The organism is Leptolyngbya sp. AN10 (assembly GCF_050565645.1).
Classification (GTDB): domain Bacteria; phylum Cyanobacteriota; class Cyanobacteriia; order Leptolyngbyales; family Leptolyngbyaceae; genus Leptolyngbya.
The window spans coordinates 397,200-505,462 of record NZ_JBNXVP010000001.1 but is presented as its reverse complement, the minus strand read 5'-3'; the positions used below and the strand labels follow the sequence as shown (position 1 = coordinate 505,462).

General features: G+C 45.1%; 128 protein-coding genes and 19 tRNA genes (1 of these 147 only partly in view). 16 read left to right on the top strand and 131 right to left on the bottom strand.

Annotated elements, in window-relative coordinates:
• The 28 genes from ACQ4M5_RS02735 to ACQ4M5_RS02600 form a co-directional block, all read right to left on the bottom strand.
• Nucleotides 1–166, bottom strand: the 5' portion of a protein-coding gene (locus tag ACQ4M5_RS02735) for a hypothetical protein (protein ID WP_430674065.1). The gene continues 77 nt to the left of window position 1, outside the view; the window shows 166 of its 243 coding nt (coding positions 1–166); its start codon is at nucleotides 164–166; its stop codon lies beyond the left edge, outside the window.
• A gap of 102 nt (nucleotides 167–268) precedes the next feature.
• Entirely contained in the window at nucleotides 269–598 is a 330-nt protein-coding gene (locus tag ACQ4M5_RS02730; RefSeq protein ID WP_430674064.1) for a hypothetical protein, read from the bottom strand.
• Between the two features lie 327 nt (nucleotides 599–925).
• Nucleotides 926–2,470: a hypothetical protein gene (locus ACQ4M5_RS02725; RefSeq protein ID WP_430674063.1), complete on the bottom strand. Its 1,545-nt coding sequence runs from the start codon at nucleotides 2,468–2,470 to the stop codon at nucleotides 926–928.
• A 276-nt stretch (nucleotides 2,471–2,746) separates the two neighbouring features.
• Nucleotides 2,747–2,819, bottom strand: a tRNA-Leu gene (locus ACQ4M5_RS02720).
• A gap of 4 nt (nucleotides 2,820–2,823) precedes the next feature.
• A tRNA-Gln gene (locus ACQ4M5_RS02715) sits at nucleotides 2,824–2,900 on the bottom strand.
• Between the two features lie 5 nt (nucleotides 2,901–2,905).
• A tRNA-Gln gene (locus tag ACQ4M5_RS02710) sits at nucleotides 2,906–2,983 on the bottom strand.
• An 86-nt stretch (nucleotides 2,984–3,069) separates the two neighbouring features.
• A tRNA-Asn gene (locus ACQ4M5_RS02705) sits at nucleotides 3,070–3,142 on the bottom strand.
• A gap of 210 nt (nucleotides 3,143–3,352) precedes the next feature.
• A tRNA-Ala gene (locus tag ACQ4M5_RS02700) sits at nucleotides 3,353–3,425 on the bottom strand.
• 5 nt (nucleotides 3,426–3,430) lie between these two features.
• A tRNA-Arg gene (locus ACQ4M5_RS02695) sits at nucleotides 3,431–3,506 on the bottom strand.
• Between the two features lie 6 nt (nucleotides 3,507–3,512).
• Nucleotides 3,513–3,585 (bottom strand) — tRNA-Val (locus tag ACQ4M5_RS02690).
• Nucleotides 3,586–3,631: 46 nt separating this feature from the next.
• A tRNA-Gly gene (locus ACQ4M5_RS02685) sits at nucleotides 3,632–3,701 on the bottom strand.
• A gap of 29 nt (nucleotides 3,702–3,730) precedes the next feature.
• Nucleotides 3,731–3,803, bottom strand: a tRNA-Thr gene (locus ACQ4M5_RS02680).
• An 83-nt stretch (nucleotides 3,804–3,886) separates the two neighbouring features.
• On the bottom strand, nucleotides 3,887–4,351 hold the full coding sequence (locus tag ACQ4M5_RS02675; protein WP_430674062.1) for a hypothetical protein: 465 nt from the start codon (nucleotides 4,349–4,351) through the stop codon (nucleotides 3,887–3,889).
• 109 nt (nucleotides 4,352–4,460) lie between these two features.
• A tRNA-Tyr gene (locus tag ACQ4M5_RS02670) sits at nucleotides 4,461–4,543 on the bottom strand.
• A gap of 5 nt (nucleotides 4,544–4,548) precedes the next feature.
• Nucleotides 4,549–4,626, bottom strand: a tRNA-Glu gene (locus tag ACQ4M5_RS02665).
• A gap of 125 nt (nucleotides 4,627–4,751) precedes the next feature.
• A tRNA-Trp gene (locus tag ACQ4M5_RS02660) sits at nucleotides 4,752–4,823 on the bottom strand.
• Between the two features lie 88 nt (nucleotides 4,824–4,911).
• Nucleotides 4,912–4,984, bottom strand: a tRNA-Arg gene (locus ACQ4M5_RS02655).
• A gap of 4 nt (nucleotides 4,985–4,988) precedes the next feature.
• Nucleotides 4,989–5,064 (bottom strand) — tRNA-Met (locus ACQ4M5_RS02650).
• 27 nt (nucleotides 5,065–5,091) lie between these two features.
• Nucleotides 5,092–5,164 (bottom strand) — tRNA-Lys (locus tag ACQ4M5_RS02645).
• 13 nt (nucleotides 5,165–5,177) lie between these two features.
• Nucleotides 5,178–5,250 (bottom strand) — tRNA-Ile (locus tag ACQ4M5_RS02640).
• A gap of 5 nt (nucleotides 5,251–5,255) precedes the next feature.
• Nucleotides 5,256–5,332 (bottom strand) — tRNA-Met (locus tag ACQ4M5_RS02635).
• A 1-nt stretch (nucleotide 5,333) separates the two neighbouring features.
• Nucleotides 5,334–5,409: transfer RNA gene (locus tag ACQ4M5_RS02630), tRNA-Pro, on the bottom strand.
• Between the two features lie 470 nt (nucleotides 5,410–5,879).
• Nucleotides 5,880–5,952 (bottom strand) — tRNA-Asp (locus tag ACQ4M5_RS02625).
• A gap of 208 nt (nucleotides 5,953–6,160) precedes the next feature.
• Nucleotides 6,161–6,559: a hypothetical protein gene (locus tag ACQ4M5_RS02620; RefSeq protein WP_430674061.1), complete on the bottom strand. Its 399-nt coding sequence runs from the start codon at nucleotides 6,557–6,559 to the stop codon at nucleotides 6,161–6,163.
• On the bottom strand, nucleotides 6,543–6,716 hold the full coding sequence (locus tag ACQ4M5_RS02615; RefSeq protein ID WP_430674060.1) for a hypothetical protein: 174 nt from the start codon (nucleotides 6,714–6,716) through the stop codon (nucleotides 6,543–6,545). The genes ACQ4M5_RS02620 and ACQ4M5_RS02615 overlap by 17 nt, the downstream gene beginning before the upstream one ends.
• Nucleotides 6,717–7,175: 459 nt before the next feature.
• Nucleotides 7,176–7,577, bottom strand: a complete 402-nt coding sequence (locus tag ACQ4M5_RS02610; protein ID WP_430674059.1) for an alr0857 family protein — start codon at nucleotides 7,575–7,577, stop codon at nucleotides 7,176–7,178.
• Nucleotides 7,578–7,599: 22 nt separating this feature from the next.
• Complete coding sequence (locus tag ACQ4M5_RS02605; RefSeq protein WP_430674058.1) at nucleotides 7,600–8,127, bottom strand: HNH endonuclease; 528 nt, start codon at nucleotides 8,125–8,127, stop codon at nucleotides 7,600–7,602.
• A 90-nt stretch (nucleotides 8,128–8,217) separates the two neighbouring features.
• On the bottom strand, nucleotides 8,218–8,403 hold the full coding sequence (locus ACQ4M5_RS02600; protein ID WP_430674057.1) for a hypothetical protein: 186 nt from the start codon (nucleotides 8,401–8,403) through the stop codon (nucleotides 8,218–8,220).
• A 261-nt stretch (nucleotides 8,404–8,664) separates the two neighbouring features.
• Between ACQ4M5_RS02600 and ACQ4M5_RS02595 the strand changes: the two genes are divergently transcribed.
• Together ACQ4M5_RS02595 and ACQ4M5_RS02590 are read left to right on the top strand one after the other, a co-directional pair.
• Entirely contained in the window at nucleotides 8,665–9,846 is a 1,182-nt protein-coding gene (locus tag ACQ4M5_RS02595; protein WP_430674055.1) for a transposase, read from the top strand.
• Between the two features lie 203 nt (nucleotides 9,847–10,049).
• Nucleotides 10,050–12,146 carry a hypothetical protein gene (locus ACQ4M5_RS02590; RefSeq protein WP_430674054.1) on the top strand — a complete coding sequence of 699 codons (2,097 nt, stop codon included), beginning with the start codon at nucleotides 10,050–10,052 and terminating at the stop codon, nucleotides 12,144–12,146.
• Nucleotides 12,147–12,859: 713 nt separating this feature from the next.
• Here the strand turns inward: ACQ4M5_RS02590 and ACQ4M5_RS02585 are convergent.
• The 10 genes from ACQ4M5_RS02585 to ACQ4M5_RS02540 form a co-directional block, all read right to left on the bottom strand.
• On the bottom strand, nucleotides 12,860–13,618 hold the full coding sequence (locus ACQ4M5_RS02585; RefSeq protein ID WP_430674053.1) for an IS1 family transposase: 759 nt from the start codon (nucleotides 13,616–13,618) through the stop codon (nucleotides 12,860–12,862).
• Nucleotides 13,619–13,677: 59 nt separating this feature from the next.
• Entirely contained in the window at nucleotides 13,678–13,914 is a 237-nt protein-coding gene (locus ACQ4M5_RS02580; protein ID WP_430674052.1) for a hypothetical protein, read from the bottom strand.
• 66 nt (nucleotides 13,915–13,980) lie between these two features.
• Nucleotides 13,981–14,406 carry a hypothetical protein gene (locus ACQ4M5_RS02575; RefSeq protein ID WP_430674051.1) on the bottom strand — a complete coding sequence of 142 codons (426 nt, stop codon included), beginning with the start codon at nucleotides 14,404–14,406 and terminating at the stop codon, nucleotides 13,981–13,983.
• Between the two features lie 74 nt (nucleotides 14,407–14,480).
• Complete coding sequence (locus ACQ4M5_RS02570; RefSeq protein ID WP_430674050.1) at nucleotides 14,481–14,954, bottom strand: hypothetical protein; 474 nt, start codon at nucleotides 14,952–14,954, stop codon at nucleotides 14,481–14,483.
• A gap of 358 nt (nucleotides 14,955–15,312) precedes the next feature.
• Nucleotides 15,313–15,642 carry a hypothetical protein gene (locus ACQ4M5_RS02565; protein ID WP_430674049.1) on the bottom strand — a complete coding sequence of 110 codons (330 nt, stop codon included), beginning with the start codon at nucleotides 15,640–15,642 and terminating at the stop codon, nucleotides 15,313–15,315.
• A 281-nt stretch (nucleotides 15,643–15,923) separates the two neighbouring features.
• Nucleotides 15,924–16,178, bottom strand: a complete 255-nt coding sequence (locus ACQ4M5_RS02560; protein ID WP_430674048.1) for a hypothetical protein — start codon at nucleotides 16,176–16,178, stop codon at nucleotides 15,924–15,926.
• A 73-nt stretch (nucleotides 16,179–16,251) separates the two neighbouring features.
• A complete protein-coding gene (locus tag ACQ4M5_RS02555; RefSeq protein WP_430674047.1) occupies nucleotides 16,252–16,425 on the bottom strand; it encodes a hypothetical protein in 174 nt (57 codons plus the stop codon).
• A gap of 63 nt (nucleotides 16,426–16,488) precedes the next feature.
• Nucleotides 16,489–16,905, bottom strand: a complete 417-nt coding sequence (locus ACQ4M5_RS02550) for a hypothetical protein (protein ID WP_430674045.1) — start codon at nucleotides 16,903–16,905, stop codon at nucleotides 16,489–16,491.
• Between the two features lie 5 nt (nucleotides 16,906–16,910).
• Nucleotides 16,911–17,525, bottom strand: a complete 615-nt coding sequence (locus tag ACQ4M5_RS02545; protein ID WP_430674044.1) for a hypothetical protein — start codon at nucleotides 17,523–17,525, stop codon at nucleotides 16,911–16,913.
• Entirely contained in the window at nucleotides 17,522–18,700 is a 1,179-nt protein-coding gene (locus tag ACQ4M5_RS02540) for a hypothetical protein (RefSeq protein WP_430674043.1), read from the bottom strand. The genes ACQ4M5_RS02545 and ACQ4M5_RS02540 overlap by 4 nt, the downstream gene beginning before the upstream one ends.
• Before the next feature lie 152 nt (nucleotides 18,701–18,852).
• On the opposite strand from ACQ4M5_RS02540, the gene ACQ4M5_RS02535 reads away from it, so the two are divergent.
• Nucleotides 18,853–18,987 (top strand): hypothetical protein, encoded by a 135-nt coding sequence (locus tag ACQ4M5_RS02535; protein ID WP_430674042.1) that lies wholly within the window; start codon nucleotides 18,853–18,855, stop codon nucleotides 18,985–18,987.
• Between the two features lie 337 nt (nucleotides 18,988–19,324).
• Here ACQ4M5_RS02535 and ACQ4M5_RS02530 read toward each other — a convergent pair whose 3' ends face one another.
• The 43 genes from ACQ4M5_RS02530 to ACQ4M5_RS02320 form a co-directional block, all read right to left on the bottom strand.
• Nucleotides 19,325–19,867, bottom strand: coding sequence for a hypothetical protein (locus ACQ4M5_RS02530; RefSeq protein ID WP_430674041.1), 543 nt, complete (start codon nucleotides 19,865–19,867; stop codon nucleotides 19,325–19,327).
• A gap of 109 nt (nucleotides 19,868–19,976) precedes the next feature.
• Entirely contained in the window at nucleotides 19,977–20,276 is a 300-nt protein-coding gene (locus ACQ4M5_RS02525; protein ID WP_430674040.1) for a hypothetical protein, read from the bottom strand.
• 154 nt (nucleotides 20,277–20,430) lie between these two features.
• On the bottom strand, nucleotides 20,431–20,931 hold the full coding sequence (locus tag ACQ4M5_RS02520) for a hypothetical protein (RefSeq protein ID WP_430674039.1): 501 nt from the start codon (nucleotides 20,929–20,931) through the stop codon (nucleotides 20,431–20,433).
• A 247-nt stretch (nucleotides 20,932–21,178) separates the two neighbouring features.
• On the bottom strand, nucleotides 21,179–21,358 hold the full coding sequence (locus ACQ4M5_RS02515; protein WP_430674038.1) for a hypothetical protein: 180 nt from the start codon (nucleotides 21,356–21,358) through the stop codon (nucleotides 21,179–21,181).
• Nucleotides 21,359–21,417: 59 nt separating this feature from the next.
• The gene (locus tag ACQ4M5_RS02510) at nucleotides 21,418–21,849 is read right to left on the bottom strand and encodes a hypothetical protein (protein ID WP_430674037.1); all 432 of its coding nucleotides are present in this window, start codon (nucleotides 21,847–21,849) and stop codon (nucleotides 21,418–21,420) included.
• A 277-nt stretch (nucleotides 21,850–22,126) separates the two neighbouring features.
• The gene (locus ACQ4M5_RS02505) at nucleotides 22,127–22,657 is read right to left on the bottom strand and encodes a hypothetical protein (RefSeq protein ID WP_430674036.1); all 531 of its coding nucleotides are present in this window, start codon (nucleotides 22,655–22,657) and stop codon (nucleotides 22,127–22,129) included.
• A gap of 63 nt (nucleotides 22,658–22,720) precedes the next feature.
• The gene (locus ACQ4M5_RS02500; protein ID WP_430674035.1) at nucleotides 22,721–22,858 is read right to left on the bottom strand and encodes a hypothetical protein; all 138 of its coding nucleotides are present in this window, start codon (nucleotides 22,856–22,858) and stop codon (nucleotides 22,721–22,723) included.
• Nucleotides 22,859–23,548: 690 nt separating this feature from the next.
• Nucleotides 23,549–23,686: a hypothetical protein gene (locus tag ACQ4M5_RS02495; protein WP_430674034.1), complete on the bottom strand. Its 138-nt coding sequence runs from the start codon at nucleotides 23,684–23,686 to the stop codon at nucleotides 23,549–23,551.
• A gap of 76 nt (nucleotides 23,687–23,762) precedes the next feature.
• A complete protein-coding gene (locus ACQ4M5_RS02490; RefSeq protein WP_430674033.1) occupies nucleotides 23,763–23,933 on the bottom strand; it encodes a hypothetical protein in 171 nt (56 codons plus the stop codon).
• 2 nt (nucleotides 23,934–23,935) lie between these two features.
• A complete protein-coding gene (locus tag ACQ4M5_RS02485) occupies nucleotides 23,936–24,448 on the bottom strand; it encodes a hypothetical protein (RefSeq protein WP_430674032.1) in 513 nt (170 codons plus the stop codon).
• 226 nt (nucleotides 24,449–24,674) lie between these two features.
• On the bottom strand, nucleotides 24,675–25,034 hold the full coding sequence (locus tag ACQ4M5_RS02480; protein WP_430674031.1) for a hypothetical protein: 360 nt from the start codon (nucleotides 25,032–25,034) through the stop codon (nucleotides 24,675–24,677).
• A gap of 980 nt (nucleotides 25,035–26,014) precedes the next feature.
• Nucleotides 26,015–26,215 carry a hypothetical protein gene (locus tag ACQ4M5_RS02475; protein WP_430674030.1) on the bottom strand — a complete coding sequence of 67 codons (201 nt, stop codon included), beginning with the start codon at nucleotides 26,213–26,215 and terminating at the stop codon, nucleotides 26,015–26,017.
• A 117-nt stretch (nucleotides 26,216–26,332) separates the two neighbouring features.
• On the bottom strand, nucleotides 26,333–26,704 hold the full coding sequence (locus ACQ4M5_RS02470) for a hypothetical protein (protein WP_430674029.1): 372 nt from the start codon (nucleotides 26,702–26,704) through the stop codon (nucleotides 26,333–26,335).
• Between the two features lie 299 nt (nucleotides 26,705–27,003).
• On the bottom strand, nucleotides 27,004–27,786 hold the full coding sequence (locus ACQ4M5_RS02465; protein WP_430674028.1) for a prohibitin family protein: 783 nt from the start codon (nucleotides 27,784–27,786) through the stop codon (nucleotides 27,004–27,006).
• Nucleotides 27,787–28,001: 215 nt separating this feature from the next.
• Nucleotides 28,002–28,469: a hypothetical protein gene (locus ACQ4M5_RS02460; RefSeq protein ID WP_430674027.1), complete on the bottom strand. Its 468-nt coding sequence runs from the start codon at nucleotides 28,467–28,469 to the stop codon at nucleotides 28,002–28,004.
• 209 nt (nucleotides 28,470–28,678) lie between these two features.
• The gene (locus ACQ4M5_RS02455) at nucleotides 28,679–28,927 is read right to left on the bottom strand and encodes a hypothetical protein (RefSeq protein ID WP_430674026.1); all 249 of its coding nucleotides are present in this window, start codon (nucleotides 28,925–28,927) and stop codon (nucleotides 28,679–28,681) included.
• Nucleotides 28,928–29,127: 200 nt separating this feature from the next.
• Nucleotides 29,128–29,475 carry a hypothetical protein gene (locus ACQ4M5_RS02450; protein WP_430674025.1) on the bottom strand — a complete coding sequence of 116 codons (348 nt, stop codon included), beginning with the start codon at nucleotides 29,473–29,475 and terminating at the stop codon, nucleotides 29,128–29,130.
• Nucleotides 29,476–29,722: 247 nt separating this feature from the next.
• Nucleotides 29,723–30,325: a hypothetical protein gene (locus ACQ4M5_RS02445; RefSeq protein WP_430674024.1), complete on the bottom strand. Its 603-nt coding sequence runs from the start codon at nucleotides 30,323–30,325 to the stop codon at nucleotides 29,723–29,725.
• A gap of 8 nt (nucleotides 30,326–30,333) precedes the next feature.
• Nucleotides 30,334–31,353, bottom strand: a complete 1,020-nt coding sequence (locus ACQ4M5_RS02440; RefSeq protein WP_430674023.1) for an SPL family radical SAM protein — start codon at nucleotides 31,351–31,353, stop codon at nucleotides 30,334–30,336.
• Between the two features lie 467 nt (nucleotides 31,354–31,820).
• Nucleotides 31,821–32,210, bottom strand: a complete 390-nt coding sequence (locus tag ACQ4M5_RS02435; RefSeq protein ID WP_430674022.1) for a hypothetical protein — start codon at nucleotides 32,208–32,210, stop codon at nucleotides 31,821–31,823.
• A 238-nt stretch (nucleotides 32,211–32,448) separates the two neighbouring features.
• On the bottom strand, nucleotides 32,449–32,802 hold the full coding sequence (locus tag ACQ4M5_RS02430; RefSeq protein ID WP_430674021.1) for a hypothetical protein: 354 nt from the start codon (nucleotides 32,800–32,802) through the stop codon (nucleotides 32,449–32,451).
• 36 nt (nucleotides 32,803–32,838) lie between these two features.
• Nucleotides 32,839–34,221: a glutathionylspermidine synthase family protein gene (locus ACQ4M5_RS02425; RefSeq protein ID WP_430674020.1), complete on the bottom strand. Its 1,383-nt coding sequence runs from the start codon at nucleotides 34,219–34,221 to the stop codon at nucleotides 32,839–32,841.
• Nucleotides 34,222–34,223: 2 nt separating this feature from the next.
• Nucleotides 34,224–34,766 (bottom strand): hypothetical protein, encoded by a 543-nt coding sequence (locus ACQ4M5_RS02420; RefSeq protein ID WP_430674019.1) that lies wholly within the window; start codon nucleotides 34,764–34,766, stop codon nucleotides 34,224–34,226.
• A gap of 370 nt (nucleotides 34,767–35,136) precedes the next feature.
• Nucleotides 35,137–36,372, bottom strand: coding sequence for a hypothetical protein (locus tag ACQ4M5_RS02415; RefSeq protein ID WP_430674018.1), 1,236 nt, complete (start codon nucleotides 36,370–36,372; stop codon nucleotides 35,137–35,139).
• A 293-nt stretch (nucleotides 36,373–36,665) separates the two neighbouring features.
• The gene (locus ACQ4M5_RS02410) at nucleotides 36,666–36,857 is read right to left on the bottom strand and encodes a hypothetical protein (RefSeq protein WP_430674017.1); all 192 of its coding nucleotides are present in this window, start codon (nucleotides 36,855–36,857) and stop codon (nucleotides 36,666–36,668) included.
• Nucleotides 36,858–37,990: 1,133 nt separating this feature from the next.
• A complete protein-coding gene (locus ACQ4M5_RS02405) occupies nucleotides 37,991–39,097 on the bottom strand; it encodes a hypothetical protein (protein ID WP_430674016.1) in 1,107 nt (368 codons plus the stop codon).
• Between the two features lie 457 nt (nucleotides 39,098–39,554).
• Complete coding sequence (locus tag ACQ4M5_RS02400) at nucleotides 39,555–40,154, bottom strand: hypothetical protein (RefSeq protein WP_430674015.1); 600 nt, start codon at nucleotides 40,152–40,154, stop codon at nucleotides 39,555–39,557.
• Nucleotides 40,155–40,288: 134 nt separating this feature from the next.
• Entirely contained in the window at nucleotides 40,289–40,426 is a 138-nt protein-coding gene (locus ACQ4M5_RS02395; protein ID WP_430674014.1) for a hypothetical protein, read from the bottom strand.
• 520 nt (nucleotides 40,427–40,946) lie between these two features.
• A complete protein-coding gene (locus tag ACQ4M5_RS02390; protein ID WP_430674013.1) occupies nucleotides 40,947–41,138 on the bottom strand; it encodes a hypothetical protein in 192 nt (63 codons plus the stop codon).
• Nucleotides 41,139–41,500: 362 nt separating this feature from the next.
• Nucleotides 41,501–42,121, bottom strand: a complete 621-nt coding sequence (locus tag ACQ4M5_RS02385; protein ID WP_430674012.1) for a hypothetical protein — start codon at nucleotides 42,119–42,121, stop codon at nucleotides 41,501–41,503.
• A 100-nt stretch (nucleotides 42,122–42,221) separates the two neighbouring features.
• A complete protein-coding gene (locus ACQ4M5_RS02380; RefSeq protein ID WP_430674011.1) occupies nucleotides 42,222–42,623 on the bottom strand; it encodes a hypothetical protein in 402 nt (133 codons plus the stop codon).
• Between the two features lie 194 nt (nucleotides 42,624–42,817).
• Complete coding sequence (locus ACQ4M5_RS02375) at nucleotides 42,818–43,318, bottom strand: hypothetical protein (RefSeq protein ID WP_430674010.1); 501 nt, start codon at nucleotides 43,316–43,318, stop codon at nucleotides 42,818–42,820.
• Between the two features lie 12 nt (nucleotides 43,319–43,330).
• The gene (locus tag ACQ4M5_RS02370; RefSeq protein ID WP_430674009.1) at nucleotides 43,331–43,768 is read right to left on the bottom strand and encodes a hypothetical protein; all 438 of its coding nucleotides are present in this window, start codon (nucleotides 43,766–43,768) and stop codon (nucleotides 43,331–43,333) included.
• 378 nt (nucleotides 43,769–44,146) lie between these two features.
• Nucleotides 44,147–44,614 (bottom strand): hypothetical protein, encoded by a 468-nt coding sequence (locus ACQ4M5_RS02365; protein ID WP_430674008.1) that lies wholly within the window; start codon nucleotides 44,612–44,614, stop codon nucleotides 44,147–44,149.
• Between the two features lie 262 nt (nucleotides 44,615–44,876).
• Complete coding sequence (locus ACQ4M5_RS02360) at nucleotides 44,877–45,089, bottom strand: hypothetical protein (protein ID WP_430674007.1); 213 nt, start codon at nucleotides 45,087–45,089, stop codon at nucleotides 44,877–44,879.
• Nucleotides 45,090–45,111: 22 nt separating this feature from the next.
• Nucleotides 45,112–45,690, bottom strand: a complete 579-nt coding sequence (locus tag ACQ4M5_RS02355) for a hypothetical protein (protein ID WP_430674006.1) — start codon at nucleotides 45,688–45,690, stop codon at nucleotides 45,112–45,114.
• 51 nt (nucleotides 45,691–45,741) lie between these two features.
• Complete coding sequence (locus ACQ4M5_RS02350) at nucleotides 45,742–46,038, bottom strand: hypothetical protein (RefSeq protein WP_430674005.1); 297 nt, start codon at nucleotides 46,036–46,038, stop codon at nucleotides 45,742–45,744.
• Nucleotides 46,039–46,162: 124 nt separating this feature from the next.
• Nucleotides 46,163–47,134: a sigma-70 family RNA polymerase sigma factor gene (locus ACQ4M5_RS02345; protein ID WP_430674004.1), complete on the bottom strand. Its 972-nt coding sequence runs from the start codon at nucleotides 47,132–47,134 to the stop codon at nucleotides 46,163–46,165.
• A gap of 483 nt (nucleotides 47,135–47,617) precedes the next feature.
• Nucleotides 47,618–47,878 (bottom strand): hypothetical protein, encoded by a 261-nt coding sequence (locus ACQ4M5_RS02340; RefSeq protein WP_430674003.1) that lies wholly within the window; start codon nucleotides 47,876–47,878, stop codon nucleotides 47,618–47,620.
• Entirely contained in the window at nucleotides 47,875–48,468 is a 594-nt protein-coding gene (locus tag ACQ4M5_RS02335) for a hypothetical protein (protein WP_430674002.1), read from the bottom strand. Before ACQ4M5_RS02335 ends, ACQ4M5_RS02340 begins: the two co-directional genes overlap by 4 nt.
• A 69-nt stretch (nucleotides 48,469–48,537) precedes the next feature.
• A complete protein-coding gene (locus ACQ4M5_RS02330; protein WP_430674001.1) occupies nucleotides 48,538–48,750 on the bottom strand; it encodes a hypothetical protein in 213 nt (70 codons plus the stop codon).
• 233 nt (nucleotides 48,751–48,983) lie between these two features.
• The gene (locus ACQ4M5_RS02325) at nucleotides 48,984–49,484 is read right to left on the bottom strand and encodes a hypothetical protein (protein ID WP_430674000.1); all 501 of its coding nucleotides are present in this window, start codon (nucleotides 49,482–49,484) and stop codon (nucleotides 48,984–48,986) included.
• Nucleotides 49,485–49,710: 226 nt separating this feature from the next.
• Nucleotides 49,711–49,887, bottom strand: a complete 177-nt coding sequence (locus ACQ4M5_RS02320; RefSeq protein ID WP_430673999.1) for a hypothetical protein — start codon at nucleotides 49,885–49,887, stop codon at nucleotides 49,711–49,713.
• A gap of 216 nt (nucleotides 49,888–50,103) precedes the next feature.
• Between ACQ4M5_RS02320 and ACQ4M5_RS02315 the strand changes: the two genes are divergently transcribed.
• A complete protein-coding gene (locus ACQ4M5_RS02315) occupies nucleotides 50,104–50,667 on the top strand; it encodes a DUF1997 domain-containing protein (RefSeq protein ID WP_430673998.1) in 564 nt (187 codons plus the stop codon).
• A gap of 179 nt (nucleotides 50,668–50,846) precedes the next feature.
• On the opposite strand, the gene ACQ4M5_RS02310 is transcribed toward ACQ4M5_RS02315, so the two are convergent.
• The 5 genes from ACQ4M5_RS02310 to ACQ4M5_RS02290 all read right to left on the bottom strand — a co-directional run bounded on the left by ACQ4M5_RS02310 (nucleotide 50,847) and on the right by ACQ4M5_RS02290 (nucleotide 54,579).
• Nucleotides 50,847–51,026, bottom strand: a complete 180-nt coding sequence (locus ACQ4M5_RS02310; protein WP_430673997.1) for a hypothetical protein — start codon at nucleotides 51,024–51,026, stop codon at nucleotides 50,847–50,849.
• A gap of 296 nt (nucleotides 51,027–51,322) precedes the next feature.
• Nucleotides 51,323–51,817: a hypothetical protein gene (locus ACQ4M5_RS02305; protein WP_430673996.1), complete on the bottom strand. Its 495-nt coding sequence runs from the start codon at nucleotides 51,815–51,817 to the stop codon at nucleotides 51,323–51,325.
• Between the two features lie 10 nt (nucleotides 51,818–51,827).
• Nucleotides 51,828–52,166: a hypothetical protein gene (locus tag ACQ4M5_RS02300; RefSeq protein WP_430673995.1), complete on the bottom strand. Its 339-nt coding sequence runs from the start codon at nucleotides 52,164–52,166 to the stop codon at nucleotides 51,828–51,830.
• A 248-nt stretch (nucleotides 52,167–52,414) separates the two neighbouring features.
• Nucleotides 52,415–53,893 (bottom strand): DEAD/DEAH box helicase, encoded by a 1,479-nt coding sequence (locus ACQ4M5_RS02295; RefSeq protein WP_430673993.1) that lies wholly within the window; start codon nucleotides 53,891–53,893, stop codon nucleotides 52,415–52,417.
• 434 nt (nucleotides 53,894–54,327) lie between these two features.
• Nucleotides 54,328–54,579, bottom strand: a complete 252-nt coding sequence (locus ACQ4M5_RS02290; protein ID WP_430673992.1) for a hypothetical protein — start codon at nucleotides 54,577–54,579, stop codon at nucleotides 54,328–54,330.
• A 425-nt stretch (nucleotides 54,580–55,004) separates the two neighbouring features.
• Between ACQ4M5_RS02290 and ACQ4M5_RS02285 the strand changes: the two genes are divergently transcribed.
• Complete coding sequence (locus ACQ4M5_RS02285; protein WP_430673991.1) at nucleotides 55,005–55,271, top strand: hypothetical protein; 267 nt, start codon at nucleotides 55,005–55,007, stop codon at nucleotides 55,269–55,271.
• 186 nt (nucleotides 55,272–55,457) lie between these two features.
• Here ACQ4M5_RS02285 and ACQ4M5_RS02280 read toward each other — a convergent pair whose 3' ends face one another.
• The 3 genes from ACQ4M5_RS02280 to ACQ4M5_RS02270 all read right to left on the bottom strand — a co-directional run bounded on the left by ACQ4M5_RS02280 (nucleotide 55,458) and on the right by ACQ4M5_RS02270 (nucleotide 57,267).
• Nucleotides 55,458–55,784, bottom strand: coding sequence for a hypothetical protein (locus ACQ4M5_RS02280; RefSeq protein ID WP_430673990.1), 327 nt, complete (start codon nucleotides 55,782–55,784; stop codon nucleotides 55,458–55,460).
• Nucleotides 55,785–56,113: 329 nt separating this feature from the next.
• The gene (locus ACQ4M5_RS02275) at nucleotides 56,114–56,542 is read right to left on the bottom strand and encodes a hypothetical protein (RefSeq protein WP_430673989.1); all 429 of its coding nucleotides are present in this window, start codon (nucleotides 56,540–56,542) and stop codon (nucleotides 56,114–56,116) included.
• Nucleotides 56,543–56,559: 17 nt separating this feature from the next.
• On the bottom strand, nucleotides 56,560–57,267 hold the full coding sequence (locus tag ACQ4M5_RS02270) for a hypothetical protein (RefSeq protein ID WP_430673988.1): 708 nt from the start codon (nucleotides 57,265–57,267) through the stop codon (nucleotides 56,560–56,562).
• A 650-nt stretch (nucleotides 57,268–57,917) separates the two neighbouring features.
• Between ACQ4M5_RS02270 and ACQ4M5_RS02265 the strand changes: the two genes are divergently transcribed.
• The gene (locus ACQ4M5_RS02265; RefSeq protein ID WP_430673987.1) at nucleotides 57,918–58,235 is read left to right on the top strand and encodes a hypothetical protein; all 318 of its coding nucleotides are present in this window, start codon (nucleotides 57,918–57,920) and stop codon (nucleotides 58,233–58,235) included.
• On the opposite strand, the gene ACQ4M5_RS02260 is transcribed toward ACQ4M5_RS02265, so the two are convergent.
• The gene (locus ACQ4M5_RS02260; protein ID WP_430673986.1) at nucleotides 58,236–58,667 is read right to left on the bottom strand and encodes a tetratricopeptide repeat protein; all 432 of its coding nucleotides are present in this window, start codon (nucleotides 58,665–58,667) and stop codon (nucleotides 58,236–58,238) included.
• Between the two features lie 56 nt (nucleotides 58,668–58,723).
• Here ACQ4M5_RS02260 and ACQ4M5_RS02255 point away from each other — a divergent pair, with 56 nt between their 5' ends.
• Nucleotides 58,724–59,002, top strand: coding sequence for a hypothetical protein (locus ACQ4M5_RS02255; RefSeq protein ID WP_430673985.1), 279 nt, complete (start codon nucleotides 58,724–58,726; stop codon nucleotides 59,000–59,002).
• 140 nt (nucleotides 59,003–59,142) lie between these two features.
• Nucleotides 59,143–59,841 carry a hypothetical protein gene (locus ACQ4M5_RS02250; RefSeq protein ID WP_430673984.1) on the top strand — a complete coding sequence of 233 codons (699 nt, stop codon included), beginning with the start codon at nucleotides 59,143–59,145 and terminating at the stop codon, nucleotides 59,839–59,841.
• Between the two features lie 564 nt (nucleotides 59,842–60,405).
• On the opposite strand, the gene ACQ4M5_RS02245 is transcribed toward ACQ4M5_RS02250, so the two are convergent.
• Both ACQ4M5_RS02245 and ACQ4M5_RS02240 read right to left on the bottom strand, forming a co-directional pair.
• A complete protein-coding gene (locus tag ACQ4M5_RS02245; protein WP_430673983.1) occupies nucleotides 60,406–61,245 on the bottom strand; it encodes a hypothetical protein in 840 nt (279 codons plus the stop codon).
• Nucleotides 61,246–61,433: 188 nt separating this feature from the next.
• Complete coding sequence (locus tag ACQ4M5_RS02240) at nucleotides 61,434–62,333, bottom strand: hypothetical protein (protein ID WP_430673982.1); 900 nt, start codon at nucleotides 62,331–62,333, stop codon at nucleotides 61,434–61,436.
• Nucleotides 62,334–63,445: 1,112 nt separating this feature from the next.
• Between ACQ4M5_RS02240 and ACQ4M5_RS02235 the strand changes: the two genes are divergently transcribed.
• Nucleotides 63,446–64,498 carry a HAMP domain-containing sensor histidine kinase gene (locus tag ACQ4M5_RS02235; RefSeq protein ID WP_430673981.1) on the top strand — a complete coding sequence of 351 codons (1,053 nt, stop codon included), beginning with the start codon at nucleotides 63,446–63,448 and terminating at the stop codon, nucleotides 64,496–64,498.
• 189 nt (nucleotides 64,499–64,687) lie between these two features.
• On the opposite strand, the gene ACQ4M5_RS02230 is transcribed toward ACQ4M5_RS02235, so the two are convergent.
• The 9 genes from ACQ4M5_RS02230 to ACQ4M5_RS02190 all read right to left on the bottom strand — a co-directional run bounded on the left by ACQ4M5_RS02230 (nucleotide 64,688) and on the right by ACQ4M5_RS02190 (nucleotide 71,306).
• On the bottom strand, nucleotides 64,688–64,987 hold the full coding sequence (locus ACQ4M5_RS02230) for a hypothetical protein (protein WP_430673980.1): 300 nt from the start codon (nucleotides 64,985–64,987) through the stop codon (nucleotides 64,688–64,690).
• A 65-nt stretch (nucleotides 64,988–65,052) separates the two neighbouring features.
• A complete protein-coding gene (locus tag ACQ4M5_RS02225) occupies nucleotides 65,053–66,198 on the bottom strand; it encodes a hypothetical protein (protein WP_430673979.1) in 1,146 nt (381 codons plus the stop codon).
• A 370-nt stretch (nucleotides 66,199–66,568) separates the two neighbouring features.
• A complete protein-coding gene (locus ACQ4M5_RS02220; RefSeq protein ID WP_430673978.1) occupies nucleotides 66,569–67,009 on the bottom strand; it encodes a hypothetical protein in 441 nt (146 codons plus the stop codon).
• A gap of 209 nt (nucleotides 67,010–67,218) precedes the next feature.
• Entirely contained in the window at nucleotides 67,219–68,193 is a 975-nt protein-coding gene (locus ACQ4M5_RS02215) for a protein rep (protein ID WP_430673977.1), read from the bottom strand.
• On the bottom strand, nucleotides 68,190–68,645 hold the full coding sequence (locus ACQ4M5_RS02210; RefSeq protein WP_430673976.1) for a DUF6884 domain-containing protein: 456 nt from the start codon (nucleotides 68,643–68,645) through the stop codon (nucleotides 68,190–68,192). Before ACQ4M5_RS02210 ends, ACQ4M5_RS02215 begins: the two co-directional genes overlap by 4 nt.
• A 41-nt stretch (nucleotides 68,646–68,686) precedes the next feature.
• Nucleotides 68,687–69,157: a hypothetical protein gene (locus tag ACQ4M5_RS02205; protein WP_430673975.1), complete on the bottom strand. Its 471-nt coding sequence runs from the start codon at nucleotides 69,155–69,157 to the stop codon at nucleotides 68,687–68,689.
• A gap of 296 nt (nucleotides 69,158–69,453) precedes the next feature.
• Complete coding sequence (locus ACQ4M5_RS02200; RefSeq protein ID WP_430673974.1) at nucleotides 69,454–69,822, bottom strand: hypothetical protein; 369 nt, start codon at nucleotides 69,820–69,822, stop codon at nucleotides 69,454–69,456.
• Between the two features lie 771 nt (nucleotides 69,823–70,593).
• Entirely contained in the window at nucleotides 70,594–71,028 is a 435-nt protein-coding gene (locus ACQ4M5_RS02195; RefSeq protein WP_430673973.1) for a hypothetical protein, read from the bottom strand.
• A gap of 26 nt (nucleotides 71,029–71,054) precedes the next feature.
• On the bottom strand, nucleotides 71,055–71,306 hold the full coding sequence (locus tag ACQ4M5_RS02190) for a hypothetical protein (protein ID WP_430673972.1): 252 nt from the start codon (nucleotides 71,304–71,306) through the stop codon (nucleotides 71,055–71,057).
• A 672-nt stretch (nucleotides 71,307–71,978) separates the two neighbouring features.
• Here ACQ4M5_RS02190 and ACQ4M5_RS02185 point away from each other — a divergent pair.
• Entirely contained in the window at nucleotides 71,979–72,650 is a 672-nt protein-coding gene (locus ACQ4M5_RS02185; RefSeq protein ID WP_430673971.1) for a hypothetical protein, read from the top strand.
• A gap of 249 nt (nucleotides 72,651–72,899) precedes the next feature.
• Here ACQ4M5_RS02185 and ACQ4M5_RS02180 read toward each other — a convergent pair whose 3' ends face one another.
• From ACQ4M5_RS02180 to ACQ4M5_RS02150, 7 genes are all read right to left on the bottom strand, one after another.
• Nucleotides 72,900–75,455: a CHAT domain-containing protein gene (locus ACQ4M5_RS02180; protein WP_430673970.1), complete on the bottom strand. Its 2,556-nt coding sequence runs from the start codon at nucleotides 75,453–75,455 to the stop codon at nucleotides 72,900–72,902.
• 31 nt (nucleotides 75,456–75,486) lie between these two features.
• Complete coding sequence (locus ACQ4M5_RS02175) at nucleotides 75,487–77,148, bottom strand: ShlB/FhaC/HecB family hemolysin secretion/activation protein (RefSeq protein WP_430673969.1); 1,662 nt, start codon at nucleotides 77,146–77,148, stop codon at nucleotides 75,487–75,489.
• Entirely contained in the window at nucleotides 77,133–79,748 is a 2,616-nt protein-coding gene (locus tag ACQ4M5_RS02170) for a filamentous hemagglutinin N-terminal domain-containing protein (RefSeq protein ID WP_430673968.1), read from the bottom strand. The genes ACQ4M5_RS02175 and ACQ4M5_RS02170 overlap by 16 nt, the downstream gene beginning before the upstream one ends.
• 61 nt (nucleotides 79,749–79,809) lie before the next feature.
• Complete coding sequence (locus tag ACQ4M5_RS02165) at nucleotides 79,810–80,733, bottom strand: DUF6999 family protein (RefSeq protein WP_430673967.1); 924 nt, start codon at nucleotides 80,731–80,733, stop codon at nucleotides 79,810–79,812.
• Nucleotides 80,730–82,571: a 3-oxoacyl-[acyl-carrier-protein] synthase III C-terminal domain-containing protein gene (locus ACQ4M5_RS02160; RefSeq protein ID WP_430673966.1), complete on the bottom strand. Its 1,842-nt coding sequence runs from the start codon at nucleotides 82,569–82,571 to the stop codon at nucleotides 80,730–80,732. Before ACQ4M5_RS02160 ends, ACQ4M5_RS02165 begins: the two co-directional genes overlap by 4 nt.
• A gap of 11 nt (nucleotides 82,572–82,582) precedes the next feature.
• Complete coding sequence (locus ACQ4M5_RS02155; RefSeq protein WP_430673965.1) at nucleotides 82,583–83,065, bottom strand: hypothetical protein; 483 nt, start codon at nucleotides 83,063–83,065, stop codon at nucleotides 82,583–82,585.
• A gap of 574 nt (nucleotides 83,066–83,639) precedes the next feature.
• Nucleotides 83,640–85,250 (bottom strand): serine hydrolase, encoded by a 1,611-nt coding sequence (locus tag ACQ4M5_RS02150; protein ID WP_430673964.1) that lies wholly within the window; start codon nucleotides 85,248–85,250, stop codon nucleotides 83,640–83,642.
• A gap of 347 nt (nucleotides 85,251–85,597) precedes the next feature.
• Between ACQ4M5_RS02150 and ACQ4M5_RS02145 the strand changes: the two genes are divergently transcribed.
• Nucleotides 85,598–87,217 carry a glycosyltransferase family 39 protein gene (locus ACQ4M5_RS02145; RefSeq protein ID WP_430673963.1) on the top strand — a complete coding sequence of 540 codons (1,620 nt, stop codon included), beginning with the start codon at nucleotides 85,598–85,600 and terminating at the stop codon, nucleotides 87,215–87,217.
• Between the two features lie 63 nt (nucleotides 87,218–87,280).
• Here the strand turns inward: ACQ4M5_RS02145 and ACQ4M5_RS02140 are convergent, their stop codons facing one another.
• Nucleotides 87,281–87,709, bottom strand: a complete 429-nt coding sequence (locus ACQ4M5_RS02140; protein WP_430673962.1) for a hypothetical protein — start codon at nucleotides 87,707–87,709, stop codon at nucleotides 87,281–87,283.
• 437 nt (nucleotides 87,710–88,146) lie between these two features.
• On the opposite strand from ACQ4M5_RS02140, the gene ACQ4M5_RS02135 reads away from it, so the two are divergent.
• Both ACQ4M5_RS02135 and tnpC read left to right on the top strand, forming a co-directional pair.
• Nucleotides 88,147–88,938 (top strand): hypothetical protein, encoded by a 792-nt coding sequence (locus ACQ4M5_RS02135; RefSeq protein ID WP_430673961.1) that lies wholly within the window; start codon nucleotides 88,147–88,149, stop codon nucleotides 88,936–88,938.
• 247 nt (nucleotides 88,939–89,185) lie between these two features.
• Nucleotides 89,186–90,664 (top strand): IS66 family transposase, encoded by a 1,479-nt coding sequence (gene tnpC / locus ACQ4M5_RS02130; protein WP_430673960.1) that lies wholly within the window; start codon nucleotides 89,186–89,188, stop codon nucleotides 90,662–90,664.
• Nucleotides 90,665–90,709: 45 nt separating this feature from the next.
• On the opposite strand, the gene ACQ4M5_RS02125 is transcribed toward tnpC, so the two are convergent.
• The 8 genes from ACQ4M5_RS02125 to ACQ4M5_RS02090 all read right to left on the bottom strand — a co-directional run bounded on the left by ACQ4M5_RS02125 (nucleotide 90,710) and on the right by ACQ4M5_RS02090 (nucleotide 97,547).
• On the bottom strand, nucleotides 90,710–91,231 hold the full coding sequence (locus tag ACQ4M5_RS02125) for a hypothetical protein (protein WP_430673959.1): 522 nt from the start codon (nucleotides 91,229–91,231) through the stop codon (nucleotides 90,710–90,712).
• Between the two features lie 185 nt (nucleotides 91,232–91,416).
• The gene (locus ACQ4M5_RS02120; RefSeq protein ID WP_430673958.1) at nucleotides 91,417–91,782 is read right to left on the bottom strand and encodes a hypothetical protein; all 366 of its coding nucleotides are present in this window, start codon (nucleotides 91,780–91,782) and stop codon (nucleotides 91,417–91,419) included.
• A gap of 97 nt (nucleotides 91,783–91,879) precedes the next feature.
• Nucleotides 91,880–92,779, bottom strand: coding sequence for a hypothetical protein (locus tag ACQ4M5_RS02115; RefSeq protein WP_430673957.1), 900 nt, complete (start codon nucleotides 92,777–92,779; stop codon nucleotides 91,880–91,882).
• A gap of 291 nt (nucleotides 92,780–93,070) precedes the next feature.
• Nucleotides 93,071–93,721: a hypothetical protein gene (locus tag ACQ4M5_RS02110; RefSeq protein WP_430673956.1), complete on the bottom strand. Its 651-nt coding sequence runs from the start codon at nucleotides 93,719–93,721 to the stop codon at nucleotides 93,071–93,073.
• A gap of 257 nt (nucleotides 93,722–93,978) precedes the next feature.
• Nucleotides 93,979–95,229: an AAA family ATPase gene (locus ACQ4M5_RS02105; RefSeq protein ID WP_430673955.1), complete on the bottom strand. Its 1,251-nt coding sequence runs from the start codon at nucleotides 95,227–95,229 to the stop codon at nucleotides 93,979–93,981.
• A gap of 49 nt (nucleotides 95,230–95,278) precedes the next feature.
• The gene (locus ACQ4M5_RS02100) at nucleotides 95,279–95,950 is read right to left on the bottom strand and encodes a hypothetical protein (protein WP_430673954.1); all 672 of its coding nucleotides are present in this window, start codon (nucleotides 95,948–95,950) and stop codon (nucleotides 95,279–95,281) included.
• A gap of 116 nt (nucleotides 95,951–96,066) precedes the next feature.
• Entirely contained in the window at nucleotides 96,067–96,921 is an 855-nt protein-coding gene (locus ACQ4M5_RS02095) for a hypothetical protein (protein ID WP_430673953.1), read from the bottom strand.
• 179 nt (nucleotides 96,922–97,100) lie between these two features.
• Nucleotides 97,101–97,547 carry a hypothetical protein gene (locus ACQ4M5_RS02090; protein WP_430673952.1) on the bottom strand — a complete coding sequence of 149 codons (447 nt, stop codon included), beginning with the start codon at nucleotides 97,545–97,547 and terminating at the stop codon, nucleotides 97,101–97,103.
• Between the two features lie 136 nt (nucleotides 97,548–97,683).
• Between ACQ4M5_RS02090 and ACQ4M5_RS02085 the strand changes: the two genes are divergently transcribed.
• Nucleotides 97,684–97,899: a hypothetical protein gene (locus tag ACQ4M5_RS02085; protein ID WP_430673951.1), complete on the top strand. Its 216-nt coding sequence runs from the start codon at nucleotides 97,684–97,686 to the stop codon at nucleotides 97,897–97,899.
• Between the two features lie 294 nt (nucleotides 97,900–98,193).
• Here the strand turns inward: ACQ4M5_RS02085 and ACQ4M5_RS02080 are convergent, their stop codons facing one another.
• The 10 genes from ACQ4M5_RS02080 to ACQ4M5_RS02035 form a co-directional block, all read right to left on the bottom strand.
• Nucleotides 98,194–98,424 carry a hypothetical protein gene (locus ACQ4M5_RS02080; RefSeq protein ID WP_430673950.1) on the bottom strand — a complete coding sequence of 77 codons (231 nt, stop codon included), beginning with the start codon at nucleotides 98,422–98,424 and terminating at the stop codon, nucleotides 98,194–98,196.
• Between the two features lie 22 nt (nucleotides 98,425–98,446).
• Complete coding sequence (locus ACQ4M5_RS02075; RefSeq protein WP_430673949.1) at nucleotides 98,447–98,908, bottom strand: hypothetical protein; 462 nt, start codon at nucleotides 98,906–98,908, stop codon at nucleotides 98,447–98,449.
• Between the two features lie 122 nt (nucleotides 98,909–99,030).
• Nucleotides 99,031–99,447, bottom strand: a complete 417-nt coding sequence (locus ACQ4M5_RS02070; protein WP_430673948.1) for a hypothetical protein — start codon at nucleotides 99,445–99,447, stop codon at nucleotides 99,031–99,033.
• An 868-nt stretch (nucleotides 99,448–100,315) separates the two neighbouring features.
• Nucleotides 100,316–100,576, bottom strand: coding sequence for a hypothetical protein (locus ACQ4M5_RS02065; RefSeq protein WP_430673947.1), 261 nt, complete (start codon nucleotides 100,574–100,576; stop codon nucleotides 100,316–100,318).
• A 42-nt stretch (nucleotides 100,577–100,618) separates the two neighbouring features.
• Complete coding sequence (locus ACQ4M5_RS02060; protein ID WP_430673946.1) at nucleotides 100,619–101,101, bottom strand: hypothetical protein; 483 nt, start codon at nucleotides 101,099–101,101, stop codon at nucleotides 100,619–100,621.
• 9 nt (nucleotides 101,102–101,110) lie between these two features.
• The gene (locus ACQ4M5_RS02055; RefSeq protein ID WP_430673945.1) at nucleotides 101,111–101,344 is read right to left on the bottom strand and encodes a hypothetical protein; all 234 of its coding nucleotides are present in this window, start codon (nucleotides 101,342–101,344) and stop codon (nucleotides 101,111–101,113) included.
• 42 nt (nucleotides 101,345–101,386) lie between these two features.
• Nucleotides 101,387–101,572 carry a hypothetical protein gene (locus tag ACQ4M5_RS02050; protein WP_430673944.1) on the bottom strand — a complete coding sequence of 62 codons (186 nt, stop codon included), beginning with the start codon at nucleotides 101,570–101,572 and terminating at the stop codon, nucleotides 101,387–101,389.
• A gap of 113 nt (nucleotides 101,573–101,685) precedes the next feature.
• The gene (locus tag ACQ4M5_RS02045) at nucleotides 101,686–102,180 is read right to left on the bottom strand and encodes a M23 family metallopeptidase (protein WP_430673943.1); all 495 of its coding nucleotides are present in this window, start codon (nucleotides 102,178–102,180) and stop codon (nucleotides 101,686–101,688) included.
• Between the two features lie 144 nt (nucleotides 102,181–102,324).
• Complete coding sequence (locus ACQ4M5_RS02040) at nucleotides 102,325–102,801, bottom strand: hypothetical protein (RefSeq protein ID WP_430673942.1); 477 nt, start codon at nucleotides 102,799–102,801, stop codon at nucleotides 102,325–102,327.
• A 480-nt stretch (nucleotides 102,802–103,281) separates the two neighbouring features.
• Nucleotides 103,282–103,776 carry a DUF6464 family protein gene (locus ACQ4M5_RS02035; protein ID WP_430673941.1) on the bottom strand — a complete coding sequence of 165 codons (495 nt, stop codon included), beginning with the start codon at nucleotides 103,774–103,776 and terminating at the stop codon, nucleotides 103,282–103,284.
• 62 nt (nucleotides 103,777–103,838) lie between these two features.
• On the opposite strand from ACQ4M5_RS02035, the gene ACQ4M5_RS02030 reads away from it, so the two are divergent.
• A complete protein-coding gene (locus ACQ4M5_RS02030) occupies nucleotides 103,839–103,994 on the top strand; it encodes a hypothetical protein (RefSeq protein ID WP_430673940.1) in 156 nt (51 codons plus the stop codon).
• Nucleotides 103,995–104,422: 428 nt separating this feature from the next.
• On the opposite strand, the gene ACQ4M5_RS02025 is transcribed toward ACQ4M5_RS02030, so the two are convergent.
• From ACQ4M5_RS02025 to ACQ4M5_RS02010, 4 genes are all read right to left on the bottom strand, one after another.
• Entirely contained in the window at nucleotides 104,423–104,770 is a 348-nt protein-coding gene (locus ACQ4M5_RS02025) for a hypothetical protein (protein ID WP_430673939.1), read from the bottom strand.
• 486 nt (nucleotides 104,771–105,256) lie between these two features.
• Entirely contained in the window at nucleotides 105,257–105,520 is a 264-nt protein-coding gene (gene nrtS / locus ACQ4M5_RS02020; RefSeq protein ID WP_430673938.1) for a nitrate/nitrite transporter NrtS, read from the bottom strand.
• A gap of 51 nt (nucleotides 105,521–105,571) precedes the next feature.
• Nucleotides 105,572–106,561: an NAD(P)/FAD-dependent oxidoreductase gene (locus tag ACQ4M5_RS02015; RefSeq protein WP_430673937.1), complete on the bottom strand. Its 990-nt coding sequence runs from the start codon at nucleotides 106,559–106,561 to the stop codon at nucleotides 105,572–105,574.
• A 15-nt stretch (nucleotides 106,562–106,576) separates the two neighbouring features.
• Nucleotides 106,577–107,083: a peroxiredoxin family protein gene (locus tag ACQ4M5_RS02010; protein WP_430673936.1), complete on the bottom strand. Its 507-nt coding sequence runs from the start codon at nucleotides 107,081–107,083 to the stop codon at nucleotides 106,577–106,579.
• Between the two features lie 192 nt (nucleotides 107,084–107,275).
• On the opposite strand from ACQ4M5_RS02010, the gene ACQ4M5_RS02005 reads away from it, so the two are divergent.
• Nucleotides 107,276–108,166, top strand: coding sequence for a LysR family transcriptional regulator (locus ACQ4M5_RS02005; RefSeq protein ID WP_430673935.1), 891 nt, complete (start codon nucleotides 107,276–107,278; stop codon nucleotides 108,164–108,166).
• The last annotated feature ends 97 nt before the right edge of the window (nucleotides 108,167–108,263 follow it).

Genomic DNA, 108,263 nt, shown 5'->3' with positions numbered 1-108,263 from the left:
GTGCCCATTCCACCGCTTTGAGAATGTCGTGAGCATACTTTTCAGCACCGTCTAGTGAAACAGAACCAATCGATGCCCAACTGACTCTAGGTTCGTCGTATGCGCCGAGGTAAGCTGTGATAGTACCTCGAAGACCAAACGATGCCGACTGAATTTTACTTTCCATTTTTCACCTTTTTGCAGTAGAGATAGCTTGATTCTTATCCATGAAATTTCATCATTTGCAGCCATGCCTTTGAAATGACGATCGGGCAGTGCAGATAGATGTTTAGCGCTTCTTCGGCACTTTTACATTTGACGAATGCGAGAACCACTTGCCATCGCGCAATATGCTTTGGTTTGTCAACTGAGAAGTTGGGGCGAGTCCCTGGTTGATATAGCTAAATTGCCGTGCTACCGCTGCATGACGAATGGGATCGACAGTACCGCCCCGAATATAGTAGTGGACTGCAAACTCGGTGTCGACAATGACCATGAACTCGTCTGGTGTCGCTTCACGATAGTCATGTTCTAGATCTCGGTTCAAATTTGGAATTTCTAGCAGCGCTTTTGCTTCGTTGTCGTCAAGCTCGCGCCATCCGCCTACTGTTGTTGTCATTCAGGTTTTCTCCTTAAAAATCCCAAGGGTTGTACAGAGCCGAGTCTTTAGATTGGCAGTTCAAAGACAAAATACGTTGTGTTAATTCCGGATCGTGAAACCACTTAGGCAAAACTCAGCGTATAGCCGAATCTTTAATCGAAAAAAGAGATCTGACGGGATCTTTCGGACTTATACGGTTTCTTCGATTAAGAGAGAGGTTGGGGAGCCGGATTGACTCAGTAGTTATCAAAGTCGATCTGTGCCAGGAGGAGAGCAGTTTTTGCCTTTATATGCTGTCGATCTGGTTCATTCTATATTGAACAACATGGAAGATAGTTAAAACTTTTAATTGAGCTTTGAATACAGCTTAATTGCTTCCCAACCTTGAGGTCTGATGGAATGAATTGTGGCATTAGCGCGAAACAATTCAATATCATTAGCTGACCAATTTTGTTGAGGGCTGCCAGCGATAATCATTAAAATAGGAACATTGCAAGCTTCGTGTAGTGCAATTAATTCTTGCCATGCGGGTCGCTTTAAGAATCCAGCCTGTCTTACAATAAATCCGAGTTTCTGTTTCCCAAGTTTTTTGAATAGGTTGCGAACTAAGTTTCGCTGTTCGGTGAGTGTTTTAGGAATAAAATGCCTGGTTTCTTGATTCCACCAGCCTCCTTGCTTTGGGGCTGGGAGAAATTTTTGAACATCGTATTCATAATTTTGAATCAGTGCCTCAATGATGGTTACCATTAAGTCGCTGCTATTGCAATCGCCTGGACTGGTAATTGCAATGAAATCCCAGTCCTCAATTTCTTCTGTTTTTTTCCAATATTCAATTAATTGAATAATGTGTTCATAGATGATACCAGTTAATAATAAGCACCGTTCACCTGTTTCCAGATGTTTGTCTAGGATTTCTAACTCATAGTTTGCTGCAGTGTTTAGTGTTAGATCGTCTTGAATGCAGCCCTGATCTTTGCATCGATCGAGTTCACAGCCTTCGCATAAAGATGTGCCATTTGGTTGAAAGTTGAGGTTTTTCGTTTCAAAATAGCTCTTGAAATCACCCCATTGCCAAAATTGAAACTGGTCTTTTTCTCTTTTCTCTTTAATGAGTTGGCGGGGACTAATCAAGTCTTCAATAATAGTCCAATAATCTTGTATTGCAACTTGGATTGCATACAAACGACTGGTATTTGTTTCGTCGCATATTGCTATTGCCGTCTGCAATTTTTCCAAAAATGGTGTTAAAGATTCGCTGAATAGTTTCGTTGCTAATGGATTGAATGGATTGATGACAATTTTCCCAGGGTTTTGTTCAAACCAACTTTTTATTGAATCCTCGATTTTAGTAACACTGGGAAAGTTGGGAATCTCCGTTTGTAGCCGATTCTCCCAATCTTTTATTTTATTTTTTACGTGGTTATCCCACTTTTCCCATCTCTTTTTTTCATCCTGGTCGTACTCTGTGATGAGATCAAAATTGTCCTGAACGAATTGCTCAAAGCTTTTCCAAGTGTAGAATTTTCCTGATTGCTCTACCTTTTGGTCGCAGGGAGTTAAATATTTAGTTATTTTGCGTCCACTCCCGTTACCTAATCCTAGTATCCATTCTAATACTCCCTGTTTGACGGGTTGTTCCAAGTGGTGTGTTTTCCAATGTTCTGTTCTTAGCTCCCGATGGCGTGGAGACCCCGTTTGATAGCTAGAGGACCGAGTAAACGAATTGTCTCGGCAGCCTGGGCAACAAGATTTAATTTTTACGATTGGATTGTCGGTGAGCTGCCCATCATAAGTATGATACTGTTTCAGATTGAAATAGTTATCGAACAACTCTCTTGCAGTAAAGGGAACTAGATCTTTTGCTGTTTTGATTTCGAACATCCATTCCATTTTTGGCTCTCCAAGGAGGATATATTTGACGATTTTCAAACAGAGGGTAGGTTCTAGGCGCTACAAGTCCATTTACTGGAGATCGATGGCTTACTGGGATTGTATCAAATTTGTATGCTTGATTCTCAGGGTTGCACAGATGCAGTTTTCAATTATTGTCTGGAGTCTTCGATCGTCCGCATCATCGTTGTGAAGGGCATGCTTGCTGGCCGCGTCCGGCTACGGGTGTTTTCAGCAAGCGCACTAGACCCGAACTTATGTAACGTGTGCTGCCCATACTCCTGAGAGGATTTGAACCTCCAACGCATCGCTTCTAAGGCGATCGCCTCTTCCATTGGGCTACAGGAGCAAATTGGCTGGGGAGGAAAGGATCGAACTCTCAATCACTACGTTCAAAGCGTAGCCGCTTGCCAAATTTGCGTACTCCCCAAAGAGTGGATGCCAGGGCAGGACTTAAACCTGCAGAACACGTAGTTCAGAGCTACGCCGCTTTGTCAATTTGCGTACCTGGCAACAAGGCTTCCAGAGAGGGAGAGAACCACCTACACCTCACTTCTCCGTGCGCTCGGAGTGTGCTTCGCGTCTTGCACTATCTGGAACTGCCCCAGCAGGTTACGATCCTGCGACATCCTAGTTAACAGCTAGGCGCTCTGCCAACTGAGCTATGGGGCATTACTGCGGGTTACGCTTTCCCGCTATCCTCGCCTGCAAGCAGCAACTCAAGCAGCAGGGATCGGTTTCTGGGCAACGCATTGCCCATAGTCTAAGTTTAAAGAAGGTGGAAGCTGTGAGAATCTTCCGAGCTGGGGTGGCTGCCGGGGCTTAAACCCGGTTCAATGGGGTCACAACCCATTCTCTCGCTCACTTTGAGTTCAGCCACAGTGGAATCGATCAGTCTTGAACTGATGACCTCTGGTTTGCAAAACCAGCGCTCTACCAACTGAGCTACGACCCCAAATTTGGCAGGAGTGGAGGGATTCAAACCCCCATAAAACCGCTTAGAAGGCGGTTGCCTTATTCATTAGGCGACACTCCCACGTGATAGCCCCGGCAGGTTACGATCCCGCTACTTCCTCTTTGTAAGAGAGGCACTCTACCGATTGAGTTACAGGGCTAAATTGACAGCCGAAACTGTCAAAGCGATCCTTACGGGATCAGCGAAGCTGCGCGACTAGGATCGAACTGGTGACTTTTGGGTGGAAGCCAAATGCGTTACCGCTACGCCACGAGCACGTTTTGTGTGCCAAAGGCAGCGCAAAGAGCTGGCGACAGGTTATGATCCCGCGACATTCTACTTACAAGGTAGGCGCTCTGCCAACTGAGCTACACCAGCAAAATAAGGGTCAGATTCGATTCGAACGAGCGTGGCACTAAGCAATCGTTTCACAGATGCCTTCCTTCAACCAAAGACGCATTCTAAGTTTGCGTTTTTCCCGACGTCGTTAAAGATGATATTACTATGTCTATCCCGTCAGCCATCCTGTTATGTCCGTCTATTTGAGCGGTTTGCTTTGCGTCTTCAAGCCACAAAATGAGCTGTTCAGGGGACTGCAAAAAATTAGAGAATATCTCACTGATTACCTGACTATAAGCAGTAAGGTGTTTTGATCGATCTGGATCTGTATGAAATTTACTTACAGTGTCTAGGATGGCATCAAACTGTTGATCGATCGGTTGCCTAGGTGAGAAATAATTAGCTTGAGAACTCCCTGAATCGATCAGATGATTAATCTGGTTCTTAGAAGACTCTAGAAGAGAAATAGCTTCTTCTGAAGACAAACCTGCTTTTTCTAAAGCTTGTCTGACTACTGGTGAGCTGGTGTGGATAATCGCATTATCTATGTCACCAATTATTTGGTGTGCTTCATGGTCTTGGTTCATGATAATACCTCAAATGAAGTGACTTTATTAGTATGGAACACTATGTCTGCTCCGAAACATTTGCAAAGGAAATTGGTTGATTCATGATAGCAAGTTAATGGAAAAAACATGAGTCGAGAGGGATTCGAACCCCCGATGGTCAGAGACAACTGGTTTACAGCCAGTCTGCTTCAGCCGTTTGCATACCGACTCATTTTTGGAAGTGCAGAGGAGACTTGAACTCCCTAATCACATGGTTGAAAGCCATGCCGCTCGACCATTTCGCGTTCTGCACCATAGTATCCGCGTAAGTCCTGAAAGTTTGGGTTTTACACAGGAATCGAACCTGTATAGACTGTTTACAACGACAGTTGCCTTACCTTTAGGCGAGTATGTAGACTTTCAGTGTTGGGACGCGGAACACAGATGCCAGGATTTGAACCCGGAAAAACGGCTTTGGAGACCGTTGTGTTGCCAGTTACACTACATCTGTTTAGATTTTGAAAGTAAAAGATAGTTAGATTTGGGCAGTCCTTCCATCCTTACAATTCTCATTAATGACTGCCGGAAGGCAGCAAAGGCGAGGGTACTGGGAGTCGAACCCAGATCCGGTGGTTTCGAAGACCACTACTCATCCAATTGAGCTTTACCCTCATGGTGGTGGCAGGGGCGAGATTTGCACTCGCCGATATGAAGGGTATGAACCTTCTGAGCCGCTATTGCTCTATCCCTGCTATGTTTACGGTGATTGTCTTACCGCATGAGTCGTATAGGAGTCGAACCTATCTAGGTCGGATTAAAAGTCCGATGCACAAGCCGCTATGCCAACGACCCAATGATGAAACCATAGGAGTAGCAGGGTTTGAACCTGCGACTTCACCCTTATCAAGAGTGCGCTCTACCCACTGAGCTATACTCCCAAATTTGGTGGCAGGGGCAAGAATTGAACTTGCTGATTTGAAGGGTATGAACCTTCTGAGCCGCCGTTGCTCCATCCCTGCGATCGGAATGGTCAGGGTCGAACTGACAACCTCACCGTCCCAAACGGTGCGCTCTAAACCATTAGGAGCTACATTCCGGTATTTTGCGATCGCTACTTTCTTTCGTAATCATCTTTCAGTCCCCACTTCGTTTTCTACCATCGCACCCTGGCTTTTGCCCGGTCGCGGTTACGGCAGGGTTCTTCGTGATAGATAACAGCAAGCTTGAGCCAGCCTTGAGCTTTCATGATGAGACTCCTTTTCGATTTGAATCTAGTAAACCTCACCTGAAAAGATGAGGTTTGCCCAGTGGAGTTGTGGAGACTCGAACTCCAGTCCTGCTCTGTCCGTTTGTTGGTTTCAGCGCAGTCGATCGCCCATCTCAACCCCAATTCTGCTCAAAAAGCGATGGTCATCGCAAATTGGAAACTGAATTGCCGAGTTCCACTGATAAAACCGTTAGCACGAGCATGTTTCCGTGTAGCATAGCTACCGGCTTGACGACAGGGATTTACCCAAGCTCATGCTTCTCAGGTGCTAACGGGTGCGATTGGGCGCACACCTCGGCACGGGAATTGGGGGTTTCGATCCCCCTACCTTTCGATCGACAATCGAATGCTCTCCCGATTGAGCTAAATTCCCACGAACAATACTATGAAGTTTTCAAGGTTCTGTCTGTTCAGGTTTCTTTCGATTCCTGCTTATACTACACATACTACAACCATACTACAAACCTTGTCAAGCATTTTTGGATCTTTTTTTGGAATTCGGCAGGAGTCCCGTACTGTACTGAAGCTTAGATTCAGAAGGAATGCTGTGCCCATTCTTGCCCTACTGCGATGGCAATAGGCTAGTCCACACATAGACGTGTACTCCGTTTGATGAGAGAGACCTTGCTGGGTGAGAACTGTCTGATACGATGCCAGTTGTGGTCATAGAGGCTGACATTTTTGGTCTTTTCGGTATTCGAGTAGCCACCGACCCAACCTCGCACCATCACCCCTGCTTTTTTGCCTTGTACAAAGTCACCGGTTCGAAAGCCGAATGGCGTGACCGTTCCACCTTTGCGCTTTCTGATTCCGCCCTTAGTAAAGTTCTCGAAGTGCAACTGACGCCGAAACAGATTGGGACGGGCAATGACACGGAACGGTGAGGGTGTCAGTCGAATTTGTCCCACCCAACTATGTCCCTGTGTTTGGGTGGTGTGGAATGATTCATAGTGAATGAACGTGCTAGCGGCGATTGCCAATGCCATCGACCGCGTGGCTGTCCGCAGTTTGAGCCTGTTTGTTAGTTTTGTCTTTGATCAGCCTTAGCGCGGTTCTAATCTGACTTGTGCCGTTGCCATTGGCTTCCCAACCTTCTATTGTGCGAGTTGGGGCAAGCTGCGACAGTTGAGTAAGCATCCATTTTTGTCCAATCATAACCACGCTGAAGCCCTTTCCAGACTTTGCGCCTTTGCGACCACTGGTGCGGTCTATATCTGCTCGAATAGTTGCTTATGAATTTTGCTTCGCCTCCTTCGACTTTGGCTTGAGCGCGACGATATTCCATTGGCATGAGTCGTTGACCATCGGGTGCAAGAACGGGAATACGAGCGTGGGGGTTCATGTTGGGGTTTGGAGATAATCCAAAAACGACGGATGTTCCTTCGATCATCGCTGTGCAGAAATTCTGAACCAACAGATTTACAGGGAATCCAAGCTAGGAAAATACTTGGAAGTGTGTACCGCACATTGCCTCACGATCTAGTCACTGCTTACGCTTGGGGGTTGGTTTTCTCCAAGCCCGCGCTCTCTCCCGAAGGGAGAGCGTCGGGTCAGTGACACTGGTCAGGATTTAGAAATCCCTGCCAGTTTGACTATTCAGGCAACCGTTGAAATTGCCGGTTGTCCTGCCTTCCAGAGTTCGTACACAATCGCTTCAACGCGGCAGCGTTGATCTGAAAACAACCCCGCCAACTCGATCGCCAAGATGCCAGAGTCTGAGTTTTGGGACTGCGCGATCCACCAGCCTGGAAGTGTGAGTTCGCTAAATTCTGCGTCGGCAGGTGTGATCCAACCCGGGTAAACCGATTGAAATACACTCTTTAGCTCCAGGAGTAGCGGGTGTTGGGCTGGCAGAAGCAGACATCCGGTTCCCGGTTGAACCACGATCGGCTTACCGCTGCGAACCGAGAGTGTGACTCGCTGTTGAATGAACCGTTCCACTGGTGTGGTCAGGCATTCAACCAGCAATCCGTCTTCGCTGTAGTCGAGTTTGAGCATGGGTTGTCTCCTCATGTTCAGATTAGATAGGGTCGGGCGGCTGATCTTTCCAGAACTGTTCGGCAAAGGCGATTGCTGGATGAATTGGAGGTTTGGGTTTGGTTCTCAAGCTCATTCCGGTTTCGTGAAGCAGGCGATCGCCTTTGGCGCTGTTGCATCTGGCGCAAGCGGCAACCACGTTGTCCCAGGTATGAGTGCCACCCTTCGATCGAGGGATAACATGATCGATCGTCAGGTGCTTGGTGGTGCCGCAGTACTGGCAGGTGTGATTGTCGCGACGAAACAGTTCTCGGCGAGTGACCGGTGGAGTTTTCCAGCGACGTTCGGGGTTCCCCGCCAAAAGTCGAATGTGTTCGCTAACTTTTAACACTAGATTGGGCGATCGCACTTCCCACTGCTGGGGAGACCCCAGATCAAGGGATTCTGCCTGCTGAGTGACCAGTAGAATGACAGCCCGTTTAATGTTGATGCGGGCGATGGGTAAGTAGTTTTTCGAGAACACCACGATTTGCTGCTGCAAACTGGGTGGGTGAAGGTATGGGCTGGACATAAAGATAACTCCAAAACAATTAAACCCCCGACTCAGTTGAAGAGCGGGGGTTGAGAAAGGAGGGGAGAAAACTTTCTGAACTTGTGGGTGTCAGGCTGACCGACACCTCCCGCGTATTATATTGCCACGACGGTTGAGCCACTGTTGAATGGTGCTGGGGGTTCCGCCAAACCGATAGTCTCCCTCAAACGCAATCAGCGCCACAGTCCTGCCTGTTCCTTGGAAGGAGCAAGCTGACATGGCGCTGACTAGATTCGTGGCGACGGTGCGTATCATTGAAGGATGTAGTTCCTTGACTAAATCTGTCATTAGTATACTACGATCGTAGTATGAATCCGTCTATCCCGTTTGTGGAATTTATTTTTTTTACCAAGGTCGGCGGGAACGCCCCCCACTTCGCGGAACGCAGAAACAGCGCAGCAAATTTCGGAGTGGAGCAAGTGGGGGATGAAAGCCGCGTTCATTTTGTCCGGTCAATTGGGGCAAAGTTAACACTCTCTCTTGCCTCTCACGAGCAAGTGTACTATTCTTACCCACATGAGTAAGATCACTACTACACTCAAGCTCAAGTTTCTCGACCTGAATCAGGTCAAGGCGGATTTGTTTGCCCAGATGACGCAGGAATGCACCGATCTAGCAAACGAACTGTTGAAACTGAGCAAGCAAGAACGGCGCAAAACCACAACGGCTAAAGTAGTTTCGCCGCTCATGAGTGCTGTAACAAATCAAGTGATTCGAGCCACCATTTCTCGAACCAAGGTGAAGCAGTTCAAGAAGCTTCCCCCTGAAATCAACACCCAGAACTGGAAACTCGAAAAGCGTGGTGAAACTTACTCAGTCAGCTTTCCAACCCTCAAGGGGGTGAAGCGAGTTCCGCTTTTAGTGGCTTATTCTCACTATCAATCCGTCTTGGATAAGCTCATTGCTCAAGATGCAACGATAGAAGGGGGAACGCTAAAAATCGCATCGGTTCGCGGGTGCTGGTATGCCCTGATGTCGGTGACGCAGGATGTTCCTGACAAGCCGTCTTCAACCCGTGCCGGAATTGATCGCGGACAAAACAATCTTGCCGTTGTGGTACTACCGAACGGTAAGTGCCTCTTCTTCTCAGGTCGATACGTCAAGCACCGAAGACGACAGTTTCAGAAGCTCTACCAATCTCTGCAAAAAGCCGGGAAACGTAGAGCCTTAAAACGACTGAAACGGTCTGAGTCTCAGTGGATGAAAGAAGTAAACCACGCCATCAGTAAGCGGATTGCCGACTTTGCAAATCGCTACGATGCAGATGTGGTTTTAGAAGACCTCGAAGAAATTCGACACTCCAGTAAGCAACGCAAGAAAAACAAATCTCATGCAGGTGAGAATCGCGACTTCTGGGCGTATTTCCAATTGGGACAATTCATCCAGTACAAGGTTGCGATACGGGGAAGACAGACCCACATTCGACCTGCCCCGTATACGAGCAAATCTGATCACAGAAACGGCATTCTGGGTCAGCGTAACAAACATCAGTTCATCGGCTTCGATGGCTATGAATGCAACGCGGACTGGAACGCGGGACTGAATCTCAGTCAGTGGGATGGATTTGCGTGTCCGTTGGGGCTATATGTTTCTTCGGATGGGGTGTTTGAAGCCCCCCAGAGCTTCGCCTCAGTGTCACTCGAAGGAGTAACTCTGCAACTCAGTGAATACCCTTCGGCTTTGGCTGAGGGAGGCTAGAACTGAGAATCTCCCACCGCTAGCGAAGCGTCGGTGGGAGAGCTTCAAATATGGGTTGAGGTCAAATTCAGGGGTAGAAATCTAACGTTCTCTTTTGTCCGTAATTGATTCCATTTTACTAATACAGATTTTTTGGTTTAGCTCTGGGATTTGAGCGGGTTGGATTGAACACAGTAGAATTTAGGTTATTTTTTTCCTGCCTTATGAATATTGATCCGAAGTCCACAATTGCTCAATATCCGAGTTTACAAATTCGGCAATTATTCCGTGCGCACCGCTATCAAGGGTTTTCAATTGAGTCAGTTGCGGATAATCTAGCAATTTCTCCGAAAGCTGCAGAGACTTTGATTGCAGATTTAGTCGCGCTGGACTTTTTAGAAAAATCTAAAGACCAGGACTGGATTATGACCGATCAAGGAACTCGATTAGAGCGGGCGACGGCTGCAAAGCGAATAAAGCGTAAAACTGCAGAGGAACTGTTGCAAAAATTTCTTTGGCGCTGTTGGCAAAACAATCAAAATTCAGATCCGCAAACTTGCACGGCTCACATTGTGCGACGTGTGGTTGTCTTTGGCAGCTACTGCACGGATGCTCAAACGCTGGGTGACTTGGATCTCGCGATCGATATTCTTCCTCGCTTTTCTGATCCCGGAGCACAAAAACAATTAGAACATCAGATTTGCCAGCGAGATCAAGCATCTGGATTATTTGCGGCTTTTTTGCATCCTTATACTCAATTTTTGCGGTTTTTGACCCAATCAAATCGCTATCTCAGCGTGGCGACCGTACAGCAGTATGATGTCGTTCTACAAAAACCAGGGGTTCCGCGCAGATTAGTGTTTGACATGGCTCAAGGTGGAAACTTAACGATCGTGCTCCCCGATTTACTCTCAATCGATGACCACAAACACTATCGTTGTGGGTATGCAGATGCTGCGACTGGAAGTCCGATGTCCGCTCAAAATCCGATTTATCAATTGGGATATCGAGATTACCAGTCAGTTCCAACTCCGTTAGTGAGACAATTGAAAACCGCACGATCTCTGCGTGGAGTGTTACTGATGCCACGTGAGCAAGCGGCTGCGGTCGCCCAGGTTGCCGAATTGAATCATGTTGAGCAACAGTGGAATTTTCAGGCTTTTTCCGTTGTGGTTGGACGGTTTGTGTCCCTTCAATCTCTAGAGCAATTCGCAACGCATTTGCAAACACTTGTTCCGTCGATGTATTCCTGTATCTTAGAGGTTGTTTCGGCAGAAGCGATTCATGCTCAAGTCCACGTTGGTTTATTTAGCCGGACGATGCCCACGTCGTTAGCTCTGGTACCGCAACTGATTTCAAATCCTGGAATTGCAGAAGTTAGATCGAGTGATTATCCGTTTGATCAGTGCCTGGACGAAATTTTTCAGCAGTGTCAGGTTCCACTCTCGTTTTCGACGCTCAAGGCAGCAAATGAAACGATTTTGGCGCTAGTTCGACAGTTTAAGGCTCAAGCGTACTGGGTCGAAACTCTGTCGTTTTCGAGTTTCCTTGATGCCGACTGGAAGCAGTTTCAGATTGAAGTCTGCGAGCAACTTCTGGAACTCACACCCGTTCGATATTATTCAGTTAACTCTTTCCAACCTCCACCCAATGATATGAGGCTCACGCTTCAGGTTTTAAAAGGTGTTCCGAAACCGATGAGGATTAAAGACTCTTACCGATATCGTGCGGTTGTGATTGGTAATTTACCAGAGTCCGACGCATGGACGAATGTCTGTACTGTTCAACAGTTTGGGTTTGCAGCAGCGGAGGTTCGAGTGGTTGAATTTTTGTCTACCCAGGATTTGACGACTTTATCAAAGTGCAGTTTGCTGCAAAATCACGTCATTGCGATCGAGGAAGCGGGACCTTTGCGTTACTGGATGGGACTGCGTGATGTTCAGATTCCCTTAAGTGAAACAGGGGGCGAACTTGATGATCATCAAGTGCATTGCTATTTTACGGATGAGGCGGTCATACATCGGGTGTTGCATTGGTGTTCGTCGGTTTGGGAAACGTCGAGCCAGTCCGATGATCGAGTCAGATGGTGTGTTCCAGTTTTAGTATCGAGCCAGTCTCCCGGTTTACACACTTATCCGTATCTTATTTATGAGTACGATAAGGTCGAATTTTACCAAGGAAGCGAAGCTGACCGGATTAACAGCGAAGAGGATCATATTGATGACACATTAATGCAATACATGATCTCTACAATGCAGGCGCGTCTTGCTGAATACATTCGTCGACTCGATCAATTACCTGACAAGGCAGATGATCACTAAACGTTTGTCCCTAAGAATAAGTTTGCGGCAGGCGTTAGATCCAACTGTAGTTGTAAAACGAAATGGATGCAATTTGGTGTTCTGTTACGTCTGAGCTTAGATTGCTTGACCTCAGCGTCTAGCCGAATGAAAGTTGCTAATAAAATCGTTCCGCCTCGGTGAGCTGTGTGGGATCAACGAATTCCAGCAAATTCAGCACGCGGTCGGCATCGATGCCTTTTTGGGCTGCGATTGTCTTAAGCTTTTCGATTTGGGCGAATTCAACATTGAAACTGCGCTGCTGCCCGCCTGTGCTTTCTCATGTGTAGCGGGTTTCCCCTCAAAGCAGCGGTCGGTTTGCCGGAGTCGATCGCTGTGGTCATTCCAGCTTCGGATCTGGGCGATTTGAAAGCGAAGATTGCACAGAACTTGATTAGGAATCAATGTTAGTAGTTCTTCATTGGTCAAGCCGGTGGGTTGCTTGCTTGAGTTGAGAGTCTGGTCGCACATAGAGGTGGATTTGTAGGATGGGGTGCGGACACTACGGGTGAGTGCGATGAATGCAGTTAGCGATTGACTTTATTTTGCGCGGAATCAAGAAACGCTCCAGAATTGGCAAAGTCCACAAACAGGTCGGCTCTCAGCAGTGAGGCATATTCGCGTTTCTGCTCGACGGGCAGCGATTGAAACCACTGTTTGAGTGCGGTATAACCTTCGACTTCGGGTAGTGCTATTTAGGAAAGGCTAGAGGAAATAGCGCAGCTAGTACTTAGCTTAAGACTCAAGGTTGCATTGTAGTGGTGGACAAAGTTCCAAATTGCAGCGATATGATTGTCCAGTTTCTTCGAGAACGCTAAATTCTTTCGGACTAAGCGAGACACTCGCTGTCGTAAGGTGCAGTTGAAGCGCTCAATGTAACTCGTGAGTCCACTCGTTTTGTCTACGGGACGATGACGTGAACTCGGCAGGGCTGCGGGATAAGCACTCCAATGGTCGGTGTAGATTACGGCACATTGGCGATAGACAGCAGGCAACGACTGCCATAGTGCCCTTGCGGATGCACTACTGCGATCTCCAACGTACAAACCGACGATCTCACGAGTCGTTGCATCTAAGGCAAGCCAGACCCATTGCTCATTCCCTTTGTTATCGACAAATGACCACAACTCATCCATCTGAACGCTCAGACGCTTTTTTGGCTTGGCACTCACCTCCACCTGTTGCTTGACTTGATTGGTTTTGCTGTTCACGTAGCGTTGAATGCAATCTTCTGAGCGTTGTAGCACTCGTGCAATCCCAGCTAAGGAGATTCGTTCTAGCAGCATTCGGTCAATCAATCCTTGTTGCTCTTCACTTAATGCCTGCCATTGCGGGTCAAGCACAAACTGCCGTCCACAGTCTCGACATTTATAGTTCTGCTTACCATGTCGAGTATGACCATTGCAGCTTACTGCTTCCGATCTACAACTTGGACAAGGATGAAGTTTTTCCATAATCGAGGGTGTTCTGAACATCCTTTATCATTCTAATCTTCATCCTTTCCTTCAGGGCGCTACCCGACTTCGGTGCCAAGAAACTGGGGCAGTGCGACAGGAATTGTTCCGACAAAGGTAAAGCGCCCTGATGGGGTGTCCAGTAAATGGAGTCCGAAGCGACCGATCGCCAGCAGGGGTTGACGTATTCTGGGACTGGATGCGGAGTTCATTGCTTTTTGGAAAAATTGTGGGTTTACTGATGTGCCAAAGGCATTGTTTGAATGGAGAACGGTGTGCGCTCGTTTGGTTGCCATTGCTGCATTTTGTACCGTAATTTAGAAGTCTAAAGGGGTTTCCACCAGTTTGATCAAGACCCCTTCCTAGAAGCTAACAAAATGTCCAATGTCTTCACGTTTGGCATCAGCGAGCTTTGCCAATGTTAGGGATGCTCCACGGCTCCAAATAGGAGTACGAGCTGCATCCCATCGGGTTGAAAATGCCCAGTGTTCATCGTCTAAATCGCACGTATAGAAGTAGTTTTCTGCTAATCCAAGACAATCGCCGCGAAACCAGTAGGAAAACCGTCCGCTATTGGGTTCACAGATTTCCAGATCAAAGCCGCTGTATTTTAGCGCCATTAGAACCTGCAAGCCGTGTGTTTTGACGAGATCTCGCACAACGGTATTCATGAAGTCCGTGGCACTCATAGATTTACGTCTCCAGATGCGGGAAAGCAGCCAAAGCCCAGTTTCAAGAACGGCGATGAAAATGCGGTCAGCTTTATTGTGCTGAAGTCCAACGTTCATTTCAATTTCTTCCTAAATTGCTAGAGTTTTTCGAATGGGTTCCTCGACACGGTGACTAACTTTGTGGCGGCTGTCTAATCCGTTCTTGTATGGGAATAATAGTGCGAGAGTCGATCTGGGTCGAAGCTGATCCACTTGCCGGGTTTGCACTGAGTTGAGTCTTGCTGATAATGAGACTCATATTCTACTAACCGATACTCGCCACCGCCGAATTCAAATGTTGTGGTTGAATCGGCAACCGGTTTTCCGCTCCACTCCGGCGCACAGTCTAGATGGGTACAGGCGATGGCGCAAGCGTAGTCTGTATCATCAACCGTTGTTGGACAAAAGAAAACTGCCGATTCAGCATATTCATGCTCTCCGTCCTTGATGGTCATGTCCACCTGGTACACAAAGCCCTCTTGCCCTGCGTGAACGATCGGCTCCGTGGCTTGTTGAGCAAAAGCTTTAACTTGTTCTGGGAGGAACTGTTTCAAATCAACGGGCTGATCGGGTGAGTTCGTTAGTAGAAAATCGATAAACTTTTGAGTTTGAGTGTTAAAGGTCATAAAACCTGAGAGAACTAATGGGACTAATTCATTTCACAATCAATAGATGAAAGCGGTGGAGTTTCATGGGGAAGGTCGTCGTCGATGAATCAACTGAATCTGAAAATATCTCTTCCGGTAGGGTATAGACCGCAACGGCTTTGCTAGATTGAACCTGAATCCGAACTTGACCCAATCTGGATTTTGGGTGCGGACTTAAATCTACATCACCCGCTTCAATCAGGCTCTTTGGACTGCAACTTTTTGTTTCTCGCTGCTTTAGGAAGGTGAGAGATCTTGATGGGTTTCGCCTGCAGCTGCGGCAAGCTTTTATTTCAGATTGGTTTCGCATCAGTTGCGCGAACTGACTGTTCAGCTTTTACTGTTGATCAGTCCCACGAGACAAAATTTTAGCTGCGGCAATTGCCTCAACGGGTACAATTTGCTCATCGTATTGAGCTTTAGTGCAGGCGAATTTGTCCACGATATTAGAGCGATGGCTAAGCTGGCAGTAATACTGCTCGTTGGTAATATGTGCCTGGCTTATCTCGATTGCCTGATCTGCTAACGATTCCTGACCACTTAACAGTGCAGCCACGATGTCTTTTTGCTGAATGGAAGAGGGTAGTTTTACAGTTCCCCGAACACCAAAATCAGCATAAAAATTGGGGTAAAGCTTTTCAAATTCAGCCTGATCTAAGGGGTTCATCTTTGTTGTGTCCTATGTAGATAACTCAAACAATTTTCTCAAAACGAGACAGGGATCAGCAGTAAAGTTGAATAGCAAACAAAGTCTTCACTACTGGTCTACTAAAACAACAAGTGAGTCTGGGATAGCCGCTAACTCCATCATTTTCTCTTGGTGAATCTTCAGATTCTAGATGTTCGATAAACTTCTGTTTTCGTTTGCGAGTTGCTGCATCAAATTCAATTTTCATTGACTTTTCCTCACTCCAAGAACTTTGTTCGTTATTTAGCTGGGGCACAGGCTTACTTCGATTTCAGGGTGAGGGGCTGGACTGTATTTAAGCGATCGCGAACCTCAGGACTAATTTTCGCAACGGAATTGGGGGATTGGCTCAGTAGTGCAATTTGATTGTTTTCTAAAACGGCAATTTCGATTCCGGCGTTTTCTAGCTGCTCAATTTGTGCCTGAATGATCTGGAGCTGCGCTTGATGCTCCGGGTTGTTGCTCCAGGCGGTTTGTTCTGCGGGGGAAAGGTTGAGAAATTCTTGGAGAGTCATGGTGGGCTGCTGTATTGCTGTATGAAGAATGGACGGATTTCAGTCTTACCTTTTGACTTTGTAAGGTATTCGGCTATGCCTGTTTGGAATGGATATAGGCGATTAACCCAATACCCAAAATTACGGCTCCATCTAATGGGAGTGATGAGTGGGTATTCACGGACAGAATGCCTCCGATTAAGACAACTGGGACAACGAGTGCAAATTCAACTGCAAGTTGCCTGAGATAGTTTAACAGTGACAGCATCTCTGGGCTTGGGGTGGAATGGGACTAGAACGTAGAACGGGAGACGGTGTTTACATTGTACGCTTACTCAGAGTGGTCGTTGCCTGTAGCCTCTATTTTGATAAACGTACAGATCCTGCCTCGATTTTTGGGAATGGGGGCTTGTTGATCCCATTGCCAGAGTCTGTTTTGGAGGTGATAGACTCCGGGGGTGTCACTGTTCTCCGGTTTTGCACCCAGACTGATCAAGGTTTGATCGATCAACTGGGTTTCGGGAATGAAGAGACGAAATTTAGCGACATCCGCTAGTTCTACAATCCAGTCATTAATTCGAGATTCTGGAATCGGGCAGCCGTTAAACTTGCGGGTGGCATCTTGGAACACGCGAAACCTGGCGGTGATCTCCTCGCCGACTGTCCAGTAATGCGGTCGTTTGTACTGAACGAGCAGTTGGGCGGGATAAATGCGAATCAGGTAATAGCGATTTTCGATTAGGTTCATTGGTCCTAGAACAGGCGAAGCTGCTGAGACTGTTGTTCAAAATACGATAGAACAATGGTAACGACGCGCTGCTTGAACTGCTGATCTGCCCGAGTGAAGTGCAGTTTGGGAAATCGATCGAGCAGCCATTCGGGAGACGGGGCAGATCGATGTCGATCGAACCACTGCTGCGTTAAGGTTTGGAGCGGCGACCGGGCGGCTGTAATTTGCGCTTCAAATCGTCGCACTAGGTCAGCCGCGCAAAATTCTAGGTATTCGCTCCATTCTTGTTGGGTGGTTGGAAACTCATCGGGGTCTTCCCATGACCAGGGGTTAAGTTCTTCCCAAACTTCATCGATCGCGTCGTCGCCCGCCCATTCGCCGATAAAGTCTCCAGCAATGCGAACTCGATTACAGGTTGGATTGAAGCTGTAAGCCTGAAAGCAAAGGGTTCCGTAGGTAGTGCGGGTTGGTCGTTCGGTGATTAAATCTTGGGTCATAGTGAAGTGGTGTTTGCCCGATGCTTTGGTGCGATCCCGCAGGGCTGCGGGCATCGGTGCCCGGTCGCGGATACTTTCCAAGTGAATAATCCACTTGGAAAAACTGGCATGAACGGTTTTGCTGGTCGTCGGGCTACTCATTCTGTTCTTACCAAGTTGTCATACGTTATTCCTATGCGTTCAGCCAGTTCTGGATGGAAAAAGTAAACGTATGATTTGAGATCATCCAGGTCGAATCTGCCAAAGATGGGCGTGCGACTGCGCCGCACGTATTCCTGTGACCAGAGCCAATCTTGACTTTGTGCGGACAGGTCAGACTCGAATAGTTGTCTTACTAGATCCGGGTGGTTGGGGTTTTGGAGAATCTGCTCGAAGTAGGCATCATTCGTCTCGCCTTCTGGGGTTTCACTCAGGACTTGCAGAAAATCAAATGCATTCACTTTGAGCGAGACGAGTCCATCGGCGGTTTGGATTTGGCAGCGAATCACTGTATCTCCGTCTCCACGTTCGGTTTGCTCCTGTAAAGCGGCGCGTTGGGTTTGCGCTGCAATCCAACAGCGTTCTTGTGTTAGTGCAATATAGGCATTGAAGTTGAACCGTTCCGGTTCAACTGCGTGCATGGGTTCGCACACCGGATGCCAGAGATACTGCTGATGGTAGCTGTAGAACGCTCCCACGGTGGCGAGCACTTCTAACCATCTGGGTTGAAGCAGGATTGCTTCTTGCTGATCGAACGAGAGGTGAAGGAGTTCGAGTAAATCCTGGAAAATGAGTGTGGGGAAGTCAGATGCCGGAAATAGCTGAGTGATGAGTGCATCTCGGTGCTGGCGCACTCGTTCGCTGGCTTCTAACCAGTCGTCAGCGGCTCTCGTGAGAGTATCTCGCTCTGTTTTTGCCGTTTCTAGCGCGGTTACGAACGGAGCGAGATCATCTGTGGGAAATTGATATCGAACTTCGTTGAGCGCGGCTTCGGTCACAAGCGCGATCGTCAACGGTTGGTCTTTGCTGTTATTCTCATTTCTGTTTAGGCTAGCTTGTTTCAGCGCTTTGCGAATTCCATAGCTAGCGGGCTGAGTTGGATCTTGCGGTAATTTCTCCAAGAACGTTTGAAATTCTGGCTGGTTCGCATCGAGTGATAGCCAGCCGTAGCTGTTATATTTTCCCTGAGCAAAAATGCTGCGGGGAACAAAGAGGGAATCGGCGCGGGGCGTGAAGTAATAGTCGGACAGTCGGCGTTCCAGAATAATGGCGCAGGCGCGATCGCCCTCGTGAATCGGGGCGCGAGTGAGCCAGCAGACTGCGGTATAGCTTCCCATAACTTTATTTGATGTCGTGGTGAATATTGGGTGTTAGAGGCGTATGTCGAGTCCTGGGCGCGTTCATCTCCACCTTAACCAGTGGCATGAGTAAGCTCGCTCGTCACGAGAGTGAAGGATGGTGAGGTTACATAGATTGCAACCTCGTTCTGATGTGCCAGTTAGCGCAATATGCGGATATGCCCAATTCGATCCAACTCAGCAACAGTAAATTCTGGCACTCAGAATTTACTGTTGCTGACGGGCTTGCTCTGAGACTGGCTCAAAAACAAGATTTAGAAACCTAAAGCACAAGTGACTTGCCCCTTGAAGCAAAATTCCTCGATATAGAACTCCTTTTTGATGCCTGCTCTTGCTGTAAACCAGTAATCTCATCGGATCTAGAACAAATTCTCCGTTTAAAGATCTGATTGTTTTGATGAACCTTCCAGATATTTCGCATCGTCCAATTTTGTTTAGCGAACCATTCCCGTTTTGTGACCACACTGTTTTGATTTTCACGTTTAAGTCTCAGTCTTGAATTTCAACAGTAGTTTCTGAATAGCCAAAGTTCTTAAGTTTTGGGCTGCTGGTGTAGAGGTTTCAGTCGCGCTTGCGCGTTTGTATCATGCTATAGACGGGCTATCAAGCGTCTTGATTTTCTGCCTCGCCTGCTGTTTCATCTACTCCGATCGATTCGATGTCAATCGCAAGATGGCGATCGATGAAGCTAATTTGTGGCAGTTTCGGGGTGATAAAAGAACCAAAATCGAGCACGGTTGTCTTTCTTTTTGCGCTACTCTGATCGCCGCTGTGTTCGATACGGGCGCAGCGATTCTCAATTTGTAGCTGCCAGGAATTGGGGTCTGATCCACGTTCTGTTGTCTTCTGATGAACCAACTTCTCAAGCGCCGCTGATTTTCGAGCGACAAGGTGAAAGTTCCGTGAATAACCATCGACGACGAAATGACGCTCATCAACTAAGATATTATCTCCAGTCAAAATATCAAAGCACGACTCCGTCGTGGCGATGGTGATCTGGCGATATCCCTGCAGCTCAAGCGATGTGATTCGAGTGCTGCATCTGTAATCGATTGTGATTTCGACTTCTTCACCGTAGAAATGCTTTGTTAGCGTTTCAAATGCTTCAAAGATGTTGTCTTCCGTGACGGTTATTTCAAGAGTCATGGTGTGTTTCCGTTAGTTACAGGGGCGAACGTTTTTTTTACTTCGATCTATACACTTTCTCAGGAGGTGCGGCAGCAGCCTTTTCGTTCCTTTGCCTTGGGCTTCACACTTAGTAGCGATCCATTCGATCAATGATGATTTCACGAATGGGTTTTCCAAGTAGAGATTCGCTGTAGATAGGTGGACAGCCTTTTTGCTCTAGTAACTGTTGCATATGATCTCGGGCTTGATCGCTTTCTTCTTTTGAGTGTGAACTGATCCAAGTTTGAAAGTCGGTTCTGAATTGACTTTCTTCTTTTGGGCTGAACTGATAGCCTGCCGTGCTGATCTGAAAAAGTGCTTCTTTAACAGGGCTGTATTGGGTTGATCCGATTGCTTGAGCCTCTTTCAGCGTTAATTCATTGTCCATGATGACGTTTCTAAGTTGACTCGTGGATAGGTAATTTGGGGTATCACTGTTGGTTAATTGTGACTCTTTCGAGACGCTACTGTTTTCGATGTTGGATATTATCGTTAAGCCCGATTGCTGCTCCAGAAGTTTCAATGTCCGAGGCAACCGGTACTCACTGTGCCAGGTTATCAATGTACGTTTGAATCTCAGGCGTAATCGCTTTTGGATTTGCCTGAGCCTCACTTTTAAGTTGAGTGCGCTGGCGATCGCGTTTGATGATTAAATCATTGAGAACGCCTATCAACCGGTTGTTCTTCTGCACTTGTGCCTGGGTCATCTTTTTGACATCAAAGGGTAGAAATCGATCGGTTGCTGGGTTATCGTTTTTGGGTAAGGTTGCCTGATGCTCATCGACTGTTTTTTCTGCCTGCTCGATCTTTCCGTCTATTGTTTTGAGCAATTTGATTGCTTCAATCATCGACGATGCCTTTGGCACACGGAGATGTGCTCGCTTCTGAGCAATCACGGTGGCGTTTTCCTGCTCTTGCCCTTCATGAGCGGGTTGTTGGGCTACCCGATCTCGTACCATTCCAGTTCCTGTCACGGTCAGTGCAATCAAGCTACCGAATATGAAAATCTTTGCGGTTGTGTTTAGATCTTTAGCTAAACTCATTGGTGTTTCTCCAATTGATCTGAAAATGAAGTTTAGTCCATATACTCTGGTGTGATTCCTGGTGTGATTTTAGATTACGGTAATCTTCAAATTGCTGTGGGTTTCAGCGCCAGCAGTGATCTGGCGATGTGCGATTTGAAGGGGCAACATTGTATGAAACGAGCAGTCCCCCTGCGCCATTGGTTGACGTGGAGATCGACGCGCCCAGGCATCGCTTATCCGCTTTCCGCCACAATGAGAAATAAGTTCATCGGAAACGAGATTTAGGGAATTCCCACTTCATTTCGTAAGCGTCTTCTGGGGTCAGTCCTGCCAGACTGAGAATTCGCTTTTCAATTTCTTCTTCAGCTGCGGTGTCAGCGATCTCAAACTCAATTTCTTGGAGGCTATCGGGTTCGTTCGTTTGGATGAGAGCGAGAACTTTCATTGTGCTTTAAAGTCTCCAGGTTTCGGCTCATTAAGGTGTAGGATCGGTAATCTACACTGTTACAGGTTTACACTTTTACTTGAATTCCATTTTCCTCGAAGGATGCCGTCCACAATTTCTACGGTGTTTTCTCCTCGCATAGTTGATTTCCAGGAAAAAGTACCATCGAGTCCGCTGATAGGGCAGTCTTCATATACTTTAATTCCAGAGCGAAGTGCATTAAGATACAGGAATTTAGCCTGGTCTGAATCCTCAATGAGTTGTTCAGACTGATTCTGATCGATCGAGAATCTGGTCATCAACCAATGCTTAAAGATTTCTTTGGCTTCTGCTTCGTAGCGTTTAAATGATTCTTCACGAGATGCCTTGGCAGTATTGATATAGGCTTGTGCGATTTCATATCTGGTTTCGTGTTCCTGTGCGATTGCTTCTTCATGTTGCTGGTGCTTGTAACCGTGAGAATCGCTCTCGATTCCAAGTTTTCTAATCATTAATCTCAGCCAGTTCATTTCTTCTACCTCTTTTGGGTTAAGGTTGGATAACAACAACGCAGAGTCTCGCTCTGGTAGGAGCATAGATATTTGATTTTATTGCTGTTTTAGTTCTGGGCGTAGGCAGGGCTAGGCGTAATAGCGGGATGAATGAGAAGGTAACCGATTGACTTGCAAGAATATCTGTTAAATGCGATCAATGAGCGAAATTTTGAACAGTGCGGTGACTGATTTGGTGTTTTACGCCATTCGCATATTTCGGATTGTCGCTGTGATGCTATTTTTTGACCGCCTTTTTAGGCAAACTTGTATATACACCAAAGATGGCAGCCAAAGTTCCCCCAATCAGTGCGCCTGGAATTTGTCCAATCATTCCGCCGATTCCTGCGCCTCCGGCGACAATCGCAATCACACGGTCACCCTTCTCCCAGAAGTCTGGTTGTTGAGAGTGAGTGGAATCCTCGGTAAGAAGACGGGACGAGGGATACTCAAACCCAGTGAGAAGAACGATTGCGGCTTGTTCAAACTCTGCTCCAGTTTTTTGTAATGTAGTGACTGCAGCTTTTGATAGATCCCGTGAACGGTATGGGGGTTTTAGCTGTCGTTGCGCCGTTTCATATCGCTCACGGAGCTGCGGATAGTCCTGAGTCAGATCGAGAATGAGGGAGATCGCTTGCTCGAAGCGGTTTTGAGCGACTGCAATTCCAATCTGATTAATTTTGGCATAATCTTTCTCTGCGATCGGTGGTTCGATCTGATCGAGTGCGATCAGAAAGGTTTTTAACGCCACTTCATCGGTAGGTTGCATCAGGTTTTACTCCAATTGTTCTGTACTTGTATATTACTGAAATTCAGTGGTCTGACCGTGTTCTCAGTTTTCGGAGCGCGAAATCAATGTATCCGTTTGACGTGCTTTTTCAGCCGTTAGAACGGCGAGCGCCTGCGCTCGTTCCTTTGCGGAATACGATGTAGGATTTCCTGCAATTTTTTGTGCTTGTTCGAGCGTCATTTTTTCTTCCTAGATTTGGTAGTGTTGTTAGGCAGACATTCATGTTTGAAAGCGATCTGTTTTCCACCCTGTCAGTTCGTTAAAATTCAGTTCACAACGGGCACAAGCGTCCTCAAGAGCTAACTGAGCGGGCAACTTCTTGCTTCAAGTAGACCAACTCTCTACTCCAGAAATCGGGTTGCATTCTTCCTTCAGCCAAATTTAGTAGGTTTTAAATAGGTCTAGCTACTTCTTAGAAGCTAGTGATCTCAATACAATGTCTCTCGATTTGTGTCCGTTGCTAATCGTAACTCCCCAACTTGCGGATGTGATTGTGAATTCACGCTGATCAACGTAACGTGTTGACCGTCGCAGATGGGCTTGGGTGGCACGGACAACTTGAGTAACCGGTACCCACTCACCTTGTAGGGCTACAGCGCTTTGGTCGGCATTGAGATGCTGAATTTTCAACAAGGTCTTTCGAGCCGGGAGATAAACAATAACGCCAGGGCGGAGCCAGTTGGGTCTCATTAAAGGTAAGCGTTGTAGGGTTCAAGATTTTGGTAGATTCGAGTCGCGGATGGAAGCTTGTTTATAGAATCGGGAGGAATAGCGTTCTGCCACGATTTACAACGTAGCGATAGGATGCAAAACCTCAAATTTTTATGCCACATCCCACCTCATGGATACAAGGTGGGAGTGCTTGACAATCTAGTTATCTTTTGGTTTGGCTTGCTCTGGTTTCCAGGTTTGGATCTGCTGTTCTACGATCTCGATAATGTTCGGATCTTTCGTTTGTGCCGCGAGTTCACGCACTTTGGATTTGAGTTGTTCTAGTGTCATTGACATGAGGTTTTATTTGGATGAGTTTCTGTTGATCAAGCAGTATTAGAACTATACGGCGGTTTCTATGCTGCGGCAGAGATTAGGTGACAATAACAGGTGCTGACACATATAAGGTTCTAAGGAACGCGATGAGTTTTTGTTTTGTGCCATCTTCTGCCTGTGAGCCAGTCTGAAGATTCTGAAACGGCTCGATGTCTTCCTGTTCTAAAGTTTGCTCGTTATCAACATTTGGTAACTGTGGATTACTCATTTCTACCCCCGCATATTTGACTCAAAAATACACAGCGTTTCACCGTTGCCATCTAGGATTTGTACGTTTCTTAATCCATACTCGCGGACGTGAGTGGCATACTCTACTACTTCCCCTATCTCTCGATATACTGGAGAATCAACCAGCCGTACTTCACCCGATTGCAAAATCGCTGCATACTTCTCATTTTCGTCTGGCATTCGTTCGAGCAGCATCGCAAACAAGAGTTCACTCGATGCTTCCCTTGTCCAGTTCTCTAGCTGATCCTCGATTTCAACGTAGTGTGAACTTAGATCTCGATGCCACATTTGTTCACTCCAGAAGAACGCAATTTTACTCTTGTGAAGGGTGCGCGTCATCGGCTTAAGCCGAATAAAAAGATATTCCCAAGCTGCGATCGAAAGACGTAATTCTTTTAGTTTAGATTGCGTAAGAATCAGCAGCACATCATAGCGATAGAATCTCGATATCGAACTCGGTGTTGCTGCGTTGATTGTGGAAGGGAAATCGCTCATTGGCTCCTGGATTGAATTGTTCTGGTTGGTATCCTTGGCTTTTCGTTTGAGTTTCTTTGGATCAGTGGAGCTTGTTTTTCCTTAGCACTAAAGTCCAATGTGCTTTTGAGCAAATCATTCCGCTGAGGATGTTACTTAACAGGGAGAGTGGAGAGACTGCGGTTTCATCGATTAAGCGATTTTTCTATTTAGCGTGGATTGGTAACTATCGCTTTACACTTAGGGTCTAAATTGCGTTGTGTTGGAGTTGACAATGAACTTTTTTTGCTTCTGCTAGCGCCTGCTTGAACTCGTTGCCGTCACTGCAGTGGTAGATTACGCCGTTCCAAGACAGTAGACTGGGTAGAGGTCCGGCTACACGAGTGTATTCGCTAACAAGATAGTTACAGTCACCCAAATGCGAGATTGATCGACTTGGATAGTTTTGATCATGCGTGAACTCTGGGTAATCTGGAATTTTCCCGATGACCGAGTCGATAACTGTCTTCAGAGTCTGATGTCGATGCAATTGGGATTCCTTGCCACGATGATAAGTCAAGGCATATTGCCGCAGCTCGCTAATCAGCGCTTCCTTGTTGATTGGCATGGCATCTACAGGATGATAGGTCAGAGGATGAGTTTAAAGGGTCATTTTTTTGGATGGCAGGGATTCTAACTGCAAGATGATGGAGCTTTCTTGAAGCCACTTGCTTTTTTTGTAGACCGTTAGCGTTGTACTTCTTGCTCAATCTTATTGAGAGCGAGTGGATTTTTGATGTTGAGGTGATCCCCCGTTGTTTTGAAATCAATCGGTTTAGTCGCTTCTCACTGTTCGTGAGTTCCTGGTTGCGAAGTTTCTTCGGTTGCAGCACAATCACGCTACTGGGTGGAAATTTCTAAAAGCCTGTATCCTGCTGCAATTGATTACCAGAGGAAAACTACAAGTTTTCCTCGTTTGTGATGGCTTTCTCATGCTTTTTGTTTTCATACGCGGCACTCAAGCAGCAATTAACACAACACTTCTTAACGAAACCTAAACTAACGCAGGCAATTTTGCTAAATGGAGCAGAACCCATTAACTCTCAGTTAGAACAGTGTGACGTTGTCTGAAATCGCAAGATCTCAAAAGCGATTGACACCTGATGCATTTCTATGGCGGTAGCGTGCCCTTCACCTAGATCTGCAACAATTCGCCAAAAGTTTCCGATCTTTGGGTTAATCGTTCCATCCGAGTTAATGTATGGTTTAACAAATTCAATTCTTACGTCGACTGCTCCTTTGGAAATTGCCTTACGTTTAATTTCTTCTATTTGGCTCATTGTTGTCCTCGTCAATTCTCTTGGTCGTGATTCGATAGCCGAGTGCTTATGGATCTGCCTCAATTGAGAAAATGGCGGTATTGCGCCATAGTAAGAACAGCCTAACCAGCGATTAGGCATCAGAATTAGTGATCAATCGGTTCTGATGCTTGATTCTGGCGTTTGCTTTTTACGCTTAGTTGTCTTTTTGGTTGATTTCTTACTTATAACTTCGACTCCGACCCTCTAAATTTAGGGTTTTAGATGAGAAATGCGCTCAACATTTAGTTTAAATTTGAAACTGATCGAGAAATTCTCGGTGAAGATTAAGCCGTCCTGCATATTCTTTTGCCAGTGTTTCTGTGGACTGTTCGGAGTCTAGAAGCTTTTTGTCTTTTAACCATTCGATTACAGTTTTTGCCGCTAAGAACTCGGACAATAGACGCTGAGCAGTTTCGGCTGAAACGGACTGAGGAAGTTGTGGATTCATATTGAGGAAGTGAATTGATTTGATTTCTAGAATTTTACTGCGAAGACTGATGCTGTTGGATCATTTCAAGGATTTTGTGCAGAATGATTGCTCTGACTGATTCTTGCTGCCGTAATTTTAAGATGGGTGGGATTTTTCGGCTGAAATAAGTGAGGCGATTTTGGTCTTGAGTCGTGAGCGATCGTCTTCAATTTCTGCAAGCTTGTTCATAATTTCGCTTTGTTGCTGCAGTGTTAGAGGTTCCCCATAAATCGTTCTTCCGCTTTGTTGCTCATCGCGCAGAAATTGTGTTGTTTGTTTTTCTCTTGTCTCGATCAGTTCATCTATCAAGGCTGCAACATCTAGAGTTTGCAATTCTGGTAGACGATCAAAGTATTTGAGATATAGACATAACTGTTTGATTAGAACAGAAAGCTCGGTGCGATTTGGTTGAGCTTTGGCAAATTCTGTAAGGTCACTCAAGATCGGGGAAAGGTCAAATGTCAACATGATGATTTGAGGACTAAAGCCTTGTGACAAAAAGCCTGTGACATCAACTGATCACAGGTTCTGTTGATATATCGAAGTGTTGACCGATGGACTTTTTGCAGAGAATGATACTGAAAGTCCGGTGAGTTTTTTTCACATCAATTGCTGTACGAGCGTTTTTTTTAAAGTCGTCTTGGGCGACTTCGCTAAGTTTTAGCTGTACTCGGAATTCGTGCAAACTTCGCTTTTTCAAGCATGAATGGCGTTCAGAGTTTCCCTTGAACGCCATTCACCGAAAGTGTCCGAGTCCAATGACTTAGCTATTTCACCATCTGGATGAGTGGTAACTGCCCATTGCCCGCGAGATAATTTGGAAAGTGTCCATCCCATTTTTTGATAGCCGACTGTTGCAGGATTTCGGGTGTGATTGTTGCTTGAATCAATCTTTGAGATTCCGCCTGTCCTTTTGCCAGATTTACTTGGGCTGCGGCTTCTTGTTCTGCTTGTTGAGCCAAGAAAACCGCCTTCTGTGCTTGCTGTTGAGCAATCTGCTTTTGCTCGACAGCGTTGTTAAATTCTGGCTGGAACGTTGTTCCCACTAGCGAGATATCATCAACTTGAATTCCATAATGCGCCAATCGATCTGTCAGCGATTCGTCGATCGCTTGTTTTAGTCCTTCTCGATTGGTGATAATTTCTTCTGCAGAATTTTTTGCTGATTCTGCCTTAATGACTTCTTCTACAGCGGGTTCAATGATGCGACGCAAAACTTCTGGCTCACTTCCGATCGTTTGATAGAGTCCACTTGCGGTTCTACCGTCGATGTGCCAGTTTAACGCAACCGTTGTGTTGATGTCTTGAAGATCGTGGGTTTTTGCTTCTGCTGGCGTGTCGCTCCGTTGGATGCGTGTCTCAATTCGATTCACTCGTGTAACGACTGGAGTGATGATATGAATGCCCGGTTGTAGCGTGTTCTCGGCAACTTTTCCTAGCTGTGTGATCACGCCCACTTCACCTGGATTGATTTGTACGACTGACAGTGTTGTCAGCAGCAAGAAAACGGCGATTATGACTGTGACGGTAATTGCGACGTAGTTTTTCATTTTGGAATTTAGTGAGGTTTGGTTTGGCTTCAACAGCCGGTTGAGAAACGGGGATTGGGTTCCTAACTGTAGGGTCATTTTGACAGACAGATGCAAAGAAGTGCTTCTTTACATCTGTCTGAGCGATTTAGGTTTCTAGTAGAGAACGTGGCACGTTTGTTAGCGCGTTGAACACAGCGTCTTGGGCTTTGCTCTCGGACTCTCGAACTGCTGCCTCAAGAATTTCTTTCGAGAAATCGTTGTTTGTACCTGTACCCTCGATTCCACCAATGTATGGCGCTGTCAATCAGGTAGGGGCAAGGAGTTGTTTCACTTGATTTGGCTTTTAGAATGTCGAGTTCTGCCTGTTGTTCTCCTTCTTGAAACCACTGGTCGACTTGTTGTAGGGTTTTAGCGTCAAGGGAAAACCTGCATCTGTTTAGCTCCTCTGGATTAAAGTGAAATTGGAGAATTACCATAATCTCTGTGGCAACCACATCGGGATTGGGTGGGTAAAGATAGAATTCACCTTCCTTGTCCCACCACCACCCTGTTTCCTGCTGGTTTCCCAGAATTTTGTAGTTTGGGTTTTGCCAGTACTTATGAGGTTGTTTGAACTGTTCCTCAGTGATGTCGATCGTGTACTGGCTGAATAGATAGCCGTCTCGAAAAACTTCTAATTTCAGGGTTGTGTAGTGTCCCACGGTCTGGGGTGCAATTAACCTGACTGTTATGTGATTGGGAGGGTTTCCCCATGCGAACTTATCATCGCCAAGTTTTAGAGCGCATGGCTTTACCTGCGAAAGCAGCCAGCTTAGAGCGTGGCTTTTAGTGGGGAATTTTTTGTCTGATGGGGTCATTGTGATAAGACGTTAAAGCTTCTTTTGCTTGGGGCTGTAGGAAACACAGCTAATCAGGCTTTGGTACTCTGAAGGTTGACGGAAATAGCTGGTTCTAAGGCTTCGACTTCAGATACAAAATCCTCCGCTTGTCTACTATCTAGAAATTCCAAAATTAAAATGCCATCTTCTACGGCTTTGTTTTTAGAACAAGCATTGTTATTCGAGAAAAGACTGTGATACTCTCCTGCACGATTGAGGATTTCAGATACCATTTCCTCGCTTAGTGCTGTGCCTGGTGAACCAATAATGACATAAGTCATATCAATAAATTCCTGCTGAAAGTAATCAGGTTTAATGGTGTACGATTGATTGCTCTTCTAGGGCACTTTCATTTCTACTGCTTGTCCAGTTGATACAAGGCAATCCCTGTTAGTTTTACTTGACTACAGCTAGATTGTGTCCAATAGTTCAAGATGCACGATCGAGCGCCGAAGGTTAATCTTTAAGGGATTGCTTCAGCTTAGTAAAAAGCAATTCCTTCATCGATCACGGCTTTAATTTTGTGTCCTGAAACGTGGTAGCGACTACAAACGATTTCACCGGAGATCCGAACTGCGTATCGATTGTAGCCAGATTCGCCGTAGATAACCGATTCACCAGTTAAGTTGACAAGTTGAACATCGATGAATTCGTTAGGCGTTTTTTCGCAGTATTCAGGATATTCTTTGTGGTAGCATTCCCAAGCCTTGAATAAAGTTGTGACCTTGTATCCGTCTGAATGATCGCGCTGATTTTTAATCCAGCGTTCTCCTTCGATTCTGCCTAACGTTTCAATCACGCTCTCGATTCCGTTTTGAAAAGTTACCATCGTTTTGCTGCTCCAAGCTAATTTGACCTGTTAGTGTTGTTTGCTTATCTTGTTATGCAATCCAAGCTATCCGTAACTCTCTGTGTTGATTTTCTGATTGCTCTCACCGAGAATTTTCGAAGTGCTGTGTTCTGCACTTAAAGTCTATGTTCTTTGACTTTCATTGGTCGCTGGGTACTTTAGTCTACTGTTGTTGAGCATTGATAGGGATTTAAAAACTCTAGGAGGAAGAATGTCAATATTTGGATTATCGTACTACTGTTGAGGTTTGCAGTTTCTGAATGGGAAGATTCAAGATGTCCCAAATGAATGGAAATTCGTCCCCCTTATTTTTGAGTAGTCCAGCATAAAAAAGCTGGACGCTAAACCGTGATCCCATTGAAGACCCAATTCCTGAGCGGCAAGCGAAAAGGTAGTCCATCCATTCATTTTCTGGATAACCTTTCTCGAACGGTAGTTGGTCAGGCAAGCCGATTTTGCGGCACGCCGCAAATGCCCAGTAGGTTGCTGCATCATCGTCACCTCTGTAAAAAGATGCAGGGTTATCGGAGAATGTTTCTGCTTTTTGGTCGTATTGAGCCTCGTTGAAATCTTCATCGGTTCCTAGCTCTCCTGTCGCCAAACAACGTAGCTCTAGAGGCATAGTTACTAGATGTCCAGCTTCATGCAGCAAATCTCCCGCATGAGCAATTGTCGGATTGACTGTGAGTCTTCCTTGAAGCAATCTGATTCCTGCCCACATTGAAAACTCATCGTTAGCGGGTAGTTTATAATCTGATTCCACAGCAATCCTAGTGTATTGTTGGATGAAATTAATTGCGGTCAACGTTTCTGCTGTGTGTTGCACCATTGTCTTTTTTACCTGTCTAGAAGTGGGAGTTGAGTGCTATTTTGTTGTAAAGTAGCAGCATTAACTGGTTGCTCTGCCTCAACACCGCTCCATTTCTCTACTGTGGGGCGATACCACCAGGACTGTAAAACTTCCAGATTGACAAACCCTTCTAACTCAGCATCTGCCCAAATATGTAGTCGATGAATGCAGCCTACTTTTTCTGCTGCGGATTCAATTTCATGCCACTGTTGAGCAAAGGAACTTGCCCAGGATTGTTTGTCCATCACAGTATTTGCAAATGATAAGCCAGCTTTTTCCATTCGTTTCCCATTACTGCCTCGTGCATTGATCGGCTCCCAGAAAAGAACTTCCGGATTAAGTTGCATCAGTTTTTCAAGATGTGCGACAAAATCTGGGAACCGCATCTGAGGTGGTGTTGGGGCGATTGCTACATAGATGCGGCAGCCTGCTTGGTGTCCCTCTAAAAGGGCTTTGTATCGAATGCTGGGAGGGGGTGCATTCGGTTCTATCTGGCGACTTAGTTTATCGTCCATGTGGGGTAAGCTCATTCCCACAATTACGTTTGGATGAGACAGAATATCAATGTCTTTCAGCCACAGCGGACTGCGAGTTAAGATTCGTACTCGCTTGTTATATCTGAGCAAAATTTCGATAGTTTGCCGAGTAATTGCTGCTGTCTCTAAATTTTGATAGGGGTCAGTGCCAGAGCATAACAAAACAACGCCTCGTCCGGCTGGCGTGGAATGCCAGGTGCGTTTGCGGCTTAATTTTTTCTCTAATTTCTCAGGAATGCCTTCTCGAATCAAGAGATAATTTCCCCAATCCATCTGCGGATCAGCAATCCCACTACTTTTGAGCGGATTTTGTCTGGCTCGAATGACCGGAGTTGAAGGAACGTAACAAAACGAGCAGCCGTGCAAGCAACCTGATGCCACATTAATCACGTAGTCGCATAACCCCTTCTTATTGAGGGCGCTTTCCTGGAGAGGATTAATGACTTTCTCAGTGTTTTTTACGATTGTCATGGTACGTAGATACTGGATTTTTTCTAGATTCTAAATTAAGTAGCACCAGAGAAAAAGCTTAAAAAGTAAAGGCATCTGTGGCGATTAATGTTGTACATTCGCACGCGGGTGTCGTTTTTGGCAGGATGGACAAGCGATCTCATTAGATGTAGTTGTTGTTTTAGCCACCTCTGGCAATTTCTCAGTGTGTCTTTCTTGCAAATCGGCAGATCCCACAATTCTCGGCAGTAGAGTTTGAGCCGATGTTCCCTTTGGGTTGCAGGTTTTGGGAATATTCACATTCTTCTTTTGTTAGGGCAGACGCTTCGCAAATCCTACCTGTGTTGGATTCAGTTTTGTAGTGCCCGAAGCGGGGCGGTAGATATTCAAATCTGCCGTGGCGCTGCCAAATCCCTTCACCTACAAAAACCGCAGCCTTGCTGCAGAAGGGACAGGGTAACTCCGGGTTGACCTCACTATCATAATTCTTAGATCAGATTGATGTCGGCGTTGAGGTTTGGCATTGAGCCAGGTACACCCATTTCATCAAGTAGCTTTTCCCAAACTCTGAAGTTACTCAGGTTTGGTTCGTTAGGATCTGTCTGTTTGTCGATCGTCGTTATCAAACCGAGCAAAGCATCTGCGTTAAATTCACTCAAGGTTTTGCGAATAAAATCAGAGCCACCCGTTTCGACAAACTTACCGAATGCTGATGCCATTACAACAAACTGCATTTTGCGAACCGATCGAACGATGTGGCTTGCTTCATCAGGTTCTGCACCCGCGATGATCAACGCTTCGATTGCTTCATGCGTCGTGAATTCGCCTTTAAACAGCTTGTTTTCGATAGTGTCTCTTTCTGTCCAATGAATGCCCATGGTTGTTTTCTCCTACTTGTTATGGTCTAAAAATCGAGGTGAACTCCATTAACGATTTTGTCATTCGGGTAGGCTCTGACTTTTTGGGTATTCGGAATTTGCTGTCCTGAATATCCGATTTGTCTGTGTGGATGGTTTTCTCCAGCGTTTCTACCCGTTTGCATCTCAGACTTAATCAAAACTCTAAACTTGGCAAGTTGAAATAATGCTATTACCCTTTGTAGCCTGGGTACCTGTTTCAAATTGCTGTTCCTTTGATCTCAGCTTCTTTTTTCCAATCTTCGATCGTCATATCGAGATCGTACCAGTTCCAAATTCCTCCGCTTTCAGGAGTTTCTGTGTTCCATCGAAAGGAAAAGGAATGTCCTTGGTCGTCATCGGGTGTGTGCTGAACCTGTGACTCTGTTGTGGGTTCACTGAGATCATGGGTTCGAGCTTCGCCAATACTAGAGAGTTCTCCACCGAAGGCGTTGGCAATCGCTTCACCCACTGCCTCAAGGAACTGGCTACGACGTTCTGGATCTAAGTACGTCGTGGTGAGTCCGACATGAAGCATTTCTAGAATTTCATCACTGTATAGAATTTTTGTCATGAGGTAAATTGATTTGGGAGGTGACTGTTTGAAGGCTTAGTTGCCTGTTTTCAAAGCAATGGGGAACCAAAGTCCTTGCTGAGTATCAATGACGCGCTTCGACTCAGCAACCGCTCGACATCCAATTCCTGATGCTCGTCCACCTGCGGAAAGATAGACTGTAAACATCAATAGCACCCTTTCGTCTTCAAACTCGTATGTTGGCATTTTGCAGTTTGCTTGATAGATCGCTAGCATCTGTCTGTACCATTCGTCGTCGTCGAATTCTGGGTTGTAAGTATCAACGACACTTTCTCCGTTCTCCCAAAGAATGATTCCCGCTCCTTCGCGCCCATAGGTTGGCTTTTCCCAAATTTGACTTAAGCCGTAGGATTTAGCTTCGTCATAAGTACAGTATGTTTCTGGAACAAGCGTCTTGATCAACTGAGTCGTTTCGAAATCAAATCGATTGGAACGAACTCCTTCCCACAGAAAGGCACCGAAGCTTTTGTTCTGAATGATTTCGGAGCGAATGGGAGGAACCCGGTAGAGTTTGCCTTCGAGAACAAGCTGCTGCAAGTAATCCCAAGGACGTGCTGCAGGAATTACGCTGAGGTCATTGTCAGAAACAAGCTCACCTTGATCCTCAATGAGCCACTCGTTTGGGTAATGCAAGAACAAGTACTTAACTCCAGCCCCGTCTGGTGTTTTGAGACTCAAGTCTTGAGTGAGGTCGGTCTCAATCACCAATTCTTCAGAGTAAATAAATTGCGCTTTGCCTCCGAGTTTTTGAAAGCATCCAATCCGTGCATCAAATGACAAAATATCTTCGTGTGCTCCGACAAAGGGAAAGGAAAAGTACACCGTATCTTTGCCATGAATGTAAGTAGGAAAAGACTTTTTCAAATACGCAATGAAGTCTTGAGTCTGCGCTTCTCTCATTCCCTTGTTTGGACATTGAAGCCCAAAATGATTCGCGATCAGTTCATTAAAAACAAATGTTTCTGCCCAGAATCCGGGCGTTGATGAGTTTGATTCTAAGACTTTGAAATCATTTAGACAGAACTGATCTTGCTTAAATGCTTCTGGATCTACAGCAATATCAAGTCGCATTTCACAAGGAGCTGTATTATCCGCAAGTAGTTGAGGAATGTAATCTTCAGGATAACCCCAATCGAGAATTTCAGATTCTGGTAGATATTGAAAAATCTGTGCAGTAGAGGTTGCAAGACTCCAATATTGTTCGGCTGCCTGACGAATTGCTCGACAAAATGCGGGTGTAATGTTAAGCGGATTAAACAGAAGATAAGGGCGGCGTTCAGACTTAACTCCCTCAAACATCGTGAGGACATCTGCTGGGAGATCTGAGTATGCTTCTTGAGAGAGTCGATCGAAGAATTGATCTTTAGCTTTGTTGACTAAAGCCTCTTGTAATTTCATGTCTAACCCCCAAAGCGTGAAGAACTAGTTGTCCGACCAAAGCTCAGTCCTCGATTTGCGGTGACTGTTTTTCCCGCAGCCACTTTACCCAAGCCAGGAGCATCAAATGAAGCAGTCGATCTAATTGGAGCTGTATTGATCGAGGGATTTGTGCGAGACGGAGATCTGACTAGAGCATCTCCGTTCATTAAGGGAGTCCCAGAGGCGTTTGTGATGACTGGGCTTCTTAAAGGCATCGTGGATCCCACGCGAGTACCCGGCGCTGAGACATCGCGATCGACCACAATATTTTCTCCGCTTGGACTGCGGTAAAACGTCGAGTTACTACCAGGATTAAAATAAATACCAGCGTTTGCTTTAGGGTTATCACAATCATCGCTGCGGTCTGGAGTCGCTTGAAGGTGATCGCAAACTTTAGCGCCGTTCACTTCGTAAAGTTGAGTGTCCTTGGGAACGCTAGCACCGCAACCGCCAATGTAAAGAGAAACAAAAATTCCAAGTGAGCTGTATATGAGTAGTTTGAACAGGAATTTGACTTTGAACATGATGGGTTTAATTAGAGCAGACGAGTTTTTTGGATTGATCTAAGTTAGCAAAATATTGTTTGCTAACACGTTTGACCGATTTGGTTTGCCAAACGCTTTGGAATATTACAATTGTGACCGTTGCTAATTCGTCGATCGTCAAATCAGCAGATTTCGACCAGAAATCGACAGCGTCCGTGTCACGGCAGTGGAATCAACGGGAGTAATTGCCTCCATAGACGTTGCAATATTTGCGATTCTGAGTAACATTTGTGCTGTAAAAGCGGAACGCTGTCTCTATCAGCGAGATTTCTCTAGAATTCAAGGATTCTGAGCGCAGAACGAGTGAAATTCATCGTAGGTAAACTGGCGTTTTGTTCTAAAGTAAAACTCAATTGCGTGCCGAGTTGCGTCGCGGTTTTGTAGCATCTGCTGATAGAGCGCAGGTTCTTGTGTTTTTAGTTCTTGCTGACGCTGAGATAACCATTGGCTGTCCATGTTGCTGTGTGTGGATTTGTGGTTTTGTCTTTGTACTGCAAAACAGTTGCAAATTTGCACGGCTATTGTTGGTAATGGGTCGATAGTACGCTTCAGCAGACTTTGCTTGCGCTCTTCCATCGATTATAGAAATCCGTCCGCCCTGAACGTCAACAATTTCCCCTGTCTCACCCAATTCGAGCAGACGGCTCATTCGTGCGAGGGCATCTTCGAATTGATACCCGCCAAACTGTGTCATTAAACGCTGTAGTCCTTCTGGAGAAGGCGTCTCTCTTGTATAACTTCCAGCTCCATACTGGAGACACACTTGCAGTAGTGGCTCTCCGCGTAGCGCTCGTGGGTTGTAGTATCCTTCTTCCCCAAAGTACAGCACACCATTGACCGCGCGACCAGCCGCAAAAGCGCGTGCAACCGGAATGTACTTCTCCCAATCTTCGAGCATCGGGTGGTTGCACAAGGAGGGTGTGATGAAATCTCGTACTCCTAGCACAATTGCATGTTCCTTGCTGTAAGCGTGTCCTCGGTAGGCATAGCACTGAGGTTCATATTGGCGACAGTTTCCTACTACTTCTTGAAAGTGGTAGCTCCCTTTGTGGGTGAACTTTAGTGTTACTAGTAGCTCATTCCTTTTGTAGAATTGCAGTTCGTTGATCCAGGAGTGTCCTTCTTTGTTGATTTTGGTATGGTCGAAATCAAATGGTTCTATTGGCGCTCCCCACTGTGCTTCTGCTGGGACTGGATAGCGGAATGTTGAGTTGAAGCGGAGTTCGCAATCAAACGCTGATTTGTAGGGATGCCACCACAGATAGGATCTGTTCACGATCGATAAGATCCATCCTGCTGTGTAAGCAGCTTCTAAATCTGTAGGAAGTTTATCCCAAAATTCTGCCTTTGCCTGTTCAACTGTAAGAATGGTTCCAGGAAGTTCTCGATGTAGCCAATTGATCTGCTCTGTGACGATCCATCGAGCGATCGGGCGAGGCTTTTCGGGTGCTGGAACTCCAACATAATCGTATCCATGGTCAATGTCTTCGTCGTTGTAGTTTGGATAAAAACCTCGGACTGCAGGGTTTGCTGCAAAGACCTCTTCCCAAACTAATCGACTTTCAGCGAGATTAATGCTTGACATACGCTACTCTATGAAATGATGACTGATGTAATCATTGCGGGTAGTACCCGGGTGGACATCATGCGATGTCAAATAGTGTTGATGTCGATGATTTGTCAATGACCTGAAGCGACAGCTCGTTTACCGTTCGTAGAAATCTTAAAATCTCTCGTTGGGTGCGGAGGTTGCATCGGATTTGATACTGGTAATCAGAAAGCTTGGTTGTGCTACTGGTATGCAACACTATTATTTCTCAATAAAGCTACTGGCATTTTACAGTAGCTTTATTAGGGTGGCTGGCTTTCGGTTGAATTTCAAGCCTGAGAATTGAACATAAACTGCTGTTTAGCGGTTTGCCATGCTGCCCTAAAGTTCAGCTTCCAAGTGATCGCTGCGATTCGCCCGTCCGGGTCGAGATCGTTGCTCCATTCATAACGAATTTGATATAATTCGCCATTCTTTCTGATTTCTACGATTTCTGAATTTTGAACTGAATTTGTCTGCATTTAGACCTCCTTGCAAATTTGCTCAAAAAATTCTAAAACCACTTTTTTCATCCTGAATGCAGCAGCCGCTGCAATAGTTGAGGGCTGAAGTCTAACTGTATACACCTGTTCGTTCCAATCTTATTTACTTTGAGGATTGGTTTAAAATGTCCCGCTAAGCTATCCTTGCACTCTAGATTCGTGTAAGGGCGCTCCTGGTGTACATGAACTACACGCCAGGAGCGTTGCAGGAGATTGGCAACGCGAGATCACAGTACTGCTGCAAGTCCTCGCTGGCTTTATCGATAAGTAAAAAGGTGCATGAGCAACAGAAAATCATGACTTGTGAACAATCTTGTTCTCTGCAGATGAACTTGATAGTTGTACTGTTCTTACCATCGGCTCAGAGATTCACTGTAGATTTCGGCAGTGCAACGGTGGTGGACTAATCTACAGTCAACTGATCGATCGAGGCTCCGCAATTTTGATTAAACCAGTGCCTAAACTGAGATACGCCGTCGATCTGACTGATCTGTTCAAGCTCTGCTTTATTTAGGTAAATGCTGACTTGATAGATGTTGTCATCTTTAGTTAATTGGTCGTCTAGTGATCTTCTGATAGTGTCCTAGGCATCAGCAAGTTTTTCGATAATCGCTTCAAACTGGTCTTTTTGAGTAGATAGAAGGGTGGAGGAGCACTCCATATTCGAGTTTCGGGACAAACTTTCCTCGTTTGTCTTAAAGTTCTAAGGTTGTGACTGTTTGTCACATTGATAGTTATCACGAACAGCCAGTGCTTCTATAGATAGTTCTAAATGCAGCGAAGCTTCCCGTAACTGACGCTCAAAAGCAGCGTTGGCGTATTGGAGCTGTTTCCAACACGCTTTTGAATCTGTTAATTTTACAAAGCCGTAGTGACTTATTCCTTTCTGGATATAGCAATAGCAGGTATCCCAGTTCCCGTCTTTGTACCGAAAGCATTTTATCTCTGGTAGTGCCTCAATAGCTGTATTCCATAACGCAGGATTGGCTACAACGTAAACCTCGTACCACATATCACCGTTAATAGGAGACTTGTTGTCATTGCTTGGATTAACGATTATTAGGGGGAATGTTTCTATCATTTTCTAGTATTCTGGCAAATTAGTTTTGAAATCACTGATGGTTGACATCTAAATCGTAGTTAGTTGAACCTTCGCTGTTGATTAGCTCCCAATCAAATTCGTAAGTCTGAATCCCGCTTTCTAACTCTGTGAGAATACCGATGTTATTGTCGATTAGCGCTGTTCCAAGTGCGGCACGATCGACGATAACAACACCAGTGGCGTTGGGGTTAGTCGCAACCGACTTTACGGCTTTATCTGCGCTTCCAAGTGTGATAAGAATTCCCCAGGGTGAACTGTGAGAGTTAATCCATTCTCGAAATTCGTGAACTTCAGCAGTTGTTAACGGATTAGTGTTCTGACGCACCCAGAAAGAGCTTCTAGGATGAATCAACGGAAATTTTGTACAGTTGCTCACGCCACGTAACGATTCACGTCCATGTCGGTCGATTCGATCAAATCCAAATAGTTTTAGAATGGCGATTGCCACGGGACTGAATTGTTCAGGAGGTAGTTTAGCAAGGTATTGACATACCTGTTCAGTAAACTTTTCGGTGTATGCCTGCTGTGTTGCTGCTTGATGCTTGAGCAGTTCTATCTTTTCCTTTTTCAATGCCTCAACGTTAGGTCTTAGCGACTCTGTTTGATGTTGCAACACTTTAAGACTAGGATTCAGCAGTTCGTCACTTAGCCAATAGCGTGGTTTATCTGAGTCTTGAATCACAGTGAAATACTCAACTATGACGGGTGCTGGTTGAATATTCCGGCAGTGTCGATTCAATTTGTTCTGGATTTGTTCTAGTGCTGGTGTCTCAGAAGCAAAGCTGTATAACTTCTTCTCGGCAATCGTGGCTCCGATTTCAGCTATGGATAAAGGACTGTTTTTCATTCGCATTGCTGATGCGATCGCTTGAATTAGCGTTAACGTGAGTGGATTTTCTCTTTCCTCATCCAATCGTTCTTTCAAAATATCCGCTAAGGATTGCGGCAATTGCACAATTTTTGTTTGTCGAGTAGCTCTTTCTGCTACTTCTGCGAGGGGTGTCCCTTTTTGTAATTCAGATGTTGCGGCATCAGCAACGGATTTTGGTAAGCGAACGGCTTTTGTCGGTTCTCCCCATTTCTCGGTCCAGCTTGGGTTTCCTCTGGGCTTTTGCATATCGGTTTCCTCGATCGACGTTTGATTGTCGAGACTGATTTGCTAAAGTTTTTCTTCGCGCCAAGTCTCTCCTGCTTCTAAATTCTAGCAGCCGATACAGATGCGGCATCGATCGAAAAACTGACGGAGAGTTCACTTTTGAGCATACATAATACTGCCCGACTGCATCGATTCCGCTGGCTCCCGTGCAATTTTGCTAAACGCTAATATCGAAAATGAAGCGCAGCAATTAGGTTGTAGGAATATGGAAACGACTGATCACAACGGAACACTGGGCATTGAAATGCCCAGTGTTCGTATTTTTGTGCCGCATCCTAGTAAAGGGTCGTAGTTTTAACAGACGGTTTAACCTTGAATTTAGGTGCAAGCCTTGCTCGGTCAAATGGTTGAACTGAATGAGTGTAATTCTTCAAGCCCTAGTTGCATCCATCTGTACAGGTGGGCCGTTGCTTTAGCCTTATTCTAAGGTTGGCGACAGTCCAATCATTTTGCAGAAGAATTGCCCAGCTTGTGAGTTGATGCCGTCATATCGAATGGCGATTGCTCCAACAATTGCTTGATCTAGAGTTTCCCAAGATCGTCCTTGGAACCGTCCGTCAACAATGCTGTAGAAAGCAGATGTATGCTTATCGGTTGCGATGATATGAATTTTTTCTAGACTGTAAATTCTCTGGATTTTGCCGCGAAATGTTGTATCGAAGTCAAGTAGATGTTCAACCAAGTTTGCTTCCGCAAGTTTTCGATAGTTATGAACCAGGCAAGGATGTTTGTTTTCGATCGTGTTGATGACTTCCTGCAAGATGATGCCTGCGTTTGAATCCACATCAATCAAACATTGAACCTGATTGACTTTGGATAAAAAGTTGCTGATATAGGAAAGATCACTTGTTCTTTCCAGCCGCTTGGCATCCTCTATGGTCTCACAGTAAAGTCGGTGATAGTGAAGTGCAATGATTGTTTTTGCAATTGAGCCAGAAGCGGTTGTGCAGTTCCAACTTGCCTGTAGTAACTGAGCTACGGCGGAATGAAGAGATGTTGTGTCTGTAAGTTGAGTCATGGTCAACGTGTAGGAAGGTAGTGTTCTTGCGATTATAGAATTGATTTTTTCTTTAACTTGCGCCAATTAAGAGTCTGAAGTGGGCAAGATTACTTCTGCTACAGCCTGTTCAACAGTAGCGCTTGGGTTGCTGTCTATTGTGGATTTAATTCGACGCGGCGAAAACTTTCAACGAGTGCGTTGAGTCCAGGAGTCTTAAATTGAGGATCGATCTGTTGCATCGTTTCGATCGGAATGCGTCCAGTTTGAGCGACAAACGTTCTGTTGATCATAATATTGGATTAACTCTTGGGATTTTCGGTAATTTCTGTTCTGAATTTACTTCTTAGCTTTCTGCCAATTGCAGATTTCAGGTGTTCCACCATTGGCTGCAGTGCTGCAAATTGGAAATGGTATTCCCACAAATCTTCGAACCCATTCTTTATTGCAGGTTTGACAGACGTACTTTGGAGCTGGGATTGGACTACTGGTCATGGAACCTCCTTAGCAAGGTATTAATAAGCAATTAAATTTACTGACTTCATGGGTTTGAGAGCAGGATAGAGTGATCCGATGCCTAATGCTTTGATTTGATGTTTCCGGCGAACGGTGTTGATCTGCTCGAAAATTTCTGATCCGTAGAGAGACTATCCTTGAAGTAGTGTGAACAAGTCTTCTTCTAGTGCTGAAGGAACAATTGCGCTAACTCGTTGGTTTTTTTGGCATAGATTGTAACCTCGGACTGGCTCAACTTAGACTAATTACAACTTAGAGAAACTCTCTCTTCGGTTTGTCTGTATGCTGAGGAAATTGTCAAGCACTGAGTATTTTGACTTGTTCAACAAGCATTTTGTACTTGAAGCCAATGAGTTCAGAAGCCCTGACCCAAGCCATAACTGCTTGGTATACTTCTGGGTCTGCTGCATTGCTTTCGATTTTTTGAAACAACTCAAAATTCGTAGCTTTCAGGGTCAATGCAATCTCCTGGTAAGGATTCTGGTTCATTGTCGGAGTGGGTTAAGGTCTGGTGTTTCAGTTGCGATGAGAATCTTGTCTTCTATTGCTGTGTGTTTCTATTTAGGCTTCTGCTTTTAAATCTTGAATTTCTTCAATGATTTGATAGATTCAATCTCCCTCTTTCGATTTTCTACGGCAAACTTGCAGTACTGCTTCAAAAAATCCACCGCCTGTGATTCTGCGGCTTTTCTAGAGCCGGAAAACCTTCTTTTGGGTGGAGTCCTAGTTTAAATGCCATTACACCTCCAAACCGCCAGATTCAACCTGATGTACAACGAGAGCGCGATATGAATTTTTCCAACTTCGATGATCTTTTATGTTCCAGCCATTAGTAATGCTCCAGTGAGAATTCACCTTTGTTGCACTAGTACCTGATTGTGGTGATTGCGAATCCAGTTGTGTACTTCTTGAGCAGGGATTGTTCCGCCAGATCGATCGAGTTTTTCATTGAGCCATTCTCGAAGTAGCCCATGTAGTTGCCATGCTGATCGTCGTGAAGTTCCAACTAAGCAGTCAACTGTATCGCGCTTGGCAACTTTTCCAGGTAGATACCAATTTAGAATATCCAAGGCGAAATCCGAAGGTCCACTCCCACTATATCCCCATTCATGTCCACACGTTGAATGAAGGATACAGAATCGGGGAACGTTTGTGAGTGCATTTGCGTTCGCTCCTTCATTCCATCGTTTTGCAATGATGTCGGTTTGAGCGTTAAATTTTCCGTTTTTCCATCCATCGATGAGAGTCCATTGCCCTGTTTCAACTCCCCACTCGTAGTCATTTGGGTTTGATTCAATCCACCGATGTGCTTCTGATAGCCCATACTGGTTTGCAAGTGCTAATGCAATTTGTGCGTTGTGGTTAAAATAACTAACATTTGTGTAGTTAAGGTTCTTCCATAGCTGTTTAAGCTGTGAGTAACTGATTGATGAAATCTTGGCAGTTTTGAGGTACTGGTGTAGGTCTAACATAATTATATGAGATAGGACGTTTGAGACTTGAAATCATTGAACTTTAGTATAAGAAGCTGTAGGAAGAACGAATCTTCTCGTTCTTCCTACAGCTTTGCCTTTACAGCGGAAAAAGGACACACTGTTCAATCTCCTGGCGACCAATAGTTTGCCAGGTGTGATGTAGCACGCGGTTTTCTTGCCACGTTAGGATAACTTGAGAAAATTCTGCTGCAAATTCAGGTGTACCTCGGTAATAGGGGTATTGTTCAATCCACATTAATGTTGCAGGTGCGATTCCGTATTGCTGGCAAACAAGCTCTGCAAGTTTTGGTGCGCTGTTTGTGATGCTCGTTCCGGTGTCGCCTTTAATTGCTGATACGATCACAACCGTTTGTTCGGGATGAGGTCTAAAAATTCTCAGTCGGCAGTAAGACTTCCAGTTTCCGCACTGCCCATTTCCTTTCCAGGTAAAAGTGGTGTCGATATCGGGCGGAGCGCCCATCGGAAATGCGTTATTCATCAGGATTCTTTTAACTTAGAAGTCGTCAATCAACAACCTTTACAACTACACGATTTCCCTCAAGGTTTCAAATCGTTCCCAGTTCTGATAGCTATGAGTAGGACTGCATCTACTGTTTCAGTCAGGATAAAATAGCTAGATTGCCGTTTGAGTGTTGTGCGATTGCGAGGGAGATTTTCATGAATGATTTAGCGCTAGAGAACCAAGTAGGTCAATAAGTCACTCAGCAAGATCAAATTAATGGCAACTAATGTTGTAATTGCCGATGGTTTCCACGGTCCGCCTTGGAGACGTAGCTGGTTTATAAGCCCAAAGAGAATGATCAGACAAGTGATAATGATTGTCCTTGTAAGTGACATTATCTCTGATAGTGAGGATCTTTCCTCATTGGGAACTAAACCATACAAAGGGCGAAACCAAGTAAGTGTCCTAGTTGCAACTCCAAAGGTAATCATACAAACGGCAAAAACTGATAAAATAACAAGCCATTTAGATTGTCTCTTTTCAGTTCGCCAAAACTGTTTGTCCCTAGCTTCTTCTAATAGCTCAATAATCCGGTCTTCCCGTACTAAGGTTTTCATTGCATCCGTCCCTCGAAAAGCAAAGACTTTATCGTTAATAATCTCGGCATCGGAATAGCCGATCGACTCACAAATCCTTGTGACTTCTTCCATCGTTTTTGCGTCAATTTCCATCGGTCACGTTTCTCACTCAATTTCCTTAATTTGCTCAATCTCGAACGCTGATTGCTTAGCTGAATTGGCTGAAGCGACTTCCTTCACGGTTAACATCTTGTGAAAAGATATGCTCCGGCGCGGTAGCGTGAGCTTGCCACGGAGCTTTACTTCCCATTCACCCGCAGGCAAGCCTTGAGTATTCACCTGAATCCGATCCAGAGCAAATACACATTCCTTGCAGTCGTTAAATTGTTGCTGTAAGGATTTCTCTATCTGCGATCGATACACGGCATTGACCTTCGGTGGCAAGCTCTTTATCCATGCACTCGGTTGAGTTGGGAAAGTTGCCTGAATAAACTGAATTACAGCTTGGTCTCGTTCAGGCGACGCGCTCTCTATCGGGATGGACTGGCAAGCATTCAGCATTAGAGTGATACTCAGAACAATCGCGGGGATAGCTTGTTTCATCGATTCTTTCCTCTTCTTAGGTCCTGGTGAAAATAACTTGCACAAGTTTGATGATGTAGAACGTTATGTAAATCGTACAAGTTATTTCGTTACGCCCCCTTAGTAGTGTGTGCTGCCTCCGTTTAAGAATCGACCAAGATTTTCCAGTGATAGGACTTCAGATCGAGATAGTTTAGTTATGCTTTTACAGGACTTGAAATCTGTTTAGGCATTTGTGGCAAGTTGGCGGAAGCCAATCTGTCATATTGCAGTATAGTTCCGTTTTGCATAAGCCACTTTAAGACATGATTTTATCCAGTCTATTTTGAAACTGAGGAGCAATCATGTTGATCTAAAGCCTTAGAGTGTTTTTGTCTATAAGCGTCATGACTTGGTGAGCTATTGCAGGCTCTGTATCACTTCAGACAGATCAAGGTAAACTAACCCGAAGTATGTACAGCCTTTGTGAAACATTGATGCGATCGCGCAATCGTGTCCTTCTTCGGCTCGAAATAATGAAATTATCGACATTTCGCGAATTCTGAGTGTTGTCTTGATAGGGGGAGTAAACGAAAGCTGCTCTGCTCCCATAAAATTCCACACAGCGATTGCTGATTCGCATTGATACTCATCGGATTGTTGAAATAGATGCAAATTGCCGAGCGAATGTAGATAGAATTCGGTTGGATTGCGAATCGCTTTGATTAGTTCATCAGCTTCGTTGCTGTCCTCGTACAAATGAAGTTTTCCGACTTTCTCAATGATCAAACGTACGGCATCAATTCGTCTTTCTGGTTTTTTTCTCTGAGATTCCAAGGCTTTATTGATGTGAAGGAGTAATCGTAAATTTTGAGAAGAAAAAATCATTGACGTAATGGTTCTGATTTTCTCCATTTTCGATCCAGTCTAGTGTAGCCCTCTTGGTTTGTGTTCTTTTCTCAAGAGGGTTTTGATGATCATTGAATGATTGGAAGTAAAGTCTATTTGTGGAGATCTACGCTCCGATAAAAAATATCCTTTTTTATTGCCAAGCTTGGTCTTTTTATAGACATCCCCCCCTAGCTACAGTCTTGTAGTTGATAAACCCCTGTGTGTTCACTCAGGTTAGCAATCGCTCCGAGCAACACTGTCAGATTACTCGGAGCGTCGAGTTAGGTTTGCGCGGTTTTGCTCCAACTTGATCGAATGAGTAGTCTAGAACTTCGTTTCCTCGCTGAACCCATAAGTGGATGTCAGAAAAGTCAAAGCCAAGATCAGAGTCTCGCCAATCTAGGTCGATACTTTTAGTGCTGCATCTTCGTTTGACGATTTCCGTGAGCCAGTTGGGAATTAATTGTTGCATAGCAAAAGCAGGCTAACGGTGGTTATTTTGACACTTGCTCACTGATAAGACGGGTATCAGGTCTGGGGTCGAGTAGCGTTTTGGCAAGTTGAGACGGATCACTTTTTCCATCCCATTGGTGGATTTCATGGCTTTGACAGGAGTTTAATTGTAGGGCTAACAAGCAGGAATTTATGAGGCTGAGTGCATCCCACTCGCTGTTGAATGATTGTCCATCCCAATCGTTTCCCGTAATGGCAATCTCAGTGGGGCTGATTTGAGTTATCGCTTCGCCGCATTTGTACTCAATAACTTGGGTGGCGAGGTTGACTGAAATTCTGCTGGAATGGTGAATCTGCGAAGTTATCCTTTGAGTTTTATCTTCTAATGTTTCAATCCAGCATTGACAAAGCCAGCTTTCCAGAATTATGGTTTGTTCTTCGATTCGGATGGCGCATAAATTGAAGGCAATCTGCGGAATTCCTGTCTGCAGGTTTCGTCTGATTTCAATCCGCGTTCCTTTGGAAAATAGGCTCTGGCTTTCTTGCAGAATTATTTTATAGGTTTGCTCCAATGCTGGTTTTACTTCTTCGCTTAAAGCGGTTCTTGTAAGTCTCATCATTGTTAATTGAGGTGTAAGGTGGACTGTGATTTAGCAATTGTTCGTCTTTCTTCAGTAGCATTCAGTCTGAATGCGTTGTTCTTCAGGCGTAAGGTTTCGGTATTTTGGGCAAATTGTGGCGAAGTCAAATCCGACTTCGCCGATGAAGCGATCGAATGCCTCAACTCGCAATTGCCCTTCTTTATCTTGATAGCTACATCCCCATTCGTATTCACGGGGTTCGTTCCACCTATCTCCAGTTGCACTTGCTGAACCATGGGCGCAGTTTAAGCAACTTTTACGATTTTGATTGAAGTGGAATCGCAGCCAGAACCATAGGATTAATAGCTTAATCTGAACTTTGTGCATCCCAATCGTTTCCTGATGAATTTGTGCGATTATTTCGAGCTGGGGCTATTTACGCTGTTTTTCAGCCAGAGGCAACGTGCCTTCGGAAAAATATAGAAACCTTGGTTCAATCATCGCATCTACCTTAATCCATCCAATCTTTTAATAGTGCTCGACGACGAGGATGCCGCAGGGTTCTCAGGGCTTTTGCTTGAATTTGTCGCACCCGCTCCCGAGACAAGTCATAAATTTGACCAATTTCGCTTAAAGTATGTTGCTGACCATCGATTAAGCCAAATCGTAGTTTGATAATCTCACGCTCTCGATCATCCAATTGGTCTAATACAGAATTGAGACGGTCTCTTAACAAAACCAAATCTGAATGTTCGGTCGGAGCAACGGTTTCTGAATCTACCACATCGATGAGTTCCGTATCTTCGTCCTTGCCGATGCGACGATTGAGTGACAGAGATTGCTGCTTTACGGAAAGCATTTGCTCTAATTTGTTCTCGTCAACATCCATCGCAGCGGCTAGCTCTTGCTTCGTGGGTTTGCGACCGAGGTTTTGAGAAAGTGCTTGCCGAACTTTACTTAATTGATTGAGTTTTTCGCCTAGGTGAACGGGAAGACGAATTGTTCTCGCTTGAGACGCGATCGCGCGTGTAATCCCTTGGCGAATCCACCAGTAGGCGTAAGTTGAAAATTTATAGCCGCGTTCGTGTTCGAACTTTTCGGCAGCTCTCATTAGACCCATCGTACCTTCTTGAATCAGGTCGAGAAAGGGAACGCCGCGATTCAGGTATTTCTTAGCAATTGATACCACTAACCGCAAATTTGATCTTACTAGTTTCCGTTTTGCCCGTTCTCCAGCACTGCCACCTTTGGCAATTTCTCTGGATAGTTCAATTTCTTGTGCCTGAGTGAGGAGTGGGTAACGCCCCATTTCTGCTAGAAATACTTTTACTGAATCAGATGATTCTCCTACTTCTTTGGCTAACTGCTTTTTCAGCGAAGCGATGTCTACTTCATTTTTACTATCTATCGGTAAGCCCTCTGCAATGTTAATGACATCCTCAAGGGCTTCGTTAAATTCAGGTTGAAAGACGGGATTTTTCATCGGTAAAGTTGTTGTGTTGAAAGGACAATGTCGCAAAGGGGAAATCAGAATGGCAGCGAGATAAGCAAAAGGGACTCGTTGTCTTGATTCGGGTTTATGTTGATCGCCTAGAGATGCGATATTATTTGGATAAAAGCAATCTGAAGTAACCAGAAGTGAGAAGACCCGGCTCTGAATATCAATGAATGCTGAAGACTACTGCATCTTCAGTTGTCCTACCTAAACATTTTGGTGACATCTGAAGGATCGTGTCTTGCAGCATCGGTGATTGGATCAATTATTCCAGTCTAGGTTAGAAAACGATCTACATAGAAGTCAGCTTGTATCCGATTCTTTAGGAAGGTTTGGAGTAGTGCCTTATTGCTCTGTGTTAGAGCGAGAAATTGCCAAATGAAGTAAACCATTTCAGATGGAGTGAACAGCCTTGAGAATTTTGATATCAGGCTGTTTTAATCAGCAGGATGCGGTCTGAAGACCATTTTCTTAGGCGGTTAGCACAACCGCTTTAAATCCACCTGTGATGGCTGTAGAAACGATTAATTCTAATTCAGAATTATCTGAACCTCCGGCTTGTGTTAGGTTACTTCCAATACAATCTAAATCTAACAAAACCGTTTCATCTCCGGTTGCATCTGCATACTGTTCAGCCAGATCTAACAGGTTGGTTGTGCATCCCATAACATAAAGGACGTTAACAGACTGAGTCGTGAGTCCTAGATTGGAAAAGTTAGGTGTGGAATTCATGAGGGCTGCTCTTTTTCTGAGTGTTCGATTGCGTCTTGCAAAACTTCGATCGCATCTTTGTGGTAGCGATTTCGACTGTCCACATGCTGAATGACTCGAAAGGCAGCATGGTTGAGTTCTACGTCACTTAAGTGACACAAACGTGCCAACAGATGAGGATCATCTAGTGTCTCTTCAAAGTAATCACGTAGTCTAGGTGCTGCATAGTTGATGGTTAACCATTCAGGGTTGAGCCAGTCAGGTTTTGTTTCAGAATGAGCAGTTTCACTTTCATCGTCAACCACATTTGGAAACTCAGTCGGTGTGCCCCATTCTGGGACGCAATCGGGTGGAACTTCTTGCCAACGATCTCCCCATCGAATTTCTCGCATTACCTGCTCGACGCTAATGTCTTCGCATTCTGAGATCGTTCTAACGAGTTTTTCAATTGAGCTAATTCGGTGTTGAGCTATTGGAAAATAGTAGCTTGTACGAATTGTGAAAATGTTTTGATCTAGCTCGTTCAGCATTGCCTCAATATCCTGCAATGCGAGTCGACAGATTTGACTAATCTGCCCGGTGAGCGACAAACTGAGATTTTTTATGCTCATGAGATTGAAAGGAATTGTCATCATTTGTGGTCTTTGAACAGAGTCATTTGTGCGGACTGAATTTCCCTTTTATTCAAGATCGCAGTTTAACTGCCATCCGGGAAATTCTTTAGCAATTGTTTCAGCAGCAGAAATCGCGACTCCTTTGCCCATTTCTACAGCGAACAATGCACGAGGGCTTAGATTTGTTGCATTTGGCATTTGTGCTGATAGAACAAAATAGCCTTCATAAATGCCACTGCCCTCCGAGAGTACAAAAACGGTTAAATTTGATTGAGACATGAAGGTTTGAGCCTTGATAGACTTAATAGGTGGAAGCTAGGGCGATACGACAAGCTGAAGCCTGATCAGCCAAGAGGTCGATTTTATCGATTCCTCTTGCACTTTCTTGAGTTGTCCGTGCGTTTCAAGCTTTTCACTTCCTAGTGTGCTTTTCAGCCACTGTGTGACATGAACTTCAGAGGACTTATTAGCTTCTTGAGAAAACAACCTCTGAGTGTTTCTGCTAAACTTGCCTAGCTCTGATAATCGTGCTGTGTTAACTGTCCACTCACACGATAGTAATGTTCGAGTCGAGATCGATCAAATCGAATCCAATCTTGATCCTTGATTTGAGTGCTGTCTTCTTGTGAATGCCACTCGTATTCGACCAGTCGATATTCGCCGTTGCTAAATTCAAATGTCGAGTCGGACTGGTTAAAAGGAATTCCGGTCCACTGTTGTCCAACATCGGAATCTAGATATGTACAGGCGATCGCATAGGCATAATCATCATCGCTTACTGTTTTTGGACAGAAGAAATAAACCGATTGTGGGTATTGGTGTTCACCATCGGTAATACTGACTTCTAGATAGTAAACAAATCCTTCTTCTTGCTCAATAATCGGCGGGTTGGGTTGATTTTGAAACGCTGCAATTTGAGCGGTGAGGAATTGCTTAATATCGGTCGGATCTGGAGGTGCATTTGCAATCAAAAAATCAACAAATTGTTGGGTCTGAGAATTATTAAGGGGCACGGTTGAATCTTTTATGGATTGGGTGAACTGGAATTGCTTGCAACTCCTTGAGTTTGAGGCTTTAGAGGAACTGATTTTTCTCAAACTCTTCCGGCTGGTAGATTTTTCAGTGCGGGCGGGCACTAGCAAATCTTCGTTTAGTGAGATTGAAATTGATAAACGCTGTGACACGATAGGTATAAAACAATGACGGTAGTCGTAACCTGCGGTGTGATTTTCAAGGTAATCATGCAGTCACTAATGCATTACTAACGTCGCTTAGAAACACCAATCTTCCAGCAATCAGGTTTAGTGGAAACACTAAACTTACGAGTAACCAGTAGTTTTGTTGAGCGCTTTGTTCTTGAAGAATCGAACCCAGCAGAATGTTCCGAAAGGTGTGCTGGTCTGGAAGGGTGTCCATTTTTTGTTGTCATTGATTTCTTCTGATGAGTACGAAGCATTCTCAACCTTTGTCTTTTTCAGGGTCTCTCCGCTTACGTTCTGCTTTAATTCTGTGCTTTAAAGCATTAATTCTAAGCTGGATTTGGCTAGGATCTGGATTTTGTATTGGGCAAAAGGTTGCTCCTTCTTTTTTTGATTCACCTTCTTTTATCGAACAATTTCCGGTGGAAAACTAATGGCTGACGTTATCTATGAATTTAATGAACACTACACTGGTTTAACGCCGATGCACGGCTCGTTGGATGCGGTTGCCGCGTATCTCGCAAATCATCAGGAATGGTTTAGTCGCTGTGCAGCTCCAATGAGGACCGAACCATTGGGCGCTAATGGCTACGTTCTCACGATTGGGCAGTATCGTTTTTTCGGATACGCAATTGAACCAAAAATTGGCTTAACGCTGATTGTTCAGTCTGCTCAGAAATACCGAATTGAAACGGTAGAGATTCCAGGGCATTCTCCTGAATATGCTGTGGATTTTTGCTCGAATATGATCCTGGCTGAAACTCTTGACCGGGGGCGCGTTATTACTTCAATCTGCTGGTCGTTGTCGCTTGGCATTGTCGTGCGGTTTCCTGATTGGATGCGAAGATTTCCGCAAGTGATTGTGCATAAGACGGCTAGTCGATTACTTACAGAAACTGTTCGTTTTGTATCGTGCTGTCTCGAGAAGAAGATTCAGGCAGATTTCAGCCGGGTTTGCGCGTCAGGACTTAATCAACCGACTGAACTGTGCCAGTAATTCGTTCTCTTTACATTGCCAAACTTGACAATGAGAATGAGTTCGGCGATTTCTACATACAGTGAAAAACTCAATCAATCTCCATCGGATTGCAATTAGTGCTTTGTCAAGGCGTGCATTATCAACTCAGAACGCTGAGTTATCTAATATTTTGTTGCCTAAGTGACACCCTAAATTTGCTATTTTCGCTTTATTGAGACGGCGAGTCCTACAATGCTGTAGCTTAGTCCTGCTAGGATTAATCCATTTGCAGCAAGTTCGTACATCGGGTCAATTATCTGCAGTACTCCACCTGATGTAATTGTGGTCATTACCCACTGTACCGAGTGTGGATATGCTTCTGAAAGCGTCTTTCCCATAGCAATTCCTTCGTTGTGATCGATTTTGGTTAAGACCCAAGCGTTTTTTGATGTTTTAGAATCAGATGTATCTCGTGGCAATTTGTGCGCCAACTTTCAAGAGGAGTTGTATTCGGTGCTGCTCGAACCGTCATAGCCGCTTTGAGGTAACATACAAGTTCCAGCAGGTCTTGGACATTTTACTGCTGTTCATGAATTTCCTTTGCCTTTTTCAATGCTTCATCTACGGGTTTGGGGAAATGATGTCGGGATGCTATTAATTCATTGTGTTCTCCTCTTTTAATGTGTTTGATCTTCTAACTATCTTGAACTTTGTCCAAGACTTCAATCCCGTAGTAAGTAAGGCAGTGCTTGATGACTTGAGCAATCCGGTTTGCTGTGTTTTCAAAGACCTCAGTGATAATGTAGCGGTGGGTAGGCTGCTCTAGGCTACTTTCAATTTCGATAATGTAGCCATCTTCTATAACTTCATCTTCTAGTTTGTCTAGATCAATTTTGCAGAGGTCGAAAACAGACAGGGTAACTTGCTGAATTTCTGCTAATTTTAGAGTTTTGCCGATCGTGGTAGCCCAGTCCCATTCAGAATGAATGGTTTCTCCTCCTAGCTGTGCGATTGATGGCATGACCGTTCCCCGCTTTTGGCAGATTAATTCGGGCGTTTGGTTGGTTGCTTTTGCTAGCGCAATATATGCTTGAGTCATTGCCGGAATAATGAGTTCATCATCACGATTTGCTTCAAGGCATAAGAGCGTTTCGGATAGTGCTGCCGTTAAATAGTCAGAGTTGTGCATAAGGAATGAGTTACCAATCGAATGTTGGAAGCGCAGAGATAACGGGATTGTTCATGTCTAAATGAATCCAATGACAGCCTTGAGCGGCAGCGAACTTTAGTAGTTCGATGAATGTCGTGCTATGTCCATACCCAATGATTTTTGATTCATCGAGGTGGATTAATCCTTCTTCGTTAAGTCCTGTCCAAATAATGAATTCATAACCACTTTCACAAACGGTGCATGGATGGTCTTCATTTAACCCAGCACCAAACAATAGGCTATCGTCTTGCTGACTGATGTGATGTTTTGCTGCTTTTAAAACTGACTGGATCTTTAATGCTTGAGTTTCACTTTCGGGAGTCGTCATGTCTTTTAGTTTTTAGAGGAAGTCACTTGGTTTTTCTTGAGTTTGAACCACTGTAATTCAGAAGTATTGACATTCTGTTAACTTAGGGTTCAAATCGTTTTACTGCTAATTTTAGATTTCTCAAATCTGTATTTGATGAAGAAACTTTTCAAGCAGATTGACACTATTCGCATACTTCATGAACGTAGGAGCAAAGTGTGCAGGACTGTCAGTGTTTGAAGCTGTCCACTTTGCTTTAATCGTAATGATTAATGATCATGATTTTGGGACGATTGCTTTTGAGAAATATTTTCCACGGGGCTATTTGTGAGTTGCTGCTGTGCTCGAAGCAGCTGTGCAACTGTTTCCAATGAAAGATGAGAGAGTTTTGCTAAGTCACGAACTTGTTGGGCAAGCGCTAACTCCTGCGTCGAGAATTCTCCGCCTGGAAGTAGTGTTAGTCCCGCGATCGCTTCGGCACTTAATGGCAGAAGCCATTGTGTTGCGACTCCAGGCGTTCGTTGTGTTGCGACTGAAGCGACGTTTGGTAAGACGTGGCGACGATCTTTGGCAATCTCGCGTGCATAACGCAACAGCATTGGATGTTGAGGCAGATACAGGTAGCTGCTTTGATCATTCAGTCCATCTAGCACCCGAATCAATCGACCGACCACTTGTCGGAAAAAGAGTTCGGTTCTCACATTGGTCGCGAAGATGCCAATTCGCAAACGTGGAATGTCTACGCCTTCAGTGACCATTCGCACAGCGACCATCCACGGATCACGACTGGTGCGAAATTGCGCAATCGCGGATTGTGAGGTCTCGATCTCTGAAATTACCAGAACGGGTGGCACTCCTACAATTTCTGCAAGGATTTCGGCAATCCATCGAGCATGAGCTTGATCCTTGGCAATGACCAAAGCTCCAGCATCCGTCTGAAACTGCCGCAATTCTTGTAAGCGATCGTGGGCATCCTGCAGTATTGTTCTGATCCAATCCTCGCTTCCGATCGCCGCATTCAACTGTTGAGCGGCAGCGGTCTGGTTTAACGATTCTCCAAATGTGGCACTAAATTCTTGTTCTCCCATTTGCCATCGTGTGGAGCCACCATAAGAGGGAAAATAAATCGGGGCGACAATGCCTGCTTTCAATGCCTCATCATAACCATAGGTGAAGTCGGCTTGCCCGGTACGATTGTGGTATCGCACATAGGGAATTGGAGCATCGTCATGTCGAAATGGCGTTCCGCTTAACAGTAGCCGCTTGTGAACGTCGCGCATAGCAATTCTCACAGCATCTCCCCACGATCTGCTTTCTGCGAGGTGGTGACACTCTTCTAGAACAACGAGGGTGCGCCGATGTCCTTGCACAACCCGATGAACCGCCTCTGCCATTCCGGGGGTCATAAGTTGTTGATAAGTTACAACAAATCCATCTTTTTCGATCTGCCCTTTGCTGCCTGCGCGTTGGATGGTCGTGTCCAGAATCAGATTAAGTTTGCCAAATTCCTCGATCCACTGCGCCCTTAAGTGGTCTGAATGTACAACGATCACAACTTGACGCACGATCCCAAGTTTGAGTAAGGCATGACTGACTAACGCTGCAAAAATGGTTTTACCTGCGCCAGGACAAACGCAGGTAAGAAAGTTTTTTGGAATTTCGCGCAGGTAAAGATCGAGTGCTAATCGCTGCCACTCGCGGGGTTCGTGATTGAGTCCGAGGTCCTTGAGTTCCGAAAAAATGTCCATAGAATTATTGTAGAAGCCTCAATCTTCTTGAACTGCTTGCTTTTCATAAAGCTTCTGCCTGTGCTGTAATTCCTCATAGAACATTGAGCGAAGTGTATCAGGAGTAATGCGACATTAACTGCCGTAGCGCAAAATTAACCGTTTGATCCAAAATAGCGAGGAGCTGCGCCATACCACTTGACGAATACCGTCCTCTTTCCAAACTTCTTGGCTGATAATATCGCGACCCGGTCGGGGGTATAGTTCAACGCCAAACGCTCCGAAGTTCCAGTGCCGATGACTTGAAGTCTTAACTTGTGCTACCGAATTGATTGAATTGGAATTACCATACCAATGAGATCGAGTGAAAATGATCGATTGTGGACTAGTTCAGGCAAGTTGGGATCTTTAACACTGCAAAGTCAGTACAAATACACTAAAAATCGAATTCCTTATCAATCTGAAGGGTTATCCTCGCTATCGTCAGCTCCATTGTCCTCGTTTGGGTTAACGCAAGGAATAAGATTTAGGATTTCACACGCTTCAAGATAAACTGTAGCGAGATCGATCCATTCTGAGTCACCGATTGGAAATGGACAACCCTTCCTATCATAGGCAATTCCCCCTGCGTCGTTGATGGTTTCGACAAATGTTTGTAATACAGCTTCTGCGCTTAGCTTTGTTTCAGGACAAGAGTAGTCAAACATGGAAGAGGACTCCTGGTTAAATTGGGTTTGATTAAGACTTGAGTCTGAACAGGATTTGAGCCTCTAGACATTGATCAAACAGGACGAGAAATGAATTGGAGTTGACGGTGGCGGCAAGTTCTATAATTCGCCACTCGTGTTCGTTTTGGAATTGGACAATTTTTGATCTTAAAGTCGCGATCGCGACATACCGTCCAAATAGTAAATGCCATACTCGCTAGTTTGCGGAACTGTATGACGGGATGCTGCTGGATCGTACGACGAAGTTGACGTATTACTGTTTTTATCTTAAGACCTAAGATTACGTTGGTGCGTTTCTTTCAGGTAAGCTTGATACGATGATTTAGCGAGCTGATATTCTCGTTTTAGGTTTGCGTAAGCTCGATAGGCAAACTCCCGCTCTGTTTGTTCAAGAACGGTAACTTTTGTTTCGATACCTGATGTTGTCCACTGGAACGCAAGAGAAAGTTTTGCTGCATGAATACTTTTTGCGAGGATATCGGCTTGAGGCAACTCAACTGTACAAAGAGTATCTTCAATTTGTACAACTGTTTTGCAAGTGTTTACCCAGTGGGATCGATTTTCAGACAGCAACTCTCGATGAACGCAACGCACGAAATGATCGCCCATTGGGAGTGAAACCAGGATGGGTGACACTGATGCGTCCGGCAGACTTGTGCATCGCTCGATAAAGTTGCGATGCACAAAATAACGGGTGTTGAGTTGCGCTGCTTTGAACAGATCCCTATGCCACTCTTCCTTGAGCCTGGTTTGCCCATGTTCGGAGACGATTTTGAATCTTTCTGAAATGGATTGATCATGCCAAGACATACTGACCTCTGTTTATAAGACGTGCCTGATTCACGGCTTGTGATTTGTTAAAAGGCAAGGTGCGAATAATCTTCTAACTCCAGAGCTTCCGCAAACATCTCCAAGCCTTGTTCCCTCATCTGCTCGATCGCTTTCTGTTCTGCTTCTCGTACACAAGCGTCATAGATAGTTCGGGCTTTATCGCACTGCTTTATCTGGTTTTCCCAGAACTGCTGGTCATTTTCATGCTGGTTTGTGCCTGCTTCGTACGGATTGATTTTCTTTTCATGTTCGTAGGCAACTCTGAGATCCGAAACTGCTGAACGAAAATCGCTGTAGTTGCCTTGGTAAAGGTTGTTACTGATTTTGTTAATGATCGAGTTATGAGCGTTCATTGGTCAATCTTTTTTACTCTCTGATTTGGGGTTATGAAGACGGATACCGGATGTTTTGATCTGGTTTATCCAGGTTGTTGTCGTCTTGATTCCGTGTTGATAGATCACAGCTTCAGATTCAGGCATCATTGACAGATCTGCTTCTAATGCTTGCCAATATAGAATTGGGTCAATTGGGATGGCGCATAAACGTGATATTTCTTGAAAGCTGAACAAATCCTATTAAGATCGTGACTTTCAGAGCGATTGCACCTTGCTTAAGGGTGTTTCTGGCGTAACGAGGTTTTATCCAGGAATAAATCAAGACTCCGATTTACTCCTTTTTGCCGTTACTCGATATACGTAATGTTTCCGATTTCTCCTGTACGTAACTCGTAGCCTTTTCCTCGTGCCCATCGGGTGTAAATTTCTCGGTGCGGGTTTTCGATTTGATCGAGTCGGTAGGCGTGATGTGGTTCTCCGTTAACGAAGTAAAGAAATGAGACCCAGGAATACTCTTCATGACTTAGAAAATACATACCAGGAGCAACCTGCTCGCAATCATTAATTTCTTGATCTGGATTTACACGCACATACTCTGTAATCCATTCTTGTTTTGCTTGTTCTAGATCTGGATTAGGATTTTGTAATTCTTTGATGCGTTGATTTGCGCTATCTTGATAGTATTTTGTAATTAAGTCACGCACTCCAGGAATCTCAAGCAGATCTTCGATCGTTGCGGATCTAATGATTTCCAGAAGGATTTGGTCATAGTCCATAATAGAGCGCCTCTTTCTTAATTGTTTGGTTCTTGTGTCTTGAGAAGCTGATCGAAACAACAGAGTAGATCGGCTTGTGCTTTTGGATCTTTTGCTGCTTCTGCAAGTGGAACTAAGACCTTGTCGTTCTCAGACAGTTTGGTTTGCGGGGATTGAATCACTGCTTTTACCTGCTCGGTTTCATATAATTCGAGTGCGTTTTTCAAGATATGCTCGTAAACGTTTAGTTGAACGATTTCTGGAGCAATCTGATGCAGGCGGTAGACTCCAATATTGCGGTCTATCTTGTAATTGGGTTCAACATAGTTGTCCATTTCCCGAACAATCTCGGAAATTGCATCCTTGAAGTTGCTATGAGCAGCCCGGACGCTATTATCAAATGCGCTGCTTGATAGAACTTCAAATTCAGCAGTAGTAGTGTTGATGACTATGTATCCAGGTTCAAGAACTGCTTTTGTTTCTTGGTCGAGCAGGGCATTAACGTCAACTGCCAAGTTTTCAATCTGATGATCAATCCGTTGACGCTGCTGTTCGAGAATATGCGTTAACTCTTGAAGAAGTTCAATCTTGCTTGCTGGATTTCTTGATGTATTCGCAAGCCAGTTGAGGGAATCTCGGTCTCTCCAAATACCGGCATCTGCTTGCTTAATTGTTTCAATTAGGGTGTCGATGTTGAAATAGCGCAGTGCTTCGCGTAGGCGACTAGAGAAAATAGGGTTTTGCATAAGTAAGGAGACCTAACTTGTTGTCTTGATGATAGTGTTTATTGTTGGACCGAGAAGACGTTTGAAGCTGGAGTGAGGTTGCCTCGGCATTCTAGGTCGCTTTTTGTTGTTCGCTGGAACTTCTTGAGCGCATATTGAACCTCAGGGTGAGCGTAATTGATTCCTGGTTGAGGATAATTTTGGGGATCGGATCGAATGTTTCGGGCATTACATTGGTTGCGATCGCTGTTTGTGGATCTTTTAGCAAGGCGGCGGTGTGTATTGAGTTCTATGAAGTTGTGCGATTATCTCGATCTAGGGAGCTTTTCTATGAGGCATTTTTAAGATAGTCAAATTAGTATGCCTTCAACAGCGGTAGCTGTTAGGTTGTTCGCTCTCGTTCTATGTTGGTTCGCGATCAGCTTAAGTGGCTATTTAGCGCTACGTGAACACTTCATGATGGAAAACGTTCGGTCGTTCTCAATTTTGAAATTCCTTGTTAGTAGTGTGAAATTCTTTGTCAGTAGGTATAGATCGAAGTACTGAAACGTAGACTCTGTTTCATGTTTGCTCAATTTGTACGAATTCGGGACGAAAATGGGACAAATTTGGACAAAATCAGATTGTTTGTACTATGATTGAAATATGCTGATTTTACGGCGAAAATTTCAATGATCAGTGACCACACTCAAAATATGGCAAAAGACGATCGCTTGAGAATTCCCTCTCTCGGCGAATGGTATGAAGACCTGCTTAGGGTCGATAGTGCTATCACCGGAAATTCTGAGCCTGTTCAGGCAGCCTCACTTCTGCGTGCCAAATTAAAAGAGCGTGAATTGATCATTGAGAAACGGGTTCGGTATCTTGCTGCAAAGCGGGGGATTACTTACGAAGATATGTGGCTACAGATTCTTCAAGGTCAGTATCAAAAACTCACCCAGGACGAAATTAACGCCTTGGAGAGCATAGTACTGTTTAAGGATGAATAATCATGAAACATCTATCTTTGTTTGTACTCCCCTGTTGCGGATTTTGCTGGCAATGTCGTAAAACGCTTCATGTTTGTCTATTGCTCCTTTGTCGAGCAGACATTCTGCCTTTACCAGGTGCTTTTCTGCCTCGTCTAAATGACCTATGTTGAAGTAGCTGCTGGCAAGATACAGAGTGGCTTCAAGCTGTTGATCTAAGGGTAATTCTAGTCCGATTGCACGATGATAGAGTGGGATTGCTTCCTGTTCCAAATCGAGGATATCAAGGGACATTGCCAAGTAGAAAACGTACTCAGCATCATCAGGCTTTTCGTTTACCGCCTGCTGAAACAGGATGAGTGCCTCTTCTAGAAATGGCTTACTATTGCTCTCGGACTTAGCACTAAGCCCCTGATTTCTGATCTGAATAGCGGTTTCAAAAGTGTTTGTCATGGTGCATAGCCAAACAGTGTGTTTGATCTTTAACGTTTAAAATCTAAGGAGTTGTTATGTCCAAGCGTATCATGCCTCTTTTCATTGCGATCGGTGGCTGTCTGATGGTCGGTGCTGCATTGCTCGGAGATGGAGCCTCGAGTCTTGTGGCTGGGATTTCTGTTGGCAGGGGCGGAGGCTCTGGCGGAAGCTCTGGAAACGGCGGAAAACTTGAAGGGTCTGCAAGAGCAACAGTCTGGAAGCAGTTCATGCTGGCACAAAATGCAGTTGAACTCGAACAAGCAACGCAAGATTCATCTAAGGCTGGCGTAGTTGTAACCGTTATTCAAGGTTAGTGTTTTACCCGCACGCTAGTTTGTTGTAGAAACTACTCAGTAGATTTGATGTGTCTATCTACTGAGTAGCTATCCGGGCGGTGTTCTGTAAACGTTGTCTTTTCACTCCACACATCGAGTGAAGTTTTTTGGAGAATAAGATGAAGATTGAAACCTTTGATTTTTCAGACCGTTGCAAAGGCGAAATTCTGGGAACAGAATGGATTGATAACCCAATTTATCTCACGGGCGATCAAGATGAATCAGGAGTAACATTGCCGCTTACTGCCACACCTACGATCGTATGGCGCGACGGCGGTGGTGTGGCAGACTCCTACCCGGTCTGGGCATTACATCCAAATGCTGGTGATCAGTTGTGCTTTGTGGCTCGTTCAGGGTCTGACGATCGCCCGGTCAAGGTAGAACTAGTCGATTGCCGTGCGGATTCGCCTACGTTTGGCAATTACAAAGTGGTAGAAGCCTACCCAGACGCGAAACGGTCACTGCCCATTCCTCCGGGGGTTGGGCATCTTCTAAGTCAGATGTCAGGGATTATGACACTCAATAGTATTCAGTTATATTGGGATTGGGAGCGAAAGCGCCAAGTGCCTCTGCCAAAAGGGTTTGGGGTGTTAAATTGGGACTGTGACAGCTTTATTGCACCCAAGTTGTTGTTTCCCAGGTTTGCCGTTCCTGTACTGGCTCAAGGGTTGCTATTACCAAAGATGCAACATCAGGCATTTGAGTACACACGGTCTGGAAACTTTTTTCCGACGGTCCGCCTTCTTCCTGATGGTAGCGTCGCAATTCTCAAGCGACTGGTTGAACAAAATCAACACGAACTGATACTCCAAGACTAAACTTTGTTAGCGAGGGCTAGAGTCGCAATCAGAGATTAACTTTTTTCAGAAATACTTGAAGCATACAACCCTCTCGGAGTTTGGGCAAAAATTGGGGTTTCACCTGATCGAGAAAGTTTTCTATCTAAAGGTATGTGAGTTCTTTCTCTCCAATTTGCTCTACAGCGTATTTGAAAAACGGTGTGCCAGGTTGATCAAGTGTTTTGATGGATTGTTCCTTAGCTTTTGTCTTCAATACTATTTAGCCACTTCGAGTTTTTACCCATATTTGTCTGGTGGAAGTTCCTGACCGTGTTTGACTAAAACATTTGCGGCTTGCCAAGCATAAATCTGCTCGACTGTTTTATCCTCGATGTAGTCATAAACGCGACCGTTGTAAAGAGTGAATCAACATAAACTGCCATAAGTTTCTAGAGAAGTGCCAAAATGAATGTTTAGGCGGATTGTTGAAACGGGGAAGTACAGGTAAGATTGTGCTTCTGAGAATCACTTCAATTGATAGTTAGCGATGATTTTGGCAGGATGTGACCCTTAGACTGAAGAATCGCTAGAATCAGCTTTTGCCTAGAGTTTTTGAAGCGGTAATCGATCTCCCCACGCCCAAACGGTTTTTTCTTGACCTTTGAGTTTTTTTCGCGCTTTTTTGCATCGCGAGTCGTGGCGGGAGTCGCTTTGCTTCAGCCAGATATCAAAGCTGTAGTAGTCAAATTCTTCTTTGGTTGAGGTAAGGTATATCCACAAATCGTCGTTGATAATCTGGATAGGTTTTAGGCAATCTCTGACAGTCAGTTCACCAATCATCGTGGCAACCCCCGGATCTTTCTCCACGACGACGATCTCAGTAACTTCGGGTTTACGGGCAATTTCTCGCACCATCCAACCGAGTCCGAGTCCCCCGATTAAGACTCGCCCAGAGGCAAGTTCAATGCCTCGACGACAGGTACAAATTTCGGAAGGAGTCAGACTCATCCAGGGCGTTCCGGTGTTTGGATTAAATAGGAGCGGGATCCCCACGGGGCGATCGAAGTTGACGAACCCATAATAGGTGCGCCCGTCGTCCATTTCGCTTATGCATTTCAAGGATTCGCCAACCGGTAGGGTGCGTTTGAGAACTGTCATCTCAGGTCCAAAATTCAGTGCCCCTAATGCGTCATCATTTGCATTATATGAAATTGTTTTGTCTTCATGGAACTCAATCGCGACTAACTCTTTTGTCCAAGGTAGGGTTTGATCAATCCACGCTTGATAACTCTCGCCGCAAATCGGCGTTGTTTCAAGATAAGGGTCAAGTTGAAAGTGAATATTAAATTTTCGTGGCGGCTTCTGCAGCGCTTCGATCTGGTGCATTGTGTGCTTGATCAGTGCGCGATCGAATATTGCGGAATTGAAGGTTTGTGTGTTCATTTTTTAATACCGCATAATGTTTTGATTCACGGATCGAGCTGTTCCTTCTGTAACTTCATTTTGAGTAATCGTTGCTTTGATTTGGCGTAGACATACCGATCGATCTCGATAAACGTTCAGCATGATCGAGATCGACTTTCTCTTCAGTGTGGAACACTAATGATTGCTCCAAAACTCATTTTCGAAGATTAACCTTTTTGGTTGGGGTTTTCTTCATGAGGGCTAAAGATTTTATAGGGTGCTATGTCTCTTACCAGTTGAGATTGGCAGTCAAAACTATAGCCACCACAACGGTCACTCAGACCCAAGTCTTGGCATAGCTCGTTACCTTTCCATTGACCTCCTAGCTGCTCTTGTATTGATCTCAGGCAGGTCCACTCGCCAATCTTTATCCCATCTAGGAAGAAGGTTCTGGTTTCATATCCCCAACGGTCGGCTTCCCTACGGATCTGGAGTCTTTTGGCTTGAGGGCGGCGGTTCCATCGTTCAGTTTTTGACCATGACCATGCACCTGCTTGAATTCCACTGTTTGCTAATCGACTTTGTGGATTGAGGTGTTCGATAATGCAGTCTCCATTAACCTCATACAGAAATAATTTTTTTTCTGCCCCGTAGGGTTGCCATTCGTCAATTTTGATAAACTGTCCTCTGGCTTGAATGTAGGTTGCTCCTCTTTCTATAAGCTGCCTTTTTGCTTCCTTGATCGGGACTGCTGGGGTTGCTAAAAGTCCGTAGCGGAGTTCATCAAGCGAAAACCAGCCTTCCCATGCGATTGCCTGCAAGCATTCTTCTGCAATTGGCGGAAGTCCATGCTCTTTCTCATACTGAGCTTGAATTTGATATTGTTCTTCCCGCTGGTCGTTGCTGTGATGTGGATAGTATCCGGTGATTGTTGCGGTTTGGCAAAACTCTTTCATTGGGATAAAGCACCCACAAATACCAGAGCCACTCACGAAATTTGCCTCCAAAGGATGGGCGTGCTTTGAATGAAAAGTATGGGCATTCGCAGCTATTTTGAAGTGGGACAACCGGAAACTTGCTGTACGTTCTGAGTTTTGTGGAAATGGAATTTCAAATAATAGTCCCAATCTTAACAGCGAGCGATCGAGGGGTGGCTTCCAGGGTAAAGAATGAGGGAGTAACGGAAATCGCGGGATCATAGTATTTCTGTGATGGGTTGAGCGAGGTTTTGTGACAGACAGTTATCTGTAGGGAGCCTATTTCACCAGATGTACTTTAAGTTGCTATTTGTCTCGTTTTAAGGAGCTGGTGTCAGCTTTTCAGTCCTGGAGGAATATTAAGAGTCTGCGGTTCTTTGTCTCTATCAAGCTAGATCTCATGCAACTCTGCACGAATTATATTGATTCATACACACAACACGCTGTCCAGTGTGTTGTGTGCTGACGATTTCAATTCATTTAGCGATCGAGTTAAGCCTGAAGCATTAATGTGTCTCAAACTAAGACTTAACCAGTTCATTTGTATTGAGAGACAAACGCCCTTACTAAGAAATGCACTATCGAAGAAAAGGATAAACTTGAAATCTTGAGAAGTGGACGCGATCAGCAACTCATTAAAACATCCGAAACGGAGTACTCGGCGCAGGGTTGAATTGAGGCGTTGCAATCCGCTAAATCGAATTGCTCAAAAGTCTCGGTGCGAATTAAGACAACTGCCTGGTCTGAACTGCTTTTTCTCTAAGCATTTATCTGAGGCAGTAGAAATGGTTGCCAGACTTCGAAGTTAGTATCGAATTATAAAATCTTAGTGGGTGCATTCTAACTCAAGACGTTATCTTGGGATAAATTCACTCCAAAGAGTGAGAAATTTGAATTAAGCTTGTGTTCTACTACATTACATAAATTGCGTTAAGCATTAGTAGCATTAGTTATAACTGATGTTGCTGCGACTTAGGCAGCAATAGCTCTAGGTTTTTGTGAACGTGTATTATGAGCATTGCTGGAGCGTTTGACTGCAATTCGACGAAAAGCAATTTCTGTGTAGTGTGAATTGTGTTTATCAAGCGCTTCGGGAACCCCTTTCGCAAATTGCGACGAGTTTGAACTTTGTTTTTCTGTCAGTTCTAGTCATTCCTACTCGGACAAGACTGTCTTCAAGTGGTGATTGTCATTTTAGAAGATGTAGAGTTATTTTGCTTTGAATACTAGGCATCAAATTCAATTTAGTTAGCATCTGAACCATGAAAAAGATGAATCTGCTTGATCAATTTCGTCAAACTACAAACTTACAAACTCAACTTTTGGGTATTTACTTGCTCGCAGTTGGTTTGCTGCTACTGCCGGTATTTGTGTTCTATAACCTTGATGGTAATGCTTCTGTGCTCGCGTTTGCAGTGTTAGGTGGGTGGGGGGTCAGCGTTTTGCTAATAAGGGCTTTAACGCAAGCACTGATTGTGAGACCTTTGAAGAAACTCGTGAAGACACTGGAAAGATTCGAGCAAATTGGCGAGTTTTCACCGCTTTGTGAATCAGAACAACCCCCTGAGTTCAATCGTTTATGTTTATCCTTCAATCTTCTTGCACAGCGTCTACATAAAGCTGAGAAACAGCATTATGCGGTGATCGACGCTTTGATGCATGAACTCTGTACGCCAGTCACTGTGTTAAAGTGCGATCTAGAAATGCTTCAGAAGAACCGACGTACTCCAACGATAGATCTGTACGATAAGTTGGTTCGGCAAACAGAACTTCTTACTCGATTTATAGAAGATATGCAGTCGCTGACAGCGGTTGAGCGTGGTTGCCTATCGATGAACCGTCAGTCTTTCTCTATTCAGCAGTTGCTACAAGAGTCTCGAATTGAAATTATATCTGAAATCTTTAAGTCTTCGTGCCAAGTTCGCATGAACTGTTTACCAGATTTGCCTAACGCATTTTCTGATCCAGATTGGGTCAGACAAATTTTAACTAACCTAATCAGTAATGCAATTCGCTATGCCCCAGATGGAACTGTTGATGTTCGAGTCTGGGCTGAGGGGCGCTATCTGTGGGTTTCGGTTACGGATACCGGAATTGGTATTGCACCAGATGAGCTAACTTGTATCTTCGAACCATTTTGGCGATCGCCCCGCGCTCGTCGCCTGACTTCTAGAGGCAGCGGTATTGGACTTGCGGTTGTTCAACGTCTAGTAGTCTTGCAGGGAGGTCAAGTTGAAGTGGAAAGCGATTTAGAGCGTGGAAGTATGTTCCGGTTTTCTATTCCTTTAGCAGGCTTTGTCCCATGTTCTTCATAAAAAAAGGAAACTTTTGTTTCCTTTTTCTTGTGGCTATTCTCCATTGAACTTTTTTTCGCTTTGGGGTTTCATTCTGAAGAAATTCAAGCTTAATTCAAAGCAAGTTCACCGAAGATGGTTGTTTTGAGTAAGGAACAGACTCGTTTTTCCGTCGGAGTCGAAACGACTTACGCTCGGTTGCCTGAAGCGCTATGGGTCTTGGGCAACAAACAATTGATCGCCGACCATTCTTTCTCCTGAACAGGTTTCTAGTATTTCATATCCATTGGTGTTAATGTTTATAACTCGATAGTGAGGATGCGGGACCCAAAGTGTATCGGCTGCATCGATAACTGCCATTAATGTTTTGGTTGCCTTTCCTGATTCGATCTCGGTTTCGATTTGCTGCTCAGAAAAGGTAACGGCTTGATCGATCGTTCCCCAAAGCGGTTGACCTGCCTGTTCGCCTGCATACCACTTTCCATTGCGATGAATAATTGCGTACTTCATAAAGCGTCCTTGTTAGCGAATAGAGGATTGTCAGAGTCTGTGCTTGAGTTGTCTTTAAGAGAAGCTTAGGTTTTTGCCCATTGCTCAAGTTCACTGATTGCTGCTTGAGTTTGTGAAATCTGATGCTGTAACTGAAATTTTACAGAAGCACTGGTCTCGATTGCATGAGCGCGTCTTAGCGCTGTAAGCTTCTGTTGAAGAATTTGATATTCCTGATTTCGATCACCCAAATTAGTCGGGCTTTCAGCGTCGATAAAAGGAACTGATATAGCAGAACGGCTTCCTTTTTGTTCTTCCTCAAAGGGTAGTTTTCTCAGCAGGGGGTTGGCTTGATCAGCATAGATATCAATGTTTTTCGCAAGCCAATTCCCCGCATCGATCGCGGCTTCGTACTCATGCTTTAGTTGTTGCCAAACCGTGTCTTTCCAGTCGGTTTTGAGTTGCATTGCTGCGTCATAATCTAGTCCGGGGTGTAGGGGGTTGCGGCTCCATATTCCCCAGATGGCGGCTTTGTGGATTGCTGGATCAATTACTTTTACCCATTCAATTCCTAGTCGGTCTGCTCCCCGCAGAGGTTTCCCGGTCAATGGACTAATATACGGTCGCAGTTCGACCCCGAAAGCTTCAGCAAGTGGAATGTAACGTTCTCCCTCGCTGCGTTTGGGGACTTGAATCTCAGCAAGTGGATCATTCAGGGTCAAAATATAATGTAACGTTCCATCAACGTCTAACTCTCCGTTGACAGTGCGAGCGAGTGCAGGAGATCTCTGAATCGCGTTTATAACTTCTGGAAGAGCGTTAAAGTATTGCCAAGCTTGAATTTTACGAACGGGTTCTTTTGCGTTAAGAATGACATTGATCAGTTGCTCTATCCCCATTTGATCGAGGGTCAGATCGGGTCGTAACAATTTGAGGTCTTGGGATTGAGGTACTGCGTCTGATGTCGCTTCCGGTATATAGCCTGCCTCTGCTAAGCGGTTGAGAAGTGCGATCGCGATCTTGAGCGATGATCGTTTCAGTGTCGAATCGGCAGTGGCAATCTGTAGCGCAATGCTACCAGCGTCAATTTGGCTAACGGTTGAAACACTACTCGAAGCAAGTGGTTCAAGTGTTTCGAGGGAAATCAAGATTGCTTCAGTCAAAATCTCATCTGGCTCGGATAAACCGAGAAATTGAGCGAGTGTAGGAGGGGTGTTTTTGGGATGAGTCATCTTCACTTTCCTTTGCGATTTGAAGTTTGGTGGTTATCAGGCTGAGTGTTGGGCTGCTTTAATTCGTTTGGAACAGTTGTCTTAGTTCTTCGTGTTTGGAAGGATTTCAGTCGCAATGACACCTAAAATTTCTTTGTCTAGCTCAGACTCTGAATGTACAGGAACCGTTTCTCCCTGCCAGTTGGAACTGGTCTCGCGCACTTTGATGTCAATGTCGTGTTTATCTATCACAATCCAAACAAGGCGAGAAAGCGCTTCTCTTTCTGAGAATAGATTATAGAAAATGCGATCGGTCAATTTACGTCGTAACTGTTAGGTTATTTTCCAGATTGGGGTGACTGAATGGTTCATGTGATTCTGAGGTTGCTGTTTAAAGCTCTGACTTAGCACCCACTTTAATTTTCTCAATATTTGATGAAGTAGGGTAGAAATTGACGCAGTAAAGCCAAACTTCATTTCTACCTTCTGCATTCTCAAGCACAAATTCACGCGCGATCGAGTCTTCTAGCTCAAACCAACCTCGTGCATACAGATAATCGCTATTTGGCGGGAGCAACTCGTAAAATGCAGAGCGGTCCCATTCAATTTGGGATGTACCCCGGCGAGCTTGTTGAATTTGCGCGTTACTGATATCCATTAGCTCACTCATCAGGAAATGGATTAAATGGGCAGCGCTTTCTTGATTATCAGCTAGGTCATGTCGAAGATACTCTCTTCCCTCTACATCCAAAATTCTGAGATAGTGTCCGCTTTCGATCGGGCAAGCTAAACAGTAGCCAGATTCCAACTTGATCATTCGCTCTTGATTCATTTGCTGATTCTCATTGCTCTATTGGATTACTTTCTATCTAAATGGGTCTACAGGATTCAGACAAAAGCTATTTTTGATTCGTAGGCGATTTTACTTCAACCAGTCGGTTGTTTATCCTAATTGCTAGCGTTCTTATTTTTAAATCACGCGAGCTGTTCAGCGTGAGTGAAAGTAAGTGGAGAACACAAATTTTCGCAATCACTGCTGTTTTAGTTATTCTCAGCAGACAATGAAGGTACTGTGAATGTAAGATAAGTTTCCTTGTGCAAATCTGATGCAGGGTTTGGTAGAAAGGCATACTCAATGGTTTGTGCCAATTCTAGTCGTTTCAAGGTAGATGGGTAACTGGGTTTTTCATCAACTTGGCGTAACCAATCTTTGCAAATTCCACTTGCGTTGAAGAATCTGGTGGACAAGAAGCTTTTCATCATGCTGATTAACTGTGAATTTTCAGCCAGCGATAAGGGAAGATAGCCCGCGTGATTAACCTGTCTCAGCACAGCTTTGATATCGGCTTTAAAGTCTGCGGATGCATTTACAATACGAATTTCAGGGCATTGCATCTGAAGACGAGTTTCCCAAAGTTCTTGAAACACTGATTTCTTGATATAGTGACACCCATAACTGCTTGCAGGAACGATTGTTATGATGTGGTATTGCACTAGGATTTGTGTTCCGATCGTAGAAACTTCTAACAGGCAAACCGATCCATGTGCTTTCCAAATTTTTAGTTTGCGAATCTGCTTTAATGCCGTTTGAGCTAGGTTTCGATAGCTCTCGCTGTCTTCAATTAAGTGGGGGGGAAGCGGAAATGAAATCAGACGAAGCTTCGCGGAACTTATCTTTTTTGCTTTGTGCAAGATGTGCTTAAGTTTACCAATAGCAATATGCCGTCGTAAATGCTCACAAACTGGACATCCTAAGACTCGACAGAATTGAGTGTTCTTTAAGCGCTGGAATCCGTTTGCAAACTGCTGTATGGTTACAACATCTGCACAATGAGCCATTCTCTGAGCGTAAGGAGATTGTATCTGCTCGAGTCGATCGGCGAGGGACTCCGCTTGGGCTTTTAGCTGACAGAGCCAGTCTAGATGGTGTGGCTGACCGGATTTGATTTCGGCTTCATCGAGCATAATAATTTTACTAATGTCTAAAGCTAAATGCAGTCTAAACTCGTTTGTCACTTGCTGTTTTCAGGGACAATGACCTGGCTATTTAGTTTTAACCATCGTTGCTGTGCTCCGATTCCCAATCCTTTCATTGGAACGATAACTTTATAGCCAGATCTAGTGAGTAAGGGATCTAAGAATTCTCGGTAACGCATTCCAGCAAGAATTTCCAATAATTGATGCTTTGCAACAGTTTGTACAATTTGCTGATGAACGCGTTTTGCCCACTCCATCCGATGTGTTTTAGTTTGTTTCACCAGCGACTGATTGTAGGGTGTAATTGCGTCTGCAGGCTTGATTAGCCCGTGTTTAGCACTTAGGATAAACCAGTCGCAGCGCTGATTTTCTGCATATGCTTTAGCAAGCTGAAACCAGGTAGAGCAATACAATGCTTTTGCTTCAACCTTTGCATCTTGAGGAAGAACAATTTTCTTACTGACGCAAGCGAGGAGAATTGTTTTGTTCATGACTGTAGTCAAAGGTCTGTTCAAAAGTTGCGGTGTGAGTTTTACTCACACTTCTTTATTTGTGTTTCGTCTTGCTGCTCTACCTTATTCGCTGCGGTTCGCTTGATTTTCAGCAGTCTCCGGCGCAAGATTTCGAGTCGGATGGTTTCGTCGGGAATTTCTTCTAATCGGAAGGCTTTTCTTAAGCCAGACGGATAAGAATTTGGGGCGTTGCGGTGATGTTGGGCTTCAACGGTAATGCGTTCATTTTTTAAGTTGTCGCCGATACCCCACACCCAATAGTAAGTGTCGAGTAAATTGCCGCAGCCAAACTGCCAATTTGAAACTCGAAATCGCTGCCCGTTTGGTTTGATGTAGATTTGTTCGCGAATCAATGCATCCCCGTCAACGTCTGTGATCGGTCCCAAGTCAGGACTATGAAAAATTGTTCCTTCTCGTTCTGCTCGTTGGACTGCTTCGATTTCTTCTGGGGTACTATTGTTGAGCACCATCTTCAAAAAAGCATCGTTCATTGTGGTTTTCTAGAAATTCAAAAAGTTGGCTTTGCTATTGATAAAAGTCCTCAGGCTTGAACTCAATTTGTTGTTTAGACAGCGTTATCTGAACAACAAATTGATACCGATGCATGAGTTCCCGTTCAAAACGAGAAGAGACTGCAGCGAGTTGATTTGCGTCAGATTGCTGTTCCAGCTGATCTGTTGCTTCTAAATTTCTACTGTTTGAATGGCTCATTAGAGTCTAGTACTCTATTTATTTGAATCAGTCCTGCTTCCAAGTTCATATTGGCAATGATGCATGGTGAAGCATCTTAGTCTGGCAGTGATCGATCTTGGGATTGAACTAGAGAAGGAACAGCGAACTGAAATGACTCCTCCGGGCTGAATTCTAGAATTGCTGACGATGGAATCGGAATAACTTCCTGCACTACACCAAAAGTCTGCTCGATCTGCTTAATTCCATCGATGACTTTTTCTCCTACTAAATCATTCTGGTTAATGTCAGCGAGCCAGGGAAACTGTTCTAGAAGATAAGGCTTTACGTTTCTTGAGAGTCGTGGAAGGTCGTGTACTGGATCGTCATGACCACAGAGCTGGTGCAATCCTCGCTGAATTTCGTTAAAGTTGGCGCAGGATATTTCTGTATATAGGCTAACGACGATCGCTGTTCGCATTTGCATTGTTTGTTACCCAGAGTTCTAAGTTGACTGTTATTTTGTTTGAACTAAATTTTAATTTGGATTTAAGCAAGCCGTTGTTTTGGCAAGTCGAATGAGTTTTTTTATTTGGCGTATTTTTTCAAGCTGTAACCTGGCAACCAGTTTGAGTTTGGCGGGGTAGCCAAGTTCGCTGATCACTTGATGAATGAATAAGCTACCAAACTGCGAAAGGATGTTCCCTCTAGTCTTGATACTACCCCCACCGGTATGTATGGATTGCCGTTAAACCGCCGAGATTCTTTTGAAATTCAGTTATTATGACAGAAGAAATAGGCAGATTCCTGCGATCAGAAGTCGTGCTGCCCAATGGATCTGCAGCTTTGGGCAAACCGCGCCCGCAAATCCGAAAAAAGCAGCTGCAAAGTGAAGCCCTGAGCGTCCTTGAGTGATGCATAATAAGCCGAGGATAACGCAAATGAATACAATTGCCCAAGCGCTCCAGTTCATTAGTCGCGTTAGTAACTGATCAAATTGAGAATTGTTGGAAGGTCTCATTGTGAATAGTTTGGTTGATAATGGGCTAGGAAATCCTTGTGAACGACTGTCGAAAAACTTCAGTTTTTGATTCAATGATTTATAAACTCAGTCCAATTTTGCTCATGTCAGTAGGATTGTGCTAATTCACTTTTTGTTTGTTTCCCTTGCGCTAAATCTTTCTCTTAACCTGACATGACGGCATCTGAATCCTTCGCAAGGGTGATTACAATCTTGAGTGTATTGCTGTAGTAACCTTCACTCTGGTTTTGCTGCAGACTTGTTAGAATGCAGTGCCTCTTGCTGACGAGCAAACTCTAGCCGTCTTGCCATCATCACATAAAGATCAGCTTCCGACATCATTCTAAATGCCTCGGGGTCTTCAATTCCCATCGCAAGCCCAAATTGAGCCAATTCATTGACCGAGGTCCCGTTTATGTTGAGTAAAGCATCAAAGCTTGATCTCATGATATTCATTGTGTATCCCCAACATTTCAATTCGGAGATTGCAACTTCATAATCCCAGTAGCTGCAAATTTCATTGATTCCTACACTGAAGCGTTCTAGAGTCCGGAGATAGTCTGCATAAGGTAAAACTGGCTTTTTTCTGATTTTTCGAGCAACTGAGATGGCAGCATGTAACGGGCGGTTTGTGCGTTGTCGAACTGTGTCTGCGACTTCGGCAAGCAGCATGGATTGAAGTTTAACGAGGTGCATAATTAAGAAAGATTCGAAGTGTGATTGTTTAAGTAAGCACGAATTTCATCGCCCAATCCTAGCCCAGCGGTTGTAGGCGATTGAGTGAGTTGTTCAAGGCGGCTGTTGCTAAACTGAGTCATGTTGATGCCCACGTTTTCTAATTTCTCAATCAGGTTTGAGTGCATCACTTTGAGCTGTTCAAAGTTTGCTGGATCGCCAATCCAGGTTGCTTGTGCGGCAGGTGTCAGCGCAAGAAACACTTGTGGAGTCATGATTCGAGTAATAATGAGGAATGATTTTTTCTGCGAGACTTTTTGGCAGATCAAACTACTACAAAATGCAGTTTGGTATTTAATGCAATGTTAGGAATTTAGTCTTTAGTCAGTGGACATTTATACTGCACAATGACTCCCTGAGGCACATCAGAATAGGTAATTTCTTCTAGACCAAGTTCAAAAACTTTTGGAGTTGCGGTATCAATTTGAAGACTTTGCAATCTGTTTCGCGATGAGCGACCCATGGAAAAGAGAGAACAGCTTTCTTATCGCGGCGCTAAAAATTTTGACAAGTTCCGTCGCGCAATTTTGCTTCGTAATCCATCGGGTTCCGGATCACGGGTCAAGGCTCAGAGCGGTCGCTCTGTAACGCAATATTTTAGACCTACTGCGATCTCTTATGGAATTTGATTTCTCTAGTGGAACTTGATAAAATCTCAAGGCACCAATTTTTTTTGCTGCATTTGAGAATTCCAATTCTCTTGTTCTAGTGATGGGGCTGACTTAACCGTAACTTAGAGTATTAAAAGTTACCTTAACTGAGTCAAAGTAGCTAGATTCGCAACGAAGTTTCTGACTTAGGGAGTAGGGATCTTTTGTTCGTTGTAATTTACACTCCTAAAGGGTTGCGGTCAGTACTGAAACTATTGTTTTACTAGGTCGGTAGAGATGAAGAACTTTTGCTTCTCACTCCTTCTTGCCAGCTTTTTTGGTGTTTTGGAACTATCTTTTCCGAGTGTTGGATTGTCGCAAGTACGTCAAACCTGTAATCCGATTGGAAGAATTGTGTCTGGAACCGGGCAGAACCAGACTCAGCGCACGTCAATTACTTCCGGACAAATTATTTGTGCTGGAGATCAACTTTCCAAAGTGGTCAACGTTAAGCTGTTGTGTTTTCGAACTCGATCTCAGATTGAACTGCGGGGAACCGCACAGGTCGATCGTCAAACTTGTGCCGCAGGCTCCAAAACGATTGTGACTGAACCCTGTGTACCTGGACGTTCACAGCAGTGCTTTCGTGCGAAAGGCCCGGTTGGAGATTTGCGAATTCTTGAACCTAATCAAACGACGATTTCTGATAAGCGACCTCGGATCGCCTGGGAGCCTTATCCATCTGTGAATACGTATCTAGTTCGCGTGACTGGTCCAGGAATGAGCTGGGAGCGTGTTGTTTTGGGGACACGAACCGAGTATCCGATTACAGAAACTCCTTTCGAATACGGCAATGCTTATCGTATTGTGGTGTTGGCGAAACGAGGTCAGTCATTTTCACTGATTGCCTCCACTGTTGTTAATGTTGTTCGGAACGGTGCCGTAACCTCTAATTCTTTTGGTCGCTAAAGCAGGCACTGAAATTCTAAAAGAATCAAAGTTTCGAGATCAATTATTCATCTGCTACTGTTATTGACCAAACCATTGGTATTACCCTGACTCCTTGTGCGTGCCGGGTTCAAAAAATACGGTGCTGGTTATGATAAGTAAGATCGCTGTTAATGGCAGGATCAAAAAACTAGAAGCATAAGTTTGCCAAACTCAGTTGGAAGCATAAACTTGTCTCAACGGCAAACTTATGCTTCCAATCACATTTTCTCAGACTGGGCTGCCAACAAGAACAATTCCAGACCAGAAATACGGGTGAGCGAAGGCATCGCTCTTGAGCAGTGTCACCTGAGCGCGTTGGAGCGCCTGAGTTTTTGTCAAACCTTCATTCAGGGCTTGATAAAATTCGCTCATTAAGACTCCGGTACTGTCTGCATCGACTAACCACAGTGTTGCAACCGTACTACGAGCGCTGGCTTGAGCCGCAAGTCCAGCAATTCCGAGTGTGCTGCGACTATCTCCTTTAGCGGTTTGGCAAGCACTTAGAACTAGTAAGTTAATTGCCGATTGACCGGTCTGAGTAGACGTTCGAACCAGCTGGTTGATTTGTGCCGCATCGATTACTTTATCCCAGGCAAGTAAGACCGTTTTGGTTGGGTCGCTGCTGAACTGTCCGTGCGTTGTAATGTGTACGATCGGATACTCGTTTTGCACTTCTGAGAACAGTCGGTTGGCTGTGAATTGTTCGTTCAGAAGTTCCACGCTGCGGCTGAGAGATCGACGAATATTCTTAATCTCAAACTCAACTTCAGGGAGTGCTGTCAGTCCCCGAGGAGCACGCGGATCTTGAAAACTTGGACTTGTTTCGCTTAGCCCAGCAATCAAGGCGCGGAGATTGTTGGATTTGAGCTGTTCGGGTTTTTGAACCCGAGAGCCAATTGCCAGTGAGACTTGATAATTTTCGATCAAAAACTGGCTGCCATCATGGAGTAGCCCCATAGGAATATTTTGGAGCAAACTGTCGAGAACAAAGACGAGCGATCCGTTGGCTGGTAAAACGTTCTGATCTTTTGCGGGTTTAATTAATTCGGTATATAGGGTTTGAGCATAAGGCAGGACATCTTCAGTGATGTTCGTATTTCTAAATCCAGGGTCTTGAAGATTGACGATTAGATTTTGAGCGGCTAGTTTAGTTGCGGCTGGATTTTTGCTGGTGTATTCGTGAAATGTAGACGGACCTGACTGCACAATTGTTTTGATTGTGTCGGGTAGGTTAATAATATGAACAACGATCGGGGAATTTGAACCCGAAACGATTTGTTCGATCGGTGTGATGTCAGCAATTCTGCCACAGCCTAGATAGTTTTCCAACTCGCTAATTTGTAGTGATTCATTCACTTGAACAATTTCCTGGAGGTTTGGCTGGGGCTGGGTGGAAAGTAACTCCATGTATTCTCGATAGACTGGCTCCACTCTTTCCCTAAAGCTAAACTGAATTTCAGGGTTGACGGCTAGTAGGCTAGCGCGGATTTCGTTGATATTTGCGATCGCTGACCGATACGCTGCTGCTGCATCATTGTTGCGATTTTCAGCGCGATACAGTTGTGCGAGTTCCTGTTGCCATTGATAAGCAAGATCGGGGGCGTTCACTGCCTGAGCAAGGGTGATGGCTTCTTCATAGTGCGGGATTGCCCGCCTGTTCGGTCTTTGGGCTGATTCGATTGCGAGTCCTCGCGTTCCGACTGCCAAGGATTGAAAGCGGAGATTTTGAATTGCTTTTGCCGATGTGAGGGATTGGTCGATTAACTTTTGAATTTGTGCGTCAGTCGAACCCGTACTTTGCCATAGTGTCGAGATCTGTTTTACCTGCTTGCTTTTAATCAGCGATTGAGCTAGCTTGATTTGACTGCTAATGGTTTCTATCTTTGAGGGATAGTCTATCGACTGAGATTGCAGTGGCAGAATTGTAGGTTTGAGGTTTGTCACAATTTTTGTGAATTGTGGGTTTAATCGCGTTACCGCCCACTGCTCAGCGCTATGTTCCAGCCAGTATCCCAAGTCAACCACAAAGCTAAAGGTGCTGATTGCGGCTTGCCCACTCACTGGGTCTTGCTTAGATGCAGCAAGGCGTATTGCTCGCTGATACTCTGAAATAGTGTTTGTAATTGCTTCGCTGAGTCGAGCGATGTCTTGTTCTTGTAGAATCGGATCGTCAATCCGCAATAAATTGTTGCGAAGTTGATCGCTTAGCAAGGCATTGGTTGTCCCTCGAGATAAAGCGAGTCGCGCTTGTTCGGGTTTATCTTGAGCTTCTACAGCAAACTGGTCCGCACGATCGAGTACTTTTTTCGATTCAGCAAGTTTGCTGAGCGAACGCAGCGTTGTTCCCATCAGTCGTAATCCGATGCGGTTTGTCGAGGTTTGCGGCAGTTTGGCAAGCTGCTGGCTCAATTGCTCTGAAGCATCGGAAGGAATTGCCTGTAGCTGTGGAGAAGATACACAAAGCCAACTAGGAAACCGAAGGGTTCCGACAATGGTTTGACAAGCTTGTAGATTGAGTCCGAGAACTTGCAGTGCAATAGCTTGATTGAGTCGGGAGCCTGCAATGCCCTCTGGGTTTTGCTCTTGCTCATACTGATGTGTCGCCTGCCGCCAGAGTGATAGTGCTTCGGTTGGATTGCCGCGAGTTAAGGCTTGAAATCCTTGCTGATTGAAGCTGCTTGCTGTTTTGGATGGGGCTTGCGAGTGAGCGCTGAGTTGAATCAATCCGCTTAAACAGCAGCCGATAAGGGTGAAGATGCAAAACTGCATAAATCGAGACCGCATAGAGATTGCTCCTTGTGCTTTGTTAAATGCCTCAGAACGAAGTGCGGTATCCGACTGAGAAGTTCAGGTCGTTACCGCGTAGAGTGCCGTCCTGTCGAAACGGAAAGGCATAATCGAGTCGAGCGAGGAAGTTTGCATCTGACCATTGCAGCCCGATTCCAGCCGATCCGAGTGTGTCAAATCCTCGCTGATTAACCGTTTGAATAGCACCTACATCGAGAAATGGCACGACCGACAATCGCCGACGAGATTCTAGTGGAATTCGCAGTTCTGCTGATGCAAATGCTCCGCGATCGCCGAGCAGCGCATCCGGTCGATACCCGCGCACAATTGATCCTCCCAAGCTAAACTGTTCGGTTGAAACCAACGGACGATCACTCCACTGAATTAGGCTACGAACGACTAAATCTCCGAGTCTAAGTCGCTTGAACCACGTCGCATCACCTTGCCACCGCACAAAACGACTGTCTGGTCCAGATGTTCCTTCAGGATTTCGGGTTCCGGCAATGCCAAAACTAAAAGTTGAATTTAGCGCCAACGCAGAGTCTAGATTAATTTGCTGATAGTTCTGAAATAGGTTGATCACTCCGATTCGAGTCCTGCCATCAGAATCGGCTCCCGCAGACAGGGGAAAACCTTCACCCAGTAGAATGGTACGCGAATCAAGATATTCTGCCCCAATGCCGACACTGAGCAGATCAATTCTTTGGGCGCTTGCTCTCCGCACAATCGGATGGCGAACGGCAAGTTCGTAGACGTTGGTTTTGGCACGGATATCAAGATCGCGAAACGGCTCGGTGATGATGCGGCTGCCTACGGTGCGAAACGAAACTTCCAGTCGGGTATCTTGAGGGGTAATTGGAAGCGAATAGCGTACGAGCCAATCGTTGCTGCCCGTTGTGTTGCCGTAGCCCAGTTCGAGCGTGTCTCCGAGTCCGAGCAGGTTTGCTTTTGCAAATGAAACTCGCCGCTGAAAGTTACCGACTGTCTCTGGGCGAAAATTATCGGCATCGACGGCAAGGGTATTCGTGGGCGTTGGCACAATTTGCACAATTAAAACGACGCGTCCTGGGGTTGCACTAGATTGAACATCGACGTTAATCGATTGAATTAGCGGATCAACCTGCAGTAAGCGTAGTTGATTTAATAACTCAGCTTCATTAAAGGTGGATGTGTTCAATCGCGATCGGACATAGCGCTCTAACCGTGAATCGCCTGTAATTTCAATGCGTTCGATCGAACCTTCGAGAATCGATAGCGTCACGATTCCAGTTTGAACGTTTTGATTGCGGTTCGGAAGTAATCGCACAACCGCAGCAGTAAAACCACGATTGAGATATGCCTGCTTTACTGCTTCCCGAGCGGCTGCAAGTTCAGCAAAAGTAATGGACCTTCCCCGATAGGGTGCAGTAATGCGATCGAGTTCAGATCGACTTAGCTGTTGATTCCCTTCATAGATAAACTGATTGACCTGAATTGTGTCGCGGGTCGTTTCCGGCGGAAGCGATTCAGGTCGGGGTTGTGGAATTGGGACAGGCGGTGTTGGCTGAAGCGGTTTTTGCAGTGGAGTCTGGGGTTCAAGCGGTGCTGATGGCAAGCGAGGCAGTGTAGACGGGCTTTGCGCGACTGCCGGCGCAGTGACACCGAGCATGACAACGCTCTCAAAGAGAAAGAATCTTAAGGATTGGGGCATATAGAACTCGCGCGATCGGTAGATCGAGAAACAGGCGTTGTGGCAGTATTTTCTGTCACTAATCGAATTGTGCCATTGGGCAGTCGCTGCCATCCTTGTGCGTCGAGGTCATTGTCTAAAGGGGGGGAGAGCGGAGCAGACTGAGCTGTAGCGCGGGGATCTTGCCATCCTGGTTCGCCGCCAATGGTTGAATCTGTTGGTAATCCTCCGCGACCCGAGACGGTCAACCGACTTGCTGCAGCGGTCTGCCCTGGGCAGGCAATGGCAACGGTTGGCACACTTGGTGTTACGGGGGCAATTTGATTACTCGGTGCGAGCTGGAATTGTGGAGCATCTAGTTGAACCGTTCCCGTGAATTCAATGCCTTTTGCTGAGGTTGCCGTAATAATGGTGGGTTCTGGGGCGAGCGACAAAAATAAGCCACGTCGGGCTTGAATTAAGACATTTCCACCACGATTGTCGACGGCAGTTGCAGCAATGCCCGTGAAGTTCTTGGCGGTTAGCACATCCGCTTTAATCGTAATGTTGCCTCCCAAACTGCTGCCCTGAGAATTCGTTGAAATGAGCGATCGATCTAGTCGAACGGTGTCTCCGGTAATTGAAATACTGCCGAAGTTACCAGCGCTTGTGTCTGCTCCGATAAAGCCCCGGATTAAGCGGAGATCGTTTGCGTTGATCTCGATATCTCCGGCGCTACCAATTTCCGTGGCAGTAGCAACAATTGAGCCGCTATTGGCAACAGTTAATTTCGGTGTATTAATCTGAATTTTGCCGCCTTCGGTTACAGATGGCGTGGGAGCAAGAATTTCTGTGGTAGTAATGCCTGGAATTCCGCCCGTTGGGTTGGTGAGGATCGATAAAACATCCGGAGGCACGTTGATGATTTGAACGGGTGCAATTGGTGCACCTGGATAAACTCCAGCAGAAACTGAACTGAGGAAGTTAGCATCGCCAGGAAGCTGTCCTTCGATATCGACTGACTGCTTGGCATTGATCTGGATATTGCCGCTTCTACCCGTTGCAAATACGTTTGAAGAAATAAACGCTCCATTTGTAATGCTTAAGCGATCGACGTTGATGTTGATGTCTCCCGCAAGCTGTGAATTCACCGCATCGCTAAAAATTCCGACTTGAAACCCGTTTTCGGGTGCTGCTGCTAACGGAGAGCTGATAACTTTAAGGGGAGCTGATCCGACGAGTTCTAGTGTCTGAGCGTTAATTGTGGTATCGCCCCCCCGTTCGCCTCCATTGAAGACGCTCGATTGAATAATGGACTGATTACCGAGGCGAATTGTGGGTGCGTTGAGCGTCGTTTCGCCTTTAGGACCAAGCAAGCTATTATTGCCGATTCCACCTGGAGACAGTCCGGGCAATCCTCGTCCTTGGATATTAAAAGCGCCTGAAATGTCGATTGAGCGATTGCCGATGATGCGAATATCCGGGGATTTTCCGATTCCAAACGTTGCGCCCGCAATCACCGAATTGAAGACTTGAATTGTGTCGCCTTCTAGCAAAATCGAGGGGCTGCTCCCGCTTCCAATCGTCGAGGCTCCGAGTACAGCATTGTTGGTAACGGCGATCGTTGGAGCGTTGAAGCGAATAAAACCGCCATTGAGACTGCTAAGCGTTCCTGAAAAAACGGTCGCATCGTTTCTGATATCGATGCGGTTTCCAACCAGATCGATGTCGCCGCCTGCAAGTCCAGAGGCATTGATGGAACCTCGATCGATTAGAATCGATCCTCGTTCTGGTGCGCCGTCATACGCGAAATTCCATCGCGTTAAACTCGGATTAAGACGAACAATCCCATTTCCTGCGACGCTGCCAAGACTGACGCGTCCGTTGAAGCTTGTTGCATTTCCTCCTTGGTTGATCTGAATGTCTCCGCCAATAAGTGCGAGTTCAAATCCTGGGGCGGACTGGAGTCCGACCGGCTGATTGTAAAACTGCCCAAACAGCCGCAGTCCTGTACTCAATGAAAGTCCTTGACGATCGGTGTTAGTGAGTTCGATCGGCAAATTAAGCGAAAGTGCCGATTGGCTCTGATTAAAGATTGCACCTGGTTTTTGTCCGAACAACAAGGCGCTCGGCTGTCCGTTGATTGTTAGGACTGGAGCGGACGCAGGATTAATAGCGCTAAATCGCTCTCCATTATTGAATTCAATGGTTTCTGCTGTTGAGAATAAGACCGATCTTCCCGTATTTAAAAAGGCATTCGGACCAAAATTGATTCCAGCAGGATTGAGAAAAACAAAGTTCGCGGGTTGGCTCGTCTGAATCAATCCGTTGATTGACGATGGCGCTCCGCCAGTTACTCGATTTATAACCGTTTGAGTAATTGGAGCTAAGTTGAACAACGTCGCGCTGCCTGTGGGAATCGAAAACTCACGAAAGCTGTGAAATAGGACTGTTCCGCGCTGTGCACCTCCAGTGATAATCGTTGAATTCAGCGCAGGAAGAACCTGGGTTTGTTCGAGACCTAGACTATTATCCGGAGCGATTTGCGCTGTGGCGACGGGTGTGAACCATAATGCGAGCAGTGGTAGCCATCGTTCAATCCGAATGCCGATTTTTGCTGTCAGGAAGTGCGGATGAATCATTTTGTTAAGCCAAGGATTAAAAAACAAAATTGTTTTTGGTGAGATGCACGCAGACTTGAGCTTAGATAGATAGACGGACTTGTTTTTGCTGCTCTAGATACGAATGCAGACACTCAACAAAAAATCCGTGCAGTATTAAATTGCGAGCGGCATCGAACGGGCTTTTAGGAATAAGAGGATACCGATTTCCTACAAGCTCAATCAGGTATGGCTCCCTGACCACGGTGCTGACATATCGACAGAGCGCTTCGTCGAGCGGGAGAGAATACAAGGCGCGTTCAAACTCATCTGGCGTGAAGCAAAAACTATAGATAATCTTGAAAAGCTCAAGGGTTGATTCTAAATCTAGAACTCGCAAGCGTCGAGGTGAAAAATCAATCGTCACTTCGACTGGTTGAATGCTATTGTAAACAACTGTTCGTGCGGGTTCTTCAGCTTGTTGAGCGTTGACTCGACGAACCCAGTCTGGATCACGCTGTTTTGCAGTAGCGTAATCAAAGATGAAATTGTACAAATTCAAATCGTGCTTTAAAAACGCCTGATCTACTAAATCGTCCACTGTTCGTGGATATAAATCTGACTTTTCAAGGTTTGGATCCGGGCTGTTATCAATTAGAAAGTTGAGAATATTAGATTCTAGCCCAAAGTGTCTCACAATCAGGAAGCTTGCTTCTGGAGACACAAAGGTATTGATAAACCAGACGGCAACTCGGTGCATCCATTCGTACTGGTTAAACTGAAACGGCAAAAGCTGCTTGACCAAGAGAATCACCCCAAGCAGCAGGTTTGCGATGATTTTGATCGGAATTAGTAAGTAGCGGCGCGTCCAGTTTTGCAGGTCCTGAATAGTGAATGCTTTCGCTTGTGGGTCTAGTGTCACCGATTGATCGAGGTAAAGAATGTCCCAAGTATTGGGATTTTGTCGATCGTGATACCGTGTGGGTTGAATGGGTTTGACAGACCGTTCTACCACCCTTAAATTCATTGAATTTCCTCCAATTGCAGCAGATAGAGTCGCGCTGTGATTTTTGCGGATTGAACGATGCGTTCTGCAATCTCGTGCGTCATCCACTCCGCATTAAATAACGCATGCCATCGGTCGAGATGCTGAGTGTCATTCTCACCGTGATAGCTGAAGAACGAAACTTGGGTATCGCTCAACCCTAAATGTTGCTTGATCTGATTCGCCCATTGTCCGGCAACGCGATGTCCTACAGTCTCGATAATAAAGATACTGCCGATCAAGTCGATTGGATTGGGCTGTGACCCCTGATTAAAAATAAACGCGGATAAAGCTTCTCCCCCAACGTTCTTTTTAGCTTGGGTAATTTCTTCAAGCGATCCGCCGACAGCTACGTAATTTTGATCGAGCAGTTCGAAGTCGCGGTGTTCATCTTTGGCATGTCGAATAAATGCCGAGCGAAGTTCGTTTTCGGTTAGATTCGAGGCTGCTCTAGTAAGCCATCGCGATCCTTCTACGACTTGAGGGCGCAATGTTCGCAGTAACGCTTTGTAGTCATCAATACTAAATTCACCCCGCTCGAGTTTTCGCATGATTCTGACGGATCTCAACTTCCGCTCAAATTCAAGCCAAGTGAGCGTGAGTTTCTGTAACAGATACGATCCAACCCCCTGATCGTTCGCAACAGCAGGTTGCGCCGTGCTGTCTAATTTGATATTCCAAGTCGGTGTGGAGGCTTCTCCAACAACTGTAAACATCAGATAAGCTGTTGTAAATCTCCCGCTTTCCGGCACCATGCAGAACACGGTTTGACCAGGCTTCATTTTCCCTGAATAAAAAAGCTCTTCAAGCATCAGGTAAATTGAAGCACAGCCTGTATTTCCCCGGGTATAGAGGTTGGTAAACCATTTTTCTTCAGGAACCAGACATCCGGCTTTATCAAGAAGTTCAACAATCTGACTCCGAAACACGTGCGAGGAATAATGGCAAACAAACCAATCAATCTTGTTTACATCCACCCGATCTTGATCGAGCAGTTTGAGCCAGCCTTCAACGCCGAGTTTAACAATATTGTCGAGAATACGAACGTTTTGACGTAGATTGATCGCACCTGCTTCTGCCGCTTCAACATACGAGGAATAATCCATCCAGCTTCGCTGATCGACTTCATTCATTCCTGCATACATACAGGTAGGATATGCATTCGCGTGAGAAGCTAATTCAATCCACTCTAGTCGGAGGCTAATGCCGTTGGGGTTTGGCTGATCTTCAATCAGAAATGCTCCTGCTCCATCAGACAACATCCATCTGAGAAATTCGGTATCAAAGGAGAGTCCTTTGCCCGCTTTAATCTCAGGCTGCGCTTCAAAATGCGTGTGGGTCATTAGCCGCGAAGCTAGTTCAGAAGCAACGGTAATTGCTTGACGTTTTTGTCCGGTCTGTACTTGCGCTGCTGCATATTTTAGCGCAGAGACCCCCGCGCTACAGACTCCGTGAACCGAGAGGATTTCGAGTGGTGGTAGTTCTGATAAAATCCCATGAACCATACTTGCAAAGCCTGGAACTAGGTGATCGGGCCAAGTGGTCGCGGCACACAGCAAATCGACTTCGTGTGGATCGACATTGCTTCGACTCAGTACATCTCGAACGGCGTGCGCTGCCATTTCGCAGTTTGAAATGACGACTTGCTGGTTTTGATCGATCGCATAATGCCGTTGCAGAATCCCATTCTGCTTCAAAATGCGCGATTTCATTCTCGAAGGTCGTCCGTTGATTTTACCTAAATAGTCTTCGATCTGATCGTTGCTAATCGGTAAGCCTGGAAGAAACTTGCCAATGTGATTGATAAAAGCACTGCTCATTTTATCCTCTTTTAATTATCCCAGTAATAGGATGTATTGCGGATTCCGTACTCTTCTCGGAGTGAATCGAGTGTGCAATGCATCACACTATTGGGATCAATATAAGCATCAATTTTTTTGCGAACAGTGAATCCCTGTCGTATTCCTTTAATGTAATACCAACACACAAGATGAGGGGGTATATAAGCTGATTCCCAAGCTTGTCCCCGTAACGAGTTAAACAACAACACAAGAAAGACAACAAAACTTTCAGGGTAGTAATACCAGGGTCTTCGCCAAGTTAGCGATGTGAGTAGAAATCCAATCAGTTGTAGTTCGTCTTGCAAATTAACTCCATACCCGGTAATGACGTGCATGATATCGTGCCGCCACAAATCAATCCAGGGAACACGAAACCAGCCAACATATAGGTCTTGATTGCGCGTAAAATCTGGACTGGCTTGATAATATCGTTCTAATCCTTCCTCAAGCGTAAGCGCTGTACGTACCGTCATGAATGCTACCTCAGATGAAGCAATGCTCTAGACTTGCTGGGTTAAGTCTATTGATGGAAGAGAGTTTTAGGGTAGATTGAAGCCTAGAAGGTAGATGAAAATCCGAAGAATTAAGCCAACGAATGTCGAACCTCACAGCCGCAAGATTCAGTGCTTCTGGCAACGCAATTATTCTTTTCGGCAACATGATTGTTCAAACTTGTGTACATGATGTTACCAAATTTGCTTCTGCTCGTGAACAGTGTTATTTCTAGAGTTTCATTACAAAAAGATGTTTGTATTATGACTTTGCTCAATGAGGCTGCTCTGTTTTTATACAATGCTGCGGCGATGCGTTTATCGTGAACTCAGTTGCTTCGAGTATTGATTTCACTGGGATTGAGCAACATTATGCCCAAAGCTGCGCCGGATTGACTACGTTCAGCAAATTTATGAATTTCAATGTGTATTTAATTACAAGTACGCCGAATCAGTGCAGCTACTTATTGAGAAAAGTAAAGTATGCCTTAATCGGGATTGACAATAGCCAGCTATGCGCTGGCTATCGCTTTGGACAGAGATTTTGACGAGATGTTTACTCAAACGTTGCTTGATTACTAGCTAGCGTAACGGCATCAACAGGATAAATGGGTTGCCCTGAGGGATTGGTGGCGGGACCGGAGAGTACAACTCCTCGATTCACCAGCGCAATGTTGATTGCTCCATTGCGCTCCGGAAAATAAAGCATCTGACTTTCGTAGCCTGCGACATCACCTTTTTTTCCCCAGGCTCTGCCGAATGGAGTGCTATAGTCGGCAATACCGAGTCCAAACCCCTTGCCTTCATACGGCAGTCCTTCTTCAACAAACGATAGTAATTGAGCTTTACTGTCTGGCTTGAGTAGATCTTCACCGAGTAAAGCCTGGGTGAAGCGAGCTAGGTCTTGAGCGGTCGAGGAAAGTCCTCCTGTGTAGCTGCCAATAGCCGCTGTGTTAATTTTTGCAGTGTCGTCGAGGTTCCCGTCTGGACCTAATCCCTTGGGCTTAAGGAAGTCTTCGTACCCACGCGCCTGGTTTTGAACGGGTTTGCGAGTCCCGTTGAAGAACGTGTTGTTTAATCCTAAAGGATCAAGAATTTCCGTTTTCATTACGGCAGCAAAGGGTGTTCCGGTTGCTTTTTCAACCATCAGCCCAGCGAGGATTGTGCCCGTGTTAGGATAGACCCAAACCGATGAAGAAGCAGGACCAGAAAAGCGCGGTTGCCCGTATGCGTAAGCAACTAACTCTTGGGGTTGCCAGTTTCGCCAAGAGCCGAACAGATAATCGACGATACTATCGAATCGAAACCGGGGACTGTTTGTGAAATCATAAACTCCGCTGGTGCCATTTAAAAGCTGCCTCAGCGTCAGACTAGCTCCGTCTGGAATGCGTTGAGCGATGTCGGGAAGCCATCGACCTAATGTATCATCGAGACTAATTTTTCCTTGCTCAACAATCTTGAGTGTTGTTGCTGCTGTGAAGGTTTTTGTGATGCTGCCTATATTGAAAATATTGTCGGCTTGCATCGGTGTTCGAGTTCCCAAATCAGCAATGCCGGATGCTCCTTTCCAGGTAAATTCATCGGGGGTCACGACTGCTGTTGTTGTTCCAGGAGCAGATCCAGGTTGCGTTAAGGTTTGATCGAGCGCGGCTTGTAACTTCTGTGCTCGATCCGAGTTGTCGAAGATAAAACTGGATTGATCAATCTGAGCGGCTTTAATCCCAATCAGCTTTGCAATCTCGCGACCTTGATCGAGAATTGTTGTTTCGAGTGGGTTGTCTTGAATAGTTAGATCTGCAAACGTAGCACCTAGCCGACTAATCCTTAACTGGTCGGTTCCATTGCTAAAGTCTGTCACCACGCTGGGTCCTTGGGGTGAACTCCATGCCCCAATCCAAAATTGGTCACGACCTTGTCCACCGGTCATGATTGCGCCACCGCTGTTGTCGATCAGGGTGTCGTTTCCAGCTCCACCAACTAAAACCTGATGAGTGATGGTTCTACGAAGAATCAGGTTCTCTGGCGTTTCTTGAATCGGACTGACCGAGGGCAAGGCATTCAGCGCTGAAATTGGAGTTTCGAGCAGGGGACTGCTGAGTTGCTGAATGTGACTGCTGTGAAGGTTTGCGCTCAGGCTAAGGTCTGGATGCATCAATGGGTTTAACATCGGGTTTTTCGATGAGGTAAATCAATGAATAAAGAACTAGCTAGATCAATTCAGGGCTGTGTGAATTCGGTTCCTGAATGCGAATCTAGCAGTTCGGTTTCGAGCAAGTTCTGGATATGGTGTGATTCTGCAAACTCGATACAGCAGGAATGATGAGGCGGCAGTGATGGTTAACCTAAGTACTGCCGATTGAATCAGGCGCGTTCTTGCTGCTTATTATGGCATCGAATCAAGAGACTCGACCAGTATGCCTTGAATTGTAGTGATTTATCGAAGTCTTGGCGGTCCTCGATTAAAATTTGTTCGATGAGGTTTCGTCATCCTTTATCTTTTGGAGTTCAGATCGAATGCAACCGTCGTTTTGGAAAATTCCGCCCTATTTGCAGGGAGTGATTGCGGTTTTATGTTTGGTAGGGATTGGTGTTCGGTTTCTCAATTTAAAGAACAATTCGTACTGGGGAGACGAGTTCTTTTCGTTGCTGCGGCTTTCTGGCTATACGCAAACTGAACTACTGACACAGGTTTTTAACGGTACGTTGAGACAGATATCAGAGCTGAACGTTTATCAAAGCGCAGAGAATTCTAGGACGCTCTGGGATACGGTGAGATCGCTTGCGATCGAAGATTCACAGCATCCGCCGCTGTATTACAGCCTGCTGCGATTATGGGCGCAACACTTTGGAGATTCAATCACGACAATTCGCAGCTTTTCGAGTTTTACTAGTTTGTTCGCGCTGCCTGCAATTTACTGGCTCAGCTTCGAGTTATTTCAGCTGCCGCTAGCTGCATGGTTGTCGGTCGGACTAATCTCTGTGTCACCCCTGCATTTTCTTACTGCGCAGGAGGTGAGGGAATATGGTCTTTGGACGGTTGCGATCCTAGTCGCGAGTGCATTGCTGCTAAAATCGATGCGCTGTAAGCGCCGTATTGACTGGATTACATATACGATCACTTCAGCAATCGGGCTTTATACGTTTCCGATGTCTATCTTTGTGATGACCAGTCATGCACTTTATGTTGCTAAAACCGAATCCTTTCGGCTGAGTGCAAATGCCAAAGCTTTTCTGAGTTCTGTTATTGTCGCTGGAATTGCTTTTTTGCCGTGGGCTTTAGTGATGTGGCAGTATCGCAAGCAAATTGTTACGACTAATCTTTGGTCAAGCTATGCGATGCCTTTGGTTGAGCGGATTGGTAACTATGTTTTCAATCTAGGTCTAACGTTTATTGCAATTCCTCATGCGTTTTCTAAGTTTCCACAAGCGGACATCCCACTGATGTTGTGGCTAACCGTTCCGATTGTGACGTTGGCGACGCTATGGATCAGCTGTTATGCGGTGTACTTCGTCTGTGTTCATGCGCCGAAACCTGCACGGTTGTTTTTGATTTCTCTCATGGGTGTGACGTTTGCTGCAATTTTTCTGCCGGATCTTGTGACACAGGCGCGGCGATCAACAGCCTATCGGTATTTGATTCCCTGCTATCTAGGGTTGCATTTAGCGATCGCTTATTTAATGGCGATCAAGCTAAATGTGGCATCGAAACGGCGACTGCATTTTTGGCGCGGCATGACTTTAGGATTACTTGGGTCAGCAGTCGTCACAGGTCTAGTACATCTTCAGGTTCCAGGGGGGCTAAATCACTACCGTGAACCTGAACACGCGATTATTGCGCGTGCAATCAATTCAGCTCCACGTCCTTTGTTGATTGGTAACGCCAAGCGCACTCCTGATCGACCACCGGGAACGGATGGCTCGCTCGGTGTGTTGTTTACGCTGATGCATCGTCTTAATCCATCTACGCAGGTTCAACTTGTTGTCGAGCCACAAGTTCCCGTTATTCCAAGCGGGCGTGATACGTTTCTGTATAACCCATCTGACTTTTTGCTTGAGTCGCTGCGGCAAAACTACGACACGACATTGGTTCAGCCTAGTTTGCAGGGAGACTTGTGGAAACTTGTTCGTCGATAAGCGAGTGTGCAATCCTTAACTCAAACAGCTACATCATAGTTGTTTGAGTCAAGGATTGCGGTGCTAACCGATGACTTCTAATAAGGTGTCGAGGGGTTGAACCTCGCTCCACGCAACTTGGTCTTTTTCTGCTCGATCTGCAAGTGGAAGAAACCCCCAGAATCGCGCTTCATGTCCATTAATTTCGACTACAATCACGCCAAGGTCCCCTGGATGTTCATCGAGGCAAAATTCGAATGTCTGGGCCGCATCGATCACGACACACCCAATCCGACCGACTCCTGCAACTGTAATTACGTCTGAAAGTTTGAGATCAAGATATCGATGGTCCAGGTCGATCTCGTATGACATCCAATAGCGTAGATATTCAATGCACGCACAGAGTCCTAGCGTTTTTTGGTAGCGAGCTAGGTTGTCTTCGGCAACCTGTTGAGCGAGAGTCCGAACCTGAGCGGTCAGGGGGACTGAAATTAAATCTTCGAATGTGTTCATTTTGAAAACTGGATACTCAGAGATTTCAAGGTTTAAACGGCTAAACAAGCCTCTTTTTACGTGAAATTTGGCAAAATTTTGAATTTTGATAAGAAGTTGGAGTGTGTTGTCCATTGAGAGTCACGCGGAGAACCCGACATCGAAGCAACTTGCAGTGTTTGCTGAATTCGGGATAGCTGAATCAATAGCCTGAAAGTCCAGCAGAATCTTGAATTTCTAGGTCAAACAGCATCAACGAAGTTCTTAATTGCTCAAAGGTAGTCTAAATTTGTCTTATTATTAGACTCAAAATGAGTCTAATAATAAGTCTAAATCGAGATAAAGAGATTAGTTCAATAACAGATATTGCGGAATCCAAGAGCGCATAGTCGTTTGATTCGCTCTGGACTACAAGGTAATGTAATAAGCAGAGATCAAGCAAGGGTTGTGAATTCTCGATGCAGTATGCCAGGCTCACTAAATTTGGAGGGCAATTAATCGATGCGGATCATGCAGATTATGAAGATTATAAAGGTATTTTGCGTTGCCCAGAGTGTGGAGAGCCGGTATTTCTGAGAAAGTCGCATCTTCGCGGCAAACAATCGATCGCCAATACCTTTGTGCATCATAAAGCAATTCCAGAAGTTTCCAAGTGCGAACTCCGTGTTGGAAGCTATGGCTCAGCCGATGTTGAAGCAGCAGCAGCGCGAGCACGTGGACAGCGACTTCGGACTCTGAAGATTAGTTTGTGGAAGTACATTAAAACCACGATTGCGATCGATTTAAAGAACTGGTCAACCTACGTTAAGGACGCAAAACATACCGTTTTTCGCCAAGTTGTTGAGTATGCAGAACAAATTTTGAAAACGCACGATCGCTTTATTCTCGACGATACGCTTCCTCGAATGGCAGATCTGCTACAGCAAAGAGATGCTCGGATTGGCGTTTCAGCAGCCATGCAGCATACTATTGATCAGTTTCTAGTGTCACGTTCGCGCGATTGGCGGCTCCACTGTTTGATTGCTCAAGAAGCACTGTCATTGCTGCTGACCTCACCCTCAATGAGTGAAATTCGGCATCGTCTTTGCTGCTGCCTATGTCATCCGACAACCATTCAGTCAATTCCAGGCTTGTTGGATCTTAATCCCGCAACTTTACAGTGGCAGGAACTCTTTTTCGGCTACCTGACGCTGGAGATTACCTTTGTTTTTCTAGCGATCGACTGGTTTGGCATTTGGGACCTTAGTTGAATCTCTCCCAACTATGGTTTGCTTAGCGGTGGGAGATTCCCACAATTGCTACGCTGTTTCTGCGTTCTGCGAAGTGGGGGTGTTCCCGCCGCCCTTGGTAACGGCTTTTGGAGTCCCAAATCTGATCCTCTCTGCTCTGCGTTGTTAAATCGTAACTACTCAGCTTAAAAGAGTGTAAGAATTTGCGGAAATCCGCAAAAGAAACGGTAAGGTTCAAATCATTCTCAGTTCTGACGAGGCAAGCCCCTTGAGCGACCCGACTCCCAAAAAACTGACAATCAGTCGAGACGAAATCAGCGCGATCTATGCCCAAGGCGAAGACGCGGTGATTGCGCTGGTCGAAGCATTAGTCGAGCAATTTACGACACAGATCGTGATGCTAGAGCAGCGCGTCGAAAGCCTAGAGAATCAAGTGGCAAAAAATAGTCGTAATAGTAGCAAACCGCCATCCGGGGATGGGTTTAAGCCGCAACCGAAAAGTCAACGGCGCAAGAGTGAGCGTTCCAGTGGAGGACAAAAAGGGCATCCGGGACAAACGTTAGAGTGGTCATCTGAGGTAGACGAAGTGATTGTCCACTCGGTTGAAGCCTGTGAAGTCTGTGGGAGTTCGCTCGGTGAAGTGGCAGTTGAATCGTGGGATGTGCGGCAAGTCCAAGGACTGCCGCCGATAGTGTTGAACGTGACGGAACATCGAGCTGAAGTGAAGTGCTGTCCGGGATGTCAAACATTGAACCGAGGAGCGTTTCCCGTTGGAGTGAACAGTGTGGTGCAATATGGAGCCAGCCTCAAAAGCTTGATGGTGTACTTGCTGGATTACCAGTTGCTGCCCTCGGCGCGAGTGGAAGAACTGTTGAGCGACGTGTTTGGCTGTACGTTGTCAGAAGCGACGCTGTACACGAGTCGTGAACGGTGTTTTGACGAGTTAGAACCGATAGAAGATTGGATTTTCGAGCAAGTCGCCACTGCCGACGTGATTCATTGCGATGAAACCGGAATGCGGGTCAAGGGAGGATTATGGTGGCTGCATGTTGCCAGTACTGATGGCTTTACCTTCTACTTTGTCCACACCAAGCGCGGCAAAGCAGCACTAGAGGCGATGGCACTGTTGCCGAACTACGAGGGTATCAGTGTGCATGATGGCTGGAAAAGCTATGCCCAGTATGAGTGTGATCATGCGTTGTGCAATGCTCATCACTTGCGCGAACTCGAATTCATCTGTGAACGCTATCAGCAGGTTTGGGCAGAAGAGATGAGCATTCTCCTGCGCGACATCAAACAGCAAGTAGACGATGCCAAAGCTCAAGGACAAGCAACGCTCAACCCAGACCTCGTGCAGTGGTTTGAAGAACGTTATCAGGTGCTTGTGAGTGCCGGACTCGCAGCCAATTCATCGCCCCCGTCGTCTCCCGAAGTTGCAAAATCGCGCGGACGACCGAAACAATCGCCCGCCAAAAACTTACTGGATCGTTTACAACAGCACCAATCGCAGGTGTTGGCATTCATGCACGATTTCCGCGTTCCGTTTGATAATAATCAAGCCGAGCGGGATTTGCGGATGATGAAATTGAAGCAGAAGATATCCGGTGGATTTCGCTCGGTCGTAGGGGCACAAATGTTTGGTCGCATTCGTGGCTACATCTCCACGCTCAAGAAGCAAGGCTTGAATGTGCTAGACGCGCTTAAGCAAGTCTTCTTGGGCAATCCGACTATCCCTCAACCTGAGTAGTTACGTTAAATCTTGAGAAGTTTTGAGTGACTACGGTCAGGAGATTTAGTCGCTGTTTTCTCCTAGCAGTAGTAGGTTCCAATGCGGGTTCCACCGTGAACCTTCGATCAATCCTAGTCCTTCTGGCTCTGGCTGTAGAAGTTGGTTTAGATGCCGAAAGTGCGGTAATGCTTCTGCTGTCAATAATGAAAGACTGCTGAGATCAAAGGGATAATAGCCTTCTTCTAGATGGCGGTAGCTGGTATTGCAGTTGCATTCTGGGTGAATGAGCAAGCGAATTGTCTCTCGATACTCTAAAAGTTGATCTAAACTGGGACTTCCCGTGATTTTCCAGCCGATTAAACTTCCTTCATAACAGCGACTCAATCTTGTCAAACCCGGAACATATTCAGGGTGAGGTTCTAATAGAGATGCCCATAGGTAATGGTTTTGACACCCATTACCAGCAGTTTGATGAAGGATCGGATGCCATGTTCTTGTTTCGTTAAAGGGAGGTCTTACTGCTTCAGGTTGCAGTTTGCGTCCTTCAACTTCTTCAAACTCGATTGCTAATGCAAGTTTCGGCAATCGGTCTCGTCGCAGCTGATTCCATCCACGATACTGGAAATCAAAGAGCGGATCATGCTGAATATATCGGTAGCTGAATTGTCTATCCTCTCTGTTGTTTTACTTAGCGTATTTCCAATGATAGCACTGGACTATTTACCATTTTCGGGTGTCTAGAAATTGCTGTCGATGCCAGTGCTTTAGGCTCATAGTGAGATTTTGCTGTATATCCAATTCGAGCTAAGTATTGTATAGGACTTGACCCAATCTAATTTAATCCAATCTCCTTTCCCTTTGACCTTAAGACAATATGAACCGTCTGCTTTTTCTGCAGATAATTCCTGGGATTCCGCGATCTCTTTAACCTCTTTGTAGGTTGAGGGGTTAAGTTGGAATACAGCCCAAACTTCCATTTCATCAACGTCAACTAGCTTACCGTTGAGTGGAATGGAATGATCTGAATCGACAACTTTTAAAGGAGTAAAATTTTTGGCTTCGGTTTCGGTTTTTCCAAATCTAATATAGATATGGTCTTTGTCTTGTGAGCGAAAAGTCAGTTTATATTGCGGCATTGCGTCAAAATTTACTCAAAAATAAGAAAATAGCAAAATCTGAACTTGGCTCCGTCTAAACGTTGGTATCCTGATTTGATAAAGCCGAGTTGCATCTCTACGTTGCTGGTGTTCTTGCTTCAAATTCATCTACCCAAAATGTTCCGACGATCATGAGAAAAGTCGAAGTGAGGATTTGAGTCAGTGCTTTATCATTTCCAGCGAAAATGTCTTCTCTAGAGATAGTCGTAACGGTGGAGCGTTGAGTTTTTGGATCAACTGTTGCAACCGGAATTTTTTCGAAGGCAATATTTGCAGTATCGCAGATTGAAAGAAAGAACAGGTTGAATCGAAGCGGGCTTGTCAGTTTTGTTGATAAAAACTCGCAAACTTCTTGGCAAATAATTAAGTGCATTGTTGCATCGACTTCCAGCGTTAATCTTGCTTTCCATCTGTTCATAATCTCCTCGCTTGTGGTTATTGTTTTTGTTCTCTCAAACTGAGCTTCTAGCGTACTTCTTAAGTGTTCTGGGTTTTTTGTAATTGCGAGGAACATTTGTTCCCAAATTGTGAAATTTCGTTGAATTACATCAATTGTCTCAAGAGCTTGATTGAATTGAGCTTCCCAAATGACTTTACAATCATCGAAGATTGGAGCATAAGGATTGGTTTGAATAATCGACCAAAAAAACTTTTGCAAAAGTCTAAGGCGCTGGTTTCTGCCTTGACTTTTTGATTTGATCTGCATTTCTAGTGTGATTGCTCGAACTCTCGCCTCACAAATTCCGGCTGATTCTTTGTTGTTGAGTTTGCGATGTGAAAAGAAAGCCGTTCGCTTAAATTCCTTACCGAATTTACTCCGAGAAGTCGATTCAGCACTCAGAATTACTGCTTCCTTACAGTGGGGACAAACAAGGGCAAGATGAAGATAGGCTTCATAGGGCTTTTCGGCAAGCTGAAACAACTCACTTGCCTCGAAAAGTTCTCCTCCGTAGCGAATGGATGCTGCGTATCGCATAAAGGGTACGTGGATTAAAATGGATATCTCTATTTAACCGTAGAGCATCGGTTATCCTTGATGTTTAGAATAACTTGTGATAGCACAAAGCTCGATCGATTTCCTGGTCCATTACACGGGATCTGGAACTTTCCGGCAATGTATACGTTTGTGTTGAACGTGTTGCAAAGTTGCTGAAAAACCGATGGCATAAGTGTGGGCTGGGGGGAGACTTTATCCAAAGATGAGAATAGGGGCAAGTTAATGGGCATTACCCCACCGCTTCGCAGTAGCAGTCAGTGTTTGGATCTGTTACAAAAGGTTCTGCGGGCTGATTGGAAATTGAGCCATAACTAAGTCACCGACTGCTGTATGAATACGAGCAGACCATTCTAGTGGATTAATTGGTAATGCTAGCTGTTCTGCTGAAACTTGGTCGGCTGAAGCGGCATCGCGCTGCAAGTAAATTTTTCCTCCCGCAATCCGATCAACCTTAAACGTTTGTTCAAACTCGCTAGAGTCAGAGATTGTGAGGGTGTCATTTGGATAAACCATCCCATCAATTTGTATTAATCGATCGAAGATGCAGCATCTTACGCTACAGATGAAATCCACAAGTTCAACGGGAATTTTCCAGATTTGTGCCGGAAAGCATTGCTGAGAATTAATCCCGCGTCGGTTTAACGCAGTGTGATCGAGTGCTTCTAAAGTAAAGATGTGATTGTCACTGCTTCCTTGGTATACGACAAAGCGGTCAACAATTTGAGTTCCAACGGTTGTGCCAAATTCTTGTTGAAAAGCGCGATCGAGGCAATGCCATGCAATGAACCACTCCGGAGAATGGCGTTCTAGAACTGTTTTTGGTTGTTCTGATAGCCTGCCAAGTTCTGGAGGAGGCAAAAAAGCGCAAATTTGGTTCCAGAAGCCATGAAAATACATCGGATCAATTTGTTGGTTTGACATGGTGATGTTTCATTAACGTTTGCAAGAATCTCATGATTAAGCCGTAAGTTCCTATGTCCTGACCTTGCTTATCTGATTGGAAGGCTTAAGATTAATCCAGGTTTGATTAACGATATGTTTCTTATGTGGTGAACACTTTGCTGCTATTGATAATTTGCTCGATCGCTTTTTAACTTCGTTCCTATTTCTCGTTTTAAGGTGATTTCGCGACCTGTAGCAGCATCATGGACTGGCTCTAATGTTCCAGCCTGATAAGTTTAAAGCGATTCTATTGTTGTGAATCTCTCTTTTTCGTTGCTGTTAGGTCTTGGCTGCCGCGACACGATGCTGCTAACGTATTGATGGTTAAAATGGTGGTACAAGTCAATTCTTCCGCTGCGTAACATGGCGTGATCGGCTCGCTCAATTGTGTTCGCTGTCATTAGAAACACCATTTGGGGAATGGGTTTGTGAGAAGTTGTCATGGGATTTGGGAGAACCGATTCATGCGTTGAACCATCGAGCAAACTCAAGACTTTCTCGGTTTTACCGGAGCGATCTAGGGCGCGATCAATAGCCCAATTGTCAACCTCGTTGATGACAAACACAACTTTTTCGACAAAATCTGGCGGATCAAAATTTAGCACTGTCTCATGATCGGTGACCAGTACAAGAAATCCTTGCGATTGAAGCAGTTTGGCAATTGCCAGCATACATTTAGTTTTTCCGGTTCCGGCTTCCCCGGTTGCTAAAGCAGCAAAGCGTTGTCCTTTGTCAGCTTGAGCGATGATATCTTGTGCAAATTTTTGAACGTCAGGCGTATAGTCTTCGATTTTGAATGGTGACTGCAACAGTCCCGACACTGTCCGTTTATCGATCGACCGAATTGCGGTCGTTTGTAGTACGGGATCGATGACGGGTTTTAAGTTTTGTCCTTTAAGAATTATCTTACGTTCACTGCGATCGTAAATGTCGTGAATCAGTGAAATGTTAGCACTTCTCCACAGGCAAAGTAAAAATCGATCAACACGAAGGCTGCTGATGCTCTCGAATCGGTGTTGCGGGAGTTCAAACCACGTTTCGGTGCCATCGTACTGAGAGTTGATTTGCTGCAAAATCAAGTCGGGTGTTCCGAGCGACTCCACGATCCTGTCGATACAGCATAAAGCAATTTGATTTTGCAGTTGGGCTTCGATTTCCTTGTTGTAATGTCCAGAGCAGTAGTGCACTGCCGAGATTCGGTCGGGGTAACTCCGCGAGAGTTTGACCGGATTTGGAGTAATCAGACTCCAAAGGCTTGCTATCGAGTCACGCACGTCAGAACTCGATAAGTTGAGCAGATTTGCCCACCATGCAGAGTCTTGTCGTCCTAGGGTCGTTGCAATTGTTGAAGCAGTTCTGAGTGCTTGTGCGAGAACATCCTGTCCCTCGGTTTGACAGGTCTTCAGAAAATAGTCTAGATCAAGGTTGGGGGCGTAGGGGGTCCAACCTTGTTCAAGCAAAAAGCGATGAGAGAGAGAGTCTAGCATTTAGAGGATAGGATAATTTGATTTGACAACGTTTAGTCGTTCTGGTGAGCTATGTTTCTTGGGTTAACTGCTGCTCGATCTCAGCAATTGTTTGACGCAGTCGTGCTGTTTCTGCTTTTTCTTGGGCTAAGAGTTCGCCAGGTGATTTTCCGTTGCAGTGTTCAATTGTGACCGTAAACGCAGGTAAACTGGGATTTCGAGGATTGCCGCCTTGAGCAAAAATTTTGACTTGAGCAAAGTTAGGTCCACCCTGTTCGCTGAGATAGCGGGCTAGATTTTCTACTAGCAGGGGGACCGACCAGTGTCGCATTTGTAACTCAACTTCAAAATTTCCCTGAAGCGGGACCATTTCGAGCCGCAACAGAATCGGCTCGATTGCGCTTTGTGCTGCAATCGTCTCCAGCATTAAGCGCAGCAGATCTGGAGTTAGTTCAGTTTGCTGTGCTGTTTCTACTAGCTCATCGAGCGTAGCTTTAAACTGTCTATAAATTTTTTGTTGGTTTTCCTCGACAGGTGAAGGCAGTTCTTGAAGCTTGACGTAGAGATTGTTAAAGTGCGTTGGGATCGTCGTATTGACTCTTTTGCGAATGACTTGTGTAACCATCTGCTTCAAACTCAGGCTAGTCTTGAATCTTAAACAATAGAAAACTAGCACTCCGACGGTAATACTGAGCAACGTGAGTAACAAAACCAATGGATTGGACATCGGATCTAGCAGCATGATTCAAAAGACTCGAATTGATGTTTTGGTGATCTCGCAGAGGAAGTAAATGATGTTTTGAGGCATGATTCTGCTGCAGTTTTGGCGGCAACAGATTTGCTGGTTGCTAAATCTTTCTAGCGGCTGAGATAGTGTTCAATCCAGGCTGCGGTCGTTAAATCTGCTTCGGTAGTGACTCCTGCTTTTAGTGAATTTAACCAGGCGATCGCCCCTTCACACCGCTGCACTATTTCGTCATCTAAATCTTGCGAACACTGGAATCGACAATATTGGGTGTGTCCAAAGTTTGGAGTCCTAGAGTCAAGCTCGACATCGCTGATTAGTACAGTTTTTGCCTCAATTACATAGCAGTGCTGTTCGAGTGCTTCTTTGAGTGCTCGAACGCTGGGGAGTCCTGCCAGGTCAAGTAATGGGAAGAACTCTTCTTCGAGCTGTAACTCACTCAATTTGCCTTCGCTTGCTCCGCACCCACCCCAGCATCCCCAACGATCGACCCAGATAAGATGCGGCGAATGCACACAGCCAGGTTCATCGTTGTACCAATCATCTTTGATGGTGCAATAAACCTGTCCGGAGTCTGTCCAGGACGATTGACTAATCTTCTCGCACAGGTCGATTTCTAATCGATCTACTGCCTGTATCTCGGGTAAACTTTTTAACCAACCTTCTTGAACATATTTCAGGTTGAGTTGTTCAGCTTCCTCGACTAGATGAGCGTGTTGTTCGTCAACCCAGTATAGTCCAGAGAGTCCATCAAATCCGTTGAGACTTTTATAAACCAGGAGTTCTTCGTATTCTTTGTTCCATTCCACTTGAAAGTGGGTATAGGGATTGCCATCGCGACTGTATTGACGTGCCAAATCTCCGAACGTTATGATTTGACGAATTTCTTTTGTTTGTGGCATTTCCCCAGGCTGACTGAAGAATTCAATCAGTACAACATCATCACCATCGATCTGAAGTTTGTGCATAAACGATTTTCTTGGGAGACATTAAATCCGGCTGCTTACTTTCGGATTTGCCTCATGCAAACTTGCTGTAAGTATTGACCGCTTTAGCAAAAATATGTAATAGACTGTGGCTCGGTTGACTCCAATTAGAAGACTCCCCCATTTTATTTAAGCAGTTGGGGGTTTTTGTAGCTCTTTCGTTACAGACCTGCTGCTTCTAATTCACGTATTAAGTGTTCAACGGGTTCTAGTTCATCTCGCCAGTTTCTTGTACACAAACAAAAACGGCGATCGTAGCTAGAATTGTATCGATCGGGAACACCCATATACTCGAATAATTCTAAGATTCTGCCAACTCTCGCTGCGTCAATAGCTTGTTCAAACTCTTTTTGGTCTAGGCAGCTAGTATTAAGAGCGCCTGCTCTCAATTCCAACGTTTGGATTGTCACCGAATCTAGGTCTAAACCTTTGAGTTCTTGCACTGCACACGTTGCAGCGCACCCGAAACAGATTTCATCTGCAGTTGACCCGTAGCTCATCATATTAATGTGAAAGTTCGGTCTCTGGGTTTGCTTCAATAAACCTTTAACCATTTGCCGCAGCGCAATGCTCGGCTTGCTATTGCACAAGTCTTTGTAGGTTTCCATACTTTTCCTTTTCTAACTAGCAAAAATTGCAGCTTCAGACTCTGTCTTTGTAGAAGTACATTGACAAAACCACAACAAATTCGGTTTTATAGCCGAACACTTTGGGAGCATTGTCTAAAGTGATGGCAGTCAGAGAGTGCAACTCAGCACGTCACGCTCTACCTTTGCGGAATCTCTACTCGTTCCAGCGTGTTTTGCCTACTTTAGTTTCTGGCTTGCTCTTCAATTAATTCTTCGATTTTGCCTTCTGTTGCTGCAACGATTAATTTTGCAAGCACTCCGCATTGAATCTCAAGGTGCTTACGATGTCTATCAGTGTGTGCTTGCTCCCTTCTTCGGTTTAATTCGTTAAACAACTTTTGTAGGTCATTCGCTGTCCAGTACGAGATAGGGAGCCGATTTGAATCGATTCTATTGTCGGAAGTCGTTATGCTTAAACTGCTGTCAGTTACTTTATCGACTAAGTCAGTTTCGTTAATCCAAGCCCTGAGTGGGTTGTCTTTGAGTCGGTAGCCGATCCACCCTGTTTCCTCAACAATTTTAATCTCTGAGATCGTGCTTGTGAGTTTTGGAAAACCTAACTCATGCTGGGTGCGAACACTTTGATTAAGTCTAAATTTTGGCTTAAGTGGCACTTTACACCTCTCTATTCTAAAATAGCATCCAGTCGATCGGCAGCAGACTCATGCCCCTGCTGAATGTAAGCTTCGTGATCAAAGCTATGGAAAGAATGTTGTCGAAGCTCATGACTCAGATCACGAAGTTCATCAAGAAACAAATCAAGTTCTCTTTCAATACATTCTGCACTAGTCTGATTGTTCGTTTCTCGAATCTCTAGCAGCTTTCTTCGAATTTTGCTAATGTGCGGATTGGTCAAGTCACTGTCTCCTTTCTTTTTCTTAGAGCTTTGTCACGTTAACATCTTCATCAATCAAATACGTCATTCTGGTCTTTGCAACAAACTGATCAAATGCTTCTCGCTCGGACGTTGCCCAAAAATTGCTGCCACGGGTAAATCCTCGGTGATACTGGCTTAACTCTGCCGCTTTTGTATCCTTAATGAACACCGTGTACAACTCGCAAACCTCACAAGTTATCTCGGAATCACTCGACTGAAGACGAAATGCAAAACCCTTATCATCGATGTTGACTCCATCACCAATACTGATCGATTGCATCATATCAACACTATCGTTGTGAAGAAACAATCTCACCTGTTCGGTATTGTGATCAAGCCGATTTAACTGCATGAACTGAGCGCTTCCAGCTTCATCAACCTTCAAATACTTGTCCCGAAATGTGTCGATGTTATTGTAGGCATCCAAAATGTTGTCTCGTCTAACTTCTAGCGTGTAACCCATTCTTTGTACTCCTTTTTGCAACAAGGTATTGTTGCACAACATGAATTCAACTTCTAGCACTAGTTTAAGCTTAAGTCTTTGTATTGGTCGTGCCAGTCGACACGACCGTAGTTAAGCCTTGTTTATTCGCTAAACAAGCTTGCGAATAAGTCATCGTCCTCTTCGACTAGAGGTTTCATTTCTTCTTTCTTTAACTGTGTTGAGTGAGATTGTTTCTGTTCGTTTTCAAAAAACGATTGGTCTTTGATTAAATCATGGGAGAGATCCAATCCAACGTCGAATGGTAGGTCTGTGTATTCAGACTCAATTCCTTGGGTTAATCCTGTTTGAATTGCCGCAAGGGTGGTCTGCACTTGCACAACGCATTGATGTTTGCTTCCGGCAAATACTAGGTTTTTCTGGTTCGGATGCAACACAGTAACTTTCCACTGTTCTTGAAGAATCCACGGGAAACTCTCGACTAGGAGTGAGAGCTGACAGCGTTTTAGAAGATCAAGTTCTTCGGTGGACAATCCTAAAACGTCGATTGATTGATGCATAGTTGTTCTTTACAAGAATGACTAAAGTTTTATAGTGTAACTTTGTTGGTGCAACGAATTTTTATCAGAGTAATTTTGAGGTTTATCGTACAATTGTATGATATTGTATGATGAAGGTTACGGATCCCTACCTTGGCGGAATGTTTAACCCAGAGCTGAGAACACCGGAAAGTTATTTTGGGTTGCTAGAATTCTGAAGGAATTCATAAGCTGCTTTCCAATTAGGATCGGTTCTAATTTTTTCCACTCGACTTGGGGAGCCAGGACAATCCTCAGTCTCCAACAAGTGACGGTCCTGGACAAACCCCAAAAATTTCTCGGTGGCTATTTCTGAAACAGCTAGCGCTGAATTTTCAACAGGCACTTATTTTCCACATTTATCGCAGGTGCTGCAACCTCTTTCTTCTAGCATTGTAAGCCAGCTCTGTTTTCTCAATATAAGGTTTGGTTCTTTGGTCGCTGTTGTTTGGGCTTGATGCTCATCTGAGTTTCCTGTGTCCGGGGGGTTTGGATTGCTTGTCATTGGATGCTCTATACAGGTATTCATGTATGAGGAAAGTGTACCTCGTCTAAAATAGCGCCAATTGCAAAACTATCTTACTGGTTGCTGATTGATCTAGACGTTGGTTAGCTCGCAGTGAGCCTTAGTCCGTAAATGATGTGGCAATAGGTGATCTGAAGAATTTCCCTATCTGCTATGTTTTGGTTGTCATTCAGAAATCACACTGTACGAGATCACACCCGATGGTTTTGTTCTCGGCTTGGTATGAAAACCAAGCCGAGAACAAAAGATTTTCCAATATTTGAAGCTCTGCTTAAAGTCGATCGTTTGATCAGACCTGTGCCGCTCTTGAGCGGCACAACCAGGTTATCCTCTGCGGCTAGTGTTCCAATAACCGTCGCAATACTCACGATAATTCTGTTCAGTCAGGCTTGGATTCTCAGCTAAGAATTCCTCCATTGTCGGAAGAGGCTTATCGACAAGCGCATCAGCTCCGCCAATTTCGTGCATTGTAATTGGCATTGGTTGATTTTGCAGATGCTGGATTAATGCAGCGTACTCACTCTCTTGTTGTTCAACAGCAGTTTGTGGGTGGGATAACCGAAACAATCTTTTCAGATAGTTCATACATTTCTTCCTTGGGTAAGGTCATTTGTGGTTAATACTTTTCTAACGGTCTTGTGCTTGTGCTAAAAACTTGCCCTGTTGGTTGAGCCGCATTAAGATCCGATTACCAAGCGAAGGGATATCCGGATCAACGGTGGCACGAACAATTGCAAATCCCCAAAATTCTGGTAGGTCTTCGTCGATTTCAGCTAAATCCCAAGACTGACAGAAGAGAATTGCTTGATCGAGTGTGGAAAAAGCATTGAGCCAGTCGCAGACTTCAACTAGTTTCTCGATCGTTCTGATGCCATATCGTTGTTCGACAAGAAAGATCTGAGTTGAATTTGACGCTTGTACTACATTCTCTTGCGTCAATTGTTCTAAGTTGGTTTGTGCAATAGATTCAATGGGTTGTGAGTTCTCATTCATCTGTCCATTTGCTTGGCGAATGACTTGAACTTGTGATTTTTCACCGTCGTTAATTACGATTCCAAGAAGTTGAGTTTGAGGTTGCCGAACGAAATCTCCAGGTTTAAAATCTGGCATAGTTAAAATCTAACGGGAAACAACACTGTTCATTTTGACGATCGCCGCTAAGTCGATGTAGATAAATTTTTCTGATTGGGCTACATAGGGCGAGGACTCAATCTCTGCAAATTTGACTCGCTCCTTTTTCATCCAACAGACTTCGAAGTTTGCAACATCGACCGTGTTAATCGTGACCGTTTGTTCATCTCCTTGAGTATCGATTAAAACGACTTGAGTGTCGCCAGGAGGAAAGTAGCGCATTGAGGGTTCTCCTAAAGTTACCTAAGTAGTGCTGGGTTGCGGCTAAGCTTCAGCTGAGACAACATTTTTTTGTGCTTGAATCTGCTGGAGTAATTCGTTTCTTCGTTGCTCCAGTAAGGTTTGTACAAAGTCCAGCAAATCTAAATCCGCCTTCACTTGATCTAACTTTTGTTGAGTTTGTTCAAACTGATCAGCGATTAAGTGAAGTGGATGGTTCTCTTGTGTCATGGTTAGATCCTCGGTAGAGGACACTCTTAAAGTTATATTCTGCGACTTTGAGTTGAGATAAAGCTTCAGAGTGCGTATTCAATAAACCTTGTTGTGATTGGTAGCGTTTGGACTTAGCTAGCGTTCCTGAGAAACAATGTAGGGTCTACAGCATCGGTTGACTTATCTCCCCCCTGACGAATTTCATAATGTAGATGCGGACCGGTTGAATTGCCATTATTGCCAATTTCTGCAATTAATTGTCTAGATGTGATTCTATCTTGAGAATGGACGTGAATTTTACTAACGTGTCCAAAGATATGAATGCGGTTTTGGTCATCGCGTATTTTGACGTGCCATCCGTAGCCCCACTCGTAGCTATCCATGTTTTGTTCTCGTCCAACGTAGGTAACAGTGCCACAAATTGGACTAATGATAGGGTCTCCGATCTTTCCATCGAAATCCAGTCCCGAGTGAAACCGAGTTTTCCCTGGATTAAACGGATCAGGACCCGGACCGAATCCTAAATTAATTCGTGGGTGGGCCACTGGATAACCTGTCTGACAATGCTCACTCACTGAGTATTTTTGACTAAATTGTAGCCAGTTAGCGAAAATGGCTGCAATCATGAGTAACGACAAGCAGTGGTATATGATTGCTGAGTGAGACCGTTGCCGCATGGTTGAAAAATCGAGCTAAACTGCTGTTTTTTGAAGTAATGAGCCTGCTTTTACGAAGGCTAAAAGTTTCGTGAGCGTTCGATTAGTCTTGGATCACGCCGACTGTGTTACCGGAACCAGTTCGTAAGAAGTCCAGTGCTGTTCTTCTTCTGCGTCCCATTCTTGCGTTGCGATCAACCGCCCGACGATCTTGCCTCTGCCACTATTTTGTATCCGGGTATCAGACTCATCAGCAGCGTCCGCAAAACTCAAGTGTGGTGCAAGTTCTGTTACCAAAATATTTTCAAAAACTTCGTCAGCGGTTACTTGATTCGGAACACTGTCATCGAGTTCAATGCAGCAGTATTCGTGAAAAGCAAATTCCCACCATGGTTCAGTGGAGTCTTTGACATCGTATTCACAGCATTCGATGGTTTTAGCGATCGTCGCGTTCTCTTCTGCTGCTGCTTTGCGAATCGCCTTTCTGATATCGCGTTCTGAACTAAGCTCGGTGATTTTTCGATTTAATAAGTAATCTGGAATTTCATCGCTTGCCAAAAAGACTGAATATTTTGCAATCGCATATCTCATATATCTGACACTTCCTGAGCTAAAGTTGTTTCATTGCCTGATTAATCGACGGTGCATTCTTCTTTGCAATCTGAATAAACTCTGCGCCCATCGACTGAAAGGCTTCTTTGTCATCTGTAAACCCTAAAGATTCTGCAACCCTCAAGAAATGAGCCTTTCTTTCGTCTGCTGCAGTTTTAAGGATCTCATTTCTTTTGCGACTTTCTTTTGTGTTAAGACTGTGCCGTACCACCATTTTTTAGCTCATCTTTGGTTGATAAGTAAGTGTTTTCTATTTGTGTAATTTTTGGTAGGTGCGGATGCTATTGTGTCCTTGTTAACGCAATCATAGATTTATTCGTTCACAGCTTGCTGCGATTTTGTGCTTTAAACTTAGGTAAGCTTAAAGCTGAATCAAGCGGGCGCTGAATTATTTGTGCAGTTGAGTAATCTGAACCGAGCGATTAAAGAAATCTAAGAGATTACCAAACTTGGCACTTTCTAAAGAACCGCATTGTCTGTGCTGTCCTTTGCTTTTTCATACCACAAGCATTCCGCACAACTTCCTTTAGGATTGATGGCGCATTGAAGATACGGAGAGTGAGCGTTCCACTGACAGGAGGAATCACCTTGGTTAAATTCTTTATTCCAAGCGGGATAATCCGGTTCTTGTGGTTGTTCTTGCTGTGCTATTTCATTAGCATTTGGAAATCGATATCCTCGTCTTTCTAGTTCACGCACAACGGGATGAGCGCGTTTAAGAATATTTCGCTGAGTTACTGGGCTGTTAAAGGTCTGTAACATCAGGCTGTATCGCAGCAATCTTTCTTCTAGCTGATCCAGAGATTCTTGTTTAAGCTGGTTGGCGTTTTGCCATCGTTCAATCATCTTGATCAGAGAATCAAGCAGTCCGATTAAGATAAACAGGCAAATGAATAGCGGCAATGCGGCGATCGCAACAATAGCAATGAAAACGTATCTGTGTTTGATGTTCATCGGAATTGATGACCTGCTGTGATCAAATCACTAGAAAGTGGGGGGTTTGGAATGCTAATGCTATGAAACAAAACTGCGACGATCCTAACTCCAAAGCTGGTCGAGAACAAGACCCGTTTGTGACTCCAGATATTAGTATAGAAGTGATCAATTTCAAGGAAGAGCAAGTTTTCTACTCGATTGTAGGTGATTTAATCGCATCTCGGTTTAAACGTTAGCCAAAATTTGTGGCTTTGCTGATTACCTAAATTGCCATTCCAGAACTCGCCAATCAAAGGATAACCGCTCCCCAAAACGGGAAGACTATCCAAGCGAGTGCACGATTAAACAAGAGTAGGCTAGCAAGTAATATGCAGGGAAATTGACGCTTGTTCCAAGACACGTAGGGTTGGTTCCAATTAGAATAATCTAGGTCATTAGTAATCTCTTTGAGTTTAGCTGTTGGTAGAAACGGGTGAGCGGATGTGACTTTATCCAAGAATGGTTTGGATTAAAAACCTGTTCTCGGTTTCGAGGATTTTGAAGCAACAATTTGGTTTTCTTCTAGACATCCGCACATTTTGTTCTTGGTTGACTGCCTTGCAAATTAGAGCTGCTTTCAGCACTCTCTCCGTCCCTACCACCCATCTACTCACTCACCTACTCCTCAGTTCAGTGATATCGAACGATCAACAGAGCGGTAATCGGTTAACAGAACCGCAATCAGAACCAGAACACCATTAGCCAGGAAAAACAGTTGCACCAGTCCTTCAAACCCAAAAATGAACGGTGCAATCAAAAACGTTGCACTGGCAAGCGCATCGAATACAAGATGCAGTTTGAATGGAATCAGCTTCTTGAAACTGAGATCATAATTTGTCAGCAGACTGTAAGTGAGCAATGCGATACCGGCTACGATCGAAAGCCAAAAAGCCAAGGGTGATGTTGCTTGAAAATTGGCGATCGCAGGGAACGTGAGCAAAATTAAGAGCACCTGCATAATCAACGAATCCATGAGTAAAACTCGTGATGAAACGGATGTTATTCATGATTAGTCTCCAATTAATAATTAAAAGGATTTGAATGGGTTACAGATCGTGTCTGTTCACACCTTCTACAGTGCAGTAAGTCGAGTTATTGAGCAAGGCTATTTTGACAATAGAAGTTATAAACAGTATCAATACATAACGCCTGAGTACGGGATGAACACGGTAGACACTCCTCGGGTGCAATTGCATTGCATAAGTTTGAACCAAAAACCTTTTAGAAAGTGGCAATGTTGTTGTGGCTTTCATTGATGTAGAACTCACTGTTAAAGCCACAGGAGTAAAGGTTATGGAAGAAGACGAGACCCACATCTGGCATTTCGATTCGCAAGGTCAGGTGATTAAGTTTGGACATCGGCTAAATACTCACTGACACTGTTTAGCGATAAAGGTAAGACCTTCAACTGAGAATACTAACTGATATGTCGGTGATTCAAAATTGACCCAATCAAGGCTTAATGTTTCCACTTTCCAGTTAATGGTTTTTGTGGGTGCCGATCACGTTGGGCACAGGGACAATAGACACTGGTAACCAAGGGAGCTACATATCCAAGGGCTGCCGAAAACCAACGCTGGAGGTGCATTTCACCTTTGACCAGTGCGGAACCATGATTAATCGTGAATAGAACAGAGCCAATGATTACTGCAAACTTCAAGGCATTGGCTGAAACCCGCTGCGGCTTTCGGGAAAGATTCAATTTGGCACGCTGGTTGATCATTGCGATTGCACCTCGTTTGACTCAACAGTACATCAAGCTTTCCTGGCATCCCTACGCAACGTCACGGTGTTCTGGCGATCGTCGGTTTCCTTGGCGGCGAATCTCACGCCAGATTTGAGTCGCGGCTAATGCACCATCGGCAGCAGCAATGACCACCTGATTCATACCCACTTTCAAATCACCAACGGCAAAAATGCGTGGGTGGGACGTGCGATTCACCTTATCAGTCACCAGATTGCCACCCTGATACTCCAGATCAATATCTTTCAAATACTCTGCGTGATACTTTGAACCCATTGAAACCAGTCCCGTATCGAGTTCCACAACGGAACCATCAATCAGTTGCACACCCATCATCTGATGGTTCTTGCCTAGAAATCGCTGAATTGGTTGTTCCACTAAGCGATACCCGTTGGCGTACAGGCGATCGCGAAACGCCGAACTCACCTCAAATTCACCATTAGTGAACAGCGTGATATCGGGCGTAAACCATCCTAAACTAAATGCCACTTCCAGACTCGATTCACTGCTACCAAACACCCCTGCCCGCTGGTCACGCATCTCATAGCCATCACAGATCAGACACACATGCAAATTGTATCCGGCATAGTCAAACACGTTTTGCATGTCATTCAGTTTTGGCAAATGATCAATAATGCCACTAGCAGCGATGAGATAGCGACTGCGAAACACTGTGTCAGTAGGGTTCGTGCGTCCGATCCGAACGCTCACAGCAAAGGTTTCACCTCCGTCAATCACATCTTCCACATAGCCGTTGAGAAAATCACCCTCCAACGATAGGTAATGGTCTTTGCCCTGTCGCAATACCTCTCGACCGGGTGTATCTGGCGGCAATCCCAGGTAATTGTGCAGTTCTTGCATCCAAACAGAACGGGCTTTGCCTTTGTCGATGATTAAACTGGAAAGCAGATAGCGTTGTAGATAAATTCCGGCAGATAAGCCACCCGCCCCACCACCAACCACGATGACGTCATAAACCTGATCCGTCCGTTCTGCAAAGTTTTGTCTTGTAAGTTTCATGACTTCCTCCAAAACCTATTCCCAAATTGTTCCCCGGAAGGGATAGTTTCTGGGAATGATGTACTCCAGTCCTTGCAGCAGAAAATCAAAACTGACCCGTGAGAAAGGATGGGTACCCATGTTGGCAAAATAGAGGCGACCATCGGGTTTGATCAGAAACAGAGCGGGTTCACTAAACAGCGCAGGTTCATGGTTAAAGTGTCCCTGGCTCAAGTACAATCCCCAACGGCGCATATCGCCAGCCGTCAAACCATAGCCGATCGTGACATTCTGAATTTGGGACTTTTCTTTGAATTTTTCTGCCTGTTCTCGCGTATCGCCACTTATCGCAATTACGTTCACACCCAGTTGTTGAAAAGCATTCAGTTTTTGATCCAGGTCAGTAATATAGTGTTCACACACCGGACAGTGTAACCCTCGATAGAAAACAACCATTGTATAGTGTTCAGGCGTTTGATCCGCCAGTTTCCAGAGGGTTCCATCCAGGGTTTCGACCTCCAGCGCAGGGGCCGGATTGCTCATGATCAGCTTGGGTGAAGTCGTTCTTTCAGATTGAATCATCATTTTGTTGCCTTCAATTGAATCATTTCACTGTGTTGATGGAGTCAGAGATGGATTAAAGATTGATCTCCATCCATGTTTCTTATGGTGCCGCACGCTAAACTATTAAACAAGCCTATTTTGAACATAGAAGTTATAAACGGTGTCAATAGTATGGATCTCTACCAAGTCCGTTACTTCCTGACGATCGCCGAAACAGGCAGCTTTTCCAGGGCAGCCGAGCGACTTTATCTCTCCCAACCCTCGTTATCTACAGGGATCAAGAAACTAGAGCAAGAATTAGGGGTGTCTCTGTTTGAGCGGGGGGGACGGCGCACCGTATTGACAACTGCGGGGCGATCGTTCCTGGAAAAGGCAACGATCATTATGGAACAGTATCAGTCGGCGCTGCATGAACTGAAGGGCTTTCATGACCAGCCAACGTTACGGGTCGGTGTTCTGAGTACGATGCGGGTTGCCGAGTTAGCCGATTTGGTCAGCACCTTTCAGAACCACCATCCCAATGTGGCGATCGAACTGCACGATGGCACATTGGAGAAACTGCGGGAGGGGCTGGAGCAGGGAGACATTGATGTGGCAATAACCGTATTGAGCCTTCGCCCTAGCACCGACTCATTTGCTCGAGACGATTCGCAGACCTCCATCACTCTCTTTCGACAACCTTTGCTGTTAGCTGTCCCGCAAAGCCATCCCCTGGCTCAACGTGCCTCCGTTCGCTTAGCTGAACTCGATGGACAACCCTTCATCGATCGCATCCATTGTGAGTTCTTCCAGCAGGAATGCCAAATGTTAGATGCGGCAAATATCCGCCCCAAAGTAGTGTATCGCGCCAGTCATGAAGAATGGGTGATCTCCTTGGTGAGAGCAGGGTTAGGCATCAGCATCATGCCCTACTGGTACGGACTCACTGAGATTGTGTATCTGCCCATTTCAGATCTGGACTTTCAACGCACGATCGGCATTCAGTGGCGGCAGCAACACCCTTCCGATCTAGTCGGGAAGTTCTGCCACTTTGCCACCAGTCACCATTGGGAGCCAATCTAATCCTGAACTACTTTCTCAGGTACACGCTTTTCAATCCCATCGTCCCCTTTTTCGTCACCCCCCAATAGCGCAGATAGCGGTAAGATCCATAAGCCTT

Coding starts and splice junctions, on each gene's coding strand:
- ACQ4M5_RS02140 (WP_430673962.1), bottom strand. CDS start 87,709: ATGAACACATTCGAAGATTTAATTTCAGTCCCCCTGACCGCTCAGGTT.
- ACQ4M5_RS02435 (WP_430674022.1), bottom strand. CDS start 32,210: ATGGGCATTCATTGGACAGAAAGAGACACTATCGAAAACAAGCTGTTT.
- ACQ4M5_RS02315 (WP_430673998.1), top strand. CDS start 50,104: ATGGCTGACGTTATCTATGAATTTAATGAACACTACACTGGTTTAACG.
- ACQ4M5_RS02190 (WP_430673972.1), bottom strand. CDS start 71,306: ATGACTCCACAAGTGTTTCTTGCGCTGACACCTGCCGCACAAGCAACC.
- ACQ4M5_RS02495 (WP_430674034.1), bottom strand. CDS start 23,686: ATGTCAATGACACTAGAACAACTCAAATCCAAAGTGCGTGAACTCGCG.
- ACQ4M5_RS02485 (WP_430674032.1), bottom strand. CDS start 24,448: ATGAGCGATTTCCCTTCCACAATCAACGCAGCAACACCGAGTTCGATA.
- ACQ4M5_RS02590 (WP_430674054.1), top strand. CDS start 10,050: ATGAATATTGATCCGAAGTCCACAATTGCTCAATATCCGAGTTTACAA.
- ACQ4M5_RS02060 (WP_430673946.1), bottom strand. CDS start 101,101: ATGCCAGATTTTAAACCTGGAGATTTCGTTCGGCAACCTCAAACTCAA.
- ACQ4M5_RS02580 (WP_430674052.1), bottom strand. CDS start 13,914: ATGGCAACCAAACGAGCGCACACCGTTCTCCATTCAAACAATGCCTTT.
- ACQ4M5_RS02030 (WP_430673940.1), top strand. CDS start 103,839: ATGAAACAAAACTGCGACGATCCTAACTCCAAAGCTGGTCGAGAACAA.
- ACQ4M5_RS02155 (WP_430673965.1), bottom strand. CDS start 83,065: ATGACGGTACGTACAGCGCTTACGCTTGAGGAAGGATTAGAACGATAT.
- ACQ4M5_RS02415 (WP_430674018.1), bottom strand. CDS start 36,372: ATGTCAAGCATTAATCTCGCTGAAAGTCGATTAGTTTGGGAAGAGGTC.
- ACQ4M5_RS02540 (WP_430674043.1), bottom strand. CDS start 18,700: ATGGGAAGCTATACCGCAGTCTGCTGGCTCACTCGCGCCCCGATTCAC.
- ACQ4M5_RS02290 (WP_430673992.1), bottom strand. CDS start 54,579: ATGTTTGACTACTCTTGTCCTGAAACAAAGCTAAGCGCAGAAGCTGTA.
- ACQ4M5_RS02195 (WP_430673973.1), bottom strand. CDS start 71,028: ATGCTGCTTGCCGAAGTCGCAGACACAGTTCGACAACGCACAAACCGC.
- ACQ4M5_RS02265 (WP_430673987.1), top strand. CDS start 57,918: ATGATCAGTGACCACACTCAAAATATGGCAAAAGACGATCGCTTGAGA.
- ACQ4M5_RS02610 (WP_430674059.1), bottom strand. CDS start 7,577: ATGCTCAAACTCGACTACAGCGAAGACGGATTGCTGGTTGAATGCCTG.
- ACQ4M5_RS02455 (WP_430674026.1), bottom strand. CDS start 28,927: ATGACTTATGTCATTATTGGTTCACCAGGCACAGCACTAAGCGAGGAA.
- ACQ4M5_RS02545 (WP_430674044.1), bottom strand. CDS start 17,525: ATGAGTAGCCCGACGACCAGCAAAACCGTTCATGCCAGTTTTTCCAAG.
- ACQ4M5_RS02375 (WP_430674010.1), bottom strand. CDS start 43,318: ATGGAAATTGACGCAAAAACGATGGAAGAAGTCACAAGGATTTGTGAG.
- ACQ4M5_RS02570 (WP_430674050.1), bottom strand. CDS start 14,954: ATGACCTTTAACACTCAAACTCAAAAGTTTATCGATTTTCTACTAACG.
- ACQ4M5_RS02010 (WP_430673936.1), bottom strand. CDS start 107,083: ATGAGCAATCCGGCCCCTGCGCTGGAGGTCGAAACCCTGGATGGAACC.
- ACQ4M5_RS02600 (WP_430674057.1), bottom strand. CDS start 8,403: ATGATACGCACCGTCGCCACGAATCTAGTCAGCGCCATGTCAGCTTGC.
- ACQ4M5_RS02135 (WP_430673961.1), top strand. CDS start 88,147: ATGCAGTATGCCAGGCTCACTAAATTTGGAGGGCAATTAATCGATGCG.
- ACQ4M5_RS02575 (WP_430674051.1), bottom strand. CDS start 14,406: ATGAACGTTGGACTTCAGCACAATAAAGCTGACCGCATTTTCATCGCC.
- ACQ4M5_RS02280 (WP_430673990.1), bottom strand. CDS start 55,784: ATGAACGCTCATAACTCGATCATTAACAAAATCAGTAACAACCTTTAC.
- ACQ4M5_RS02500 (WP_430674035.1), bottom strand. CDS start 22,858: ATGACGCTCGAACAAGCACAAAAAATTGCAGGAAATCCTACATCGTAT.
- ACQ4M5_RS02145 (WP_430673963.1), top strand. CDS start 85,598: ATGCAACCGTCGTTTTGGAAAATTCCGCCCTATTTGCAGGGAGTGATT.
- ACQ4M5_RS02405 (WP_430674016.1), bottom strand. CDS start 39,097: ATGCAAAAGCCCAGAGGAAACCCAAGCTGGACCGAGAAATGGGGAGAA.
- ACQ4M5_RS02200 (WP_430673974.1), bottom strand. CDS start 69,822: ATGCAAATGCGAACAGCGATCGTCGTTAGCCTATATACAGAAATATCC.
- ACQ4M5_RS02550 (WP_430674045.1), bottom strand. CDS start 16,905: ATGAACCTAATCGAAAATCGCTATTACCTGATTCGCATTTATCCCGCC.
- ACQ4M5_RS02420 (WP_430674019.1), bottom strand. CDS start 34,766: ATGTTCAAAGTCAAATTCCTGTTCAAACTACTCATATACAGCTCACTT.
- ACQ4M5_RS02230 (WP_430673980.1), bottom strand. CDS start 64,987: ATGAAGTACGCAATTATTCATCGCAATGGAAAGTGGTATGCAGGCGAA.
- ACQ4M5_RS02180 (WP_430673970.1), bottom strand. CDS start 75,455: ATGCGGTCTCGATTTATGCAGTTTTGCATCTTCACCCTTATCGGCTGC.
- ACQ4M5_RS02295 (WP_430673993.1), bottom strand. CDS start 53,893: ATGGACATTTTTTCGGAACTCAAGGACCTCGGACTCAATCACGAACCC.
- ACQ4M5_RS02185 (WP_430673971.1), top strand. CDS start 71,979: ATGAAGAACTTTTGCTTCTCACTCCTTCTTGCCAGCTTTTTTGGTGTT.
- ACQ4M5_RS02275 (WP_430673989.1), bottom strand. CDS start 56,542: ATGGACTATGACCAAATCCTTCTGGAAATCATTAGATCCGCAACGATC.
- ACQ4M5_RS02065 (WP_430673947.1), bottom strand. CDS start 100,576: ATGAACTATCTGAAAAGATTGTTTCGGTTATCCCACCCACAAACTGCT.
- ACQ4M5_RS02270 (WP_430673988.1), bottom strand. CDS start 57,267: ATGCAAAACCCTATTTTCTCTAGTCGCCTACGCGAAGCACTGCGCTAT.
- ACQ4M5_RS02335 (WP_430674002.1), bottom strand. CDS start 48,468: ATGAGCATAAAAAATCTCAGTTTGTCGCTCACCGGGCAGATTAGTCAA.
- ACQ4M5_RS02355 (WP_430674006.1), bottom strand. CDS start 45,690: ATGATGAGACTTACAAGAACCGCTTTAAGCGAAGAAGTAAAACCAGCA.
- ACQ4M5_RS02005 (WP_430673935.1), top strand. CDS start 107,276: ATGGATCTCTACCAAGTCCGTTACTTCCTGACGATCGCCGAAACAGGC.
- ACQ4M5_RS02210 (WP_430673976.1), bottom strand. CDS start 68,645: ATGAACAAAACAATTCTCCTCGCTTGCGTCAGTAAGAAAATTGTTCTT.
- ACQ4M5_RS02380 (WP_430674011.1), bottom strand. CDS start 42,623: ATGAATAACGCATTTCCGATGGGCGCTCCGCCCGATATCGACACCACT.
- ACQ4M5_RS02150 (WP_430673964.1), bottom strand. CDS start 85,250: ATGTTAAACCCATTGATGCATCCAGACCTTAGCCTGAGCGCAAACCTT.
- ACQ4M5_RS02160 (WP_430673966.1), bottom strand. CDS start 82,571: ATGAGCAGTGCTTTTATCAATCACATTGGCAAGTTTCTTCCAGGCTTA.
- ACQ4M5_RS02505 (WP_430674036.1), bottom strand. CDS start 22,657: ATGCAACCTACCGATGAAGTGGCGTTAAAAACCTTTCTGATCGCACTC.
- ACQ4M5_RS02305 (WP_430673996.1), bottom strand. CDS start 51,817: ATGCACAACTCTGACTATTTAACGGCAGCACTATCCGAAACGCTCTTA.
- ACQ4M5_RS02530 (WP_430674041.1), bottom strand. CDS start 19,867: ATGACTCTTGAAATAACCGTCACGGAAGACAACATCTTTGAAGCATTT.
- ACQ4M5_RS02370 (WP_430674009.1), bottom strand. CDS start 43,768: ATGAAACAAGCTATCCCCGCGATTGTTCTGAGTATCACTCTAATGCTG.
- ACQ4M5_RS02390 (WP_430674013.1), bottom strand. CDS start 41,138: ATGAACCAGAATCCTTACCAGGAGATTGCATTGACCCTGAAAGCTACG.
- ACQ4M5_RS02165 (WP_430673967.1), bottom strand. CDS start 80,733: ATGAATTTAAGGGTGGTAGAACGGTCTGTCAAACCCATTCAACCCACA.
- ACQ4M5_RS02110 (WP_430673956.1), bottom strand. CDS start 93,721: ATGTCAAACCAACAAATTGATCCGATGTATTTTCATGGCTTCTGGAAC.
- ACQ4M5_RS02535 (WP_430674042.1), top strand. CDS start 18,853: ATGTGCCAGTTAGCGCAATATGCGGATATGCCCAATTCGATCCAACTC.
- ACQ4M5_RS02260 (WP_430673986.1), bottom strand. CDS start 58,667: ATGACAAACACTTTTGAAACCGCTATTCAGATCAGAAATCAGGGGCTT.
- ACQ4M5_RS02470 (WP_430674029.1), bottom strand. CDS start 26,704: ATGTTGACATTTGACCTTTCCCCGATCTTGAGTGACCTTACAGAATTT.
- ACQ4M5_RS02320 (WP_430673999.1), bottom strand. CDS start 49,887: ATGGACACCCTTCCAGACCAGCACACCTTTCGGAACATTCTGCTGGGT.
- ACQ4M5_RS02330 (WP_430674001.1), bottom strand. CDS start 48,750: ATGTCTCAATCAAATTTAACCGTTTTTGTACTCTCGGAGGGCAGTGGC.
- ACQ4M5_RS02595 (WP_430674055.1), top strand. CDS start 8,665: ATGAGTAAGATCACTACTACACTCAAGCTCAAGTTTCTCGACCTGAAT.
- ACQ4M5_RS02365 (WP_430674008.1), bottom strand. CDS start 44,614: ATGATTTTTTCTTCTCAAAATTTACGATTACTCCTTCACATCAATAAA.
- ACQ4M5_RS02440 (WP_430674023.1), bottom strand. CDS start 31,353: ATGACAATCGTAAAAAACACTGAGAAAGTCATTAATCCTCTCCAGGAA.
- ACQ4M5_RS02465 (WP_430674028.1), bottom strand. CDS start 27,786: ATGAAAAACTACGTCGCAATTACCGTCACAGTCATAATCGCCGTTTTC.
- ACQ4M5_RS02170 (WP_430673968.1), bottom strand. CDS start 79,748: ATGATTCATCCGCACTTCCTGACAGCAAAAATCGGCATTCGGATTGAA.
- nrtS (WP_430673938.1), bottom strand. CDS start 105,520: ATGATCAACCAGCGTGCCAAATTGAATCTTTCCCGAAAGCCGCAGCGG.
- ACQ4M5_RS02300 (WP_430673995.1), bottom strand. CDS start 52,166: ATGACGACTCCCGAAAGTGAAACTCAAGCATTAAAGATCCAGTCAGTT.
- ACQ4M5_RS02395 (WP_430674014.1), bottom strand. CDS start 40,426: ATGATCAACAGAACGTTTGTCGCTCAAACTGGACGCATTCCGATCGAA.
- ACQ4M5_RS02425 (WP_430674020.1), bottom strand. CDS start 34,221: ATGAAATTACAAGAGGCTTTAGTCAACAAAGCTAAAGATCAATTCTTC.
- ACQ4M5_RS02090 (WP_430673952.1), bottom strand. CDS start 97,547: ATGGAAACCTACAAAGACTTGTGCAATAGCAAGCCGAGCATTGCGCTG.
- ACQ4M5_RS02730 (WP_430674064.1), bottom strand. CDS start 598: ATGACAACAACAGTAGGCGGATGGCGCGAGCTTGACGACAACGAAGCA.
- ACQ4M5_RS02490 (WP_430674033.1), bottom strand. CDS start 23,933: ATGAGTAATCCACAGTTACCAAATGTTGATAACGAGCAAACTTTAGAA.
- ACQ4M5_RS02120 (WP_430673958.1), bottom strand. CDS start 91,782: ATGCCGCAATATAAACTGACTTTTCGCTCACAAGACAAAGACCATATC.
- ACQ4M5_RS02725 (WP_430674063.1), bottom strand. CDS start 2,470: ATGGAATGGATGTTCGAAATCAAAACAGCAAAAGATCTAGTTCCCTTT.
- ACQ4M5_RS02175 (WP_430673969.1), bottom strand. CDS start 77,148: ATGCCCCAATCCTTAAGATTCTTTCTCTTTGAGAGCGTTGTCATGCTC.
- ACQ4M5_RS02070 (WP_430673948.1), bottom strand. CDS start 99,447: ATGCATCAATCAATCGACGTTTTAGGATTGTCCACCGAAGAACTTGAT.
- ACQ4M5_RS02560 (WP_430674048.1), bottom strand. CDS start 16,178: ATGACTCTCCAAGAATTTCTCAACCTTTCCCCCGCAGAACAAACCGCC.
- ACQ4M5_RS02095 (WP_430673953.1), bottom strand. CDS start 96,921: ATGCACAAACTTCAGATCGATGGTGATGATGTTGTACTGATTGAATTC.
- ACQ4M5_RS02410 (WP_430674017.1), bottom strand. CDS start 36,857: ATGCAGACAAATTCAGTTCAAAATTCAGAAATCGTAGAAATCAGAAAG.
- ACQ4M5_RS02565 (WP_430674049.1), bottom strand. CDS start 15,642: ATGAACCCCTTAGATCAGGCTGAATTTGAAAAGCTTTACCCCAATTTT.
- ACQ4M5_RS02205 (WP_430673975.1), bottom strand. CDS start 69,157: ATGAACGATGCTTTTTTGAAGATGGTGCTCAACAATAGTACCCCAGAA.
- ACQ4M5_RS02235 (WP_430673981.1), top strand. CDS start 63,446: ATGAAAAAGATGAATCTGCTTGATCAATTTCGTCAAACTACAAACTTA.
- ACQ4M5_RS02015 (WP_430673937.1), bottom strand. CDS start 106,561: ATGAAACTTACAAGACAAAACTTTGCAGAACGGACGGATCAGGTTTAT.
- ACQ4M5_RS02055 (WP_430673945.1), bottom strand. CDS start 101,344: ATGCGCTACTTTCCTCCTGGCGACACTCAAGTCGTTTTAATCGATACT.
- ACQ4M5_RS02615 (WP_430674060.1), bottom strand. CDS start 6,716: ATGCTTACTCAACTGTCGCAGCTTGCCCCAACTCGCACAATAGAAGGT.
- ACQ4M5_RS02225 (WP_430673979.1), bottom strand. CDS start 66,198: ATGACTCATCCCAAAAACACCCCTCCTACACTCGCTCAATTTCTCGGT.
- ACQ4M5_RS02525 (WP_430674040.1), bottom strand. CDS start 20,276: ATGGACAATGAATTAACGCTGAAAGAGGCTCAAGCAATCGGATCAACC.
- ACQ4M5_RS02385 (WP_430674012.1), bottom strand. CDS start 42,121: ATGTTAGACCTACACCAGTACCTCAAAACTGCCAAGATTTCATCAATC.
- ACQ4M5_RS02605 (WP_430674058.1), bottom strand. CDS start 8,127: ATGTCCAGCCCATACCTTCACCCACCCAGTTTGCAGCAGCAAATCGTG.
- ACQ4M5_RS02345 (WP_430674004.1), bottom strand. CDS start 47,134: ATGAAAAATCCCGTCTTTCAACCTGAATTTAACGAAGCCCTTGAGGAT.
- ACQ4M5_RS02450 (WP_430674025.1), bottom strand. CDS start 29,475: ATGGTAACTTTTCAAAACGGAATCGAGAGCGTGATTGAAACGTTAGGC.
- ACQ4M5_RS02520 (WP_430674039.1), bottom strand. CDS start 20,931: ATGAGTTTAGCTAAAGATCTAAACACAACCGCAAAGATTTTCATATTC.
- ACQ4M5_RS02105 (WP_430673955.1), bottom strand. CDS start 95,229: ATGCTAGACTCTCTCTCTCATCGCTTTTTGCTTGAACAAGGTTGGACC.
- ACQ4M5_RS02400 (WP_430674015.1), bottom strand. CDS start 40,154: ATGACTCAACTTACAGACACAACATCTCTTCATTCCGCCGTAGCTCAG.
- ACQ4M5_RS02050 (WP_430673944.1), bottom strand. CDS start 101,572: ATGACACAAGAGAACCATCCACTTCACTTAATCGCTGATCAGTTTGAA.
- ACQ4M5_RS02035 (WP_430673941.1), bottom strand. CDS start 103,776: ATGAACATCAAACACAGATACGTTTTCATTGCTATTGTTGCGATCGCC.
- ACQ4M5_RS02075 (WP_430673949.1), bottom strand. CDS start 98,908: ATGGGTTACACGCTAGAAGTTAGACGAGACAACATTTTGGATGCCTAC.
- ACQ4M5_RS02220 (WP_430673978.1), bottom strand. CDS start 67,009: ATGAATCAAGAGCGAATGATCAAGTTGGAATCTGGCTACTGTTTAGCT.
- ACQ4M5_RS02350 (WP_430674005.1), bottom strand. CDS start 46,038: ATGCACAAAGTTCAGATTAAGCTATTAATCCTATGGTTCTGGCTGCGA.
- ACQ4M5_RS02475 (WP_430674030.1), bottom strand. CDS start 26,215: ATGAATCCACAACTTCCTCAGTCCGTTTCAGCCGAAACTGCTCAGCGT.
- ACQ4M5_RS02250 (WP_430673984.1), top strand. CDS start 59,143: ATGAAGATTGAAACCTTTGATTTTTCAGACCGTTGCAAAGGCGAAATT.
- ACQ4M5_RS02510 (WP_430674037.1), bottom strand. CDS start 21,849: ATGATTAGAAAACTTGGAATCGAGAGCGATTCTCACGGTTACAAGCAC.
- ACQ4M5_RS02430 (WP_430674021.1), bottom strand. CDS start 32,802: ATGACAAAAATTCTATACAGTGATGAAATTCTAGAAATGCTTCATGTC.
- ACQ4M5_RS02515 (WP_430674038.1), bottom strand. CDS start 21,358: ATGAAAGTTCTCGCTCTCATCCAAACGAACGAACCCGATAGCCTCCAA.
- ACQ4M5_RS02340 (WP_430674003.1), bottom strand. CDS start 47,878: ATGAATTCCACACCTAACTTTTCCAATCTAGGACTCACGACTCAGTCT.
- ACQ4M5_RS02445 (WP_430674024.1), bottom strand. CDS start 30,325: ATGGTGCAACACACAGCAGAAACGTTGACCGCAATTAATTTCATCCAA.
- ACQ4M5_RS02040 (WP_430673942.1), bottom strand. CDS start 102,801: ATGAGATATGCGATTGCAAAATATTCAGTCTTTTTGGCAAGCGATGAA.
- ACQ4M5_RS02045 (WP_430673943.1), bottom strand. CDS start 102,180: ATGATTGCAGCCATTTTCGCTAACTGGCTACAATTTAGTCAAAAATAC.
- ACQ4M5_RS02115 (WP_430673957.1), bottom strand. CDS start 92,779: ATGCGATACGCAGCATCCATTCGCTACGGAGGAGAACTTTTCGAGGCA.
- ACQ4M5_RS02675 (WP_430674062.1), bottom strand. CDS start 4,351: ATGAACCAAGACCATGAAGCACACCAAATAATTGGTGACATAGATAAT.
- ACQ4M5_RS02480 (WP_430674031.1), bottom strand. CDS start 25,034: ATGCCAATCAACAAGGAAGCGCTGATTAGCGAGCTGCGGCAATATGCC.
- ACQ4M5_RS02360 (WP_430674007.1), bottom strand. CDS start 45,089: ATGCAACAATTAATTCCCAACTGGCTCACGGAAATCGTCAAACGAAGA.
- ACQ4M5_RS02585 (WP_430674053.1), bottom strand. CDS start 13,618: ATGGAAAAACTTCATCCTTGTCCAAGTTGTAGATCGGAAGCAGTAAGC.
- ACQ4M5_RS02025 (WP_430673939.1), bottom strand. CDS start 104,770: ATGGATTCGTTGATTATGCAGGTGCTCTTAATTTTGCTCACGTTCCCT.
- ACQ4M5_RS02100 (WP_430673954.1), bottom strand. CDS start 95,950: ATGCTGCTAGATCCGATGTCCAATCCATTGGTTTTGTTACTCACGTTG.
- ACQ4M5_RS02255 (WP_430673985.1), top strand. CDS start 58,724: ATGTCCAAGCGTATCATGCCTCTTTTCATTGCGATCGGTGGCTGTCTG.
- ACQ4M5_RS02245 (WP_430673983.1), bottom strand. CDS start 61,245: ATGAACACACAAACCTTCAATTCCGCAATATTCGATCGCGCACTGATC.
- ACQ4M5_RS02310 (WP_430673997.1), bottom strand. CDS start 51,026: ATGGGAAAGACGCTTTCAGAAGCATATCCACACTCGGTACAGTGGGTA.
- ACQ4M5_RS02555 (WP_430674047.1), bottom strand. CDS start 16,425: ATGCTGTCACTGTTAAACTATCTCAGGCAACTTGCAGTTGAATTTGCA.